A 112,724-nucleotide genomic window follows, 5' to 3' on the forward strand; every position below is an offset into this window, starting at 1 on the left:
GCCGGTCGCCCCCGGCGAGCAGCTCCGGGTCGTACCGCGGATCGTCCGGCGGGTCGCCGGGCCACGGCCCCACACCCACGTCGAGCTGGTCGTCGGTCACGGTTTCCAGAGGGTACGGCCCGGTGCCGCCCCCGCCGTCGCGACCCCGCCGGTCAGCGCAGCTCCAACGCCCCGCCGAGCCGGTCGAGGAAGCGCCGGTCGGCCGGGGCGGGCTCGCCGCCGGGGGCGGCGCGGCAGACCCGGACGGCGACCGACTCCACCCACTGCCGGTACGCCGCCGAGTCGGCCGGGTCGGCCCGGCGGCGCAGCACCCGTACCGCCGCCCGGGCGGCGGCCAGCAGGTCGACCAGGTCGGTGAGGTGCTCGTCGCGCGGGGCGGTCCCGTCGTGCCGGGCATAGATGGCGGCGACCACGGCGCGGACCAGATCGCTGTCGAAGCCCCGGCCGGCGGCGACCGCGTCCAGGCCGGCGAGCCCGGCGGCGACACCCCGGGGCGGTCGCCCGGGACCGGGCGAGGCGGCGGCGACGAGAACCCGGCCCGGCAGGTCGGTCAGCAGGTCCCACTCGACCGCGGAATAGACGGCGGTGGTCAGCGGTGCGGCACGGCGCCCGACAGGGGACGGCTCTGGAGCGACGGGGTGGCTCATGGGACCTACCTCCGGCGTCAGCATAAGCCCCGGGCAGCGCAGAGAGGCCCCTTCCCCACCGGATGCGGTGGGCAAGGGGCCCCTGGGTCGTACGGGAGGTCAGCGCGGCTCGGGGAAGCTCGGCCGCTCCGGGTCGACGCCGTCGGGCACGGCGGCGGCCGCGTACTCCTTCTTGGGGACCATGACCTTGCGGCGGAACACGCAGACCAGCGTGCCGTCCTGGTTGTAGCCGCGGGTCTCGACGGCGACCACGCCCCGGTCGGGCTTGGAGGCGGACTCGCGCTTGTCCAGCACGGTGGTCTCGCCGTAGATGGTGTCGCCGTGGAAGGTCGGGGCCACGTGTCGCAGCGACTCGATCTCCAGGTTGGCGATCGCCTTGCCGCTGACGTCCGGCACCGACATGCCGAGCAGCAGCGAGTAGATGTAGTTGCCGACCACCACGTTGCGCTTGAACTGGCTCGCCGTCTCGGCGTAGTGGGCGTCCATGTGCAGCGGATGGTGGTTCATGGTGAGCAGGCAGAAGAGGTGGTCGTCGTACTCGGTGACCGTCTTGCCGGGCCAGTGCCGGTAGACCGCGCCGACCTCGAACTCCTCGTAGTAGCGGCCGAACTGCATCCTTGTCCCCTCCGACGGGCGGCGATGGAGTTCGGCACAGCATGCCTTACCGCTTGTTAAGTCGATGTCGGGGGCGCTGGTGGTGAGGAAATGTCACACCGGCCACAACCGAGGGGAGACGCAATGAGCGGCGGGGCCCTCCCCGGCACCCGCCGCCCACGCTCTGATGGGACAGATTCTGCCGTACGCCGCCACCGGACGGACAGAGACCGACGTCACATTTATCTTTTTGTAACAATACGGAGCGTCACGGAGATCCACCATGGGAGCGATCTCTGCAGGCCCGATACGTGCTTGTCAATGGGCAAATTGCTAACTTCCCGCACGAACGCGGGGCGACGTCCGTGGAAACGCTCCCATCACGTCGGGTCACGCAAATGCGGCGTGCACTTGCGTTCCGCACGGCGGGGAAGAGAGATTCTTCTCGATGGCTCGGAGCGTCACCGCACCGTCGCGCGGCGTTTCGGTCCCCAGTCGGCGGGAATTCAAAGACACCCGCCCTGGTTCCAGTGGACGTAGGAAATCCGCGCTGATCGGAGAGTGCAATGGCAACGGTTGAGCTGACCACGGCCAACTTCGACGAGGTGACCGAGCGCGACGGCATCGTGCTGCTCGACTTCTGGGCCGACTGGTGCGGCCCGTGCAAGCGGTTCGCCCCGGTCTACGAGCGCTCCTCGGAGAAGCACCCGGAGATCGTCTTCGGCAAGGTCGACACCGAGGCGCAGCAGGAACTCGGCGCCAAGTTCAACATCCGCTCGATCCCGACCGTGATGGCGATCAAGGACGGCGTGATCGTCTACGCCCAGCCGGGCGCCCTGCCGGAGTCCGCGCTGGAGAACCTGATCGAGCAGGTCGAGAAGCTCGACATGGAAGAGGTCCGGGAGAAGTTGGCCGACCACGAGCACAAGCACTGACGCAGCAGCGATCCGGCACCGGCCGGGCCCCTGACCGGGGCCCGGCCGGAGTCGTCTCCGACCGACCCTCCCCTGCCACCCGGCCCATGCCCGACAGCGACACGGTCAGCGAGCAGTGGACGACGGAAGGGCATCCGGGGCTGCCCCGATCCCGTATCGTCACCAGCCGATGGAGACCTTGACCACCCGGGGCCGCGCGGTCCGGCTGGGCGCCACCGCCCTCGGACTCGCGCTGCTGCTCACCGGCACCCTCCGGGGCACCGACGACGACTTCCCGTTCGGGCCGTTCCGGATGTACTCCACCTCCGAACCCGCCGACGCCCCCGCTCCGGACACCCGCGTCGAGGGCGTCGACCGCACCGGCACGCTCGTCGACCTGGGCCAGGACGCCACCGGCATCCGCCGCGCCGAGATCGAGGGCCAGCAGTCCCGCTACACCGCCGACCCCGCTCTGCTGCGCCAGGTCGCCGACGCGTACGCCCAGCGCCACCCGGCGGCGCCCGCCCTGGTCGAGGTCCGCATCGTGATCCGCTGGTACGACATCCGCGGCGGCCGCCCGACCGGCCGGTGGACCGACGAGACCGCCGTGCGCTGGCAGGCCACCCGATGACCGGCTGGCTGACCGAGGCCGTCCCCCGGGGGCGGATCGCCGCCTTCCGTACCCTGGTCTATCTCTTCGTCGCCGCGGACCTGCTCGTCTTCACCCCCTGGGTACGCAGCCGGGTCGCCGTGCCCGGCGAGCTGTACCAGCCGCTGCTGATCGGCCGGCTGCTCCCGCTGCCGACCCCCACCCCGGTGGTGGTCGGGGTGATCTTCTGGGCCCTGCTGCTGCTCGCCCTGCTCGCCGCCACCGGACGCGCGCCGCGCCTGCTCGGCTGGGCGGTCTTCGCGCTCTACCTCGAGTGGATGATCGTCGCGATGAGCTACGGGAAGGTCGACCACGACCGGTTCGGGCTGCTGGTTGCGCTCGCCGCGCTCCCCACCGCCGGGCGCGCCCGGCACGGCGACCCGACCCGCACCGAGGCCGGGGGCTGGGCGCTCCGCGTCACCCAGCTCGCGGTGATCTGCACGTACTTCCTCGCCGCCTGGGCGAAGTTCCGCTTCGGCGGCCTGGACTGGGCGACCGGCTCGGTGCTGGCCCGCGCGATCATCCGGCGCGGCACCGACCTGGCCGACGTCATCGCCCAGGTGCCGCACCTGCTGATCGTGGCCCAGTTCGGCATCCTGGCCTTCGAACTGCTCAGCCCGGTGGTCTTCCTGCTGCCCGAGCGGTGGCGGCTGGCCATGGTCGGCTTCTTCTACTCGTTCCACCTGGTGACCATCGCGACGATCACCATCTCGTTCGCCCCGCACCTGGTCGCGATGACGAGCTTCCTGCCGCTGGAACGGGTCCGTCCGGTCGTCCTCGCGCGACGCCTGCTCACCCGCGGTCGGCCACGCACCGGCGAGGACCCGGCGACGCCGACCCCGCTGGCCGGTCCCGAGCCGGCGGTGGGGCCGGCCACCACCTGACCCGGCGGCTGCCGGTCAGGAGCCGGCGGCGGGACCGCCGGTCGGACCGTAGAGGCGCTCCCGGGCCTCCTGCGGGAGCGAGCAGGCGGCGGTGCCACCGGGAAGGCGGTGCCGGTTGCGGGCCACCCAGCGGTACGCCGGCCAGGCGGCGGCACGGACCGGCGGGAAGCGCAGCCCGGAGCCGGCGACCCGCCAGAGCGGCCCGCTGTCACCGAGCAGCTTGGCGATCGCGTCCGGGCCGGCGGCGCGGGAGCCGTCCGCACCGACCCACTGCACCGCCTCCTCGCACTCCGCCTCGGTCAGGCCGAGCGCGGCCAGGTCGGCGAACTGCCACGGCAGCACCCGGGCGCCGGTGGGGATCCGCCGCTCGATGAACTCGGCGCAGCGGCTGCAGAAGGCGCAGTCGCCGTCGTAGACGAAGGTGGACGTCTCCATGCCTCCCATCCTCCACCCGTCACGGGCGCTCCGGTGACCGGTGTCCGGCGGGTCACTTGCGCTTCATTGGTACGCATGTTCGAATAGTGGCCATGCGCTGGGACAACCTCTCCGCTCCCCCGGACGAGGGCCGTCCCGACGGGGCAGCGCCAGCGACTCCACCCCTGCCGCTGGCGCTCCCCGGCGCCGTCGCCCGCACCTTCGACACCCCCGGCTTCGCCGGCATGACGTTCTACGAGGTGCAGGCGAAATCGATCATCAATCGGGTGCCCGGCGAGTCCCGCGTCCCGTTCGAGTGGACGGTCAACCCGTACCGGGGCTGCAGTCATGCCTGCGTCTACTGCCTGGCGGGTGACACCCCGATCCTGATGGCGAACGGCCGCACCATGCCGATCAGTGAACTGGAGCCCGGCGACCGGATCTACGGGACCGCACGGCAAGGTGCCTACCGTCGCTATGTCGTCACCACCGTGCTCGACAAGTGGTCGACGATGAAGCCGGCCTATCGGATCACGCTCGCCGACGGCACCACCTTGATCGCCAGCGGCGACCATCGCTTCCTCTCGGACCGGGGTTGGAAATTCGTCACCGGCGCGATGTACGGCGCGGAAGAGCGTCCCTACCTCACCACCAAGAACAGACTGATCGGCACGGGCCGCTTCGAAGCTGCGCCGAAGTGCTCTTCCGACTACCGGCGGGGCTACCTCTGCGGGATGATCCGGGGCGACGCCAACCTCGGCACCTACTCGTACCCCTACGGCACGGTGCACCGGTTCCGATTGGCCCTTGCCGACGACGAGGCGCTCGGACGCACCGAACGGTTCCTCGCCGACGCGGGCATCACCACGCGGCGCTTCTCCGTCACCCCCGCGAGCGCCACGAGACGTGCGATGACCGCCATCCGCACCTCCAGGCAGTGCGACATCCAGGCCATCACCGAGGTGATCCGATGGCCGGAGCAACCCACGGACGACTGGACGAGCGGCTTCCTCGCCGGCATCTTCGACGCCGAGGGAAGTTGCAGCCGCGGCATCTTCCGGATCAGTAACAGCGATGACGACGTGCTTGATCAGACCGCCTCAGCGCTGACCCGTTTCGGGTTCAACTGGGTGCTGGAGGATCCCGGCCGTGCCGACCGCGTACGGTCGATCCGCCTGACCGGCGGCCTTCCCGCCAGGTTGCGCTTCTTCCACATGACCGATCCGGCCATCACCCGTAAGCGAACCATTGAGGGTGCGGCGCTGAAGTGCCAGTCCGAGCTGCGGGTGGTCGACATCGAGTCGCTCGGGTTGGAGCTTCCCCTGTGGGACATCACCACCGGCACGGGCGACTTCATCGCCAACGGGGTCGTCAGTCACAACTGCTTCGCGAGGAACACCCACACCTTTCTCGACCTGGACGCCGGTGAGGACTTCGACCGGAAGGTGATTGTCAAGGTCAACGCCGGTGAGCTGGTCCGGCGCGAGCTGGCCGCCCCGCGCTGGCGCGGTGCGCACGTCGCGATGGGCACCAACGTGGACTGCTACCAGCGCGCCGAGGGGCGCTACCGTCTGATGCCGCCGATCATCGAGGCGCTGCGCGACTTCGCCAACCCGTTCTCGATCCTCACCAAGGGCACCTTGATCCTGCGCGACCTGCCGCTGCTGCGCCAGGCCGCCGAGGCGACCCGGGTCGGCATCTCCTACTCGGTCGGCTTCGTCGACGAGGCGCTGTGGCGGGCGGTCGAGCCGGGCACCCCCAGCCCGCGACGCCGACTCGACGCGGTGCGGCAGCTCGCCGACGCCGGCTTCGAGGTGGGCGTGCTGATGGCGCCGATCCTGCCCGGGCTCAGCGACGACGACGCGTCGATCGACGCCACCGTGTCGGCGATCGCCGCCGCCGGGGCGGCCGGCGTGACCGCGCTGCCGCTGCACCTGCGCCCCGGCGCCCGCGAGTGGTACGCGCACTGGCTGGCCCGGGAGTTCCCGCAGCTGGTCCCCCGCTACCGCCGGCTCTATCAGGCGGGCGCGTACGCGCCGCAGGCGTACCAGCGGGAGGTGACGGCGCGGGTGCGGATGGCGGCCCGCCGGCACGGGCTGCACCGGGGCGAGGTCGGGGACAACCGGCGGTTGCCGGAGGCGTCCACACCGCCCGCCGCCGAGCAGCTCTCCCTCCTCTGAGGACGAAACCCGTCGACGGGCCCGCGCACGTTCCGGGCGTGCCGGAAATCGTCGGTGCGGCGCGGCGGTGGCAACGCCTCTCCCGCGCCAGGGCACCTGCCGCCGGCTGCGGGGTTAGGCTCGGTTGATGCGTTCAGCCCAGCAGATCCTCGCCGACTCCGCCGTCATCGCCGTCGTGGGCGCGTCCCGCGACCCGGGCAAGGCCGCGCACCGGGTGCCCCTGGAGATGCAGCGCCACGGCTGGCGGATCATCCCGGTGAACCCGACGGTGGACGAACTCTTCGGTGAGCGGGCGTACGCCTCGCTGGCCGACATCCCGCACCCGGTGGACCTGGTCGACGTGTTCCGCCCGGCGCGCGACGCCGTGGAGGTGGTCCGCCAGGCGGTGACGATCGGCGCCCCCGCCGTCTGGCTGCAGCTCGGCATCGTCTCCGCGGAGGCACGAAGGATCGCCGAGGAGGCCGACATCGACTACGTCGAGGACCGCTGCCTCATCATCGAACGCGCCGCCGCCAACCTGACCGGCCCCCGCCCGTCGCGTTGATCAAGAAGTTTGCGTCAGCCGAGCACTCGGATCTGACGCAAACTTCTTGATCAACCAGGAGAACAGGGTCAGAGCTTGTACTGCTTGAGGAGGCCGCGGGAGATGATGGTCTTCTGGATCTCCGAGGTGCCCTCGCCGATGAGCAGGAACGGGGCCTCCCGCATCAGCCGCTCGATCTCGTACTCCTTGGAGTAGCCGTAGCCGCCGTGGATGCGGAACGCCTCCTGGACGACCTCGGCGCAGTACTCCGAGGCGAGCAGCTTGGCCATGCCGGCCTCGACGTCGTTGCGCTGGCCGGCGTCCTTGAGCCGGGCGGCGTTGACCATGAGCGCGTGCGCGGCCTCGATCTTGGTGCCCATCTCGGCGAGCTTGAAGGCGATGGCCTGGTGCTTCGTCAGCGGCTGGCCGAAGGTCTTCCGCTGCTGGGCGTACGCGACGGCCAGCTCGAAGGCGCGGATGGAGATGCCGCAGGCGCGGGCGGCCACGTTGACCCGGCCGACCTCGATCCCGTCCATCATCTGATAGAAGCCACGGCCGACCTTGTCGGCGCCGCCGAGGACCGCCGAGTCGGGCACGGTCACCCCGTCGAGGACCATCTCGGTGGTCTCGACGCCCTTGTAACCCATCTTGTCGATCTTGCCGGGGATGGTCAGGCCGGGCGCGGTCTCGCCGAAGCCCGGCTCCTTCTCCAGCAGGAAGGTGCTCATGTTGCCGTAGACCGAGTCGGCGCCGGTTTCGGTCTTGACCAGGGTCGCCACCACCGACGAGTACGCCCCGTTGGTCAGCCACATCTTCTGGCCGTTGAGCACGTAGTTGTCGCCGTCGCGGACCGCCTTCGACTTGATCGCCGAGACGTCCGAGCCGCACTCCGGTTCCGACATCGAGAAGGCACCGCGCACCTCGCCGGTGGCCATCCTCGGCAGCAGCCGGAACTTCTGCTCCGCCGAGCCGTGCTGTGAGATCAGGTACGCGACGATGAAGTGGGTGTTGACGATGCCGGAGATCGACATCCAGCCCCGGGAGAGCTCCTCGACCACCAGGGCGTACGTCAGCAGGGACTCGCCGAGGCCGCCGTACTCCTCGTCGATGGTCAGGCCGAAGAGTCCCATCTCGCGCATCCCGTCGAGGATGTCGGTCGGGTACTCGTCGGCGTGCTCCAGCCGCTGGGCGTGCGGGATGATCTCCTTGTCCGCGAACTCCCGGACGGTTTCCAGGATCGACCGCTGCACATCGGTCAGGCCGGGCGTCTGGGCGAGTCGGGCCATCTCAGCCTCCGGGGGATCGGCGCATTACTCGTGGGTAACTGAACGCTCGGTCAGTATCTGTCCCCCGGCCTGCCGCGCCAAGGTGACCAGTCCACACAACCGCTGTGAAAAGGTTCACCGCTGCGGGTAGCGTCCGCAAGAGAGCAGGCCGTTGAGCTGGGACGGAAGGGGTGCAGGGGTGAGCCAACCACCGGGCGGCGAGCCGGAACAGCCACCGTCGCCGTACGAGCCGCCGACCCACGGGCAGCAGCCGCAGTGGGGCGAACAGGCGCCCCAGGGGCAGCAGTCGCCCTGGGGCGAACAGGCACCCCAGGGGCAGCAGCGGCAGTGGGGCGAACAGGCGCCCTACGGGCAGCAGCCGTCGTACGCCCCGCAGCCGCCCTACGGGCAGTACGGCCCGCCGCCCGGCCCGGGACCCCGACCGGGTGGCGGCCCCAACGTGCTGGCCATCCTGTCGCTGGTGCTCGCGTTCGTCTTCGCCCCGGCCGGCATCGTCTGCGGCCACCTCGCCAAGCGGCAGATCCGGCAGACCGGCGAGGAGGGGAACCAGCTCGCCACCTGGGGGCTGATCCTCAGCTACGTCTTCACCGCGCTCGGGCTGCTCGCCTGCTGCGGCTGGATCGCCTTCGCGTACTGGGCGAACTCCGACGGGGGCGGCTCCTACCGCTGAGGCTCAGCGGAACTCCGCCTCCCGCACGCTGTTGCCGCCGTCGACCACGAGCATCTGCCCGGTGATGTAGGAGGCGGCCGGCGAGCAGAGGAAGGCGATCGCCGCGGCCACCTCGTCGGGAGTCCCCGGCCGGCCGACCGGCGTGCCGAGGCCCTGCTTGATCTCGGCCATCGTCGAGGCCGCCGTGTAGATGGTGCCGGGCGCGACCGCGTTGACGGTCACCCCGTCGGCGATCATCTCCATCGCCAGGGCCCGGGTCAGCCCGACCACCCCCGCCTTCGCCGCCGCGTACGCGGCCTCGGTGGGGAGCGCGTTGACCGGGCCGGCGGTGGCCGCCAGGTTGACAATCCGGCCCCAGCCCCGCTCGGCCATCCCGCTGATGAACGCCCGACTGCACAGGAACGCGGTGGTCAGGTTCCGGTCGATCTCGCCGCGCCACTCGTCGTAGCTGAGCTGGGCCACCGGCCGCAGCACCTCCGGGCTGGCCCGGCTGGCCAGGCCGGCGTTGTTGACCAGCACCTCGACGTCACCGAGCTGGTCGGCCACCGCGTCGGCCAGCGCGCCCACCTCGGACTCGTCGGTCAGGTCGGCGACGAAACCGGTCACCCCCAGCTCCCCGGCCCGCTCGTGGATCCGGCGGGTGGTGGAGACGATGGCGACCCGGGCGCCCAGGTCGGCCAGGCGGCGGGCGGTCGCGTACCCGATGCCGTCCGCGCTGCCGGCCCCGGTGACCAGCGCGACCCGGCCGTCGAGCCGCATGGTGACCGGCTCGGCCAGCGGCGTCGGCTGGTCGGTCTCGGCGGAGCCCGTGGGGGCGGCGCCCCGGGTCCGACGGACCAGCCCCGGACGGCTCACGTCCCGTCTCGATCGGCCGCCGCGCGCGTCAAGTGCCATGCCGAGATCCTGCCCGCTGGGACCCCGCCGGGCAACGCGGCACCCGGAAAGGGGGTGCTCCGATTTGCCCCTGCCTGGCTACCCTGACGGCGCACCCGCACCCAACGGAGATGAACCTGATGAGCTATCCCCCGCCGTCCGGTGGTTGGCAGGACCCTTACGCACCTGACCCGCACTCGACGCCGCCGGCCGACCCGGCCTTCGCCGTGGGCGCCCCGATACCGAGCCAGCCGACGTCGGCCGACCCGTACGCCGGCTACGCGTTCGAGTCACCGCAGCCCACGGTCGACCCGTACGCCGTGGCCGGCTACCCGCCCGCGGCGTACCCGCCGGGCTACCGGCCGGCCCCGCCGCAGAACGGCCTCGCCATCGCCGCGATGATCGTCTCGATCGTCGGCGCGCTCGGGCTCTGCGGCTACGGCCTCGGCGGCTACGTCGGCCTGGTCGGCGCGGTCCTCGGCCACGTGTCGCGCAAGCAGATCCGGGAGCGCGGTGAGAGCGGCGAGGGCTTCGCCACGGCCGGCATCATCGTCGGCTGGTTCGCCACCGTGATCGCGGTGCTGGCGACCATCGCGCTGGTGATCTTCTTCGTCTGGATCGCCAACCAGGAGGCGAACCCCAACTGGGACAACCCCGGCTACTGACGCGCGAACGGGCCGTCCCGATCGACCGGGACGGCCCGACAGCGCACCGGCCGCCTACTGCGCCGGCGGGGTGAAGGTGGAGGTGCGGGTCATCCCCGCCGCCCGGCCCTTGGCCGCGATGACCAGCGCCATCTTCCGGGACGCCTCGTCGATCATCTCGTCGCCGAGCATCACCGCGCCGAGCTTGCCGCCCGCCTCCGAGGTGTAGAAGTCGTACGCGTCGAGGATCAGCTCGGCGTGGTCGTAGTCGGCCTGGGCCGGCGAGTAGACCTCGTTCGCCGCGTCGATCTGGCCCGGGTGCAGCACCCACTTGCCGTCGAAGCCCAGCGCCGCCGAGCGCTTCGCCACCTCACGGAACGCGTCGACGTCCCGGATCTGCAGGAACGGGCCGTCGATGGCCTGCTTGTCGTGCATCCGGGCGGCCATCAGGATCCGCATCAGGATGTAGTGGTAGGGGTCGCCCGGGTAGTCGGGGATCAGCGCGCCGACCACCAGCGACTTCATGTTGATCGAGGCCATGAAGTCGGCCGGGCCGAAGATGATCGTCTCCACCCGCGGCGAGGCGCCGGCGATCGCGTCGACGTTGACCAGGCCGGCGGCGTTCTCGATCTGCGCCTCGATGCCGATCCGGCCGACCTCCAGGCCGAGGGTCTTCTCGATCTGGGTGAGCAGCAGGTCCAGCCAGTGCACCTGCTCGGCGTTCTGCACCTTCGGCAGCATGATGCAGTCCAGGTTCGCGCCGGCACCCTCGACCACCTCGATGACGTCCCGGTACGTCCACGGCGTGGTCAGGTCGTTGACCCGGACCACCCGGGTCTTGCCGGCCCAGTCGCCCTCGTTCAGCGTGGCGACGATGTTCTTGCGGGCGTCCGGCTTCGCCAGCGGGGCGACCGCGTCCTCCAGGTCGAGGAAGACCTGGTCGGCGGGGAGGCCCTGGGCCTTGCCGAGCATCTTGACGCTGGAACCCGGCACGGCGAGGCAGGACCGGCGGGGGCGACCGACAGCGGCCATGGATGCGCTCCTTCCAGCGTCCGGCGGGCACGCCGACGCCGCCTGGAATGAAAGACGGGACTTAACGATCCCAAAGGTCGTAGTGACCACACGGTAACCTCGTGCCGTGACCGGGGTGAATGGACCTGTGGAAGATCTCACTGGGCGTCGGACCGTGGTGGTGACCGGGGCCAGCTCCGGCATCGGCCTGGCCGCCGCCGTCGACCTCGCCCGCCGGGGCGACCGGGTGGTGCTGGTCGGCCGGGACCCGGCCCGGCTCCAGTCGGCCGGGGACCGGGTCCGCGAGTCCTGCGGCGAGCGGCCGGAGCTGTTCCGGTCCGACTTCGCGGTCCTCGACGACGTCCGCCGGCTCGCCGAGCAGCTGCGCGCGACGTACGACCGGATCGACGTGCTCGCCAACAACGCCGGCGCGATCGTGCTGCAACCGGTCACCACCGTCGACGGGTTCGAGCTGAGCATGCAGGCCAACCACCTGGCCCCGTTCCTGCTGAGCAACCTGCTCGCCGACCGGATCGGACGGATGGTGGTCACCGCCTCCGCCGCGCACCGCAGCGGCACCGTCGACCCCGACGACCTCAACTCGTCGCTGCGCCGCTACCGCCCGATGCGCGCGTACGGGACCAGCAAGCAGGCGAACATCCTCTTCACCGCCGAGGCGGCCCGGCGCTGGCCGGACGTGCCGGCGTACTCCTTCCACCCGGGCGTGGTGCGGACCCGGTTCGGCAGCGACAGCCGGCTGGTCGCCCTGGGCATGCGGATGCTGCCGTTCCGCAGCCCGGAGAAGGGCGCGGAGACGCTGGTCTGGCTCGCCCACCAGGACCCGGCCCGGCTCGTCGACGGCGGCTACTACGCCGACCGGCGGGTGGCCCGGCCACGGGCGAAGGCGAGCGACCCCCGGCTCGCCGCCCGACTCTGGACGGCCAGCGCGAAGGCCGTCGGCCTCGACGCCTGACGGAAACGCGCTGTCCCGGCCTTCCGGGGCGCTGCCATACTCCGCCGCATGACGACGGGTGACCACGAGACGGTCCTGCGGGTCGGCGGCGAGGACGCGGAACTCTCCGCGCGGCTCGAACGCGAGCTGACCGCGTTCAACAACGCGGCGACCGGGGCGCACGACGAGGCCAGCCTGTCGGTGCGGGTGGTCGACGCCGACGGGGAGCTGGTCGGCGGGCTGACCGGCTGGACCTGGGGTGGCCGGGCCGGGATCAACATGCTCTGGGTGCGCGCCGACCGCCGGCACGAGGGCTGGGGCGGCCGACTGCTGCGGGCCACCGAGGAGGAGGCCCGACGGCGCGGCTGCACCGAGGTCTCCGTCTCGTCCCTCTCGTTCCAGGCGCCGGGCTTCTACCGTCGGCACGGCTACACCGACACCGGGATCCGGGACGGCATCCCCGGCGGCCACGTCGACCACCACTTCTGGAAGTCGCTGGTCGACGACCCGGCCGGCGTGGTGCGACTGGTCGCGCTGGTCGAGTTCGGCGCGGTCGAGCCGGGCCGACGGTACGAGGACAGCGTGCTCACCCTGCTCGGGCGGCACGGCGGACGGCTGGAGCGGCGGCTGCGTACCGGCGACGGGAGCGGCGAGGTGCACGTGATCCGGTTCGCGGGCCGGGCCGGCTACGAGTCGTTCCTGGCCGACCCGGAGCGGGCCGCGCTGCGCGCCACGCTCGGCGACGACGCGCCGCGCACCCGGGTCCTGGAGGTCACCGACGTCTGACCCTCACTCGGCGATGTGCACCGGGACGCTGGTGACCACCACCCCGGGCAGCGCCCGCAGCGCCGAGCGCAGCCGCTGCTCGGCCCGGCTGTGCAACGGCCGGTGCCAGCGGCGGCGCAGCACCACCTCCGGCACGATCACGGTCAGCGTCAGCTCCGCCCGGGAGGCGTGCAGCGCCTCCAGGTAGTGCGCCAGCGGCCCGATCACCGCCCGGTACGGCGACACGATCGTCTCCAGCCGCACCTGATCACCCCAGGCCGCCCACTGCTGCCGGAACCGGTCCGCCTCGCCCTCCTCGGGTGCGATGTGCACGGCCAGCGTCGGCTGTCCCAGCGACGCCGCGTACGCCAGGGCGCGCAGCGACGCCCGGTTCAGCCGGGCGACCGGCACCACCACCAGGTGGCGTACCTGTTGGGGCAGTTCCTCGCCCTCGGCCGGCACGCCCGGGACCTCGGCCGGCGCCGTCGGAGCCGGACCGGCGCCCGGCGGGTGCAGCGCCAGCGCCCGGTGCAGCGTGGCGTAGTGCCGGTGCACCCGGGCGAAGAGCAGCACCAGCAGCGGCACCGCCAGCACCACCAGCCAGGCCCCCTGGGTGAACTTCGCCAGCGCCGCCGTCACCAGCACCAGCCCCGACAGGGTCGCGCCGACCGCGTTGACGGCCGCCCGGCGACGCCAGCCCGCCCCGCGCCGGCGCCGCCAGTGCACCACCATGCCGGCCTGCGACAGGGTGAACGCGAGGAAGACCCCGACCGCGTAGAGCGGGATCAACGCCTCGGTCCGCCCGTCGAACGCAACGAACACCACGGTCGCCGCGACGGCCAGCGCCACCATGCCGTTGCTGAACGCCAGCCGGTCCCCCATGTGCAGGAAGCGGCGGGGCGCGTGGTCCGACCGGGCCATGAAGAACAGCAGCCGGGGGAAGCCGTTGAACGCGGTGTTCGCCGCGAGCAGCAGGATCAGCGTGGTCGCCACCTGGAGCAGCGCGTACCAGGGGCCGGTGGGAAAGGTGACCCGGCCGAGCTGGGAGAGCATCGTCTCGCCGGGGCGGGGCACCAGACCGTCCAGGTGGATCAGCACGGTCAGCCCGGCGAAGAGCAGCACCAGCAGCGCCACCATCCAGCCCAGGGTGGTGCGGGCGTTGCGCCACTCCGGCGGCCGGAACGCCGGCACCGCGTTGGAGACCGCCTCGATGCCGGTCATCGACACCGCCCCGGACGCGAACGCCCGCAGCACCAGCAGCAGCCCCAGCCCTTCGGCGGCCGGCACCGCCGGCGGCGGCACCGGCGCGAAACCCCGGCCCGCCGCCCGCAGCCAGCCCACCACCAGCACCGCCACGACCGCCAGCACGAAGGCGTACGTGGGGACCACGAAGATGTTGCCGGCGGTGCGGACGCCGCGCAGGTTCCCGGCCAGCAGCACGGCGATCACCAGCACCCCGAGCGGCACGGTGGCCCACGCCAGCCCCGGCAGCGCCGAGGTGACCGCGTGCACCCCGGCGGCCACCGACACCGAGACGGTGAGCACGTAGTCGACGATCAGCCCGGCCGCCGCGGCGAGTCCCGCCCCGGTGCCCAGGTTGTCGCCGGCCACCACGTACGACCCCGCGCCGTGCGGGTACGCGCGGATCGTCTGCCGGTAGGAGACGCCCACCGCCACCATCAGCACCACCAGCACGGCGGCCAGCGGCAGCGACAGCCCGAGCGATCCGCTGCCGGCCAGCACCAGCACGCTGAGCATCGCCTCCGGCCCGTACGCCACCGAGCTGAGCAGGTCCGAGGAGAGCACCGGCAGGGCGACCAGCTTGCGCATCCGCTCGTAGAGGACGGCGGCGCTGGACAGCGGCGGACCGAACAGCGTCCGGCGCAGCCGGGTGACCGCCCGGCCCCACCGGGAGCCGGGCAGGTTGGCCGGCTCGGTGGCGACCAGCTCGTCGGGCTCCTCCACCTTGAACAGCTCGATCGGGGCGAGGCGGCCGAAGCGGCCCGGCGGCCGTCGCCGGTACCGCCCCAGGGTCGGATCGACCGGCAGCTCCCCCCGCCGACCCCCCGCCCGCCACCGCGCCCCGATCCCGCGCAGCGTGGCCAGCTCCTCCTCGGCCAGCGGCGGGAACTCCGCCGACGGCGTCACCACCGTCCCGCCCTGCCCCTCCTCCCCCGCCATGCCCCACCCCCTCCCCTCGCACTTTCACGGAAAGCGGCGGCTCCGGCGGCGAAATGGCCACTCTTTCCGGGAAAGAGGCGGGCGGGGGTGGGTCAGTCGGCGGGGACGGGGACGGGGCGGCGGGGGGTGCGGGCGCCGGAGAGGACGACGACGGCGACGCCGGCCAGCAGGAGCGCCAGGCCGGGCAGGGCCAGGAGGCGGGGCAGCTGGCCGAGCCAGGCCCAGGCGATCAGGGCCGCGCCGGGGGCCTCCAGCAGGATCAGCACGCTGACCGTGGTGGCGGAGATCCGGCGCAGCGCGTAGTTGAACATCGAGTGGCCGAGCAGCTGGGCGCCGACCACCAGGCCGAGGATGGCCAGCCAGGTGTTCCGGTCGTAGCCGTGCAGGCGTACGCCGCCGACCAGGCAGACCAGCAGCAGGATCGCGGCGCACACCCCGTAGCAGATGGTGGTGTAGGTGGTGGTGCTGATGGTGGCGCGGGCGCGTTCTCCGAAGGCGGTGTAGACGGCCGCGAACATCCCGCCGGTGACGGCGAGCAGGTCGCCGGCGAAGGCCCGGCCGGAGGCGCCGAAGTCGGCGCCGGTGGCCAGCACCGCGCCGAGCACCGCCACGGCGATGCCGGCCCAGACCGCCGTGGGCAGGCGCCGGCCCTGCCAGCGGGCGATCAGCCCCTGCCACACCGGCTGGGTGGCGCCCAGCGCGGTGGCCGCGGCGACCGAGGTGAGCTGCGCGCTCGGCATCCAGGTGGCGAAGTGCGCGGCCAGCGCGACCCCGGAGAGTACGCAGTAGAGGCCCTCCCGTCGGCCGGCGCCCACGGTCAGCGCGCGGAACTCGGCCCGTCGCCGGGCCAGCGAGAACGGCCCGAGCACGGCGACCGAGAGCAGGTTCCGCCAGCAGGCGATGGCGAGGGCGGGCGCGGCGGCGAAGGCGATCAGCGGGGCGGACGACGAGACGGCCGCGACGGCGAGCACCACGACGCCGGTGGTCAGTGGGTCCAGGGGCGGACGGTGCGGAGCGGAGGACACGGAGAGCAATCCTCACACGCCACGGAACGTCAGCGTTCCGTTACGATCATCGACGTCCGCGCCGGCGATCCTCCCCTCGACGCCCGGAGGCGCTCCCCCATGCCCAGGTTCCAGGCCGTGCTCTTCGACTTCTTCGGCACGTTGACGTGCTCCGTCCAGCGCGGCGCGGCCCACCGGTCCACCGCCGAACTGCTGGGCTGCCCGGCGGACACCCTGACCGAGGTGCTCGACCGCACCTACTACCAGCGGGCCACCGGTGCGCTCGGCGACGCCGAGGCGACGCTGCGCTGGGTCTGCGCCCAGGCCGGCGTGCACCCCACCGACGGGGCCGTACGCGACGCCGTCGCCTCCCGGCACCGGGCCGTACGGGCGGACACCCGGCTGCGGGCCGAGGCGGTGCCGGTGCTGGCCGCGCTGCGCCAGCGGGGCGTACGGACCGGGCTGATCAGCGACTGCACCCACGAGCTGCCGGCGTTCCTGCCGCAACTGGCGGTCGCTCCGCTGCTGGACGTGCGGGTCTTCTCCGTCCAGCAGGGCCGCTGCAAGCCGGACCGGGCGCTCTATCTGGCCGCGTGCCGGCTGTTGGGGCTGGACCCGGCGGACTGCCTCTACGTGGGTGACGGCGGCAGCCAGGAACTGACCGGCGCGGAACGGGCCGGCCTGACCGCCGTCCGGTTGGTCGCTCCGGACCTGGCCGAACACATGGTCTTCAACGCCGACCGGTCCTGGTCCGGCCCGGTGCTGCACTCCCTCACCGAACTCCTCACCCTCGTCGTCGACGCCTCCGACCGGGCAGCGGTCCCCTGCTGACGCACCGGGTCAGCGGCGGCGGACCCGGTGCAGCCGGAACGGCTTGCGGGTGGCGCGTACGACGGGAGCGTCCCGCGGCTCCTCGGCCTGCGCGTCGGCCGGCAGGTCGGCCCCGGCGACCGGGGTGCCCGCCGGGGCCAGCCGGTTCACCGCGCAGCCGTCGGCCGCCCACCGCTGCACCAGGGCCGAGCTGGGCCCGGGGGCGTTGAGCCGCTTCGCCGCGACCAGCGGCGCGGCGGTGTCCCACTCCTCGGTGCCGGGGAGCAGCCGGGTCACCCGGGCGGGCCAGGTGACGATCCGCCCACCGTGGTCGCCGCGGAGGGTCACCTGCGCCTCGGTGGCGTCGGCGAGACCGGGGGCGGACTGCTCGCCCGGGCCGGTCACCACCAGCAGCGTGCCGTCCAGCGGGAGGCACCACAGCGCGTACGCCGGCCCGCCGGCCACCGCCACCCACGCGACGGCGGCCTTCTTGACCGCCTCGTCCACCAGCGGCGTGGCGACCCGCTCGTCCACCTCGTCAGTCACCCCGGCATCCTCCCGCATTCCCGACCGCCCCGGGACCTCAGCCGACGAAGGGCGGGACGGTGATCTCGCCCCGGGCGATCGGCACCACCTGACCGGCCACGGTCGCACCGACGACCGCGCCGTCGGCGGCGGTCACCGTGCAGGCCAGCACCGACGGCCGGTGGATCTCGATGCCCTGGTGGACCGTGTACGCGGAGTGCCCGTCGCCGGGGAGCTGCCCGCTGGCGACCAGCCACACGCCGAGCCCGAGGGCGGCGGAGCCGGTGGCCGGGTCCTCCGGCACACCGAGTCCGGGCACGAAGACGCGGGCGTGCGCGGTTTGCGCGGTGGGCTCCCAGGAGAAGACGCTGACGTGCTCCACGCCGTACCGTTCCGCCACCGCCGGGTTCACCTTGGCGCGGGCCACGGCGTCCGGGTGCACCGAGAGATAGGGGAACTCCAGTCCGCAGCCGGCCACCCGGGGTGCCGGCCCGGCGTGGTCCGCGACGGTGAGACCGACCAGCTCCAACAGCGGCTCCGGGTCGAGTTCGGGGCCGAGGGTGGGCGGGCCGCCGGTGAGGGTGGCCCCGGTCGGGGTGACCTCGATCGGCAGCACCCCCGCACCGCACTCCTGGGTGATCTGCCCCACACCGAACATCCCGCGCCGGCTGGCGGTGACCGCCGCGCCCACACTCGGGTGCCCGGCGAACGGCAGTTCCTCCACCGGGGTGAAGATCCGCGCCCGATATGTCGCACCGACCTGTGTGGGCGGCAGCACGAACACCGTCTCGGAGAGGTTGAACTCCAGCGCGAGCGACTGCATCTGCTCGGTCGCGAGCCCTTCCGCGCCGAACACCACGGCCAGCGGGTTGCCGGCGAACGGGCGGTCGGTGAAGACGTCCACGATCTCGTAGGCCAAGGTCGACATGTTGATAAACAGTAGGCGCTTAGGCTGGTCGACGTGAGTACGCCGAACCGGGTCTACATAGCCAGACTCGCCGGAGTCGCCGTCTTCGATCCGAACGGTGACCAGGTGGGTCGGGTTCGTGACGCGGTGGCACGACTCCGGCCCACCCAACGCCCGCCGGAGGTGGTCGGGCTGGTCGCCGAGATGCCGATGCGGCGACGGATCTTCCTCTCCATCAACCGGATCACCTCCATCGAAGCCGACGCCGTCGTGCTCGGCAGCGGAACACTCAATCTGCGCCGGTTCGAGAAGCGCCCCAACGAGCTGCTGGTGCTCCAGGAGCTGCTGGACCGGCGGGTGCAGCTCGATCCGGGTGGGCAGCCCGGCGCGGTGGTCGACGTGGCCATGGAGTGCAACCGGGGCGGCGAGTGGTCGCTGAGCCGGGTCGCGGTCCGCGAGCAGACCGGCCGGCTGACCCGCCGCGGCCACCTGCACCAGGTCGAGTGGGACCGGGTGCGCGGGCTCAGCGGCATCGCCGACAACCGGGGTACGGCGAACCTGCTGGCCGTGCTGGAGGACATGCGCCCCGCCGACCTGGCCAACGCCCTCCAGGACCTGCCCGACGCCCGGCGCAACGAGGTCGCCGCGGCGCTGGACGACGAGCGCCTCGCCGACGTGCTGAGCGAGCTGCCCGAGCACGACCAGGTGGAGATCCTGGCCGCGCTGGACCGGGAACGCGCCGCCGACGTGCTGGAGGAGATGGACCCGGACGACGCGGCCGACCTGCTCAACGAGCTGCCCCCGCCCGAGCAGGACGTGCTGCTCGACCTGATGGAGCCGAACGAGGCCGACCCGGTCCGGCAGCTGCTGCGCTACGCCTCCGGCACGGCGGGCAGCGTGATGACCTCCGAGCCGGTGATCATGCCGCCGGACGCCACGGTGGCGGAGGCGCTGGCCCGGATCCGGGAGGAGCAGCTCTCCCCGGCGGTCGCCGCGCAGGTCTTCGTCACCCGCGCCCCGATGACCACCCCGACCGGCCGCTACCTGGGCATGGTGCACTTCCAGCGGCTGCTCCGCGAGCCGCCGGCCGACCTGCTCGGCGGGGTCGTGGTCAACGACATCGACCCGCTCCGGCCGGCCACCCCGCTGCCGGAGATCACCCGCCGGATGGCCACGTACGACCTGGTCGCCATGCCGGTGGTGGACCGGAGCAACCGGCTGGTCGGCGCGGTGACCGTGGACGACGTGCTGGACCACTCGCTGCCGCGCGACTGGCGGGACCGGGACGCGCTGACCGGCGGGGCGACCGCCGACGAGACGATGGACGGCGCGGATGACTGACCAGCGGCGGGCCGAGCGGTTGGACCAGCCGCGCGAGCCCCGGGGCGTCAAGCTGCCCCGGTTCGACCCGGAGGCGTTCGGGCGCTGGTCCGAGGGGATCGCCCGGGGCATGGGCACGGCGAACTTCATCGTCTACATGACGGTGGTGATCGGCGCCTGGTTCGCCTGGAACACCCTGGCCCCGCCGGACCTGCGCTTCGACCCGTACACCTTCACGTTCCTGACCCTGGTCCTCTCCCTCCAGGCCTCCTACGCGGCCCCGCTGATCCTGCTCGCGCAGAACCGGCAGGCGGACCGCGACCGGGTGTCGCTGGAGGAGGACCGGCGGCGGGCGACCATGCAGAAGGCCGACACGGAATACCTGGCCCGGGAGATCGCCGCGCTGCGCATCGCGATGGGCGAGGTCGCCACCCGAGACTTCCTCCGCTCCGAGCTGGCCCGGCTGGCGGAGGAGCTGGACGAGGCGGCGCAGCGCCGGCAGCGGCTGGAGCGGCGGCAGCAGGAGCGGGCCGCCCGGGGCGGCGGCGAGCCGCTCGACGAGCCCCGGGACGAGCTGGACGACGACTTCGCCCGGGACGGCCGGCCGGAGGGCTGACGGCCCATCGATTCGCTCACACCGGGCCCGGTCAGCGCGGTGGCCGATCACCGCCGACGTAGCATTGCCGGCATGTCCGCACCTGTCAGCACCGTCTCCGACGCGATCCAGGCCGCGCTGGCCACCGTCAACGACCCGGAGATCCGTCGGCCCATCACCGAGCTGGGCATGGTCCGCTCCGCCGAGTTCGGCGACGACGGCGTGGTCCGGGTGGAGCTGCTGCTCACCGTGGCCGGCTGCCCGCTGAAGGACAAGCTGCGCACCGACATCACCACCGCCGTGGCGGCGGTGCCCGGGGTGACCGGCGTCGAGATCGAGTTCGGCGTGATGAGCCCCGAGCAGCGCCAGGAGCTCCAGTCCAAGCTGCGCGGCGGCGGCGCCTCCCAGGAGCCCGTCATCCCGTTCGCCCAGCCCGGCTCCCGCACCCGGGTGTACGCGGTCGCCAGCGGCAAGGGCGGCGTCGGCAAGTCCAGCGTCACGGTCAACCTGGCCGCCGCGCTGGCCGCCCGGGGGCTCTCCGTCGGCGTGGTCGACGCGGACATCTACGGCCACTCGGTGCCCCGGATGCTCGGCGCGGACGGCGCCCCCACCCGGGTCGAGGACATGATCATGCCGCCGCAGGCGCACGGCGTGAAGGTGATCTCGATCGGCATGTTCACCCCGGGCAACGCCGCCGTGGTGTGGCGCGGCCCGATGCTGCACCGGGCGTTGCAGCAGTTCCTCGCCGACGTCTACTGGGGCGACCTGGACGTGCTCCTGCTCGACCTGCCGCCGGGCACCGGCGACATCGCCATCTCGGTGGCCCAGCTGCTGCCCAACGCGGAGATCCTGGTCGTCACCACCCCGCAGACCGCCGCCGCCGAGGTGGCCGAGCGGGCCGGCGCGATCGCCCTGCAGACCCACCAGCGGGTGGTCGGAGTCATCGAGAACATGTCCTGGCTGGAGCTGCCGGACGGCTCGCGGATGGAGGTCTTCGGCGCCGGTGGCGGCGAGGCCGTCTCCGAGTCGCTGAGCCGGACGATCGGCGCGCAGGTGCCGGTGCTGGGGCAGATCCCCCTCGACACCCGGGTTCGGGAGGGCGGCGACGCCGGCACCCCGGTCGTGCTCTCCGACCCGGACGCCCCCGCCGCCAAGGCGCTCTACCAGGTCGCCGACCGCCTCGCGGTGCGCCGCGAGTCCCTCCTCGGCAAGCCCCTCGGCCTCAAGCCCGCCGGCCGCTGACCCCCGGGGCCGCGTCCCGCACCCCGCGCCCCGCACCCCGCGCCCCGCGTCAAGATCCGCCCAGTTTCACGGAAAGAGTGGCCTCCCCGAGCCGGGAGGCCACTCTTTCCGTGTTTGTGTGCCTTCCACACGCCGCGCGGGCGGCGCCGGGGCCGGTGGGTCAGGTGGCGTCGTCGTAGCTGGTGCGGGGGGCCGGGGCGGTGCCGCCGCCGGTGGCCGTCGCGGGGCGGGACCCGTTGGTACGCAGGTCGGCCGCGTTGGCGACGTCCTTCAGCTCGTTGTGCACGCCGGTGACGTCCGCCCGGAGGTTGTCGTACATGCCCTGGAGCGGCTTCCGGATGGCCTGCTCGTCCTCCTCGCTGAGCAGGTGCTTCCGGATGAACGCCTTCGGGTGCAGGTCCTCCAACTGGATGTCGGTGCCCAGCTCACGGCTCAGGTCGCCGGTGGCGTTACGGGCCATGGCGCGCAGGTTGCGGACCATCCGGAGACCATCGTTGATCACGGTGGGCAGCCGGTCCCCGAAGATCAGCAGCGCCAGGAGCAGCAGCGCCCCGATCTCCCACCAGTTCAGGTTGTCCAGCACCTCGGCCTCCTCGTGGCTGTCAGGGCAAGACTACGCACGTGGGAGGGGTCACCGGGAGGGGGTGACGGGTGCTCACTTCGCGTCTGCGGCGAGGGTCACCGAGGCGTTCTGCCGGCTGGATCCCCGCCGGTACTCGACGGTCACCACCGAGCCGGGCGCGTACTTGCGGACCAGGGCGACCAGGTCGGTGGGCTCGCTCAGCGGGTGCCCGTCGAGCCGCAGCACCACGTCGCCGGTCTTCAGTCCGGCCGCCGCCGCCGGGCCGGACGGCTCCACGGCGTTGAGGCGTACGCCGGCGCCGGCGGCCGTGCCGAGACCGCCCACCTGGGCGCCGATCACCGTACGGCGGGCCTTGCCGGTGCCGATGATGTCCTGGGTGACCCGCTTGGCCTGGTTGATCGGGATGGCGAAGGCGAGCCCGATGTTGCCGGCCTCCTGCCCGTCGGCGACCAGCGACTTGATCGTCGAGTTGACCCCGACGACCCGGCCGGCGGCGTCGACGAGCGGGCCGCCGGAGTTGCCGTGGTTGACCGCCGCGTCGGTCTGGATGGCCGCGTAGTAGCGGGTCGGGCCGCCCGGCTCGCCGGCCTGCATGGTCCGGTCCAGGGCGCTGACGATGCCGGCGGTGACCGTGTTCGCGAGCGAGAGCGGCGAGCCCATGGCGAGCACCGGGTCGCCCACGGCGAGCGCGTCCGAGTCGCCGAACTCGACCGGCTTGAGTCCACCCCGGGACACCTTGATCACCGCGATGTCGGACTCCGGGTCCTGCCCGACCACGGTGGCCGGGGCGGTGCTGCCGTCGTTGAAGACCACGGTCGCCTTGCCGGTGCCGCCGGCGACGACGTGGTCGTTAGTGACCACGTGCCCGTCGGCGCTGACGATGAAGCCGGAGCCCTCACTGATCCCGCCGAGGCTGGCCACCCGCACGGTGACCACGCTGGGCAGGACCCGTTCGGCGACCCCGGCCAGCGACTCCGGCTTGCGCTGGGCCAGCGCGGGGGCGTCGGCGGGGCGGGCGCCGAGCACCGTGGTGGCGCCGCTGCCGCGCAGGAAGGCGTACGTCAGGGCGCTGCCGAGCGAACCGGCGAGCAGGGCGGTGATCAGCGAGACCAGCACCACCTGTCGCAGCCTCGGCCGGTTCGGGGCGTCCGGGTCGCTCACCGGCTCCGGTTCGACGCCGCCGCCGGGAGCCACCGGCACCACGACGGCGGCCGGTGCGTTCGGGTCCCGCCACGGGTCGGCCAGCGCGTCGGACCACCAGGGCGAGGCCGTCGTCCCCCCGGCGCCGTGCGGCGAGCCCACCGGTGGCGCTCCGGGCGACGGTCCGCCCGCCGGTCCCGGGGTCCCGCCGGGCTGGCGCCAGTCCCAGCCGTCGGTCACGTCCGTGCCTCCCACTCCGTCCCGCCTCCCGTGCCGCGATGGGCGACCGCGTCACCGGGATACCGTCCAGGATTGCACGGATACCCCGGAGGGGGTCAGCGGTTGCGTGCCGTGATCCACGACGGGCCGACTCGCGGCTGCGCGCGTGGGGGCTCGGCTCTACGCTCATAGCGCCAACCCGCCCCTCGCCTCGACCACTCCAGCCCGGCGCGTCCGACACCGCGCCGCGACCGGGAGCGGTCGGCACCGACACCGCCCGGAGGTGTCCCATCGCCACGGTCGCCAGTTCCGGCAACCCGATGGCCCAGGCCCAGCAGTTCGCCGAGTCGTACGTCACCGAGGACCTCGTGCTGCGGACCGCCCGCAGCCTGGCCCGGGAGGTGGGCGTCGACGCGGTGACCCCGGGGGCCGGCGCGGCCCTGCGGCTGCTCGCCGCCGCCGGGAACGCCCGTGCGGTGGTGGAGATCGGCACCGGCACCGGGGTCAGCGGTGTCTGGCTGCTGCGCGGGATGCGCGCCGACGGGGTGCTCACCACGATCGACGTGGAGGTGGAGCACCAGCGGATCGCCCGACGGATCTTCGTCGAGGCGGGCTTCGCGTCGGGGCGTACCCGGATCATCACGGGCCGGGCCCTCGACGTGCTGCCGCGGCTCGCAGACGGCGCCTACGACCTGGTCTTCGTCGACGCCGAGGCGACCGGCTTCACCGCCTGCGTGGACGCCGCGCTGCGGCTGCTGCGCCCCGGCGGCGTGCTGGCGCTCAACGGCGCGCTGGCCGGCGGGCGGATCGGCGACCCGGCCGCCCGCGACGTCGAGACGGTCACCGTCCGGGAGGCGATCAAGGCGATCCGGGAGTCCGAGCACTGGATCCCCGCGCTGCTGCCGGTCGGGCACGGCCTGCTCGCCGCGGTGAAGTGCTGACCGGTCCGACCCGCGCCGTCGGGCGCGCGGTCGGACCGGACGGTCAGAGCGTCGCCAGCCAGCGCAGCAGTCCGCGTACGCCCCAGCCGGTGGCGCCCCGGGTCAGCTCGGCGTCGTCCCCCTCGCACCAGGAGGGGGCGGACATGTCGACGTGCACCCAGCGGTCCCGCAGGTCGCCGGTGAACTCGCGCAGATAGAGCGCCGCGGTCACCGAGCCGGCACCCGCGGCGGGGCTGCTGTGCAGGTCGGCCAGCTCGCTGCCGAGGTATTCGACGTAGTCGGCCGGGAGCGGCATCCGCCAGGCGTGCTCCCCGGCCGCCTCGACGGCGTCGAGCAGGTCGGCGGCGAGCTGGTCGTTGTCGCTGTAGAGGGCACCGTGCCGCTTGCCCAGCGCGATCGCGTTCGCGCCGGTGAGGGTGGCCAGGTCGACCAGCACGTCCGGGTTCAGCCGTTCGACGGCGTACGCCATCGCGTCGGCGAGCACCAGCCGACCCTCGGCGTCGGAGTTGGTGGTCTCGCTGGTCACGCCACCGTAGTGGCGGACGATGTCGCCGGGGCGGAACGCCGACCCGCTGACCATGTTCTCGGCCAGGGGGGCCAGCGTGGTGATCCGCACCGGCAGCCGCAGCGCGGCGGCGCCCAGGGTCGCGGCGACCACGGCGGCGGCGCCGGCCATGTCCTTGCGCATCAGCTTCATCGCCTCGACCGGCTTGATCGAGATGCCGCCGGTGTCGAAGGTGATCCCCTTGCCGACGAGCACCACGTGGGTACGCGCGTCGGCCGGCCGCCAGTCCAGCTCGACCAGGCGGGGGCCGCTGGCCGAGCCACGGCCGACGGCGAGGATGCCGCCGAAGCCCTCGGCCTCGAGTTCGTCGGGCTCGCGTACCCGCAGGTGCAGGTCGGGTTCCCCGGTGACGGCCGTGGCCACCTGCTCGGCGAACCACTGCGGGTTCTTCACCGAGGAGGGGGTGTTGGTGAGGTCGCGGGCCAGTCGGGTCATCTCGGCGGTGGTCCGGGCCGCCGCCAGGGTGGAGGCGAGCGCCGCCGGGTCGTCCACCACGAGGTCCACCTCGGCCAGCGCCGGGGTGTCGCCCGCCTCGGTCAGCCGGAACCGGTAGGAGCCGAGCAGCAGCCCCTCGACCAGACCGCGGACCGCCGCCGCCGGCTCACCCGGGAGCAGCAGCGTGACATGTGTCTCATTCTTGGCGGCCCGGGCGAGCGCGGCCCCGGCGGTGCGCCAGCCCGCCTCGTCGGCCGCGCCGACGCCGAGCAGCAGCAGCCGCAGCGGGGTGCCACCGGGGCGCAGGTGCTCGCGTACGTCACCGGCACGACCGGTGAGCCGGGTCGCCGGCAGGAGCGCGGTCGCCTCGGCCCGTACGTCGTCGGCGGGGGCCGCAACGGTCGGTACCAGCTCGGCCGGGACGTCCGCGTCCTCGGCGCGCCCGGTGGGACGGATGGGCAGGACGAGGGTGTCGAGCCGTTCGGGCCCGCTCAGCAGACGGATGGCCAGCACGCTGGACCGTACCTCCAGAAAAGGTCTCGAAGCGGCGCAGCTCGCCGCTTCCGACGCCGATGAAGACCCTGAGCCACCGGCGGGGCCGGTGGCTCAGGGCAGGACGAACCGCCGCACGGCATGCCGCGCGGACCGCTCCTCGATCAGCCGGCGGCTGCCTTCAACGCGTCACCCAGAGCGTTGGCCTCGTCGGGAGTCATCTCGACGACGAGCCGGCCACCACCCTCCAGCGGGACCCGCATCACGATGCCCCGGCCCTCCTTGGTGACTTCCAGCGGACCGTCGCCCGTCCGCGGCTTCATCGCCGCCATGTTGTCTCCCCTCAGACCTACACCAGGGTCGGTGGGTTGCCCCACAGCCACTTCGCCATAACCACCCGCAGCCATCGCGGGGGTGTCGACCAACGATTTTCCCTGATGAACACCGCCGGACCCAAACCGAAGCAGCATTGATGTAACAGCATCTAGCTTATCTTGGATAGGCCTGTCACAATGTGCGGTCATGCAGGCACGGTCGGCACTCTTCGACCTGTACGGCGACCACCTCCGGGCGAGGGGTGGCCGCGCACCGGTCGCCGCCCTGGTCAAGCTACTGGCACCGCTCGGGATCGCACCACCGGCCGTGCGCACCGCGGTCTCCCGGATGGTCCGCCAGGGCTGGCTGGACCCGCTCCGGTTGGCCTCCGGACCGGGATATTCGATCACACCGAAAGCGGCGCGGCGACTCGACGAGGCGGCCGCCCGGATCTATCGCACGGGCCGGGTCAGCTGGGACGGTCGCTTCGACCTCCTGGTGCTGGAGGCCCCCGCGTCCCGCCGGGACCGCCAGCGGCTCGCCGCCAACCTCACCTTCCTCGGCTACGGCACGCTCGACGACTGCAACTGGGTGGCCACCCGCCCCGGCGAGGACGTCGACATGCTGCTCACCGAGGCGGGGGTGCGCTACGAGCGGTTCACCGCCGCCCACGTCGCCGGCACCCCCGGCGCGATGGGGGTGGTCCGCCGGGCCTGGGACCTGGCCGAGATCGGCCGGGCGTACGAGGGGTTCGTCGCCGAGCAGAAGCCGCTGCTGGCCGGGGTGACCGTCCGCAGCAGCGACGAGGAGGCGTACGCGGCCCGGTTCCGGCTCGTGCACGCGTGGCGTACCTTCCTGTTCCGGGACCCGCAGCTGCCACCGGCGCTGCTGCCCGAGCGCTGGCCGGGCACCAGCGCGGCCAGTTTCTTCGACCGGCACGCCGCCCGGCTCCGGCCGGCCGCCGACCGGTACGTCGAGCAGTGCCTCGACGCCAGCCACCGCCTCGCCCGACAGAAGGGTCGTTGAACACGTGACCGAGCCGCTGCTCGTCGACCGCACCGATGCCGTCGTCACCCTGACGCTGAACCGCCCGACGGCGATGAACTCGCTCGACGTGGCGCTCAAGGAGGCGCTCCGGGACGTCCTGGCCGAGCTGGAGACCGACAAGTCCTGCCGGGCCGTGGTGCTGGCCGGCGCGGGCGGCTCGTTCAGCGCCGGGCAGGACCTGCGCGAGCACGTGCAGACCCTGGAGAACGCCGGCGGGGACCCGCTGGCCACGGTCCGGGCCCACTACAACCCGATCGCCGCCCGGCTGGCCAACCTGCCCAAGCCGGTGGTCGCCGCCGTCCGGGGCATGGCCGCCGGGGCGGGCGCCTCGCTGGCCTACCTGGCCGACTTCCGGATCGGCGGGCCGAAGACCCGCTTCCTGATGGCCTTCGCCGGGGTCGGGCTCGCCGCCGACACCGGCGCCTCCTGGACGCTGCCCCGGCTGGTCGGCCACGCCAAGGCCGTCGAGCTGCTGATGCTCGCCGAGCCGGTGGGCGCCGAGGAGGCGTGCCGGCTGGGCCTGCTGACCAGGCTGGTCGACGACGACGAGCAGGTGCTGCCGACCGCGCAGGAACTGGCCGCCCGGCTGGCCGCCGGCCCCACCGTCGCGTACGGGGCGATCAAGCGGCAGCTCTCCATCGCCGACGCCGGCACCCTCGCCGACGCCCTGGCCGCCGAGGCGCAGGCCCAGTCGATCTGCGGCGCCACCGCCGACCACCGCGCCGCCACCACCGCCTTCCTCAACAAGCAGAAGCCCGTCTTCGAAGGCCGCTGACCCACCCACCCCCTGACGCCCACCACCCGCCGAGATCGCGCACCCACCACCCGCCGCCGGGCACCCGCCGCCCGCCGAGATCGCGCAGATTCCCGGAAAGTGTGGTCATTCCGCGCCGGATGGCCACACTTTCCGGGAAACAGTCGCCACGCTCGGCCGCGGAGCGGCGTGGAGTGGGGCGGCCCGGCGCGGAGTGGGGCGGAGTGGCGCGGCGCCGAGCGTGGCGGAGCGGGGCGGAGCGGCGTGGCGCGGGGTGGGGGTGTCAGCGGGCGACGTAGCCGCCGTCGATGGGGATGGTGTGGCCGGTGATCCAGGCGGCGTCGTCGGAGGCCAGGAAGGCGACCACGCCGGCCACGTCGTCCGGGGTGGGGATGCCGGGCTTCGGGTTGAACGACTCCATCTGGCGGCGCATCTGGGCGGGGTCGGGCGCGGTGTCGATGAAGTGCTCGACCAGCGGGGTCATCACCACCGTCGGCGCGACCGCGTTGACCCGGACGTTGCGGGCCGCGTACTCGATCGCCGCCGACCGGGTCAGGCCGACGATGCCGGCCTTGGTGAAGGTGTACGGCGAGATGTTCTCCTGAGCGGCCAGCGCGGTGGTGGAGGAGGTGTTGACGACCGAGCCGCCGCCGCCGTGCAGCAGCGCCTCGATGCCGTACTTGAGGACGAAGAAGACGCCGTCGCCGTTGATCCGGCGGACCCGCTCCCAGTTCTCCACGTCCATCTCGTGCAGCGGCTGCTGTCGGCCGTCGATGCCGGCGTTGTTGAAGATGACGTCGATCCGGCCGTACCGCTGCATGGCGTCGGCGATGCCCTGCTCGACGGAGACGGCTTCGCCGGTGTCCACGGTCACCGCGTACGCGTCGGGCAGCCCGGCGGCCACCTGCTCGGCGCCCTCGATGTTGATGTCCGCGATCACCACCTTCGCGCCCTCGGCGGCGAACCGCCGGGCGGTCGCCGCGCCGAGCCCGGACGCCCCGCCGGTGACGAACGCGACTCTGTCCTGGAAGCGCATCGGACCCCCTCGCGCGGCCGGCCCGCGCCGGCCCTCCCCGGCACCGTAACCCGGCCGACGGTGGGTCAGTCGTCCTCTTCGGGATCCTGGTTGGCCTCCGCTCCGAGCACGAACGCCTGCATGGCCAGCTCGTCGCCGGAGGGCGAGACGAACGCCGGCAGCTCGCGCGGCCCCAGCTCCTGCACGTACGACCAGAAGATCCCGACCGCCTCGGCGGGCGAGGTCGCCTCGATCGGCAGATCCAGGCTGACCAGCCAGGTGCGGCGGGACGGCGGCGGGCCGAGCCGGTCGGCCAGCTCGCGCCAGGCGGCCACGTCGAGCGGGCTCACCGGCCCGTGCGGGGCCGGCCGGTCGACCGCCACCGGACGGTCGAAGGCCCGCCGGGTGTACGTCACCACCAGCGTCCCCGGCCCGGCCTCGGACTGCGGGTCGTCGGGATCCTCCCGGGTCTCCCCGGTGGCCGCCGCGACCCGGCCCAGCGCCACCAGTCGGGGCGGCGCGTCGACCAGCACCGCGACCGGCTCGCCGGGGCGGGGCCGGGCGACGCCGTCCAGGCCGGTCAGCTCCAGGGTGTCGTGGTGCACCAGCCGCTCGGCGTCGTACCGCTCGGCGGGCAGGAGCACGGCCCACGCGCCGGTCCCGGTGCCGCCGTCGATGGTGCCGGTGGCGCGCTGCTCGGTGTCGGTCATGTCCCAATCCCATCACGCCGGCAGGGGGTCGGTCCGGTCACGTCACGCTCCGGCCGCCGCCCGGGCGACGTGGCAGCCGGCGAGGTGGTCGTCGACCATCCCGGTGGCCTGCATCAGGGCGTACGCGGTGGTGGGGCCGACGAAGCGGAAGCCGCGCTTCTTGAGCGCCTTGGCCATCGCGGTGGACTCCGGGGTCAGCGCCGGCACCTGCGCGAACGACTCCGGTCGGGCGGCCCGGGGCGCCGGCGCGTACGACCACAGCAGCGCGGAGAGGCCGTCGGGCAGCTCCAGCGCGGCCCGGGCGTTGGCGACCGCCGCCTCGATCTTGGCGCGGTTGCGGACGATCCCCGCGTCGGCCATCAGTCGGGCCACCTCGGCTTCGCCGTAGCCGGCGACCGTGCCGATGCGGAACTCGTCGAAGGCGAGCCGGAACGCGGGCCGCTTGCGCAGGATGGTCAGCCAGGAGAGCCCCGACTGGAACGCCTCCAGGGTGAGCCGCTCATAGAGCGCGTCGTCGCCGCGCAACGGCCGGCCCCACTCCCGGTCGTGATAGACGGCGTAGTCCGGGGTGCTCGATCCCCAGGCGCACCGGGGCAGCCCGTCCGGGCCGGTAACCAGGTCACTCACGGCGTACACGCTAGGCCAGCCCACCGACAGCGGGCCGTGGGTCAGGGCAGTCGGCCCTGCTCCACCAGCCGGGCGAACTTCTTCAGCGCCTGGGTGAGGCTGAACTTCGAGCCGGGCCAGAGCACCGGCCAGGCGACCCGACCGGCGGCACCGCCGGGCAGGTGGAACCACTCGTGCCAGACGACCTGGGTCCGGTCCCGTTCCATCGGGGTGCAGCGCAGCACGCCCGGGCCGCGCAGCAGCTTGCCGCAGTGCACCACGCCCACCTCGTACGGGGCGTCGACCCGGACCACCCGCATCTCGTCGCGCAGCGCCGCCGGACCGAGCGCGGTGACCGCCTCGACCAGGCTCCCCTCGCCGCCGTCGCCCTCGACCACCCGGACGGTGGTGAACGGGATCCAGTCGGACTGCCGCTCCCAGGCGGTCAGCGCGGCGAAGACCCGCGCGGCGGGCGCGTTCACGATCACGGTGGCGGTGATCTCACCGGCACCGGGCTGGGCGGCCTCGGCGAACCCGTCGGCGTCCCCGGGCCCGGTCACGCCGACTCCGATCGCACCACCGGGCCGCGGTCCCGCTCGCCCTCGACGTCGTCCGCGCCGGCAGCGGTGGCGTCCACCCGCTCCGGGCCGGTCGCGTCGGCGCCGGTCGCCTCCGGACCGGTCCCGTCCACGGGCGCGGTCGCGTCGGCCACGGAACCGGCCTCGACCGGGGCGGGTTCGGCGAGGGCCGGCTCGGCGGGGGCGGTGGGATCGGCCGGCGGGCGCAGCGTCACGGCGGGTGCGGCGACGACGTCGGCGCCCGCCCCGGCCGTCGGGTCGGTGGCCGGGGCGGCGGACTCGTCGGCGGCCGGACCGTCCACCACGGCGGCGTCGCCCTCGGCGGGCGGGGTGTCGCCGTCGGCCCGGGCGCCGGCCGACTCCTCCCGTGCCCGGCGCAGCGCGTCCGCCTCGGCCGTACGGCCCTCGCGGAGCGCGGCGACCTCCGCCTCCAGCACGCCGATCAGCTCCGACTTGTAGCCGATGTCGTAGGCCGCCCGGCGCATCGCCTGGTCCACCTGCGCCATCCGGTAGCCGCGCAGGGCGGTGTCGAAGCGGACCTCGGCGACGTCGGCCTCGCGCAGCGGTCGGCTGCCGGGCAGCGGTACGGCCCGGCCGTCCGGCTCGGCCGGCGCCAGGCCGGGATCCCGTCCGGAGACGAGCACGGTCACGCCGAACACCACCGCCGCGACGGTGAGCGCGACGACCAAGAGGAGAAGAACCTCACCCATGGGGAGATCGTGGCACGCGGGCGGGCCGCGGGCGAGCCCTCCGCGCGCTCCGATCATGAATCGCAACCCGGCGTACCGGCCCGGCCGGGTGTCGGCGGACCGGCTAGCGTCGGGGGCGGCCGGCGGCACGGGCGACGGCCGGCGGAGACCAGGAGGCGGACATGACCGGGGCGCTGCGGCTCGGCGGGCGGACCTTCTCCCCCGGTGAGCTGGTGGTGATGGCGATCGTCAACCGGACGCCGGACTCGTTCTTCGACCGGGGCGCCACCTACGCGGCGGACAGCGCGCTGCGGGCGGTGGAGCGCGCGGTCGCCGAGGGCGCGGAGATCATCGACATCGGTGGGGTGAAGGCCGGTCCCGGTGACGAGGTCGACGTGGCCGAGGAGATCCGCCGGACGGTGGACACCATCGCCGCGGTCCGGGCCGCCTTCCCGGACGTGGTCATCTCGATCGACACCTGGCGGGCCGAGGTGGCGGTGGAGGCGGTCGCGGCCGGCGCCGACCTGCTCAACGACACCTGGTCGGGTGCCGATCCCGCGCTGGCCCGGGTGGCCGCGGAGACCGGGGCGGGGCTGGTCTGCTCGCACGCCGGTGGGCTCTCTCCGCGTACCCGGCCGCACCGGGCGGCCTTCGACGACGTGGTGGCCGACGTGGTGTCGACGGTGACCGGGCTCGCCGAACGCGCGGTCTCCCTCGGCGTACGCCCCGACGGCATCCTGATCGACCCGGCGCACGACTTCGGCAAGAACACCCGCCACTCGTTGGAGATCACCCGCCGGCTGGCGGAGCTCTCCGGCACGGGGTGGCCGTTGCTGGTCGCCCTGTCGAACAAGGACTTCATCGGCGAGACGCTCGACCTGTCGGTGCCGGAACGGCTGGAGGGCACCCTCGCGGCGACGGCGGTGTCGGCGTGGCTGGGTGCCCGGGTGTTCCGGGCGCACCAGGTGCTGCCGACCCGCCGGGTGCTGGACATGGTGGCCTCGATCCGCGGGGACCGGCCGCCCGTCGCCACCCGTCGCGGCCTGGCCTGAGCGGGGCCGCTCAGGTCCAGCGGAGGATGTTCTTCCGCCAGGCGTAGAGGATGCCGAGCGCCACCACGGCGACGAAGACACCCATCTCCACCACGGTCGTCACCCCGAATCCGGGCCGGTCGAAGACCAGCGCCCAGGGGAAGAGGAAGACCGCCTCGACCGCGAAGAGCACGTAGAGATAGGCGTAGACGTAGTAGCGGATCTGCATCTGCGCCCAGTCGCCGCCGACCGGGTCGAGGCCGCACTCATAGCTGGTCCGCTTACCCCAGGGATCAGCCGGACGGGCAGGACGTAACATCCGGTTGGCCGAGAACGCTGTGACGAAGAAGAGAACGCTCGCCACCAGAAGGAGACCGAGCGTGGCGTAGGAGCCGAGATAACCCGTCACGGTGGGTCAGCCTACCGGGCCGGTCGTCACGCGGAACGGAACACGTTACGGATTTGTTTCCTCGCCGGACTAGTGCCTTACGGCAACTATTACCGAATAATGAAGCCTCACTGAGTGTCACGGAGGACAGATGGCTCGCCCCCGCGTACGCCCGGCTCGGCGGGTCTCCGCCCCGCGCACCTCCGTACTGCTCGCCGCGTCGCTGGCGGTCGGACTCGCGACGGCGGTCGCGGTGGCACCCGGCTGGGCGACCGCGTCGCCCGTGGTCACCGGCTCCGGCACCACGGTGAACGACCCGCCCGCCGATCCCGGCGCCGACCCGACCGACGCCACCCCGACCGTGGACCCGACCGCGACCGATCCGGCGCCGACCACGCCGCCGCCGACCGAGAGCGCGCCCCCGGAGACCACGGCACCCCCGCCGCCGCCCCCGCCGACCACCGCGCCGGCGCCGGCCCCGACCACCACCGCGCCCGCCAACCCGGCGCCGACCACCACCGCCCCGGCTCCCCCGCCGCCCGCCCCGGCCCCGCCGCCGCCCGCCCCGGCGCCGCCGACGGTCCCGCCGGCGCAGCCCGGCCAGCCCGTCGGCCACCTCGGCGTACGGGTGACCACCGACGACGTCGTGCTCACCCCGGCCTACTGGAACGCCGAGACCACCGTGGCCACCCTGCGGGTCACCATCACGAACGTCGGCACCGCACCGGAACTGGTCCGCCTCGGCTACACGCTGCCCACCGGCCTCACCGACGCCGGCACCCCCGGCTGCGCCGCGGCGGGCGGCGGCAGCTACCGGTGCGGCGAGTGGGCGACCGCGCCGGGCGCGCGGTTCAGCAGCTCGATCCGGGTACGGGTCAGCGCCACCGCCTGGCGGGCCATGCCGCTCAGCGGCTCGGTCCAGGTGACCGCCACCGCCCCCGGGGTGACCGGCTCGACGGCCGACAACGAGGGCTTCGCGGTGCTCTTCCCGCCCGGCCCGCCCGTGCCGGGCATCTCGCTCCGCGCCGACGAGGTGGCCTTCGACATCAGCGGCGGCGCGAGCAGCCTCTCCGTACGCCTGGGCAACACCGGCTCGGTGGACGCCGCCGGTCGGGTCGAGGTGATCCTGCCGGACGGGGTGACCGCCCCGAACCCGCCGGCCGGCTGCGTCGCGGTGGCCCCGACCCGGACCCGGTGCGACGTCGGCGCGGTGCCCGCCGGCCGGTACGCCACCCTGCGGCTGCCGGTCTCCGCGACCGCCGAGGCGCAGCGGAACGCTCCGCTCTCCGGCGCGGTGGTCGGCCGGCTGGACCCGCGCAGCGGTCACGACAAGCAGGTGCAGATGACCTTCCGGATCACCGCGGCGGCGGCGCTGGCGACCCCGGTGGCGACGCCGGTCCCGACCGGTTCGCAGGGCGTGCTCGTCGCCGCGGGGCAGGGCGGCGGCGACGAGGGGCTCACCTCGGTGCAGCGGACGGCGATCACCCTGATCACGGTCTCCGGGTTGCTGGTGGTGCTCGCCCTCGCGCTGGCGACCACCTCGCTCCGCCGCCGGATGAGCGGGTCGAGGCGCGAGCCGACCCCGGCGCCCAGCGGTACGGAGTGACCCGTCGACCTTCTGGTGTGCGGTGATCTGGGTTACGGCCAGCGGTACTAAACGCCCGAAAGCCGGGCATACACCCGCCCGATCGGGTCCCACACGTCGGACCTCAGCCAAGGCGGCCCTAACCGCGCGACGTAGGCTCTGACGTGAGGAACGGAGCAAGCCGGACCACCTGCGGATGGACCGGCACGGCGTCGCGTCAAGGAGGTCACGTGGCCGGGCAAGGCGGGGTCACCATCATGTTCAGCCGCCCCTGCGTCGTGAGCGCGAGGAGCGAGTCGGTTCTGCGAGCCCCGCAGTCGCGAACGAAGGTGGCACAGTGACCAAGCAGATCCGTCAACTGGACCGGGTGGTCATCCGGTTCGCCGGCGACTCCGGCGACGGCATGCAGCTGACCGGCGACCGGTTCACGTCGGAGACGGCGCAGCTGGGCAACGACATCTCCACGTTGCCGAACTTCCCGGCGGAGATCCGGGCACCCGCCGGCACCCTGCCCGGCGTGTCGAGCTTCCAGGTGCACTTCGCCGACTACGACATCCTGACCCCGGGTGACGCGCCGAACGTGCTGGTGGCGATGAACCCGGCGGCGCTCAAGGCCAACCTGGCCGACCTGCCGCGCGGGGCCGACATCATCGTCAACACCGACGAGTTCACCAAGCGCAACCTGGCCAAGGTGGGTTACACGACCAGCCCCCTGGACGACGACTCGCTCGCCGGTTACGTGGTGCACCCGGTGGCGCTCACCTCGATGACGGTCGGCGCGCTGGCCGAGCAGGACGTGTCCAAGAAGGACGCCGAGCGGGCCAAGAACATGTTCGCCCTCGGCCTGCTGTCGTGGATGTACTCCCGGCCGTACTCCTCGACGCTGCGGTTCCTGGAGCGCAAGTTCGCCGCCCGGCCGGAGCTGGTCGCGGCGAACGTGGCCGCCTTCCGGGCCGGCTGGAACTTCGGCGAGACCACCGAGAACTTCTCCGTCCGGTACGAGGTGAAGCCGGCGAAGATGCTGCCGGGCACCTACCGGAACATCACCGGCAACGCGGCGCTGTCGCTGGGCCTGGTGGCCGCCGGGGTCCGCTCCGGCCTGCCGGTGTTCCTCGGGGCGTACCCGATCACGCCGGCGTCGGACATCCTGCACGAGCTGAGCAAGCACAAGCGGTTCGGCGTGGTGACCATGCAGGCCGAGGACGAGATCGCCGCGGTCGGCGCGGCGCTGGGCGCCTCGTACGGCGGCGCGCTCGGCGTCACCACCACCAGCGGTCCCGGCGTGGCGCTCAAGAGCGAGACCATCTCGCTGGCGGTGGCCCTGGAGCTGCCGCTGGTGGTCGTGGACGTGCAGCGGGCCGGGCCGTCGACGGGCATGCCGACCAAGACCGAGCAGGCCGACCTCAACATGGCGCTGCACGGCCGGCACGGCGAGGCCCCGGTCGCGGTGATCGCGCCGAAGTCGCCGTCGGACTGCTTCCACGCGGCGCTGGAGGCGGCGCGGATCGCGCTGACCTACCGCACCCCGGTCATCCTGCTGTCGGACAACTACGTCGCCAACGGCTCCGAGCCGTGGCTGCTGCCCGACGTGGAGAGCCTGCCCGACCTGCGGGTGGAGTTCGCCACCGAGCCCAACGGCGAGGACGGCACCTTCCTGCCCTACCTGCGGGACCCGCAGACCCTGGCCCGGCCGTGGGCCGTCCCGGGCACCCCGGGGCTGGAGCACCGCATCGGTGGCCTGGAGAAGGCCGACAAGACCGGTGACATCTCGTACGACCCGGCGAACCACGACTTCATGGTGCGCACCCGGGCGGCCCGGATCGAGACGATCCCGGTGCCGGACGTCGAGGTGGAGGACCCGGACGGCACCGCCCGGGTGCTGGTGCTCGGCTGGGGCTCCACGTACGGGCCGATCGGTGCGGCCTGCCGGGGGCTGCGTCAGCGTGGGCTCCCCGTGGCCCAGGCGCACCTGCGGCACCTGTCGCCGATGCCGGCCAACCTCGGTGAGGTGCTGCGGTCGTACGACCGGGTCGTCATCCCCGAGATGAACCTCGGCCAGCTCGCCCACGTGGTCCGGGCGAAGTACCTGGTCGACGCGATCGGCTACAACCAGGTCCGCGGTCTGCCGTTCACGGCCGCCGAGCTGGAGACGATGCTGGAAGAGGTCCTGAAGAATGTCTGAGCCCGTCACCCTCAAGCTCACCGCCAAGGACTTCAAGTCCGACCAGGAGGTGCGCTGGTGCCCCGGCTGCGGCGACTACGCGATCCTCGCCGCCGTGCAGCAGTTCATGCCGGAGCTGAACATCCCGCGCGAGAACATCGTCTTCGTCTCCGGGATCGGCTGCTCGTCGCGCTTCCCGTACTACATGAACACCTACGGGATGCACTCGATCCACGGGCGTGCCCCGGCGATCGCCACCGGCCTGTCGGTGTCCCGGCCGGACCTGTCGGTCTGGGTGGTCACCGGTGACGGCGACGCGCTCTCCATCGGCGGCAACCACCTGATCCACGCGCTGCGCCGCAACGTCAACCTGAAGATCCTGCTCTTCAACAACCGGATCTACGGCCTGACCAAGGGGCAGTATTCCCCGACCTCCGAGGTCGGCAAGATCACCAAGTCGACCCCGGTCGGCTCGGCGGACGCGCCGTTCAACCCGCTGTCGCTGGCGCTCGGCGCGGAGGCCACCTTCGTCGGCCGCACCATCGACTCGGACCGCAAGCACCTCCAGTCGGTGCTGCGGGCCGCCGCCGAGCACCAGGGCTCCGCGTTCGTGGAGATCTACCAGAACTGCAACATCTTCAACGACGGGGCGTTCGAGCCGCTCAAGGAGCCGGGCACCCGGGACGACTTCCTGATCCGGCTGGAGCACGGGCAGCCGATCGTCTTCGGCGCAGCCGGCAAGCCGAACAGCCAGGTCGGCGGCAAGGACGGGCAGTTCTGCGTCGTCCACCCGCCGGGTGGCTTCGGCCTGGAGGTCCGGGAGACCGCCTCGGTCCGCCCCGAGGAGATCGTGGTGCACGACGCCACGGTCGCCGACCCGGCGTACGCGTTCGCGCTCTCCCGCCTGCCCGGGCTCGACCTGCGGAACACCCCGATCGGCGTGTTCCGCTCGGTCGACCGCCCGTCGTACGACAGCGTCGTCCAGGAGCAGGTGGCGACCGCCCGCGCCACCGTCACGGAGACTCCCGAGCAGCAGCTCGCCGCCCTCCTCTCCAGCGGCGACACCTGGACGATCATGTAAGTGACCCACCCGTTTCCACGGAAAGAGGGGCCATTCCCTGAGGAATGGCCCCTCTTTCCGTGCAAGTGCCGCGTGCGAGCCTGCGGGGGGCGGGTCAGGGGGCGGTCGTGGTGGACGGGGGGCGGTCGTCGCGGACGTGGACGAGCATGTCGCCGGTCTCGATCACCGCGCCGGCGCGGTCGTTGAGGGCGACCACCTTGCCCCGGCGGACCAAGGCGATGACCAGCGCCTGCAGCTCGCGCGGGGAGCGGCCCACCTCGTCGCGTTCGGCGGAGCGCATCGCCAGCGCCATGCCCTGCCCGGGGGTGAGCAGATCCTCCACCACGTCGATCAGCGGCGGGGCGGAGGTGGAGAGGCCGAGCAGCCGACCGGCGGTGGCGGAGGAGACGATCACGTGGTGCGCGCCGCTCTGCTTGAGCAGCGGGGCGTTCTCGGCCTCGCGGACCGCCGCGATGATCCGGACCTGGCCGGCGGTGAGCTGCCGGACGGTGAGCGCCACCAGCACGGAGGCGTCGTCGCTGTCGGTCGCGATGATCACCGACTTGGCGGTCCGGACGTGCGCCTGCTCCAGCACCGCGGAGCGGGTCGCCGATCCCTCGATGGCGACCAGCCCGGCCGAGGTGGCCTGCCGCAGGGCGGCACCGCTGCGCTCCACCACCACGATCCGTGACCTGTCCAGGCCGTTCTCCAGCAGGGCGGAGACCGCGCTGCGGCCCTTCGTGCCGTAGCCGCAGATGATGACGTGGTCCTTCACGGTTCTCCTCCACCGCGACAGGCGACGGCCGGTCCGGTACTGCTCGGTCAGGACTTCCAGGGTGGTGCCGACCAGGATGATCAGGAAGAGCACCCGGGCGGGGGTGATGAACAGGACGTTGACCAGGCGGGCCGACTGCGCGAACGGGGTGATGTCGCCGTACCCGGTGGTCGAGAGGGTGACCACCGCGTAGTAGGCGCAGTCGAGCAGGGTCAGCCCGTTCTCGTCGACGTCCCGGTAGCCGTCCCGGTCGAGGTAGACCACCAGGACGGTGAGCAGGACCAGTCCGAGGGCGGCGGCCAGACGCAGACTCAGCGCGCTGAGCGGGCCACGCCGCTGGGCCGGAAAGTGGATCACCGCGGGACCTGTCCCGACCTCGCCGTCGCCTGCACGAGCACAACATATCCGTTGGTGGAGATTCCGCACGCCCGGGTGGCGCAGCGGGTCGGTGGGCGGGACCGGCAGCGGGCATGATGGGGGTGTCCCGGGACGCCGACCGCGAGGAGGCCCGCATGTCGTTGCTGCGACGGGTGATCGGCGGGGTGCTGCGCCGGGTGCGGCTGCGGCAGGGCCGCACGCTGCGCGAGGTCGCGGCGGCGGCCGGGGTCTCCCTGCCCTACCTCTCCGAGGTCGAACGCGGCCGCAAGGAGGCCTCCTCCGAGGTGCTGGCGGCGATCTGCCGGGCACTCGGGATCCACCTCTCCGACCTGCTGGAGGAGGCCCGCGACGAGCTGCGCCGGGTCGAGCGGCGGGTCCCCGCCGGCACGGTGGCGACCGCCCGGCCGGACCGGCTGCCCGTCGCCCGCAGCGAGGTCACCGGCCCGCGCCTGCGGATCGGCTTCCACCCCGACGGCGCACTGCCGCCCGCCGACCTGACTCCGGCCCGGCACACCGGGCTGGAGATCGCCCATCCGAGCCGGCACCAGGCGGGCCTCGGCGACCCGGCGGCACACCGCATCGGCGTGGCGGGACACCGGATCGGTGCCGTCGGGCGTCCGTCGGGCGGGCACGTCGTGCTGGCTGGCGGGACCGGAGACTTCCTCGGGGCGACCGTCGGCGGGTCCGGCCTGCGGGTGCGCCTGATCGCCTCCGTGCCGACCGTCCGCCGCCGTCCGCGTACCTCGGGAGTGCTGGCACGCCGACGGGCCCGGGCGGGCCGGCGGCGTGCGACCGCGGCGTAGGCCGCCCGGTTCTGCCCACGGCCGATCTGCGGCCGGCAGAATCGCTGGGCCCGGTCCGTCGTGCCGGCGCAGGCTGGAGACCGCCGGTTCCCCGGGCGGTGGGTCGCCCGCCGGTGGCGTGGAAGGCGGATCATGATGATCGGGTACGACATCCGGATGCTGGACGCCGGGCAGCCGTCCTTCGGCGACCAGGTCTTCGAACGGCTGCTCAGGGAGCGGATCATCTTCCTCGGCACCGAGGTCACCGACGCCTCGGCGAACCAGATCTGCGCACAGATCCTGCTGCTGGCGGCCGAGGACCCGGACCGGGACATCTACCTCTACATCAACTCGCCGGGCGGCTCGGTCAGCGCCGGCATGGCCGTCTACGACACCATGCGCTACGTGAAGAACGACGTGGGCACCCTGGCGCTGGGCTTCGCCGGCTCGATGGGGCAGTTCCTGCTCTCCGGGGGCGCGGCCGGGAAGCGCTTCGCGCTCCCCCACTCGCGGATCATGATGCATCAGCCGTCCGGCGGGATGGGTGGCACGGCTGCCGACATCACCATCCAGGCCGAGAACATGCTGCACGTGAAGCGGACGATGCAGGAGCTGATCGCCGAGCACAGCGGGCGCACGCTGGACGAGATCCAGCGCGACTGGGACCGGGACCGCTGGTTCACCGCCGAGCAGGCCCGTGACTACGGCCTCATCGACCGGGTGCTCAGCCGGGCGGAGCAGCTGCCCGTCTGACGCCCGCGTTCCGCCGGCCGGCACGGGGGCGGCCGGCGGGGTTCGCCCGCCGGCCGCCGGTGCTGCCCCTCCTCGCCGACCGCCACGGCCTCGACCGGCTGCCACCCGCCCGGACGGACCGGGCAGCGGCGTCCGGACATCGACGACGGCCGACGCCGGACCCGCCCCCTCGTTCGTGTCCGGTGCCCGGCGGCCGTGCGGAACCGGTCATCGAGATAGGACGGAGCCTATGACCGGCCATGGGGCCCCGCACGGGCCGGCGGGCACAGCGCTTTCGGACGAGTTTTCGTTACACGACCCGGATCAGGGGTAGCTCACCACCGGGCTGGTGCCGTACGACCCGACGACCGGGGTGCCGACCTCGTTGACGGTGTGCTCGATGCCGCCGCTGCCGTCGAGGAAGACGGTGACCGCGTCGTGGATCCGCACCCCCGCCCGGCGGGGCACCTCGATCGCCCGCGCGCAGCGGATGTCGACGCCCTGGTTGAAGTACGAGTAGACGCCGAGTCCCCACGCCTCGTGCTCGCGCACGTGGTCGGCGACCTTGTAGGACGCCCAGCCGTGCCCGGTGGGGCTGTCCCACGCCGCCTGGCTCGGCGGGTCGTAGGGCAGTTCGCTCTGGTAGAAGACGGTGCGCCCGCGCTCGCCGGCCCAGACGGTCTGCCACCGCTGGTAGTGCTCCACGAAGAGCCCGTACGCGGTCACGTCGTCGCCGGTGACCAGCACGCCGGTGTCGCCGGTGTTCGCGGTCCAGCCGATGCCGTTGCCGTGGTCGCCGCGCCAGGCCCAGATGTTGTCGACGATGGTGTGCCGGGCGTTGACCACCAGGCTGGTGACGGACTTGCCGACGCCGGGGCCGCCGACGCGGAAGAAGACGTCCTGGAGCGTGATCGGGTTGGCCGCGTGGTTGCGGTGGCTGTTGCGCTTGCCGACCTCGACCAGCACCTCCGACTCGACCGGCCCGGCGTCAACCAGCACGCCGGCGATCCGGACGCCGTCGACGTCCTCGATCCGCAGGGCGGCGTCACCGCTGGTCGGGGCGAGGCTCGGCATGCCGAGGCCGAGCACGACCGTGTCCGGGTGCTTGACCCGCAGCGCCCGCTCCAGGTGGTAGACGCCCGGGGTGAGCAGCAGGTGCCGACCCTGGGACAGCTCCTGGTTGATCTTGCTCGCGGAGTCGGTCGGCTTGGCGATGAAGAAGTCGGCGAGCGACAGCGACGGCACCGGCCGGTCACCGGCGGCCCAGGTGGTGCCGGCCGTGTCGTGGCGCAGCGCCGGCACGGCCACCCGCCAGGCCCCGGCGGGGTCGACGAAGAGGTACGGCTTCTCCCGGATCACCGGGCTGGTCGCCAGGGTGGTGTACGGCGGGTTCGGGAAGCCCTGGGCGGGTGCGCCGAGCACGCCGGAGAAGACCTGGTTCCAGACGCCGTTGGTCCAGTCGCCGCCCAGTTCGCTGTCCCGGGTCAGCCACTGCTGCTGGGAGCCGTTGATGGTGATGCCGTCCACCTTGCAGTCGGCGATGTAGCCGCCGCTGGAGTAGCCGCCGTTGCCGGGCTCCAGCCAGAGGATGCCCTTGATGTGCACGCGACGCATCGGGGACGCCTGGGAGACGGCCCACTGGTTCGACCAGTCGGTCGGGGTGACGGCGAGGTTCTCGGCGGAGCGCCAGAAGTTGGTCAGGGCGGAGATGCCGGCCGGCGAGTTGGGGTCGGCCTGGCCGACGACGCGTACCGCGCCGTGGATGTCGACGTCGTCGGGGTGGCTGCCCAGACCGGCCACGGTGGTGTAGTAGCCGAGCTTCGCGTTGACCTCGTAGCGGCCGGGCTTGAAGAGCACGGCGTAGCGGTCGGCGCCCATCTCGTTGTGTTCCTGTGCGGTGAAGAGCCGGTCCAGGGTGGACTGGATCTCGTCGGCGGGGGTGGCCGGGTCGTAGACGAAGACGTTCGGCCCGAAGTCGGGTTCGACGGCGTCCTCGCCCCCGGCGGGCGCGGCCGAGGCCGGCAGCGCGGGGAGTCCGAGGGCGGTCAGCGAAGCCGCCGACGCGGCGGTGAGGGTGAGGAAGCGGCGGCGGGAGCGGTCGAGTGGTCTCATCGGCCTGCCTGTCGAGGGGTGGGGGTACGGATCGACCGCAGAGCTGAGAGCGCTCTCACGGCCGGGACCTCCTGTTTCTACCCCGTGGACGCCGGTCGCGCCAGAGCACCCCGGTTCCGGAACTTCAGCGGGCGTCGTACCGGGCCCGGGCGGCTTCCACCTCGGCGAGATGGCCGGTGGCCCACGCCTCCAGGCCGGCGACCAGGTCGAGCAGGCTCCGGCCGAGTTCGGTTAGCGCATAGTCCACCCGGGGCGGGACGCTGGCGTGCACGGTGCGGGTGACGATCCCGTCGCGCTCCAGCCCACGCAGCGTCTGGGTGAGCATCTTCTGGCTGATCCCGTCGATCCGCTCCGCGAGATCGCCGTAGCGCCGCTGCCCGTCGGCGAGGGTCAGCACCACCAGGACACTCCAGCGGTCGCCGATCCGGTCGAGGACCTTCCGGCTGCCGCAGTTGCGGTCGAACGGATCCGGCTTCACAAGACGACTCTCTTTCAGTGCGTATCGAACTTCAAGGTGCCCACTCTCCAACGGGAAGTGAGGGCTGCGTGTTCCCGTTGCTGATCGGTGACAGGCCCACCACGAGTACCCCGGGAGTTCCCATGTCCATCGTCGTCACCGGCGCCACCGGCCAGCTCGGCCGCCTGATCGTCACCTCGCTGCTGCGCCGGGGCGTACCGGCCGAACGGATCGTGGCGCTCGGCCGGGACACCGATCGCCTCGCCGACCTGGCCGCGCGCGGGGTGGTCACCCGCCGGGCCGACTACGACGACGTCGAGTCGCTCCGGTCCGCCTTCGCCGGCGCCGAGAAGCTGATGTTCGTCTCCGGCAGTGAGGTCGGTCGCCGGCTGGCCCAGCACCACAATGTGATCACCGCGGCGCGGGCAACCGGCGTCGGGCTGGTCGTCTACACCAGCATCGTCCGGGCCGACACCTCCAGCCTGGTCCTCGCCGCCGACCACCGGGCCACCGAGGAGGAGCTACGCGGCAGCGGGCTGCCGTACGTCCTGCTGCGCAACAGCTGGTACCTGGAGAACTACACCGGCCAGCTCCCGACGTACCTCCGGCACGGCGTCGCCGGCGCGGCGGGCGACGGGCGGGTCAGCGCCGCCACCCGCGCGGACTACGCCGAGGCCGCCGCCGCGGTGCTCACCACCGAGGGTCACCCCGGCCGGGTGTACGAGCTGGGCGGCGCCCCCTTCACCATGGGCGACCTGGCCGCCGAGGTGTCCCGGCAGAGCGGCGCCGAGGTCGGCTACACCGACCTGCCGGTCGAGAAGTACACCGAAGTGCTGGTCGCGGCCGGCCTGCCCGAGGGGTACGCGGCCCTGCTGGCCGACGGCGACCGAGGGCTCGCCCAGGGCGAGCTGGAGGCACCCGGCGACGATCTGGCCAGCCTGCTCGGTCGCCCGCCGACCGGCCTGGCCGAGGCGATCCGCGCGGCCCTCTGAGCCGACCCGCCGCCCCGGGGCCGACCGGTCCCGGGGCGGCCGGCGGTCAGATCCGGTTCACCCGCCGCTGCACCAGGTCGTCGACGAGCGCCTCGACGTAGTCGGCGGTCTCCTCCCAGCGGGTGACGGCCACGCTGTGGATGCCCATCGCCTTGACCGGGTAGTCGTTGCCGCCGACGTCGAGCCGGTCACCGACGAAGAGCACGTTGTCGGTGCCCAGGTCCAGGAACTCCAGCAGCTTCCGCATGCCGTACGCCTTGTCCACGCCCTTGCGGGTGACGTCGATCGAGGTGGAGCCGCCGCCCCGCACCTCCAGGTCCGGCAGCTTCTCCGCCACCGCGTCCCGCAGCCGCTTCTTCTTGCCGCCGTCCGGGTCCCAGCCGTACTTCTCGGCCGGCGGGGCGGACTGGCCCAGCGCCGAGAAGGTGATCTGGCTGCCCCGGTCCTCGATGATGTCGCCCCAGGTCTTCGACTCCCAGAGCCCCAGCGCCTGCGCCGACTCGGTGAGCGCCGCGACCACCCGCGCCTTGTCCGCCTCGCTCAGGTCCTCCGCGTAGACCAGCCGCCAGTCGCCGTCCCACCAGCGGTAGTAGCGGGTGCCGCAGGTGGGCATCAGGTGCAGCCGGACGCGCTGCTCCTCGGTGAGCTCCAGGTGGGCGAGGACCTGCGCCTCGAACTGCTCGAACCGGCCGCCGGAGATGATCAGGACGTCGACCTCGGTGAGCAGGTGACCCAGCAGGTCGGCCATCCGCCGATCGATCCGGGACTTGGAGACCGCCAGCGTGTCGTCCAGGTCGAACGCCACCACTCGAAGATCGTTCATCAGGTACCACCATGTCGTCGCGGGCAGGCCAGGAGTAGCAGGGTACCGACGGTGACCCTCTGACACCCGGGAGGCCCAGGGCCGGCGTACGACCGAGGGCCGGTCGTCACGCGCCGCAGCCCTCTCCGACGCAGGCTAACAGCCGCGCGTCGGCGGGCACGGCGCGTTCGGCGATCCGGCGACGGCCGATCTGATCATCGCCGCACCGGTCGGACCGCCTCCGACCCCCGGACGGACAAGATCCAGAAGACAACCGGACACAAACCTTACTTTCCCTGCGGCAAGGGACCGAGGCAGCCGCAACCCCTGGTTACGCTCGCGCCCGCACCTGCTGCCCCGTGCAGCGGGCCGGTGCTGGGTTCCACCGGCCGGTGCTTCCGACATCCAGGGGGACGATGTGAAGAGAAGACTGATCAGCCTCGGTGCCGCGCTCGCCTTCGCCGTGGGCGGCTCGCTTGCCGCCGCCGCGCCGGCGCAGGCCGCGCCGGTGGTCACGATCAGCAAGGTCTACTACAACTCGCCGGGCAGCGACACCGGCACCAACACGAGCCTCAACGCCGAGTACGTCCGGCTGACCAACACGCGCAGCGTCGTCGTCAACCTCAAGGGCTACTACCTGCGCGACAAGACCGGCTACGTCTACACGTTCACCACCGACTACAAGGTCGCCGCGGGGAACAGCATCATCGTCCACACCGGCAAGGGCACCAACTCCGGCACGCACCGCTACTGGGGCCGCTCCTGGTACGTGTGGAACAACAGCGGTGACACCGCGTACCTGCGCAACGCGTCGGGCAGCCTGGTCGACAGCTGCACGTGGGGCAGCAGCGGCAGCTACACCAACTGCTGACACCACCACACCCTCGCGGGAACGCCGGCCCGGCGGCGGACGGGCCGGCGTTCCGCGATCCCTGACTGGGCTTCCGTGGTGGCGGTGACGTCACCCGTAGGGTGGCCTCGTGATCACCTGCGTCGTGCACTACACCATCGACCCGGCCTGGATCGAGGCGTTCGAGGAGTTCGCGCGGGCGTGGATGCGGCTGGTGGCCCGGCACGGCGGCGTGCACCACGGCTACTTCCTGCCGGCCGAGGGCGCCAGCGACAAGGCCGAGGCGCTGTTCAGTTTCGACAGCCTCGCCGCCTACGAGCGGTACCGGTCGCGGTTCGGCACCGATCCGGAGTTCGTCGCGGCCGACCGCATCCGGGACGACTCGGGTTGCGTCCTGCGATACGAGCGGACGTTCCTGCGCCCACTCCTGCCGACCGACTGAGCGCCGCCCCTCCACCGCTGCTCGCTGGCCGGATGCGGGCTGCCGGGAGTCGAAGCTCATGGACAGCATCCCGAGGTGCCCGGAGACGAGTTCAAGCTCCGTATCCCGGGCCTCCTGGTCCTGGCGGCCGTCTGGGTCATGCTCGGAGGCGTCATCGGCGTCGGCAGCTTCGGTCAGATCTATCCGCTCACCGACAAGGACGGTTGGAAGAATCCGGCAGGGATTGCCGCCGCGGGATTCGGCGCATGTCTGGTGGGCCTGCTCGTCCTCGAGCCGTGGTCATGGTTCCCCAGAGCACGGCCGCGACGCTCTACCCTCACCACCGTGACGACCATCGAGGAGTACGAGCGGAACGTCTGGCCCGACCCCGGCCCGGACGCCACCTCCCTCGTTCGGCGCTGTGCTGAGCTGCGACGTAAGCCGGTGGCCGACTTCACGGTCGAGGATCTGCGCGTCCTGCTCGGGCAGGAGATCGGCGTTCCCGCCCTGCTCCCCCGCGCGGTGGCGGTTCTGCTCCGCGATCCGCTGGCCGAGGGCGCCTACCACCCGGGCGATCTGCTCTCCAACGTGCTGCGGCTGCGGGATGCGGCATGGTCGGACCTGCAAACGGAGCGGACGCAGTTGGCAGCGGTGTTGACCGAACTCATCGCCAGGCCGCCGTTCTCCGATCCCGACCTCAAGCCTGCCCACCCGGACCGACTGCTGCGCGACGCCGTCATGCGGTTTCTCGGCCGATGAGAGCGGTGGCGAGGTGATCGGCACGCAAGCCTTAGTGGCGGGGGGGCGGGTCGCGGTGTCCCATATTCAATCCCGGGATCACTCCGGGGACCTACCAGTGCCCGCCCCCCGTAGCCGCGCTGTCCCACGTGGGGTTGCTCTGACCGGCCAACTGCGGCGCACCGTAACAGGCAGCCAGGACGTTGGGGTTCCTGAGCGGGGGGATCAGGCCCGAGGTCTTCGGGAGCCTGCCGGCAATTGATCTCTGCCGAAGACCCCGCCGGAGGCATCGGATCGTGTCCTTGGCGCAGTCTGCAACCGGCCGATGCCGGCGCTGGAGCCGCCAGCAGGCCGAACGCGGTCGGCATTTCCCGCTTGCGGGCCGCCTTGACACGGGTAGGAGTTGGCGAGGCGATCGGGCATGCAGCGGGCGTGAAAGTCCAGGACGGCCGAACAGTGATCGATGATCAAGGCTGTGGCCTGGTGCCCCCGGCAGGATTCGAACCTGCGACACACGGTTTAGGAAGGCGACTGAGGGGGCGCGACGAACACGGTCCTGAACTGGGCGTCTGCACGACTACCAGTCCGGGTCCGGCAAGATCCTTGCTGGCATTCTGCACGGCGTCCGTCGCCCCGACTTTCGGCAACGCCTGACCGTCACCTCACGGCGCGGGCCGCCCAGCCTATTATCCGGGTGGTGCGGTACTTGACGCGATCCTTCGCAGTCGGAGCACTACGACGCGGCAAGGGGATCGAACAGTTCCTCGGGGTTGCTCGCGTCGCGGAGACTGCAGCGATCCGCTGGGTGGCGGTGAACCCGTGGGGTGACCGGTACAGGGTTTCGGTGCACACCGTCGAGGATCCTGCGGACGAGAACTTTCGCGACCTGGCGAACCTGCTCTCTCTAGATCCACTGAACGAGGACTACGTCGGCCAAGGCCGCGAGCTTGCCTTGGTCGCCAGCGAGTCGGAGGCAATCGAGCAGGCAGAGACGCTCACCGGCGCTCGGCCGGACCGGTGGGTCAACTTCGGCGTCGCAGGCGAGGACTATGCCGACCTTGTCCGGTCCGGGCGCGGGGCCAGCTAGACAAGACACCAGTTTGGAAGATCGTTCCGGGTGATCCACTCTGCCCGAAGTGTCTGGTCAGGGCGGTGCGTTCGTGACCGATTATGACCGCTTGGAGCTGCTTCCGTCGCTAGTTTCTGGCACGCATCCGGCAGGGCGTTGCGGTGGTCGTGGCTGCCCGGCGTCGTGCGGCTTACCGCCCCGGCCTTCGGGCCGGGGGCGGCTTGCCGTCGCGCCGGCTGGTCCACGGCCTGGTCCTCGTCATCCGATGGCAAGCCGCGCAGCGGCGCGGCAGTGATCGCCCCGAGTTCGTTGGCGAGCGACCAGCCACGCGATCGTCACGGCGTAGAAATCCGGGTCGCGCTCGCCGGCTCCGCCGCTATCGTGGCCGGATGCCGATCCTCGAACCGGTGGTAAGCCGAGTAGCCGCAGACATTGTGGCGTTCGACCTGTGGCCGGTCACGACGTCGGATACCGGCTGGCTGTCGCTGCACGGGGGAATGACGTCTGCTGAGATTGGCATGGCTGTTTGGTCGCTTCTGTTTCATAGCCCACCAACGCGCGACGACCTGATCGTGCCTGAGACGCCCGAGGCCGCGTTTCGACTGCTCGCCGGCTTCGACACCCTCTACGCTCCCGGCGGACTGCTTCTCTCCGACCCCATGACGGGCGTCGTCATCGAACCTGGCTGCTGCTGCGACCTCTTCGAGTGGCGAGACTGGCTCGGAGCCCTGCGTGGCGAACCAATCGATCTGGGCCACAGCCCAGGGCCTGAGGTCGAGTACCGCGGTCAGGTTCTACGCGTATGGACGGATGGCGGCGACGGCGCCCCGCCTTCACCGGACAGGAAGTACGTGGATGTCGACCGAGCAGCCCTGCCCGAACTGCTGCAGACGGCCCAACGCGACCTGATCGACCTTCTGAGAGTGGCGCAGGGGTGGGCCAACGAGATTGCCCCGGGCCAAGGTGCGGGCCTCGCCGCTGCGCTCGACGCAGGCTTGCAGATCAGCGAACCACTGGCGCTGTAGGTTCGACAGCTGTTCGGGCCTCTGTGGCATCCCGTGTCTGCCCGCCGCGCCGGCCGATGCCGGCCGGAGGCCGCCAGCAGGCCGAGTGCGGCGGGCGCGCCGCGCTTGCGCGGCGCCTTGATCCTAAAGAGAGCGTTTCGGCAGTGGCGCTGCTTGCCGGGCAAGCTGGCAGGGCGCAGCCGACAACTCGCTTACAAGCTCTGTGCACACTGTCCGCCTGAGTTCCTGCCTGACTGCTGCCTCGGCAGACCGTCCGTCGGGCGTCGGCGTTGGTTATCTTCGTCCTGGCTCGTTGCTGTCACGACTGCTGTCAGTCTTGCCGTTGTCTGCTCTGTCATCCGGCGGCTACCTGCTGGAATGGGTGCTGCAGACTGTGCCGATGCGTCGAATCATGATCACGGTCGCGTCTGTCCTTGTATTGGCCAGCACGGCTTGCAGCAGCACCGAGTCCGCCGAACCTGCCAAGTCCGCCGCTGCCACCGCGGCTGCTCCTACCCAGGCTGAGATGACCGCCAAGGAGAAGAAGTACTTGGCGGGACTCAAGAAGATTGACGAGGGCCTGGCGGCCAACGAGGAGCGGGCGATCCGCCGGGCGCAGAACATCTGCCTCGACGTCAAGGGCGGCGAGTTCAACGACAAGCAGCTAGCTGACCGTGCGGCGGAGCGGCTGTCGGGCGGTGATGCCACCATCGACAGCGCCCAGGGTGCCAAGGTGGTGGCGTTGGCGAAGGCCAACATCTGCTGACCTCCGAAGCCCAGGCGGCACGGTGGTTCATCTTCGAGAAGATGATGCCGTGCCGCCTCCAATCCTCGACACCGAGGCGGCACTCCTCTTCGCCGAGAGCGAGGGTGACCTCCGTCGGGGGGTTGCGGACTCAAGCTGCCGCTTGCTGCCGACTGGTGACAGCACCCGTCGACAAGCAGGTGCCGGCCGTCATCGCTTCGCGTTCGGGGCCGGCTCGCATCGGGGCTCGCGCTGCCTTCCTGCTGCCTCGTGTGGAACTCCCACCACAACAACGTTGGGATCTATGAGTTCTCGGCCCCAGCCTTTCGAAGGGCGACATTAGACGCGTTGCTCCAAGCCATCCGGCCGCAGGGCATCCGATTCGCGCATCACAAGTCCCGCCTTCCGGCATGGGTCGAAGCGGTACCGGTTCGAACTCGCCCGACCGGAAGACCCCGACGTACCGCCCCTGGAACACCGCCTCCTACGCGCGATATCCGCCCGCATCCGCTGGCGTGCTGACCTCGACACCGCACGGCTACGAACAGCCGCCGCTGTTTCGGCAACTGCCGCTCCCCTCTCCCCTGCTGCCTGAACCACTCGGAGGACAGAACCCCTGATGGAAAGTGAGCTGTTGACCGTTCCGGAAGTCCTCACCGTGCTCAACGGTGTGTCGCGGCGGACCTTCTACCGCTGGCGTGAGCTGGGCATCGCTCCGGAGTGCATCAAGCTGCCCAACGGTGAGCTGCGCATCGAGCGGCGAGACCTGCGGGCCTGGCTGGAGCAGCACCGGGAGGCGGCGTGAAGTCGCGGTCCGTGTGGGTCTGGGACATCCGCGTCAACCAGGGCGCCGGTAAGAAGAAGACGTACACCGTGCGCTGGATTGTCGGCGGGCGGGAGAAGTCGCGGAACTTCGCCACCCGCGCTCTGGCGGACAACCACCGATCGGACCTGATGCAGGCGATCAACCGGGGCGAAGCGTTCGACGTCGCCACCGGCCTGCCTGACTCAATGGTGCAGAGCAAGGGCGCGGTGTCGTGGCTGGAGTTCATGCAGTCGTACATCGACATGAAGTGGCCGGGTGCGGCGGCGAAGTCCCGGGGGAGCATGGTCGATGCGTTGGTGACGGTCACTCCAGTGCTGGTGCGTGACCAGGCGGGGCGGCCCTCGGCGGACCACCTGCGGCGGGTGCTACGGGATCACCTGCTGCCGCCCGGTCTCCGGGGATCGGAGGTCCCAGCGGAGTTAGGTCCAGCGTCGCGGTGGTTGCGGCGGGCTTCGCTGCCGGTGAGCGAGGTGGGCCAGCCTGCGGTCATACGCGCCGCGCTCGACGCCCTGGCGCTACGCCTCGACGGGCGGCCGGCGGCACCGACGACGGTGCGACGGAAGCGATCGGTCTTCTACAACGTGCTTCAGTACGCCGTCGAACTGGAGGCGCTGGAGTTCAACCCGGTCGACAAGATCCGGGTACGGGCACAGCGCGCGAAGATCGCAGAGGCGGTCGACCGGCGGGTGGTGGTGAACGGCCGTCAGGCCCGGGAACTGCTGACCGCCGTGTCCTACGTCGGCGAGCGGGGTCGGGTCGGCCGCGGTGAGCGCCTGGTCGCGTTCTTCGCATGTCTGTACTTCGCGGCGCTACGACCGAGTGAGGCGCTGGCGCTGCGCGAGCAGGACTGCCACCTTCCGCCGACCGGGTGGGGCCGGCTGACGCTGGTCGACAACCGGCCCCAGGCGGGCAAGCGATGGACCGACAGCGGCGAGGTACACGACCGGCGCGGATTGAAGCATCGGGCGGCGGCGGAGTCCCGGGTCGTGCCGATCCCGCCAGAACTGGTCGGCATTCTGCGGCGGCACATCGAGCGGTTCGGCGTCGCCGAAGACGGCCGGCTGTTCCGTAGCAGCAAGGGCAACGTGGTGGCCGCGTCGACGTACTCGCGGGTCTGGAAGGCGGCGCGGAAGCTGGCGCTGACTCCGGTGCAGGTGGCCTCCCCGCTGGCCGGGCGCCCGTACGACCTGCGGCACGCGGCGGTCTCGCTCTGGCTGAACTCCAGCGTTCCGGCGACCGACGTCGCGGCCCGCGCCGGGCACTCCGTCGATGTACTGCTGAAGGTGTACGCCAAGTGCATCGACGGACAGGAAGCGACGGTCAACCAGCGGATTGAGGCGGCTCTAGCCACAACCTAAGCTGGGCGACGAGCCTGGGGCATCAGGGCCGCTCACCTCAACGCCTATAGCCACAAGCGCAGTCTTCCACGCTATGCCAGCTCAGCATGTGGCGCTCGGCCCCTTCACTAGAGCTTGAGCGGCGAAGATCCTTACTTTGAGCCGACGAAGCGTGCCCGCTTTGGCAGTAATTTAAGATGACGAGTAGTAACCCTAGATCACGTTGCGTTTCTTGCGAATTGGACGCATGCTAGCCCCATGACAGCCGCAGCCCGCGTCATGGATGAGCAGACAATCCTGCCCGATGCCGCCAACAGCGCGGAAGTCGTAGACCTGCTCCAGGTCCTACGCGACCGTGGCCACAACGTGCCCGAGGCGCGAGCACGCCTGGTGAGCGCAGACGGCACTAGCACCAAGCCCCTACCCGACGGCCTGCACGACATCTTGGTCAAAGCGCTTGAAGCCTTGGCCAGCGGCTACGCCGTCACGATCGCGCCGCAACACACCACACTCACCACACAGCAAGCAGCAGACATGCTCGGGGTATCACGACCAACTCTCACCAAGCTGCTGAACGAGGGAAAAATTCCGTACGAACGGCCAAATAGTCACCGCCGGATCAAGCTAGCCGACGTGCTCAAGTACCAAGAGCAGCGGCGGCAGGAGCGGCGGCAGCTGCTTCAGAGCATGACGGCAGAGAGCCTTGACATGGGGCTCTACGACTTGCCGGCTGGCAACCTTGAGGAAGGCGGCGACAACAGAACGTGAAGCCGAAGCTTCCGCCAGGCATCCGCACCGCCTAGGCTCACTTGGTGCCGTTCTCTGCCCTACTCGATGCGAACGTCCTGGTTCCAAACGCGCTCCGCGACACTCTTTTACGAGTCGCAGAGGCGGACTTCTACCGTCCGCTTTGGAGCCAGGACATCCTCGCAGAGACGCGGCGAACGATCCTAAGACTCCGCCCAGACGTGGACCCCCACCGGCTCGACACGATGTTCACGTGCATGAACGCGGCGTTCAATGACGCCCTCGTCACGGGCTACGAGCCTCTCGTTGAGGGCATGACGAATGACATGGGTGACCGACATGTCCTAGCTGCGGCCGTCGCGGGCCGGGCGGACGTCATCGTGACCAACAACGTTAAACACTTCCCGCAGGCTGCGGTAGGACCCCTCAACATAGAAGTACTGAGGCCCGACCGCTTCCTCTGCCTGCAATACGACCTAGCCCCGGCTCCGGTCGTGGAGATCATCAAGAGGCAAAGCGACGAGACTGGCCGCGCGGCCGGGAAGCCCCGACTGAGCGTCGAGGAGCTGCTTGAGGTGCTCAGCAACGGGGGCGCACCTAGGTTTGTTGAACACATCCGAGGCCACCTAGCAGCAGCGAGGCTCCGACCGCGCTCCCCGAAGGAGCCCACCCCTCGTCTGGTCGAGTCGTAGCAGCCACCAGGCAGGGCCCACTCCCGTCTCGGACGGTTAGTGATAACCGCGACGCTGTTCCAGCGCGCCTCGCTGCTGCGGACGCGAGGCACTGGAGGGCGCCCCTCTACGAGTCAAGATCGATCCGTGAATAGTCCGCGAACGGCGACAATCAGCGACTCAGGGTGGCATGCGGCTGCTCATGCCTCCCGATCGATGCGGAAGCATGCCCGCAGTTCAAGGCAGGTATTAACCGATCTTCGAGGTGCCCCCGGCAGGATTCGAACCTGCGACACACGGTTTAGGAAACCGATGCTCTATCCCCTGAGCTACGAGGGCGCGAGGGCCTAGTCTAGCGACCTGGGGTTCACCTGGGGTGGCAGGGAGTGGCCCACGTTCACCCGCGTTCCCCGGAACCCCGTTCGCCCAGCCCAGGACCACAGCCCGAGCACACGAACCCCGGTTTGCGACCGGCGGTCGGCCATGGTGACCCACGTTGGCACCGGTTCGCCCGGGTTGGCATCCGCTGGAGAGCACACACCGCGCACATCATCGAAGATCATGATGCCCGCTCCCCCGCCCAGGATCCGCCGGCCGGCAGTAGCGCGGCTCGGCGGCAAACCCTCCGCAAGCTATGTTCGCCGGCTCAGCTCAAGACGCCGACGCTGGGTCAGCGCTCGGGATGAGTCCAGCACAACACTCAGCGCCCGGATCGACCGCGGGCTGTGCTGGACTCGCTCCCGCAGCCCGCCCTTCTGCGAGTCCCCTGAGTCGGATCTTTCCGCTCATGAGGTGCGCCACCACTGTCACAGGCGTCGGCGCGCGTCACGGGTTCGGCAGGGTGGTGCGCCAGGCGGCGGCGAGTGCTGCCACGTCGGGGTGTCGGTCGGCGGGTGCCGTGGTGGTGGCGCGGACGGCTACCTGTTGCTGGTGGCGGGAGCCGCGCCAGCCGTGTGAGGAGTCGAGGAGGTGGTGGATGGTGCGGCCGAGGGTGTAGACGGTGGTGCGCTGGTCGATGACGGCGCCACGGACGAGTTCTTCGGGGGCCATGTACCGGCGGGATCCGGGGAGGCGGTCGGTGTCGAGGGTGAACGGCCCGGGACGGTACTCGTCGAGGTCGATCAGGTGTAGTCGACGGGCGCCGAAGTCGTAGAGGAAGCAGCCGTCGTAGAGGTCGACCGCGACGTAGCCGGCGACGGCGACGGCCAAGTGCGCGTCGAGGATGGTGTCGATAGCCCTTTCGACGTCGCGCAGGGGTAGTTGCTGGAACCGGTACAGGGCGCTGCGGTCCGAACCGTGAACGGTGGCGTGGTTCAGCACGCTGCCGTCATGCCACGGGTAGACAAGTGTCGGCCCGTCGAGGACGTATTGGGGGCGCACGATGGCCGGGTGCCGGACCGCGGCGTGGAACCGGGCGGCCCGCCGCAGGGAACGGCGGCTTCGTACGGTGGTGGCTGTCTTGACGAACCAGCGGCGTCCGGATACCTCAACGCCGTAGGAGACGCACCCGGAGTCCTGGGCGTCGAAGACCACGAACGCGGAGTCCAGGGTTAGCTCCATCACGTAGAGAACAGTAGGGCGATATCCGTTCGCAGAGCGCAAACGCCGCCCGCAGCGGACGTGGAGAGTCCCATGGTTGTGGCATCGTGTCACCGCAGAGGGAGGTGACGCAGGTGGATGTGTCGTCCGCGCCGACAAGGTACGCCGAAGCGTTGCTGTTCGCCGCGGAAGTGGTCGATGCGGCCACCCGCCCTCCACACGGTGACCACGGCGAGGAAGTGCTGCGCGATCCCTACGCGCGGGAGATGTTGAGGCATCAGCGCGACTGGTCGTGGTGCGACAGCCGGCAGGATGTCGACCTTGCCGCCAGCGGGGCGCTGCGGGCCACCGTCGAGTACGTCGCTCGTCGTCACGCCACAGCGCTGCCCGACTACACCGGTCGCGCCGGTGAACACTGGCCCGACGTCGATGACCGCCTGGCCCGGCTGGCCTCGGCGCTACGCTTTGCCGCCGAGGCCGCCGAGCAGGCCTGGCCGCACCGGCTGCAGCAGGTCCTGGCCCCCTGGGTACGCCAGCGGCTCGCCGCGCTACTGACCACCACAGGACGGGCGGAAGGGCTGGGCAGCCTGGACGCCCGCGTGCGGCGCGCGGTCGCGCTGGCCTTGCAGTACCGGTCGGTGCGGCACGAGCTGTTCGCCGACCACCACTGGCAGGGGCGACCGGCGGCACCGTGGTGGTGCCTCGACGGCACGCTCGCCGCCCGCTCGCCGTTCGACGGCTACGCCACCGGCCAGGTGCCGTCCTACGCCCTGCGACTGACCCACCTCGACCTCACCACGGGGCGAGGCAAAGGTGAGCTGACCGTCGCCCACTCCGGCACCACCCCACTCACGGCATACCCGGTCACCATCACCGACAGCGCACCGACACTGACCACCGACACGGAGGCCGAACACCGGACAGCGGTGTGCGACGCGATGTCGGCCCTCGGCGTCACACACGCCGGAAGAGAATAAGGACCGTCTGATCACTGGCGTCCCTGCGTTTCCTCCGACCAAACGTTCGGCACCTCTACAAGCCGCGCGAATCTGCTCATCTGACAGAAGGCGGACCTTAATAAACAGCCGCAATAGCTGCATTAATGGCGCGGTCGTGGACAACCCCCGATCTCGTAATCCTCGCCTGCATTTCGGCGCAGTCGACGATAGTTAGGTGATTGGCGAGTGGACTGACGCCACCATCAATGCAGTACGCGACGCTGATCTCAGACTCCGCTACGAAGCTTTCAACCTCCACAGCTGTGATCGCTGGACCTAACGTGTTAGCTGGGTCCGAAAGGTTGGCCGTGGTGGCAGCGACAGGAACGCGGCTTTGCCGGGCAAGTTGACCGAGTAGGCCTGAGTCGAGGGTTACGAGAGCGTTGGGTACGCCGACAGGCTGGAGCTGCTGGGCGTGTTCGGAGTCTCGCCAACGGAGAATCATAGCCAGATCGCCGGGCCAGAAAGCTGAGGCGAGTCGGATCGCGGCCGGTGTCATGACGAACAATTCGTTGGCTGCGACGAGCGATGGCAGTATGTAGGCCAACGACTTCGACCGTGGCCGACCCTTGCCAGCGTAGATGCGCGCGCAGGCGTCGTGGTCGCGCGCGTTGGCGCAGATCATGTACCAGCGTCGGGTTGGGACAACGACAAGCTCGCCGGCTTCGAGCGCTTCAATCGCGAGCGGGAGTTCGTCGGGACGGATCAATTTCACGGCATCAGCCCTTCAACCCTCGGAGTGATATTCTGCTCTGCACGAATCTGGTGCTGCCCAACTGCGGCATCGGCCGGGATGTTGCGAACCGTGGCCGCGAACGCAGGACGGTGCTGACCGTGCCCGACGCCACCTGATTCGCCATTGTGTCGGCCTTGGACGCCGGAATCTCTATCGCACTCGAGCGGCAAGTGGCGGGAAGTCGAGCCACGGGTCGCGAAGCGCGTCGAGACGGCGGCTGGCATGGCGCACGTGGGATACCCGGAAGTAGGCCATGATCCGCGGGTGGGGGGTCAAGTTGCGGCCAACGGCGTGAGGGACCAAGTGGTGCATCAGCAGTACATCACCGGGCTTGCCGAGTAGCGGGGTACCCTGCTCGGCATCGATGTGCGGGGGCACTTGGGCGGTGACGCCTAGCGACCACTGAGTCCGGAACCACTCCGCCATCCGCAGGTGTCCGCCGATGACGTAACGCAGGGCGCCACCGGCTGGGTCGCTGATGTTGGAAAGCACGACACCCACGAGAAGCGAGAAGGTGCGTAGTTCGGCGGGGTCAAGGTGTGGGCAAGCGACGCCGTCCACGTGCATGGCCTTTTCGGGCTGCGCCTGGCCACAGTCGCGTTCCGGAACGCGGATCTGGATCTGCGTAGTGGCCACCGGTGCCACGTCGCCAAGGAGTTCGCCTGCGAGCCCGGCCACACCGGACTGAGCGAACAGCGCGAGCAGGTCCTGATGGTCGCTCAGGTGCGGGGCGAAGGTCCGCTGCGTGAACTCAGCGAGCCGGCGTTGATCTAAGTCGGTGCGGTACCAGTCGGTTACCAGCGCCGTCGCGCAGTCAATCAAGTGCGCCGGAACGAAGTTGCGTTTGACGACCAATCCCTTGGTGGTGAAGGTGGACAGATCGTCAGCGGTGAGGGACATGGTCGTTTCCCATCATTGGCGGACTACAGATGTTGTAGAACCTGATCGGATGCGTCCAGGGCGCTGGAGATGATGGCTTCCCCCAGTTCGGCGGAGGCCAGCCGCGGGTCACCGCCAATGATGCCGAGGCTGGCGATGCGGTCATCGCCCGAACTCCACGGCCACGTGGTTCCGCGGTCGAGGATGAGTCGCTGGGTTTCGTTGTGACGGGCCGGGTCGTCGGCGAACGTCTCGGGTAGTCGATTCAGGTGCACGTCGTTGGGGGCGAGGGTCAGCATGATGCTGGTCTCTTTCACGCCGGCGTGGATCTCCGGCGGGGCCGACGTCGCGTCTGCGGTAGAGAGTGAGCTGGGGTGGATGATGCAGACCCGCACCTGATGCGTGGCCTGCAGTTCGTAGCCAACTGCCTCGAGTACGCCGCGGTTGCCGCCGTGCCCGTTGACGATGAGCAGCCGACGGGCTGGGGTGGCTCGCGCGAACTCACCAACGATGGCATTGAGCAAGGTCGCAAGTGCGCCGATCCTGAGGGAGACGGTGCCGAGCGCCCACGAATGCTCCATAGAAAGGCCGTACGGCAGCGCGGGGAGCGCCCAGAGGTCGTGTTGGTTGCCGTAGCGGTCGATGAGACGGTTGGTGAATTGCGTGGCGATGACGGTGTCGGTGTGCAGGGGCAAGTGCGGGCCGTGCTGTTCATATGAGCCGATCGGCAGACACAGGACCGATTTCTCGGTTAGCTGCGTCGCGATCTCCGGCGCGGGGAGCGATCCGTACCAACGGTTCATGCCCGTTCTCGCCGGCCGATGCGGATGAGGAACTCGTTGTCCTCGGCGAAGGTGTCGGTGTCGCTGTATCGGGCAAGGGTGGCACGGACAGCGCTGTCGAACTCGCCGAGTCGGTCGCCAAACAGTTGTGGCGCGGCGAACGAGGTGGAGTGCAGGTACCCAAGGACGCTGTCGGCGGTCCAGGTCCGGTTGACGGGCACAGTGTGCTCCTCGACCTGGCTGAACGGCGACTCACGCATGATTTCGCTGTACGGGCGGTTGTGATGCTGGAACGTGCGTTCGCCAGCGCGACGCTGCTCGCCGAGGAAGTCCTGGATGACCGCGCGGATTGCGGCCTTCCAGTCGCTGGTAGCGGTCCAGAAACTGTTGTCGCCGAAGATCGCGACCGCGCCGTCCGGGCTGACCTGCGCGTCCAATCGGGTCAGGATCGCGGCCTGGTCGAGCCAGTGGAACGCTCGGCAGATCGTCACCAGTTCGGCCTGCCATCCCGCCGGTGGTGTGAACTCCTCCGCCGTGACCTCCTGCAGCCGCAGCTGAGCGTCTGCGGGTAGCTGCGGGCGGAGCGCGTCTTCGGCAGCGGCGAGCATGTCTGGGTCGTTGTCGATGGCGATGATGTCATCGAAACGGCCGAGCAGAGCCTCTACCACGAGGCCGGTGCCGGTGCCTACGTCGAGTAGGCGCCGCGGCTCACCGGTAGGGACCGCGGCATCCAACACGTCGGCCACGGTCGCCGGGATGCCGGGCCGGTACTGCCGGTAGAAACCGACGGTTCCGTGAAACAGACCCATGATCATCTCCATGTAGCGAGTTCGGTGAGGTGCTGGCTGGCGGCGGTGAGATCAGCTGCCACGAGCAGGTCAACGTCGTCGAGCCGTTCGGGCTGGGGCACTGGTCGTCCGTTCGACACCCAGATGACGGTCGTGCCGGCAGTTCGGGCACCGATGACGTCACAATCCCAGTCGTCGCCGATGTGCACCATATTCGCCGGGCTGCTTTGGCACGCGGTGGCCACGCAATGGAAAGCGGCTGGATCGGGTTTGGCGTAGCCGGTCCGACAGGAGGGGAAGTAGTCGGTCACCCACGGAGACAGCAGGGTCCGCAAACGGTCAGTATCGGCCTCCAGGCAGCTCGCATTCGACAACGTGACGATGGTGGCGTGCCGACTCATAGTCCGCAGTGCCGCTCCTGCCCCTGGCAGGAGCTGCGCCGGGGGCGACTTGGTGGGTGTCGGGAAGGCGCTCACGGGGATCTGCAGCGCATCGCAGACCTCCGCAATGACTGCGGGATCGATCGAGGCTCGGGTGTACAGCTGCTGGCGGATGATCGAGCGCGCGTCGGCGGGCTTGAGCGGCGAAGCCTTCGCCAAGATCGTGGCCACTGTGGGTCCTTCGAACTGGCAAAGGGTGCCCCCGACATCGATGCTTAGCAGTATCCGTTTCACGAGGCACTATCCACTGCTGGCAGGGCAGTGACAATCGCGTCGATCCTGGCCTGCCGGATCGCCGGAGTGTTTGCCTCGGCGAGGAAGGTGAGCGCGTAGCGGCGCTCGGCCTCGTCTAGGACGGTTAGGTCACGGCGCGCGGCATGGACTGCGGTCGCCAGGTCGTCGGGTATCGACCGGGTGCGCCAGTCGTGCGGTAGGTGCAGGATGCCGGCCCACGGTCCGGCGGGAGGTGCGTGCGTCGAGTCGTTCGGACAGCACGAGCAACGTGCCGTTCGAGTCTGCTGCGACGGTCCCGGTGATGGGCAGGCGCTGAATGGTTTCGGGCATCAGCAACTCCTCGGCGTGGCGCCCAAGCCCGGAGACTTGGGAACGGTGATCACTCCGTGTGAGGGCAGCCAAGGCTGTGCATACCTTCGCTGCCGTACCGGTTCCCAATGCAACCGGTACTCGACCGCGGTGATCGCATTCGGATAGGCAGCGGCGAGGTGAACGGCCGGAACAAATGAGCGGCCGTGCGGGTAGACCGGCACGCCGAGCGTTTGCGCCGCGGTCACCAGGTCGACCGCGCGTGTGAGTCCGCCGCACGCCACCACGTCAAGTGTGAACGCCTGTAGCTTGAGTCGGAGAATCGCCGCAGCGTCGGCATGCACGAGAAGCCGTTCACCGAGGGCCAACGGGATGTTCATCGCCAATGCCCCATACGTGTTGAGATCACATTGTGGTAGTGGGTCCTCCAGCCAGCGCAACGAAGCCGGGTCCAGCTCATCGAGGAACAGGGAGGCGAGTTCGGGATCCCAGGTGAAGACGGCGTCGAATGCGGCGTCCCGCCTGAGCGCTGCCTCCATCGCCCGTACCGCCACGGCGAGCCGGACGGCCTCCGCCTTGCGGTCGTCGGTTGCTGGATTCTTGCGCAGGCCCCATTTCGTAAATTGCCATCCGTCGCGGTTGACGCGCTCGACGGCCGCGACGGGTATGCCATTTGTTACGTCGAGGCTCAGCCATGAGGCGTAGAGCGACACCCGCCGCTGCGGTGTCGCTGCAAGCAGGTCAGCGACAGGGACTTGGGCAAGTTGGCTATGTAGGTCCCAAGCGGCGCAATCCACCGCACCGACGGCCCACGATGCCACCACGCTTGTGTCTGCCCGGATCGCCCTACATAGGGCCGCATGGAGTCTCTGGTGGTCGTACACCGGCTCGCCGAGGACTGGGAGCGCCAGGACAGCCTCCACGTACCGTCCAATCTCCGCCGCCACCGGCCCGTACCAGCCGATCGCCCCGGCCGTGTGAAGGGCAACGAACGTGGCGTCCTCGCCCAACCCGGCTTCGGTCGTGACGACGCGGACAGCCCCAATCCTGGCTACCATCAGCGCTTCCGTTTGGCTAGTAGGGCCTCGGACGCCGAGGTAACGCCGGCGACATCGAACCCGGCGTGCGCCGCCAGCCTCTCCTGTGGCATCGGGACCGACGGCTCGGCCCAGCCGATTACGTCAACGTCGCGGTTCAGCCGACCGCCGAGCAGCCCCCAGATCGCGGCCGCGTGCCCTAGCGTCACGATGAGGACGGCGGCGTGACTTCCGAGGTAGTGATGCAGGTCCGGGTCTGCAAGCGCCGCCAGGTCGTGGACGTTGACCACCCGGATCCGAAAACCAGAGCAGCTGCGGATCCCCGCAACGGCGTCGGTGACCACCGCCGCGGCCAGATCGCCGGCGCACACGAGCGTCAGGTCTGGCTCGCCCTGGTCGCTCAGGTGGTGCCAGACCGCCAGGCCGCAGTGACGCTCTTCATCGATCGTCTCCCGGGGGTGGGTCATGGTGGTGTGCTTGCCAGCGACGATGACATTGACGCGCCCCGTTGACCGTAACGCCTCATCGAGTGCGACAGCGACCCGGCCTGAGTCGGCGGGTGTGAAAACGCGTACGGCCGGGTCGCCCGTCGCTAACAGCGCCGTGATCAGGGAAGGGTCTCCGTGGCTGTACACGTTGTGCCAGCCATACGAGGTCAACAGCAGGTTGATGCTCGGCAAGGCATGCTTGATGAGCCGCCGTTGCTTGAGCTGCCCGACCAATCCGGTCAGCAACAGCGAAGCGAATGCCTCGTACGAGACAATCAGGCCGCGATGGCCTGCCGCCGTCCACCCGGCAGCCCAGCCGAGGAGCACTTCCTCAGCAAGCACCTCATGCGTCCAAGCTTCGCCCTCCAGGTCGCCCAGCCGGTTCGACCGCAGTTCGTCCGGGCTGAAGACCTTGAGGTGGCCGGTTGCGGCGTGCGCCCGCAGAACCGCGGTTACCTCCGTTGCGAAACCCCTGCCCGCTGCCGGTGCTGACGGAGGCAACGGCGGGGTGTCCGGTACCACGCTGCCAACGTCAATGAGGTCCAGCGCGGACGCGAGCGCACCAAGGGGATGAGCGTCGGCGTCGAACAGTTCGCTGGGCCGGTAGGACGACAGCCAGGCACGCAGCGCCGCCAGCTGACAGGGATCGCCAGTGAGGTTTGTGAGCGGTGTTTTGTGCTCCCCAATGGGGCCGGACCAGCCCTTCACGCAGCGTAGGAATACCACACGCTGTGCTCCATTTGCGGTTGCCTCGACGCCGGCCACGAGGACCCGGTGAAACTCGGCATGCTCGACCAAACCGGCGCCTGTCCCAACTTCTACGACGACCGGCTCCCAGCCCAGACCGCGTGCGTAAGCGCTCACCTCCTCGTCGCTCATGCCACCCAGCAGCGACGGGCCGCCCATTCGATGGCCGTTGAGATGTACGACCGGTAGCACCCTGCTGCCGGATAGCGCGCGGTGTGCCAGCCAGGACGCCGCTGCGGTCGGTGTCTCGCATTCACCGTCACCGATGATCGGCACGACGACACGGTTCGGGTGGTCCAGCGCCAGGCCCTGGGCGAAGGCGAACGCGCCTCCGAGCCACCCGCCCATATACGCACCGGCCGGCAACTCGGGATGAACCTCCGAGCCGAGCGCGTCTCCGTCCGGGAACGCCGCAGCCAGCGCCGCCAGCCCATCAGCGTCGCGCCCGTACCGTGGATCCATTTTGGCGATGTCGCCAGTCATCCAGGCCAATGCACGCTGGACGACACCAGCATGGCCGGCTCCCAGAATTGGAACTAACTGCACACCGATGCCGCAGCCTGCGGCGAGGCCGGCATGCGCTAGCACCCAAGCCGTGCCGGGCACTGTGCCCCAATGACCTGCCGGGCGCGGCTTAACGTCGGACTCGTCAAGGCAGTCGACAGCGAGCACGTTCGACCGAAGGTGAAGCTGTGCAACCGACAGGTACGTGAGCGCCCGCCAAAGGGCATCCGCAAGATGGGCGAAATCCACCGACACTTCAGACTCTCACCAGTCGTTCGCCAGCAAAGGTGAAGTACCACAACGGCCGGTAGCACTCCCACGCCTGCGGCCGCAACCCACGCCCACCCAGAATCTGTTCGATCGATGCCCTGGCTTGCAGATAGAACTCCAACTGTTCGGCGCCCGGCGTCCGCAAACCCGCCATGATCGAGTTGTGGGCCTGGTACACCTGGAAGTTGGGAAACTCGGTCACGTGTTCGCCGAGTGCGGCCACACCGGCTCGCATTTCGGTGAGTGGATCGAGGCCCACGATGTAGGTAAACGAGGTGTCGAGTCCCGCTTGGCGGGCCCGACGGAGCAGGTCGGGCATGTCGACCCGTCGGAGCCGTGCCTTGCTCGCCTTCAACAGCAGGTCACGCCGGGTGAAGCACTCGGCCGTCAACCGCAGCACGAACGGCGCGACGCGAGCAGCAAGATCGGCGAAGGCGGCGTCGGACTGGATGACCGACGTCAGGAAGCCGATCCGGGCGCCGATACCCTGCGAACCGAGCGCGGCCCGCAGGCCTACCAGATGAGCAACGGCGGCGTCTTCCCGCTCGAAGCACCCAGTCGAGACAGTCACCTCGCGGAGTTCGTTCAAGTTCCGGCGCGGGTGCTGCTCAACCAATGCCGCCAGCAGTTCGGTGAGCTCCCGCTCCTCCGAGAAACGCGGGTCAGCGGCAGCTTCCAGCGTGTTCGGGCAGAACGCGCAGCCCACACAGCGGCTCCGGGCGTTCGGGTTCAACGTCGCGGCCCTGCCACCATCGCGGAAGTAGCCTCCAACCGCCTCGTCGGCATCGATCCGCTGGACAGTGCCAATACACTGCCGCCCCAAATGCAGATCGTGATCCACAAGACGGAACGGCGACCCTGCCGCATTCAGCGGCACGATTACCTTCCATGAAACCCTCGGCACCGAGACAACTGTTACGCCCACTCGAGCTCGGTGCTGACAGCTATCCGACGAAATTCCGTATAGGTTCAGCGCGATCAGCACAGCATCCTCGACTGGCACCTCGTACCGAGCGGCCAGCCTGGCTACCTCATCCATCTCCAGCTTGATGTTGGACGTCGCTATAGGCATCCGAGCCTGCCTTCGAATCGTGGACCAAGTCCCGCATGCATCGTGGTCGGCGGAACTCCGCTGGCCTCCGACGAGGCCAGCCTGACAACCAGACCCCCTTGCTTGCGTCGATCTCTACGGATCGGCAGTTTCACCCCGGACATGGGCGCCGGAGGCGATCGGCGATCTTGCGCGGTCGCGGTAGCCGTTGCCTTACGCCGGTGGCCCCCTCGCGCAGTTAAGCTGGGCGACCCGCGGAATTGAGTCTGACATTTCTGGGAATTGCCTCGGCTCCAGTCTGATACAGCACGTCTCACCATGCCGCTTCTTGTCCATCGACGGAAGCCGCTCCAGTCTCTCGAAGACGGGGCCCGCTGTCGACCCCCATGGTGGGGGGCCACGATGGGGGTAGCGGTCGCCACTGCGGCGAGGATCATTTGAGGCACCGGCGCTTTCGGTAAGGCGCCGAACCGCTTGTCGCCAGCGACACGAAGTGATCACATATCGATCAAGGTCGTTCGTTTGACGGGAGGTTGTCGTGGGCGTCCAGGTCGATCCGTCTTGGTGGACGTCGGGCGTCTGGGAGGGTCGACCGATCCGCGACTTCCTGGAGCGCCGTGACGTCGCCGCCACGTTTCGATTCCTACATGCGCGTGGGGTCTCCTACGGCACCATCGCCGCGTTGGTCGGCGTGTCCGCGAATCGAGCCGCCGAGATCACCAAGGGCAAGCGTCAGGTAACGGCCTACGACGTCCTCGAACGCATCGCGGTCGGACTAGGTGTTCCCCGGGCCTGGATGGGCTTGGGCCAGGACGCGACGGGCGATGCGAGGCCCTCGTTCGACCGGGAGATGGAAGGTTCAGCGGACCTCCCAACCAGCGGGCGACCAGCAGGAGGCCGGCCCGATGAAATGATCACCGCGCTCGTCCGGCTTCGTACCGGGCTGGACGAGGCGCTCGCCTCATCAACCGTCGCTCCGCGACAACTCGACCTGATCGAGGAAGCGGCCGGCGAGCACATGCGGATCTATCCGGCAGCCCCGCCTAGGGTGATGCTGTCGCGGCTGGCCGCCGAGTGTGTCGAGGTGCAGACTCTGTCCCGGCGTAGACAGCCAGCGGCGGTTCAGTCGCGGCTCTCCGGCGCGGCGGCTCTGTTAGCGACCATGTGTGCCGACGCGCTCATGCGGCTCGGGAACGTGGGCGAGGCACGCCTGTGGTACCGGACAGCGATCCACGCGGCAGATGACAGCTCGGACAGCCGGCTACGGGTGCTGGTCCGCGCCCAAGCGGCGATGCTGCCCTACTACTTCGGTGACCTGCAGCAGACGGTCGTCCTGGCGGAGGCAGCGCTGGCGGTCACCGCGACGCCGTCGTCCTCCGCGGCGCTTGCCGCGGCGGGACGCGCCCGGGCGCTGGCCCGGCTCGGATCGGCCGAGCAGGCGCGGCAGGCGATCGTCCAGGCCCGGCAGATGTTCGACCAGGTCGGCGATGACGACAGTGACACGGCCTTCCGCTTTCCGATGAAGCGCATGCTGTTCTACCTGTCCGGAGCGAGTACCTGGCTGGGCGACACGAGCGAGGCCTACCGGGTGCAGGACGAGGCACTGCGCCTCTACGGGCCGTCGCCTTCGGTGCCGATCGATCCCGCTCTCCTCGCGCTCGACCGATCGATGTGCCTGGTGCGTGACCGGCGAGCGGCAGAGGCCGCAGCGTCGGCGCTCGACGCCGTCGCCACCCTGCCCGAGGCGCAGCGCACGGAGATCGTCCTGACGAGGGCGAGCGACGTGGTCTCGGCGATTCCGGTGAGACATCGCGGCAGCGAGACCACCGAGTTGACGGACTATGTGCGCGCCTGCCGGGAGCGCGCCCGTACGCTTGCTGCCGGAACTGCCGCGCTCGATTCCTAGGGGCCCCATGTTCGTCGAAGCGCGAACACGTCCGGCGCTCGCCGAGGTGTGTCGTCGCCTGGAGCTGTCCGACGCCGACGCTGTCCTGATCCGGCATCACACGAACGCGGTGTACGCGGTCGGCGACGTGGTGGTCAAGATCGCTCCGGCGGAATTCGGCGTGGAGCGTATGAGTGCCGTGGTGGCCGTCGTGCGGTGGCTGGTTGGTCAGGGGTTCCCAACTGTTGGCCTCAGCTCGCGCCTGCCTCAACCCATGCTGGTGGGCGAGCATGCCGTGACTGTCTGGCAGCGGCTCGATCCGGCGAACGACACTCCGGTGACAATGGCCGAGTTGGGTACTCTGCTCCGGCAGTTGCACGCCCTGCCGGCTCCTCCGGTGAGCCTGCCGACCTTGGAGCCGGTGGACAGCATCCGACGGTCAGTGCAAAGGTCGACCATCCTCACCGCGAGGGACCGTGACCTGCTGCTGAAGCGTCTCGAACCACTCGCGGCCCGCTGGCGTGAGATGAGCTTTCCTCGGGGCGCGAGCCTGATCCAGTCCGATCCCCAGACGCGCAACGCACTACGCCGCTTCGACGGCACGCCAGTACTTTCCGACTGGGACGGCGCCGCCGTCGGTCCGCGGGAATGGGACCTGGCCACCGTCGCTGTGCACTGTCGCCGATTTACCCCACCGGGCCCTGCCGCCTTCTCTGACTTCACCGCTACATACGGCTGGGATGTCACCTCGTGGCGCGGCTTCGAGGAGTTGTGCCAACTCCGCGAACTACAGATGATCGCCACCAACGCCCGCAAGTCCCGTCCCGGCACCGATGCCGAGGCCGAGGTGCTCCGCCGCATCATCGCCCTCAGACGGGGCGACCAGGAAGTCGTCCGGTGGCGCATCCTCTAACCTCCCGGCCCGGCTTGACGGTCGGGCAGTCAGAGCCCTCCGCCGGGACAGTCCGTTCCGCCTCCAGTCGTCGGCGATACAGACCATGGGCCGGGCCAACCAGTCTCACGTCGAATGTCACGGAGGGGGTTGCTCGTCGGCGTCGAGCCGACCCAGTGTTCGGCGGGCATGCGCCTTGAGAAGTGGCTCTGCTCGCTGGATCGCCCGATGAACGGGGCTCTGCGGAGGATACCGGTGAAGGATTTCCTCGATGCGCTCGGCGACCTCGAGACGTTGTCCCTGCGGTCCGACCGTGAGGTCTGCAGTGACGAGCGCGTCCATCAGGGGTCCCTCTTCGAGCGGAAAGACCGCGAGTTGGTCCGCCAGGCCGCGCTCAGCCGCTTCGATGCGGGCGCAGGTGTGATGGGCGACCAGCCCGACGAGCCGCAGCGGGTAGCCGTTACGTCTCAGGTATCGGGCGCCGTCGAGGGAGTGTAGGCCGGTGTCCACGAGGTCAGGCGCATAACCAACGTCGTGTAGCCAGGCGGCTGCCACCAGCAGGTCACGATCGGCTGGCACCACCGTGCTCGTGAGTTCCGTGGCCCGCTCGCCGACACCCTGGACGTGAGCCCAACGCCGGGCCATCTGTGGGAAGTCGAGAAGACCAGCAGCAAGGTCCTTGGCGTTGGCCGTTAGGTCAGACACCCTCCGAACGTAGCGGCACAGCGGGCCGCCGCCCTACCAGCTCGGCGAGACGCTTGGGACGTCCCCGGGCCGGGAAACGCCCCCTCCGACGTCAGCCGATATACGGCGCGGTCCGACCGTCGAGGGCGTGGTCGATACGCAGTCGCATTGAGGGATGGATGTCCAACTGGTCGAGTTCGGCGGGATCTACCCAGCGGACCTGACGCGACTCGCTGGAGGTCCTCAGATTCCCACCGACAGGTCTGGCGGTGAAGCACAGCGAGAATTGCTGGCGCACCTCACCGTCGTCGTAGGCCATCACATGATGGGGATTGGTGTACGTGCCGACCAGGCCCGTGACCTCCACCTCGATGCCCGTCTCCTCGCGCACCTCCCGCACTACCGTGTCAGAGATCGACTCACCGATGTCGTGTCCGCCGCCAGGAAGAGCCCACAGGTTGTTGTCGGTGCGGTGGATCATCAACAACTCGCCCTGCTCGTTACGAACCGCCGCGACCACCGACGGCACCACGCTGTTGGCTTTAGGGGCGTCAGGGTCGTTGAAGAAGTCGCGGCGTGGCATCCGTCATCTCCCGTCGAACGCGGCGATCACCGCGTTGATGTCCGAGGTGCGCTTAGCATGGGTCCAAACCCGGTCAAAGCTGGTGAGGTAGTGGTCAACGACTCGGCCGCCAGGCACGCGCCGTAGGTGTAACACCGGGTTGTGAGCAGCAGTAGATCCGTACACGTGGGTGTTGACCAGCATGGTTTCGTCCACCCTGAAGATGGACGCGTACAACGTCGTGTCGTGCAGCCGGACCTCCACGCCAGGGATGGCCAGGATGGGCTCGTAGTAACGCAGGCTCAGCAGCACCCGGTGGGCCAGCCCAACCCCGAAGCCCTCTTCGTCTCCCCGGCGACGCACTGCGGCACCATTCGGATCGGCCAGCAGGACCCGTATTCGGCAGCCTTGGCGGGCTCGCTCACCGAGTTGGGTGATGTCGTGAAGCTCGGGCAGAAACAACCCGGCGAAGACGAGGATGTCGACCGACTCCCGCGCCTGCTGGATCAGCGACCTCCACAGCTCCAGCGGCACCGCCGACCTGGACGGATAGAACTCAACCATCTCGGCACGCCCTGCGGACACCGTCCTGAGATCGTCCACCACCGACGGCCACAGATATGTCTCGTCTACACCCAGCAGGTCTGCAGCCGCAACGCGGTGAGCGCGGTGCGGAACGCGATCACGGGTGATCCAGCGCTCCACGGTCTTCGGATCGACCCCGAGCAGCTCTGCGCAGCGCTGAGTAGTCAGCTCTCTTGCTGACACGGCTCCCCGCAGACGCTCGTTCGGCATCAGAGGCCGAGAGCCGAAGAGGGACGCATAGGGGCGTTTATACCCCCGTCGAGACGTCCGCGAAAGTCCCTGACCGGCGGTGGCCGGATCCCCACGATCAGCGATCGGATGGCGGGGGGCGCGGTTGGACGCAAGTAAGCCGCACATCTGTCATCGCCGAGGCTGGCTCGCAGCAGCTCTCGGGTTGGCATCACAGCACGTTCCGGGGGAGGACGCCTTGACCACGATGGCCCTGAACACCGGCACCACCACGACCGCTGCGGTGAGGGAGCAGACCACGAGGTATCCGGAGTGGCAGGCCCACGGCCAGACCGATCCGAGCTGGTGGATCGACGGGCACCTCGGTGGCCGGTCACTTGCCGAACTGCTGCGTCAGCGTGACATCGGGTCCCTGTTCCGCTTCCTCAAATCGCGGGGATGGAGCCAGGCGGCGATCGCCGCAGCCACCGGAACCACGGAAAACCAGGTTCGAGCGGTCATTCAGGGGCGCCAACGAGTCACCTCCTATGACGTGCTCGAACGGATCGCCGAAAGACTCGACATCCCACGGGGTCTGATGGGGCTCGCGTACGAGAAGTGACGCACGTCAGCCGGCGGCACCGTAGGTCTGCGGCGCATCGCGGTCCTTCACCGCCGAGGGGACTCATGGTGGCCGGCCACCGTGGGGCTGGTTTCGACTCGGGAAGCACGCAATCGTCGATGGTCACCATGCATCGACGATTAGCTGTCGGTGCTTCTCCTCCTGGTGGACGTAATTCATCAAACTATTGTGCTTGAGAAAGGTTTCTAGGTGTACGAACAGAGCGAGCTTGAGCGTTACGGCTATCGCCAGGAGTTGGCGCGCCAGCTTCGATTTCGGGACCTGCTGGCCTACGGGCTGGTGTACATGGTGCCGATCGCGCCGATGGCGATCTTCGGCAGCGTGTACGCCGGCTCCGGCGGGATGGTGGCCCTGGCGTACGCGGTTGGTGTGGTGGCGTTGGTGTTCACCGCGTTCTCCTACGCCCAGATGGTGAAGGCGTTCCCCATGTCGGGCAGTGTCTACAACTACGCCGGCCGAGGCATCAGCGCGCCGGTCGGGTTCCTGGCTGGCTGGGTGATCCTGCTCGACTACGTGCTCGTGCCGGGTCTGCTGTATCTGGTGGCGTCGGTGGCGATGCACGCCACCGTGCCTGCGGTGCCGGTGTGGGTGTGGTTGCTCGGGTTCGTCGCGGTCAATACGGTCGTCAACTCGGTGGGGATCCGTATGACCGCCGTGGTGACCCGGGTGATGCTCGTCGGCGAGTTGATCGTCCTGGCGGTCTTCCTCGCGGTCGCCGGTTGGGCTCTCGCCTCGGGCAGGGGCCGGTTCAGCTGGGACGCGTTCTACAACTCCGACACGTTCACCTGGTCTCTCGTGGCGGGCGCCGTGTCGATCGCGGTGCTGTCCTTCCTCGGCTTCGACGGGATCAGCATGCTGGCGGAGGAGACCAAGGGCGGTTCCCGGCAGATCGGCCGGGCGATGGCCGCCGTCCTCGTCCTGGCCGGCGTGCTGTTCATCGCCCAGACTTGGCTGGCCGCGATGCTCGTCCCCGAGCCGGCCTCGCTGCTCAGTGCCGGTGATCCGAACGGCACCGCCTTCTACGATGCCGCGCAGGTGGCTGGCGGAGGCTGGCTGGCGACGTTGTGCGCGGTCGCGACCGCGATCGCGTGGGGCCTGCCGAACTCGATGGTCGCCCAGGTCGCCACGTCCCGGCTGCTGTACGCGATGGCCCGGGACCGGCAGCTTCCCGCCTTCTTGGCGAAGGTGTCGATCCGCCGCAACGTGCCCCTCAACGCCACCCTGCTCACCGGCGCCGTCTCCCTCGCCCTCGGCCTGTACATGGCCACCCGCGCCGACGGGATCACGCTGCTGTCGTCGCTGATCAATTTCGGGGCGATGGTCGCGTTCCTGGTCCTGCACGTCTCCGTCGTTGTGCACCACCTCATCCGCCGACGTAGCGGCAACTGGTGGGCGCACCTGGTCATGCCTGGTATCGGCTTCGTGATCCTCGCCTACGTGGTGGTCAACGCGAACATCGCCGCGCAGCGGCTCGGTCTGGCCTGGCTCGCCCTCGGCGTGGTCGTGCTCGCCGGCCTGTACCTGTCCGGCCGCAGACCCGCCCTGTCGGGTCTGGCGCCCGCGCAGCCGCAGGCCCGCCACGTCGAGCGGGTGTGACGACCATGGACACGATTACCTACCGGCCCGCCCGCGACGAGCTGGCCTATACCTTCGGCGGGCGGATGCCGGTGGCCCACGTCCGCTCCGGCGACGTGCTACGGGTGCACACGGAGGATTGCTTCGGCGGATTGGTGCGCGGTCCGGCGGACCTGCCGTCGCAGGTGTGCCGCATGCCCTACCTGAACCCGGTGTCCGGGCCGTTCTTCGTCGAGGATGCAGAGCCAGGCGACACCCTCGCCGTCCACCTCGCCTCGATCGTTCCGGCCCGCGACTGGGGAGTCTCCTCGACGTTCCCGCACTTCGGGGCACTGACCTCCACCTCACATACGGCGACCCTGCAGCCGCCTCTCGAGGAGCGGGTGTGGGTATACGACATCGACCAGCAGGCCGGCACGGTCCGCTTCCACGCCACCGACAGCGACCACACGGTCGACCTGCCGCTGGACCCGATGATCGGCACCGTCGGCGTGGCGCCGGGCGGTTTCGAGGCGCGTTCGACAATCGTGCCCGACAGCCATGGCGGGAACCTCGACACACCGGAGCTGCGCGCCGGTACCACCCTGTACCTGGGGGTGAATGTGCACGGGGCGATGCTGGCCCTCGGCGACGGCCACGCCTGCCAGGGCGAGGGTGAGGCCTGTGGCGTCGGGGTGGAGATCGCCACAACCACCAGCCTGATCATCGAGGTCATCAAAGGCGTCCCGACGGTGTGGCCCCGCCTGGAGACCGACACGTCGATCATGTCGGTCGGCTGCGCCCGTCCCCTTGAAGACGCGTACCGGATTGCGCACCGCGACCTGGTCGGCTGGGTGGTAGACCTCACCGGCCTGGAGCAGCTCGACGCCTACCAGCTGGTGTCACAGGCGGGACGGGCGCCGATCGGCAACGTCTGCGACCCGAACTACACACTCCTCGCCGCCGTCGACAAGGTACTGCTTCCGCAGCCGCAAGCCGCCTACGACGGGGTGCACGCCCGCTTCCGGCAGCACACCGACGGGCCGAGGTAGAGGGCGGGATCCACATGGCCTCCTCCATCCCCCAGCTGCCGTTGCGGGACGAGTTGTTCCTGCTCGGTCACGACGACGACACCGGCCAGCCACACATCCACCGCCAGGCCCTCGCACTCGGCCTGGCGGGTGCGGTGCTCATCGACCTCTTTCTCGCCGGGCGGATCGGTCTCGACACCACGGACGACACCCAATCGGGCGAGGAGCAGCGGCTGTGGCTGCACCTGGACCGCCCGGTCGGGGACTTGATCGCCGACACCGCCCTGGCCTCCATCCGCTACGCCCACCCGACCCCGCCGCTGCGGAGGTGGCTGCGCGGGTTCGCCGACGACCTGTACGACCGCACCCGCGCCGGCCTGCACGCTGGCGGGATCCTGCGCCACGACGTGCGTCGCCGCCTGGGAGGGCTCGCCCGCACCGACCGCTACCTGCCCACGGACCTCAAGTGGCCGGTCGTCGCCCGCGCCCGGTTGCACTACATCGCCGCCGGCCGTGACCAGCCCGACAACCACACCGCCGCCCTCGGCGGCCTCGTCGCGACCCTCGGCCTGACCAACCACCTGTACCTCGCCGACGACATCGCCGCCCTCACCGTGCAACTGCGCACCATTGCCGCGCAGCACCACCGGCAGGTACGCGACATCACCGCCGCGGTCGACGCCGCCGTCGGTGACCTCGCCACCGCCGCCTACCGGTGAGCCCGCACCATCCCACCCGATCCGCTGCCCCTTGGAGGCATCTTATGGACGTCATTCCGCGTATCCGTGCCGCCCGGTGGGCGGACAAGGAACCGGTCGCCGCGCTGATCGCCGACGCCCTGCATTCCGGCCCTCTCGCCCAGTGGCTGGTGCCCGATCCGACCTGCCGACGGCGGATCCTGGCCGACGTGGCGGTGATCTGGGTGGAACACGCCATGTTCTTCGGCGACATCCAGATCACCGACGACCTGAGCGCCGCCGCGATGGGGTTTCACCGCTACCGCAGCATCCCGCCACCGTCGAACTACCGCAGCCGACTGGCCGACGCCGCCGGCCCGCACGCGCGGCAGTTCGAACTCCTCGACCAACTACTCACCCAGGTCCGACCCACCGAACCTCACTACCACCTGGCAGTTCTCGCCGTCCTTCCCGCCGCCCGGCGGCGCGGTGTCGGCGCGGCGATGCTCACCCACCATGAGAGCCGCCTCGACCGCATCGACATGCCCTCGTGGACCGAAACCGCGCCCAACAGCCAGGACCTGTACCACCGGTACGGCTACCTCCCGAGGCCCGCGCTCGCCCTGCCCGACGGGCCGGTCATCGCTCCGATGCGCCGCAACCCTCACCCGAACCGCGGCTCTTGGCCGGTGAACACCGCCACGCCAGCGACCGTCACCGCCGCGGCGCGCGCCCAGTCCGACGCCCAACGCTAGGCCCCGGGTTCCGGCGGCCAGGTCACAGCTCGCACCGCATTCTCTCTGACACCGCCCCGTGTCGCCGCCCACATCTGCGCTGGGCCCACATCGGGGTGTTCGAGCCGGTCGCCCGCCCGTTGAGGGAGGGCAGCGGCGACCGACGTGGCCGGCGACGACAGCCCCCCACTGTCGTCGCCGGCCACACCCTCCGCCCACATGCGCCGTCTGCGGGGTCATTACGAACTTCACAAACCCGGCGCTGCTCCCACCGCCTGAACGCAACCATGAACCCCAAGGGAAGGAACGCCGATGCCGACGCGGACGACAGCCGTCCCCGCGTGGACACCCGCCTTCGTCGCCGAGGTCGTCGCCGCGACCATCGAACAAGCCGCCGTCCACGGCCTGCACCAAGCGCCCCGGGACGTTGCCCGCAGCCACCACCTGTCGCCCGCGACGGTTGAGGAATGGGTCTCGCGGGCCCGCGCCGTGCAGGCCGCGCCCGTGCCACCCGACCTCCTGGCCTGCCACACCTGCGCGCGATCCATGATCCTCATCCAGCTGCCCGGCAGCGGCAGGGTCTACCTGTGCGCGCCGTCCTGCGGGCGCACACCGGTACCGGCCGATGAGATCCGCGACGCCGTCGCCGCAGTGATCCTGCACCGCACCCCACACCTCGTCCCAACCGGCAAGACGACCCAGGCCGCCTCCTACGCGCTCGGCCCCATCCAACGCGTCACCGTCGGCGCCACCGGCACAGACCTGCACATCACCTGGAGAGCCATCTCCCTACAGGTCACCGGCCCGATGATGGCCATGGCCCAGCGTCTACACCTAGCCCAGCGCCACACCGCCAACAACAAGCCCGAGCGTGCCATCGACGTCCTGCACAGCGGGCTCCTGCACATCGACCCCACCAGCGCCACGCTCGCCCTGGACACCGCGACCGCCCGCGCCGCCACGCTCCTGGCCACCCTCACCCTCACCAACGGCGACCCAGCCGCCGCGCTCCCCTGGGCCCAATGGGGACACCGCAGCCTGCGCCACCTCCTCCGAGACCCCACCAACCCCGAAGTCCGCGCCGCCCTGCGCGTCCTGGCCGCCACCCACCGCGCCGCCGGGAACCTCACCACCGCCGCCGACTGCTACAGCGACCTCATCCGCCACCACACCCAAGCCGACGGACCCTACGCACTACCCACCCTCGCCACCCAAGCCACCCTCGCCGTCGTCCTGTACGAACACGGCCGCCAGGAACCGGCGCAGCAACTCCTCGCCCGCACCATCGCCGACCACCGCCGTGTCCATCCCCACCACCCCGCCATCGCGCGCATGACAGCCGCCCTGTACCGCATGCACACCACAGCTACCGGCCCGCCGGGTCATCCCCCGCACATCGCAACGCCCGCCACGCCCGGCGCCAGCTAGACCGCCGCGCACCTGACCACCCACAACCGGGACAACCGGCCTGGGCGCACCCGAAACAAATGCGCATCGAAAGGACACCAAACACCTTGCTCCGCACCACCCCCACCACGCGCCGATGGTCGGCAGGACTGATCGCTGGCCTCCTCCTCGCCGGCTGCCAACCCGGACCCGCCAGCCCGACACCGGCCACACCATCCCCCACGACGCCTCCGGCGCCCCCATCCCCGGCACTCGTAGCGACCGCGCCCGGCCTCACCCCACCGCAGCGCCTGCGTCTGCTCGCCGGCACCATCACGGTCGCCCCCGCCGATCGCACCATCGACCTGCCCTACACCTACCTCCACACCCAATCCTGGACTCGTGCCACCAATGTCATCACCCGCTCGGACCTACAGCGCTGGCGCCGCGACGCCGACGACTCCGGCCGCGAGGTGACGCGCCGGCTCCCCGACGTGCGTGGCCTCGCCCACCGTCCGACACCTGACGAGCGCCGCCAGTTCGCCGCTGCCGGGACGAAGACGACGCGATACGTCAGCGGCGAACTCGAGCCCTACCTTCCCGAACCGCTGACCACCGACATCGCCGAGCTTGCTGGTGCGCTGGCCCCACGCGAACTGGCTGGTGAGCCCGCGTACCCGCGCATGCTCGTCCAAGGCGTCGTCGGTGTCGCCACCAGCCAGTACCTCAATCAGGAACAGCGCGCAGCCGCACTGGGAGTCCTCGCAGACGTGCCGGCCATCTCCTACCAGGGCGAGCAGACTGACCTCGCCGGACGAACTGGCCTCGGCTTCACCGTGAGTGCCGACAACTCCCAGACGCAGCTCATCGTCCACCCCCGCACAGGCGAGATCCTCTCTGCCGAAGAACGAGTGCACGGCGCGAAGGCGGGCTTGTTCTCCTACGTGCTGATCCTCGAACACGGCCACACCGGCACCGACACCGCAACGCTTGGCGGGCGGCCCTGAGCTGCCCCGTCCGCTCGAGGGCGTGCACCGGCGCATCGGCTCCGCACGGTGGTGACGTCGCCCTCGATGACGGTCACGTCGTGGCCCGCCAGGTTCGCTCGCCGCCGGGCCGCCAGCCGACCACCGATCTCCACGGCCAGCGCCGACGCGCCAGCGGCCATGAGGGGACCGAGTCACCTGCCCCGCTCTGGGCCCTAATCTCCGAGACGCGCGCACCCGGTCGCAGCCCGCACCCGGCAAGCACCTCATACCCTACGCAGCTACCCCGGCCGAGCTGCCTGAAATTGTCGGGATCATCGTCGAAGCTGCCCGCTGCCTCATTCACTGGCCGTCACCTCTCACGGCGCGAGCGTCGTCCGGGGGAATGACCGAGGCCTCGTAGGAGGGCGGCCTGCTACAGCTCGGCGACGATAGTGGTATCACCCTGCGAGGCGGGGACTGCGGCGCTTCCGGTTGATCTTCTTGGCGACGGCATCGGCGGCGTCTTGGTGCATCCGCTTGGTGACGCTCTGGTAGGTGTCGCGGGTCAGGGTTGTGGTGGAGTGGCCGAGTTGCTCGGAGACGACCTTGATGTCGACGCCGGCGTCGAGGGCGATGGTGGCGGCGCTGTGGCGCAGGTCGTGCAGCCGGATGGGGGGCAGCCCTGCTTTGCGGACGAGTTTGCGGAACCGTTGGGTGACGGCGTTGGGGTGCCATGGTTGCCCGTCGGGGCGGACGAAGAACAGGCCGGTGTCGGGCCATGTGTCGCCGGCGGCGAGTTGCCAGGCGGCGCGGCGGGCCTTGTAGGCGGTGAGGACTTTGGTCGTGTCGATGTCGAGGGCGACGTCGCGGTTTCCGGCCCTGCTCTTCGGCGGTTTCTGCACGGCGGTGTAGCCGTGGGTGGCGATTTGGTTGTTGATCGTGGTCTCGCGGCGGTGCAGGCGTACCTCGCTGTCGCGCAGGCCGCACGCCTCGCCGCGGCGGGGCCCGCGGTAGGCCATGTAGTGCCACATCGGGTGCAGGTCGGGGGCGTGTACGGCGGCGTAGTCGAGGAACTGCCCGACCTGGGAGTCGGTCCACACCATCACCGGTCCGGGGACCTCGCCGGTGGCCTTCCACCGCCGTATGCGTTCGTCCTCCCACACGATCGGTAGGGGCCGGTCGGCGGGGACCTTGACCAGGGCGGCGGGGTTGGCGCCGACGATGAGTTCGTCGGCGAGGGCGTCGTTGATCGCCTTGCGCAGGCAGGCGCGGATGCGCTGGCGTGTGCTGGCACCAGTGGGTCGCACGCCGGTGACGGACGCGCGGACGGCTGGGTCGGTGCTCGCTTTCGCGGCGGCGATCTCGTCGTTGCGGCGCTCGATGGCGGCGAACATGGCGCGGATGTGGGTGGTGCGCAGCTTGTCCAGCGGGATGTCGCCCAGGTGTGGGATCAAGTGGACCCGAGCGATCGATTCGTAGCCGCGCTGCGTGTTCGCGTCGATCGTGAGGTGGGTCAGCCAGCCGGTGAGGTACTCGGCGACGGTGGGCATGTCGGCCAGCGCACCGTCGCCGCGCAGCCGCTGGCGGACGCGGTCGACCTCGGGCAGGGGACGCTTGGCGCGTACGGCGGTTTGCAGCAGGTCGGCGATCTCGGTACGGCGGCGCCGGTCACCGTCGGCGAGGGCGAGCAGGTCGCGGGCCTGGTCGAGTTCGTCGGCGGCGGCACGCCGGGTGGGAAAGCTGGAGCGGCGTAACTGCCGGCGCCCGCCATCGGTGGTGGGTGGTAGTTCAAGTTGGTAGGCCCAGTGGCCGTGGTCGGAGCTCCAGGCTCGGTTCGCGCGGCGTAGTTTCGGGCAGTCGTTTCCCAGTGGCTTGCCGGTGTCGGGGTGGCGGCAGCCGCAACGCTTGAAGATGCTTCCGTCTGGCATCGGAGGTGGTGCTCCCGTTCGTCTGGGTGGTGGGGCATCGGTTTGGTCGATCGACATCCACGCGTGACCGGCGGCCACGATCAAGTCGCCGCGGTTCCAGGCCCGGTGGGTGGGCCATGCGCTGGGGCCGGTGACCGGCGAAAGTCAGATGCGCCCTGCTGGGGAGTCTGGGATCCTGTCCGGTTCGCGTGAGATCGGGCATGGAGGACGGCCAATGGTGGCGGCAGATGACGTGGCAAGGGGTCGGGTGCGACGCCCGGAGCTGCGGGCGGCAGTAGCCCAGCTGATGGCGACGGTGCTCAGCGACCTCGCGGCTCGCGACGGCGTGCCGGTGTTCGCGACCGTTCCCGACTTTCGCGAGTGGCACCGCTGCGACCAAGAGTCATTCGTCGCGATTCGGCGCGACGCCTGGCAGATGCCGGGCCGGGTCACCGACTACCGGTTCTTGGACACCTTCGCCGAGATGGGGCCGGTGCGGGCCGTCGTGGTCGCCGATCAGGTGCTGCGCGAGCGGGTGGATTGCCTCGTCGGCGTGGAGTTCGCCCTCACGCTCCGGCAACTGGGGTGGACGCTGGTTAAGCACGTCCTCGAACCCATGGTTGCCGCCGTCGGGGGTTACCGGTTCGACCAGGAGGCATTCGACGCCGCGTACAGCAGGTTGGAGGAAGGTCTGCTGGCCACGCGGGCGCGGCTGGTCGAGGTGGTCCCGCTCAACGCCTTCACCCCCACCGCGGGCGTCGAGGCGGTCACGTTGCCGGACGGCCTGGTGCTGCAAGCGATGAGCGACCGGCAGGTGAGCGCCGCGATCGGCTACCTCGCGGTGCCGATCGCCTTCGCGGGCGGCCCGAATTCGGTGACCGTGTCGCGGTTCCACCAGTGAACCCTGACCCGCTGCACCTCGTACCCGGTTTGCTCGGCCATGGACGTGCCCGCCCAACCGACGGCGCCGGATTCAGGCGCGCTGGTCGAGCCAGCCAGCCGTCTCGTGGCTGCGCTTCGGCTGGTGTGCGGCGGGTCCGTCACCGCGACTCGGGCGATCCGCTGCCCACCGGACGACGACTTTCCCCAGGGCCTGGGGCCGACGGCGTCACTGTCGGCGCTACCCACCTTCGACGAGGAGCGACCGACGATCCTTGGGCAAGAGCAGGTGGAGGCGGTGCGCGAGGTGTACGACCTCCTCGCGCATCCCGCGGTCCGGGCGAACCGGGGTCTGCAAACCGCGCTGCGCCGGCTGGTCCTGGCCGGGGCCGACCGGGTACCGACCGACCGGCTCATCGACCTGATCGTCTGCGCCGAAGTGCTGTTCATCAAACTGCCAGGCCTGCCAGCGGATCCCGGCAAGCAGGACAAGATCGTTGCCGGAGCGACCGCGCTCTTGGCGGACGACCCTGTCCTGCAGGCGCCGCCCGAGCGGCTCGAGGCACTCCTGCGTCTGGGATACCGGCTCCGCAACGACGAGATGCACGGCGACGACCCGAGCAGGCGGGAACTGCGCACGCTGACCGGTCAGCCGACAGACGACCTGTCAGCCGTCGTGGATGACATCGAGCGGGTGTTGCGCCGCGCCCTGGTCCGGCTCCTCTCCGGCATCGTCGAGCAGTAGTCGGCGCGACTGCACCGGCATGGCGTACGGAGCCGCGCATTGGGCCTCCTACCCGCGGGGTCACGGCCGAGGGCTGCAGCCCGTGGTGTCCCTGGCCCCGCCCGAATACCCACCGTCCTCGTCGGCACCCGCCCCGCAGGTGTCACCAGATGTCGGTACCGGCGGCGAATCGAGGTGCAGTTTCCGCCGGATCGGGGCGGTCGGCACGCGGTAGTACGCGCCGGCTCGGAACACTGGCACCGGGAAGGCGTCGCGAGCGGCCAGCTTGTAGGCCGCCGAGCGGGAGATGCCGAGGATGGCGGCGGCGGTGGCGAGATCCGTGGTCGCCCCTAGCGCCAGGATGCGCTCCGTGGTCCAGGTACAAGCTGCGTCGTCGCTGTCGGGGTTGGCGGCAGGGGTGAGGTTGCGGGTTCGTCGTGCTGATCGCATGGGCTTGACTCCTAATCTCGGACCGGCAGCCGCAGGGGCGGTGGGGTCCTGGGTTCAGATAAGGGCTGGCTATCCGCAGGCGGCACCGCCGTCACGTCGGACTGGCGGTGCCGCCTGCGGAGCGAGGCCGTGGAGGCACGGAGCACGCCGATGCTGGTTAGCGGGATCTCACTGGCACCCTGGCCTCGACCGGCGCCATCACTGGCCATGTCAATAGGCCAAGGAACCTTCTGCCGTTACCACCTGTGTGGGCACAGCAGCAGCTGCAGGGCGGCGGCGGCCTGTTGGGGGACGACGCCGTTGCCGAGGACCCGCAGCGCGCGCGTGCGCGGCAGCCCCAGGTCGGGGCCGGTGACATGGCCTGGGTTGAGGCCCATGAGCCACTCCACAAACGGCGGCGCGAGGACGGGCTTGCCGTGCCGGCCGATCTGCGTGGGTGCCGGTGCGGGCCGGCCGAGCAACAGCTCCCAGCGGGCGACTGCGTCGGCGTAGGCGCCCCACCGCTGCTCGTCGGGCTGCCCGAGCCCAGCAACGGTGGTGCGCAGGTCCGCGCCACCGTCGCCATGCCGCCCGGGACCGCACCCGTCGTACACGCGCGGGGTGGGCAGGAGCCGGGTCGGGACCCGCACCGCCGCGGAAGGGAGAGTCAGGTCGCCGTGTGAGCCGCGCTGCCCAGGGCAACCTTTCTCGCCGTCGGTGGCCCGTGGGGTGGGCAGGAGCACCTGGGATAGCGGGGGCCGAAACCCGGCCCCCGCACGTCGTCCGGGCGTCCCGGTGTCACTCGCCCTGGGGGTGGGCAGCAGACGCGCGCCGTCGGCCCGCGCATGCCGGTGCTCAACGTCGCGTGCGCTGCGCCCCGCAGTGGAGGTGGATAGGAGGCCGTAGGTCGAGCCTGACGGTTCGATGAGGTCGGGCAGCCCGTACGGAAGGCCGGGTCCTTTGCCGTCACGGGCGCACGGTGTCGGCAGCGTCCGCACCTCCTCCCACTCGTCCGGCGGGTGCGGCCAGCAGGAACAGCCGGTCGCGGCGGTGGGCGGCGCCGATGTCGGACGCGCGTAGGCACGTCCAGCTCGTGTCGTACCCGATCGCGGCCAGGTCGGCTTCGACGACGTCGAACCCTCGCCGTAGGAGCGCGGCGACGTTCTCCACGAACACGAGCGGCGGTCGAAGGACGCGAACGGCGTCGACGACGGCACTCCACAGGCTGGAGTGCGCTCCGGTGATGCCGGCGCGCTTGCCGGCGTTGGAGATGTCCTGGCAGGGGAACCCGGCGGTGAGGACGTCGACGGGTGCGACGCGGGTCCAGTCGACGGTGCGGATGTCACCGAGGTTGGGTGTGTTGGGCCAGTGGTGGGCGCAGACGGTGGCGGCGTGCCGGTCAGTTTCGGCGTACCAGGTGAGCTGGCCGCCGAGCACCAGCTCGACGGCCAGGTCAAGGCCGCCGTAGCCGGTGCACAGCGATCCGATGCGCGGTGGGGGTTGGTGGTCAATCACGCACCTCCGCCGCGTCGAGCGTCGGATCCTCACCGCGCGCCGCCAACCGCAGAATGCGGCAGGTCTGCGCTCGAGAAATGCGGCTCGGGTGGCGGTGGGCAGGCGCACTCACGCGACCACCCCTCCCCCGAGGGTGTCCTTTGGGCTTCCTACATCCGAATCGGTCTGGCTCTTGATGAACACGAGGACGTCCTCGTGGGCGATCAGGTGCATGGGGGTGCCGGCGGCCCGTGCCTTACGGACGGCCTGGAGTTGGAAGAACGACGGGCGGGCGACGAGCCCGCCGTCGCGGACGGCGGCGAGCAGCGCCACGCACCGGTCGACCGGGGTGAGGCCGGCCCGGATGCCGGCGCCGATGACCGCGCTGGGCAGGTCGACCAGTTCACCGTGCTTGCGCCACGGTCGGGCGGTCACCACGACGACCCCACCAGGCTTGAGGAGGGTGTGGCAACCGGCGAGGATCTGAGCGAACCCGTCGGCGAGTCCGGTGAGGTCGCGGTAGGCAAGGTTCCCGCGGTCGGTGCCGTCGTTGTAGGCGTTGTCGAACTTCGCCACCCCGTCCGCGCCGGGCCGGACCAGGCCGTGCACGGTCGGCCCGTACGGCGGCGAGGTCACCACGAGGGCGACCTGCCCGGCCAGGGCTCCGGGTACGAGCGACAGGATGCTGGTGGCGTCGCCGCGGATGACGCCGGCCCGGCCGGTCGCGCCCTGGGTGTGGGCGTGGGTGATGTTGGCGTCGGCGATGTCGGACCAGCGGGACTCGTACTCCACCCCGATCGCGTCGCGGCCGGCGTGGATCGCCTCAACCAGGGTGGTGCCGATCCCACACATCGGGTCGAGCACCAAGTCCCCCGGTTGGGTGTAGGCGGTCACGGCGTGCGCCGCGATCGCCGGGAGCATCCGCGCCGGGTGCTGCACCGACTCGCGGACGTACCGACCGCGGCGCTGGACCGGTCCAGTGGCCTGCGCGGTCGCCCACACCGACAGGCTCTCCGGGCCGGGAACAGCCCGATGACGTCCGATCGGGCTGACGCTCGTGGCGGCAGCCGGCGTGCTCTGCTCGTCGGGCTCGGCCGGTGCGGCGTCTACGCGGTGCTTAGCCACGGCGACCACCGCCCTCCCGCCCGCCCCGCCGAGGCGGGGCGTGGCGCTGGCTCTGGGCCTGGCTGAAGACCATCAGATCCGCGTGGACGCGCAGGTGCGCCACCTGCCACCGCTGATCGACGGCGGTGGTGAGGGTGAGCAATTCCTCGTCGGTGACGTGGTAGACGAACGCGTCCCCGTCGGTGTCGGCGGTGACGGCGACAAGGTGCTGCAGGTAGCCCAGTCCGATACCGGCGGCGGCCTGCACCACGCCGGAGAAGTCTTCCGGGCCGGCGGTGGCGCCGGCCGGGACGGTGACGACGAGGATCAGGCAGCCGCCCGGTTGCAGCAACGCGGCGCAGCCGGTCAGCAGCCACGCCAGCCGCACCCGGTTGGCGGCGGCGCTCTCGTGGAGGGGCCAGCAGGCGACCACGAGACTGGTCGCTGCCTGCAGGGAGCCGCCGGGTGGCAGGGCGGCCGCCGTGCCGGCCGGTGAGTGCAGCTGCGGGTCGGTGAGATCGTCACCGAACCAGGCGCCCATCTCAGGCAGGTCGTCCTCCCCGTCCAGATCCGCACCGCCGGTGGTGCCGGCGGGCGGGACCGCAGTGGCCGGGCCGATGATCAGGCTGGACGCGTCGGTGAACCACGCCGGGTGGTGACGGCGCGCCCCGGCCGCGCAGGCCTGGATGAGGGCATGGTCGGTGGTGAGGTCGACGACCGCCTCGCCGGGGCGGCTGTAGGCGCTGATGAGGCGGCCGGCCAGTCGGGTGCCGATGCTGCGTCCGGCGTCGTCCGGGGTGCGGGCGGTGCGCCAGACAGTGAGCGGTACCGGCGGGTCGCCGGCGACCAGGTCGGTCGGTGTCGGGTCGACTTCGGCCCGAGGGCCGGTGTCGACGGTGGGATCGGGATGCGGGTTGTGGTGCCGCGGCGTGTGCTCGCTCATGTGGTGTCGGCTCCGCGCCGCGCCGTGGTGCGCTGACACCCTCAAACCGGTGTTTGTCAGCTGTGGCGAACACCTGCCGATCTCACGGTGATCTCACCGATGTCTGACAGCGGGTCCGTGTCCACGTGGCTCGTCGTAGCCATCCGGGATGCCCTCGCAGACTGTCTTTTGCGATTGAACTGCATGTTCTCCGTTAGGGCTCGGGCCGCTGGGTTCGTCAATCAGGCGGCCCACTACGGATCAACTGCTCGACGCCCTCCGCGGTGGACAGACCCTTGCCTTAAAGAGGGGCTAGTGGTTCTATGGTCTTTGTTCCAAGCACGCATCGGCCGCTAGGAGGTCTAAGTTGTTGCGGATCAAGCTGAGTCAGCGCACATACGTAGGGGACGAGCAGGGCTCGCACCCCTTCCTGCCTCGTCAGCACGCTGGATGGGATCCGACCATGTCGGAGAAGGAGGTCTACGATGCCGCCCGCGGTTGGTGGCGCCTCAATCAGCGCGCCGAACAGGAGCGCTACGCCGTCGTCGTAGCGGGCGGGCAGAGCGTGATGGCCATCCGGATCGCAGAGTGGCGGCAGGAGGGTGACCGGCGCGCGTTCGCTGGCGACATCCTTCAGTCCGGCGACCCCGTGCATGACAAGTTCGTGGGCAAACCGGACCCGGCGGAGTCCACCAGCCGGTTCCCGGTGCTGTATCTGGCCGACCCGGTTGACATGGCCACCTGCCGCTGCGGATGCGGCTCGACCGTCGCCCGCGGCGAGTGGGTGCAGGGCCACGACCAGCGGGCGATCCATGACCGCATCCGCGCCGACTTCGGCGGGTCAGTTAGCAAGTTCATTGACTGGTATGACGCCAACGGTCCTTTCGCGGCCGACGAGTGACCATTCGGGGCCCGGCCGGCGGGCCGGGCCCGTCCTTCATCCCGGAAGTCGATGTAACTCCTCAGCGAAGGTGCCCCCACTACAGTGAGGCTGAGCTGAGCTCGAGCAAGTTGGATGAGACGGGCAGAGTCGCGGCCGTCGCATCCAAGTCAACGTTGTCGGGCAGCTCGGCAGCTGAGACCTTTCGCTTGATGTCAGCGCTCGGTTGTCACCTCGATGTCCGTAGCACTGCTCATCTCAACCAGGCTCGAGCGCGATGAGGGCGATAGCCTGCCGTTCTGGTGGCGACACAGGCGGAACGGTCCGCTCTGGTTATGTCTAACGTGGCGAGCGTGGAGTAGAACCGTTGGTCATGACCAATCCCGTTCCGATGGCAGTCCCTCCACCAAGCGCACCGGCACTCGGCCTTGAGGCCTTCGGGTTTGCCCGGGTCCTCAAACCCCGTTGCGACGTCGCTCCAGTCGGCACCCGCACCGGGTGGGCAGAGCCGTGATGAACAGAAAGGCCGCAAGCAGGAGGATTGAGCAACTGCTCCGCGATCATCGTGGTACCCCCAAGGAGGTCCTGACCGACCCCGACTACCCGCCCCACGACCCCCACAACATCCCTGGGGTCTATTTCATCGTTGAGTATCGCGACAGGCTCAACGGCGGGACACCCGACCGGGTCAAGATCGGTCAAGGCAACGACCCTCGTCTCAGACTCGCTAACCTCCAGACCGGCAACTCGGCCGAACTGCACTTGGCGCACGTCATCTACGAGCCCGACCGGGATCGGCGCCATGCGACTGAGACCGACCTGCAGCACCGCTTCCGTCACCTTCGCGTCGGGGCAGGCCGCGAGTGGTTCCTATGGACTTACGAGCTGAGGGACTTCGTCACCACTTCGTGCAGAGAGCAATGCTGGAAGTGAAGTTGTGGCAGGCCGGCTGCTGGCAGGCTCAGGTGCCCGAGATCAACTGAGGTCTGTCAGACACCTAGGGTCACGACCACCTCGACCCCGACAGCGGCATGCGCCGATGACAGGGGATGCTGAACGACATTGTCAGACCGGCTGTCTGGCTTTTCGGACGGCAGCGGTGTCACCGAGGACACGGGCTCCGGGTCTGTCATTCGGACAGCGGCTTGTCAGATCGTCTCGGCCCGCCGGGCGGACGCTGTCAGCCGACGCGGTGGCGCCCGGGACGCCGACAGTCGGCGGGGACCTCCAGCCGGTCGCGGTCTGACACCGTTGCGCCGTGAGGCGCTGTCAGGCGCTGTGAGACCGGCCGGGATGCGTTATCAGACCCCCGCGGCGGTGCCGCGTCCTCACCGGCCGGCCGCCGCTGCGGACCATGTCCGCCGTCTCCGGTCGTGTCAGCGCGCAGGTCAACGTGGCTTTGTCAGAACGATGACGCACGTCGACGTCGATCGTCAGTGAGGGGTGGCCGGTGGGCGGCTGACGGCGTCGACCCCGATGTCCACACCTGCGCAGCCTGCGCTGTCAGGGGTCCGTGAGACCGGGGTGGCGCAATGGCGGTCAGGCGCGCCGGCTGCACAGCTCCGGCCCGTCATCGACATTCGTCTTTGACATGGGAGTTCGTGACATGACCGCCTCCGCCAAGGACTGGCCCGACTCGCCGCTGGACGCCGTGGACACCGCGTTCGCCGACCTGACATGCGACCCCGACCCGTTGTCACTGGACCTCGGCCCGCTTGTCGGCCAGCTCGGCGATGACAGCAGTCTGCCCCGCGGTGTCATCGGGCTGTCGGCGTTGCGGCAGTGGCTGCTGGCACATCCCCGCGCCTACACGGCGCGGGACGTGGTGTGGCGGGAGCTGATCCGCCGCGCCCGCCTCGACGGACCCGCCTGGGTCATTGCCGCCGTCGCCCTGGCGATGCCCGCACTGCGCCGCTACGCCGGCCGGCTGCACACCGGCTGGGCCGGCGACGCCCACGACCTGGACGCGGAGATCCTCACCGGCTTCCTGACCGCCCTGCGCGACCGGGTCGACCTGGCCAAACCGGCGCCGTACGCGGCGCTGTGCATGGCGGCCTGGCGGGCTGGCCACGAGCTGCGGCAGCGTGACGGCGCCGAGGCCGTGCCGGTGGACGACCTCGAACACGTCACTGGCCCCCGCACCCCGACGCGGCCCTACGGGCATCCGGACCTCCTCGTACGTCGGGCCGTCGAGCTGGGCATCGTCGACGCGTGTGACGAGCAGCCCTACATTGACGTGCGGCTGGGCCACCGGGCCATCGAACCCATCGCCGCCCGCCTCGGCCTGGAGGTCGACACGCTGCGGCGACGTGTCGAGCGCATCGACGTCCGCATCGCCGACGCGCTCGTCGCCGGGATGCTCACCGAGGCGACCTCACCCCGGGCGCGGGAGGACCTCGCCGCCGCGGCCGAGCGACGCCAGCACATCCGGGCTGCCCGCGGCGGCAGCGCGCGGCATCCTGCGGCGCAGGTGACGCTGGCAGCCGCCTGACCGCCGACCATCCCGCAGGCTCTCCGCTCGCGGGCCCGACCATCTGGTCGGGCCCGCGAGCGCGTGCGACGAACCCGCCACCTCTCACCGCTGCTACCGGCCCCCACCCCCGTACGGGGAAGACCCGCCGTGGCCATTGCCAAGCGGGTCTGACGGATCTCTCACGGATCTGACAGCGGCCCCGGTGGGGCGTTGATCCGGCGGCTGTGAGATTCCGGCGCCGACGCCGACTGCGAGGTCCGCCACCAGCGGCACGATCGTCGGACAGGCCGCTGACCAGGGCTGTCAGAGGTCTGTGAGGTCGTGTCGGAGCGCTGTGGGATCGGCAGGTGTTCGCCACAGCTCACAAACGCCGGTTTGAGGGTGCGGAACTCCTCCGACGCCACCACGGCGTCAGGCAGGGGGTTGATTCCGCCCGCCGCCGGGCCGGGAGGCCGGGTCGGCACGGGACCGGGTGCCTCGGGTGCCGCGCCACGTTGATGCGCTGACACCTCATCGATCATCGCCAACCCGAACGGGAGGACGAGCTCCTCCCGAGGTTCACCACGGTTCCCGGCCGACGTGTGTCTCCCGAGCCCGGCGGTGGCTCTCCGCCCACCGTTTCGACGAATCGCCCCGGCGCGAGCCGGGGCGGGAGGTGCAGCCATCATGTTCCGCCCGCTGTTGGCACGTTCCCGTGCCCTGACCACCGCCCTCTCCCACGCACCGATGACGACCCGCGCGCTCCGCCTCGTCGCCCGGGTCGCCGCGCCTGCCGCGGCGGCAGCTGTGGTGACGCTGGCCGTGCCGGCCGTCGCTTACGCCGACCCCGGCGGCCCGGTCGTCCTGGCCGCCAACGACCTGCCCACCGTCATCGCCAACCTGCAGACCTGGGTGATGGGCATCCTGGCCGCCGTCGCCACCCTGTTCCTGGTCCTGGCCGGGGTGTACTGGGCCACCGCCGGCGGCGACCCGGCCCAGGTCGACAAGGCCAAGGGCGCACTGAAGAACGCCCTGATCGGCTACGGCCTGGCCGTGCTCGCGCCCATCCTGCTGGAGGTCGTCCAGGGAATCGTCGGAGGCTGACGATGGCCTGGGCGCTCAACCAGATCCTCGACTGGTTCGCCGGCCTGCTGCTGGACTGTCTGAACGGGCTCATCACCGCGGTCACCCACGCGCTGCTGATCACCCCGGACGTCACCAGCCTGCCGCAGGTGCAGGCCCTGACCGGACGGTCGATCTGGGTCGTCGACACCGTCTTCGTCCTGGTGTTCGTCGCCGCCGGTGTCCTGACCATGGTCGCCGGCGGCGACGAACGCGCCCGCTACACCGCCAAGGATCTCCTGCCGCGGTGCGTCGTCGGGTTCGTCACCGCCCACTTCTCCCAACTGATCGCCGGCACGCTCATCGAGTACGCCAACGCGTTCACCGCTGCCCTGACCGCGCAGGACTTCAACGGCGACGGGGCCCTCGACGCCGTCAAGACCCACCTGATGGCCGCGCGTGACCAGACCGCCGGTCTGCTGTTCGTCGTCTGTCTGGCGATCATCGTGTTCCTACTCGCCGCCACCGCCTGCAGTGTGATCGTCCGCTTCGCGGTCGCGCTGGTGCTCACCGCGGTCGCGCCGATCGCGCTGGCCTGCCACGCGCTGCCGCAGACCGACGGCGTGGCCCGCCTGTGGTGGCGGTCGTACGTCGCCATGCTGGCGATCCCGGTGGTGCAGGCGTTCGTGCTGTTCGCCGGCCAGTGGATGCTGCTGGACACCAGCACCATGCTGCCGCTGCTCGGCCTGCCGGTCGAACCGGGTGGAGTGCTCAACCTGTTCGTCGTGATGGTCCTGCTGTGGACCACGCTCAAGGTGCCGGGTCTGATGCGCCGCTACGCCACCAGCGGCGCAGGCGGGCGTGGCGGCAACGCACTCGGCGCGGTCGTGCGGGTCGTCGTGGTGCAGCAACTCACCCGCGGGCTGCGCATCCCCGGCCTTGGGGCGGTGCGACGATGAGCCGCGCCCGCCGCGACGAACAGGCCGTCACCGCCCGCATGCCCGCCGACGTGGACGCGCCGGACAAGGTGCTCTACGGGCTGACGTTCCGGCAACTGGCGATCTTGGCGGTGGCCGCCGTCGTCTTCTACGGCGGCTGGAAGGCCCTGCACACCGTGGTGCCCGCACCGGTGCTGCTCGGCGCGGCCGTCGTTCTCGGCGGCTTGGTGTTCGGCCTCGCTGTCGGCCGCCGCGACGGACTGCCCATGGACATGTGGCTGGCCGCCGCGGTGCGCCACTCCCGGGCGCCGCGCGCGTTGTCCACCACCGACACCACCGCGAAGACACCCGATTGGGTGCAGGCCCCGGCGTCGAAGGTGATGCTGCCGGCGCCGCTGAAACTGCCCGCCGACGCCATCGACGACCACGGGGAGATCAGCCTCGGCGGGGTGAAGGCGGCGATGGTCGCGGCAACCAGCGTCAACCTCGCTCTGCGCACCGCCGACGAGCAGGCCGCCCTGGTCGACACCTTCGGCCGGTGGCTCAACAGCCTGTCCACGCCGACGCAGATCGTGGTGTCGGCGCAGCCGGTCGACCTGCACTCCGCCGCCCGCACCCTCGCCCAAACGGCGGACGAGATGCCGCACCCGGCTCTCGCCGACGCGGCAGCCGACCACGCACGGTTCCTCGACGACCTCGCCGAACGGCGCGACCCGCTACGCCGGCAGGTCCTCATCGTCACCCGCACCACCAGCGGTGAACGGAGCGAGCACGCCGCCCGGCGCCGCGCCGACCAGACGGTCCGGTCGCTGGCCGGGCTGGGCGTCACCACCCGCGCCCTGGATGGCCATGCGACCACCGCCGCCCTAGCGGCCGCGGCGGACCCCTACCGGCCGCCCCGCCCCGGCGGCCTCGCCGCCCCCGACACCACCATCACCGCGCCTCCGGCGAGGAGGCCACGTACCAGGAGGACATCATGATCTCCGTCAAGCGCCGACGCGCCCCGATCGACGACAGCACCAGCCCGCCGTCCGCAGGACTCGCGGCGACGGTGGCCCCGGCCTCGGTGGAGGTGACGCCGCGGTTCCTGCGGGTCGGGGACGGCTACGCGGCCACCCTGGTGGTGACCGGGTATCCGGCCGAGGTCGGGCCGGCGTGGCTGGAGCCGCTGCTGTCCTGGCCGGGCCGGCTGGACCTGGCCCTGCACATCGACCCGATCCCCGCACCGGTGGCGGCGTCGCGGCTGCGCAACCAGCGGGCCCGGTTCGAGTCGTCCCGGCGGGCGGACGAGCAGAAGGGCAAGCTGACCGACCCGTACGTGGAGGCCGCCGCCGAGGACGCCGCGGACCTCGCCGAACGCCTGGCACGGGGTGCGGCGAAGCTGTTCCGCGTGGGCCTGTACCTGACCGTGCACGCCCGCACCGAGGCTGAACTCCTCGAGGCGTGCGCGCAGGTGAAGGCCGCCGCCGCGTCCACGCTGATCGAGGTGCAGCCCGCGACGTGGCGGCACCTGCCCGGCTGGACCACCACCCTCCCCTTGGCGACCGATTCGCTGCAGATGCGCCGCACCATGGACACCCAGGCCCTGGCCGCCGCGTTCCCCCTCGCCAGCGCGGACCTGCCGGCACCGCTGCCCGGCGACCCCGCCACCACCGGCGGCGTGCTCTACGGGGTCAACCCGGACTCCCAGGGCATCGTCTGGTGGGACCGCTGGAGCTGCGAGAACCACAACAGCGTGATCTTGGCCCGCTCCGGCGCCGGGAAGTCCTACTTCGTCAAACTCGACATCCTCCGCCAGCTCTACCAGGGGGTGCAGGTCGCCGTCGTCGACCCGGAGGACGAATACCTCCGGTTGGCCGACGCGGTCGGCGGCACCATCGTCCGACTCGGCGCACCCGGCGTGAAGATCAACCCCCTGGACCTGCCGGCCGCGGACACCCGCCCGGACGTGCTCACCCGCCGCGGCCTGTTCCTGCACACCCTCATCTCGGTGCTGCTGGGGCAGCTGCCGCCGCCGGCCGAGAGCGCCGCCCTGGACCGGGCGATCCTGCAGGTGTACCGGCAGGCGGGCATCACCGCCGACCCGGCCACCCACCACCGGCCCGCGCCGCTGCTGCGCGATCTGGCCGCGACCCTACGGGCCGACGACAACGCCGCCGCCCACGAACTGGCCGCCCGACTCGCCCCGTGGGTGGCCGGCTCGTTCTCCGACCTGTTCGACTCACCGACCACGACCCGCCCGCAGGGGCACCTCGTCGTCTGGAGCCTGCGAAACCTGCCAGACGAACTGCGCGCCGTCGGCACCCTCCTCGCCCTAGACGAGATCTGGCGGCAGGTCGACCTCCCACCCCAACACCGGCGGTCCCACGAAGGATCCCGCCCGCAAGGCCGGCGGCTGGTCGTGGTGGATGAGGCGTGGCTGCTGATGCGAGACGGTGAAGGCGCCCGGTTCCTGTTCAAGATGTCGAAGGCCAGCCGGAAGCGCAACGCCGGCCTGTCGGTCATCACCCAGGACGTCGCCGACGTGCTCGGCACCGACCTCGGCCACGCCGTCGTGTCGAACGCGGCCACGCAGGTGCTGCTCAAGCAGGCCCCGCAGGCCATCGACCAGGTCGCCGACGCGTTCGGCCTGACCGGCGGGGAGCGGCGGATGCTGCTGTCGGCCCGGGTCGGGCACGGCCTGCTGATCTCCGGTACGAACCGGACCGCGTTCGAGTCGATCTCGTCGCAGGCCGAACATCTTCTCGCGACCACGAAGCCGTCCGACTTGGCCGACCTCGACTCCGACGACGGGGAGGAGGACCTGTGACACCCCTGCGTGCCCTATCGCCGATGCCTGCGCCTAGCCCGTCCGGGCCGGGCGCCGGTCTGATCTCTCCGCCGGGCGCGCCCACGCGGTGGGTTCTGCACGCCGCGCAGTGGGCGGTAGACCGGCCGTGGCTGCTCGGCGTCGCCGCCGCCCTGCTCGTCGTCTACGTCGCCGGGCGCAACCTGCTCGACGGGTGGCGGCACCGCCGCCACGCCGACGGCGCCCGCCTCGTTACGGTCGCCCCGCCGCCGGAGGTCGACCCGCACAGCGCCGCAGCGCTGTGGGCGAACCTGCACGGCACGCTCACCCCGTCCCGCCGACGCCGGCTGCTGTACGGCAGCCCGCACGTGGTGTGGCAGTACACCTGGACCGGCCGGCAACTCCTCATTTCGATCTGGGTGCCCGGCAGCGTGCCGGCCGGGGCGGTCGAGGCCACCGTGCGGGCCGCGTGGCCAGGCGCCGCCTGCACCACCGACGGCCAGGCGCCACCGCCGATCCCGCTCGACGTGCCGGCCGCCGTCGGCGGGCACCTGCTGCCGACGGCCGCCGAGTGGCTGCCGTTCGAAACCGACCACGACAACGACCCGCTCCGAGCACTCATGTCGGCCGGGTCGCAGCTCAAGCCGGACGAGTACGCGTGCGTGCAGGTCCTCGCCCGCCCCGCCACCCCCCGCCGCGCCGCACGAGCCCGCCGCGCCGCCGGCCGGCTCCGAGACGGCAAGACCGCCGTACCGGCCATCAATCCCGCCGCCCCACTCCTGTGGCTCATCGAGGCGTTCCTACCTGGCCGCACCGCCACCACCCGCGGCGGCGGCCAGCCGGCCGGCCGCCGGGACCCCGGTGTGGAGCGCGACGTGCGGGCGATCCTCGACAAGACCACCCACCCGCTGTGGACGATCGGCATCCGCTACGCCATCGCGAAGAACAACCACCGCGGCGGCTCCCGGCCGGAGGCCAGGCTGCGCGGTGTCTCGGACGCGGTCGCCTCGTCGTTCGCCGTGTACGCCGGCCGCAACCGGCTCGCCCACCGGGCGCGGATGGCGCAACCGGTGGCCGTGCTGGCCACACGGCGGCTCGGAGCGGGGTTCCTGGCCTCCACGCCCGAGCTGGCCGTCCTCGCGGCGCTGCCCCGGGATCTGGCCGTACCGGGGCTGGACCGGGCGCGGGCGAAGTCCATGCCCGCCCCGGTGGCGGTGCCGACCGGCGGCCGCGGAATGAAGGTCCTCGGTGACGCCGAAGTCGGTGGGCACGCGGTGGCCCTGTCCGTCGCCGATGCGAGGTATCACATGCATGTGGTCGGATCGACGGGCTCCGGGAAGACGACCCTGCTGGTCAACATGGCCGTCGAGGACATCAAAGCCGGCCGGGGCACCGTGGTCATCGACCCGCACGGCGACATGGTCCTGGACATCCTCGACCGGCTCCCCGCCAGTGTCGCGGGTCGGGTGGTGCTGTTCGACCCCGACCAGCTCAACCCGCCCACCCTCAACCCGCTGTCCGGCAGCGACCCGGACCTGGTCGTGGACAACCTCGTGTCGATCTTCGGGAACATCTTCGCGAAGGCGTGGGGGCCGCGGATGGACGACGTCATGCGGGTGGCCTGCCTGACCCTGCTGCGGCACGCCAACGTCACCCTCCAGCACATCCCGCCCCTGCTCAACTCAGCGCAGTTCAGAAGCGCAATGACCGTCGGCCTGGACGACCCGGCCGGCCTGTCCGGGTTCTGGCAGTGGTACGACGACCTCAACCCGGCCCTGCGCTCCCAGGTCATCGGCCCGGTCCTGGCCCGCCTGCGGGCGTTCCTGCTGCGGGACTTCGTCAAGCGCACCATGCGCTACCCCCGGTCCAGCTTCGACATGGGCAAGGTCCTCGACGGCGGCGCGCTCCTCGTCAGAATTCCGAAAGGCCAGCTGGGTGAGGACACCAGCAAGCTGCTCGGCTCCCTCGTGCTGGCGCAGGTGTGGCAGGCCGCGACCGCCCGCGCGGCCGTGCCGGCGGACAGACGCCGCGACGCCACGTTGATCATCGACGAGTGCCAGAACTTCCTGACCCTCGCCAACAGCCTGGACTCGATGTTGGCGGAGGCGCGGAAGTACCGGCTGTCGATGGTCCTCGCCCACCAGGACCTCGCCCAGTTCCCGAAGGACCTCCTGGCAGCGGCGTCGGCGAACGCCCGCAACAAGCTGTACTTTTCCGTCGCCCCGGAGGACGCCCGCGTGCTGGCCCGGCACACCCTGCCCGAGCTCGATGAGCACGACCTGACGCACCTGGACGCCTACACCGCTGTCGGGCGGCTCGTCGTCGGTGGGCGGCAGACGCCGGCGTTCACCCTCAAGACCCGGCCGCCGAAGCCGGTCGTGGGCGAGGCGACGGCGATCCGTCAGGCCGCGGCGCAGGCGGTTCCGGCCCAGGACACCAGCGCGATCGACGACCTCGTCGACCGGTTCTCGGCCCGACCCGACGACAACCGCCGGTCCCGAGGCAAGAGCGCTCCGAAGGCGAACACCTGAACGCCGCAGGACGGTTGAAGCAAGATCGACAGATCGGTCGACCGAGGTCGACCGAGTCCCGGTCGCCCCTTCCGTGCGGGGTTCACCAGCCCTTCACCACCGATCACCACACCGCACTGACAGATCCGGCCGTCCGGGTCTGTCAGTGCCGCTCACCGGCCGTGTCCGGCCTCCGGTGACCACCTCACCGAACTCAGACACCCTCCCTCGGAGGGAACTCCTCTTCCGCTTGGAGCATCCACCGTGTCCACCAACAACTCCGTTTCCCGCTCGGCTTCTGCCTCTTCCTCCGGCTCTTCGCCTGGTTCCCGTTCGTCGTCTCGTCTTGCTCGTCTTGACCGGCTTCGTCGGTTGACCGCCCGTGATCATCAGCTGTTGCGGTGGCTCGCCGAGCACTACGTGCTGTCCACCGACCAGATCACCACGGCGCTGTTCCCATCGCGTCGCTCGGCCCGGCTCCGACTCGCCCAGTTGCACCAGATGGAGGCGGTCAGCCGGTTCGTCGACGTCACCACCGGCAGCGGCCAGTACCTCTACACTCTCGGACCGCTCGGCGCCGTGGTCCACCCCACCCAGTTCAACGACCCGAACCAGGCCGGCGCCCGCGCCCCGCGGACCAGCATCGACCGCACCGAACGCATCATCGGCAGCCGCCGCCTGGCCCACCTGCTCGGCACCAACCAGCTGTTCGTCGACCTGATCGGCTACGCCCGCGCCGACGAGCACGCTCGTCTGGCGCGGTGGTGGTCCGAACAGCACACCACCGCCGCCTTCGCCGCCGCCTCCTACGCCGCCGGCAGCGGCACCGGTGTCCAGCCCGACGGACACGGCATCTGGCACGCCGGTGGGCGCACCGTCGGGTTCTTCCTCGAACACGACAACGGCACCGAACCCCTCGGCACCGTGCTGCGCAAGCTGCGCGGCTACGAGCAGCTCGCCCGCTACGGGCCGCGGTACCCGGTGCTGCTGCGCGTCCCCGGCCGCCGCCGCGAACAGCACCTCCTCGACGCCCTCGCCGGAGTGCCCACCGCCATGCCCGTCGCCACCGGCCTGCACGGCGAGCACCCCGCCGGGCCCGCCTGGACCCTCACCACCGATCCGGGCCTGCGCCGCTGGCTGCATGAACTGCCCTCAGATCACGGCCCGGACAACCCGGCCACCAACCCGCACCGCTTCACCGACACCGACCCCACCGACCCGGAGCCCTGACGCCCACCTTCACCGCACGCGGAGGCGGGTCGACCACCGTCGTGGGCGGCTGTGAGGCCGACCGGATCTCACAGCCTCACCGGGCCTCACCCAATTAATCGAGCGGTCGTCTGACAGTGCAGGTCAACCGCACTTCTGACGATCGTGACGGCGGCCGGCGCTGACAGATCCGGCCGCTACCTTCATCGGCACCACCTTCACCCATATATCGCTCCACCCGGTCCGGTCCCACCTCGGGAACCACCGCCGCACCTCACGGTGCGCTCCGCCCACCCGCCTTCTCGGCCGGTCGGCGCCCGCGCCGCGCGGCGACCCCAGGTCGCACCGCACCACCCGCACCAACCCGCACCACCAGCACCAACCCGCTTCACCAGCAGCCCTCTGCTGCGCCCATCCGCTGTTCGTTCCGTGAGTCGACCCATGTACCCGGTGGGCCGGCCGCTTCCGCGCGCCCGACAACGCGCCCTACCGAAGGAGGAACCCCAGATGACCGCAACCAACGGTGCCGCGACCCCGCTGAGCCGCTACGGCACCCGCGTGCCGACGGTGACGCCCCGCCCGGGCCGCAAGCCCGCCCCCGCGGCCACCACCGTCGCCACCACGGCGTCCACCAGCCCGGTGGTCACGCCGACCGCGACGATCAACACCATGATCGTCTGCCTGCCCGACGGCCTGCCGTCGCAGGCACTGACCGCCACCCAGCTCGACCGGCACTTCGGCGTATCCGGCACTCTGCAACCGCGTTTCTGGGCGACCCCGGACATGTGGCTGTGGCAGCGGCGCGACCTGATCGCACCGCGGAAGGGACGTCCGGTGTACTGCGCCGGCGGACCGGTCAAGCTGCTCGACTTCGCCGCCATGCGTCACGCCGCCGGCGTCGGCGCCGGCATCCGCCACGAGGTGTGGCAGCGGGTCGTGCACGGCACCCGGCCGGCCACCCCGTGGCCGACCCTGCTGGCCCGCCACCTGGCGGACCCCGCCCGCTACCCGCGCGAGCGGGCCGAGGCGGACTTCCACAACCAGGCCCGCGTCAACGCGATGCGGATGCACAACGCGGCCAGCTACGGCGCCGCCCACCTCGCCGTGGGGGAGCTGGAGATGTTCCAGGCAGGCCCGATGGCCTACCAGCACTACAGCGCCACCACCGCCGTGTGCGGCGACGCCCTGCTCACGCCGGACGGGCACAAGCTCGCACCCGCGAGCGACGCCCTCACCCACCGGGTGACCTACCTCGAGCAGGCGACACGGTACCTCGACACCATCGAGGCCGACCAGCGGCTGCTCGCCGTCGCCCTGTAGCACCACCGGATCTGGAACCGGTCGGGCACTGCCACCCATCCCTCTTCCCTGGAATCGGCGGCGGCCCGACCGGCTCCACCCCATTGCACCCGCGCCGCGCTGCGCACCAGCAGCAGACGCGAGTTCTGCAGCCGCGTCCCTGAGCGTCCCGGCCCTGCGACGCACACCCTCCGCGACGAGTGCGGCCACACCCCCACACGACATTGACCACAACCTGAACCACGCCCGCCTGCACTACATCCGACCCGCTCCTGCGGGCCATCCGCCGTACCCACGGGGGGCCAAAGCGGCGTGGCGTGGACCCACTGCCGGCCCCGTATGGCACCCGCCCGGCGCCCCGGGCTGGGGCTCCCTGCAAGCCCGGCCGGCGAACGGCCGACCTTTCCCTCTTCCCCTATCAGGAGGTTCCTTCGCCATGTCCAACCGACTGTGGTTCCGCGTCGACGACGTCCTGCCCCTCGCCGAACACGCCGCCGCCACCCACGCCCACCTGAAGACCTGGCAGCAGTACCGGGCCGGTGTCCCGGACCAGGCCGCGCTCATCTGGTCCCACGACACCGACGGTGACTGGCTGTCCTCCAACGGGATCCCCCGCTGGTACGACGCCGACGGCGCCGACCACCGGGCCCTCGCCGAAACCTGGACCCACACTGCCACCGGCGCCACCGGCAACCCGGTCCCCGCCGACGACGGGCACGGATTCCTACCCCTGCACGCCAACCACGTCGACGGGCGGCGGAACCTGCTCGACCTGCTCCGCTTCGCTCGCCGCCACGGGGTGCACTGGTTCGGGCTGCACCCCGACCCGGCGAGCGAGGCCACCGGCGACCGCTACCGCATTTCCCGCCACCGCGGCGACATCACCCCGCCGCTGTCCACCTGGACCCCGGCGGCTGTCACCTGCGACGTGGTCGGCGGCGGCGCCTACCGCGCCATGGTCGCCACCGGCTACACCACCCTCACCCGCACCGGACTGCTGTGCCGCTTCCCCCGGTTCGCGGTGCAGCGCATGGCCGCCCACCTCGACGGCCTCTACCCCGGCGACATGCCGGGCGAGCACCCCCGGCTGCGGTTCGACGGCGACGAGGTCGCCGTCGAGTGGGAGCACGACGACGGCCTGGACGGCCGCTGGATCGAGGACGACCGAGTCGCCCCGGACGCCAACCGCTGCTACGCCATCGGCGCCTACCAGTGGCCCTGGACCCTCGTCGCGGCGACCGCCCCCACCACCAGCACTGAGGACGGTTCGCGGTGACCGTCGACGAGGTGTTCCACCAGGGCGGTCCTGGCTGCTACGAGCTGACCCGGGTGCACCACACCGACGGGTACGTCCTGCGGGTACGGGTCTACCGGGACAGCTACGCCAAGCAGAGCAGCGCGGTCGCCGAGGTCCTTACCCCACTGTTCACCTGGACCATCATCGCCAGCAGCCCCGGTCACAGCTGGCACCGCACCACCCCGACCACCGCGCCGAACGCAGGGACGCTGATCCCGGTCGCCGACGAGGTGCTGCAGCGGGCGCGGCGGATCCTTCCCGTGTCGCCGCCGTTCACCACGCCCGGCCGGTAACCCCACCAAGGCCGCACCCTGCCGCGCTGCCCGCCGCTCGGTCGCACCTCGCGCACCAGCCGGCGCAGCCCGGCCCCGCTCCTCGCAAATGTCCATCCACCCGCCGCACCACGGCGGCTGACCCGCGCGTCCACGGCCTACCGCCGTTGACCCGCTTTCTCACTGGCACGACCTGGCCGATGCCCGGCCACCCGCGCACTCGCGCAGACCCGGGCACGGCCGTGCCCGGGTTCCCACCCCTGCCGAAGGGAACCCTCATGACATCCACCAGCAGGCCCCGTATCGCGGTCGTCGGCGGCAGCGTCACCGGCCCCGTCACCGCGCTGCTGTTGCTGCACGCCGGATTCGACGACGTCACCGTCTACGAGGCGGCGCCGGCGTCCGCGCCCCTGGGCGGCGGCCTCATCGGCCTGGAACACCCCGCCCTCGACGTGCTCGACCGCCTCGACATCCCGCAACACGAGTTCGTCGCCCACGACTCCGAGGCCATCGTCCAGATGACCATCCGCGACCGCCACCCCGCCGAGACCATCCGACGCACCTACCCGGGCCGCAACACCACCTGGACGCTGCTGCACCAGGCGCTGACTTGCCGCCTCCCCGCCGGGGTCCTGCACACCGGAATGAAGGTCACCGCCCTGGCCGAACACGCCGGCCGGCCCGAGCTGTGGTTCCGCGACGGCCACACCGAGGCCGCCGACCTGGTCGTGTTCGCCGACGGCCGGTCCTCCACCGGCCGCCGGCTGCTCGATCCCGACCGGAACTTGCGGTACGCCGGCTACGTCGCCCACCGCGGCATCGCCAACATCACCCCCGAACCCGGGCTGCGGGACTTCCTGCGGCTGCAGCCCTGCCCCGGCGTGCAGTTCAACCTCGCCCCGGTACCCGGCGGCTGCGACTGGACCTTCTACCTCAACTGCACCAGCACCGAATACACGCAGCGGTTCGGCGCCGACCCCACCCGCCGGGTCTTCGCCCTACCCCGACACGTCAGCCCCGCCGCCCGCACCCACGTCGACACCCACGCCGACCTGCTGCTGCCGGCCGACCACGCCGCCGTCGTCCACGCCACCACCACCCGGATGGCGGTACCGGTCCTCGACATCACCCCACCGCAGCGCATGGTCTGGCCCGTCGGCGCAGGCCACGCCGTGCTGCTCGGCGACGCCCTCGCCCCCGTCCGCCCGCACACCGCCCGCGGCGCCAACAACGGCATCGAACAGGCCGCCGGCCTCGTCGCCGCCCTCACCCAGCACCGCAAGTACGCCGCCGACATCACCGCCGCCCTGCACGGCTGGCAACGCCGACACCTGCCCGCCGCCGTCGCCGCCGTGCACCGCGGGCCCGCCATCGGCCACCAGCTCGGCCTCGGCACCCAGACCGCCCAGTAACCCGCCCCTCGAAGGAAGGAGGTGGCCCTCGTGGCCACCCACACCACCGCGATCGTCGTCGACGACCTCGACGGCACCACCGACGACGTCGGCACCTACCAGTTCACCTTCAACGGCGTCACCTACGAGATCGACCTGTCCGCCAGCAACTTCGACCGTATGGCCGCCGCCTTCGCCCCCTTCATCACCGCCGGACGCCGCCTGCCGAAACAGGCCAAGGCGCCACGGCGGCAGCGCGGCACCACCACCAGCCGCACCCAGGAGATCCGCACCTGGTGGTGGACCACGAACTGGCGGGAGCTGAACCTGCCCCGACCACGAACCGGCGGCGTCATCCCCGCCGCGGTGCGCGACGCCTACCACGCCGCGCACTGACCCCCGGTCCCAACGTGCCGCCCGGCGTGAGAACGCCGGGCGGCACACGTCGCCGAAGTCCCGCAGTGCGGGCAGACGACTTGATCAATGCCCGATTCGAAGCGTGGATCAGTGCACGCACCTCACTTACCAACGCCTGCCCACGGCAGGAGAAAGGGGGCCACGCGCCCATGACCAGCACACCGACCGACACGACCACCGGTACGGCCGTCACACCACCGCCAGCGCCCAGCGTGGCGAAGGTTCTCACCGCGCTGCACCGGCTCGGTGAGGCCACCGCCGCCGCCATCGCCACCGAAGCCGGCCTCGGCTACTCGACCACCACCCCGAAACTGCGCACCCTGGAAACGGCCGGACTGGCCGAACCCACCCGCGACGAGCGCGGACGCAGCCTGTGGCGGCTGACCGACACCGGCCGCGCCCACGCCGAACAGGGCGACGAGCACGGCCAGCCCGAGCCGGAGCCCGCCCTCCGCGACGCCGCCGCAGAACCCGGGCCGCGCGGCGACGACCCGCAGGAAACCGGAGAGGCTACCGGGCAGGACCACGACCAGCAACCAGCAACCGAGGCCCTCGCCGACGAGCAGCCCGATGCCGCCCAGGCGCCGACATCGCCCGCTGCGAACGACGTCGAGGTGGCAGTCGACGAAGCCACCGAAACCGACGACGACGAGACCGGCGACGGCGGAGACAGCGACCGCTCCACCGCCGAACCCGAGGTGCCGGTCACGACCGACGACACCGACCCGGCCATCGGGACACCTCCGGCGAACGAGGCGGACCCCGGACAGGCCACACCCGCCTTGCCTCCCGCCAGCACGGCCGCCGACAGCACCACGGGCGACGCCGCCACGGAAGGATCACCCGCCGTGCCCTCGGGCACGGAGGCGGCGGGCGAGGCGGCGCAGGCCCCTACCCGGCGGGCGTCGGGCACGCTGCGCGGCGCGATCCTCGACATCCTCGAGGCCAACCCCGACCAGCAGTACAAGGTCAGCGAGCTGTGCAAGCTGGTCGACCGGGCCAACGAGGGAACAGGCGCGAAGAAGGCCAGCGCCGGCGCGGTCCACAACGCCGCCGTGAAACTCGTCGAGGCCGGGCGGGTGGTCCTGGCCGCCGAGAAACCCGTCACGTTCGCCCTCACCGACCCCGCCGCCTGAACGACCCCGCCCTGCCGGTAGCCCGGAGGCGGGCGTCGAACTTCCCGGAACCACGCCCGCCCCCGGTGCTCCTTCACAGACAAGGAGCTCCCGAAGTGTCTCCCATCCTGACCTCGATCGTCACCGCAGCCGGTGGAATCCTCGCCGGTCTCGCCCTCGCCGCAGCGCTGCTGTGGCGCCAGCAGCAGGCGCTAACCCGCGCCCGCTACGCCGCCGACCACGACGACACCACCGGCCTGCCCAACCGGCGGGCCCTGCTCGCCGCCCTCACCCGCGCCACCCGCACCGATGGCCCGTTCGGGCTCGTCCTCCTCGACCTCGACCATTTCAAGGCCATCAACGACACCTTCGGCCACGAGGCCGGCAACGACGTCCTCACCGAGGTCGGCCGACGGCTGGCCGCCCTGCGAGGGCCGGTGCGGCTCGCCGCGCGCCTGTCCGGCGACGAGTACGCCCTGCTGATCGACGGCGGCGCCGACGACGTCGCCGCAGCAGCCCGCGCCGCTTGGCGGACGGTCGGCCGTCACCCCGTCGACCTCGGCGCACACATCGTGGCCGTACGCGCCAGCGTCGGGCACACCACCGCCGCCCTCGGCGTCGACCCCCGCACCCTGCTGCGTCAGGCCGACATCGCCATGTACCAGGCCAAGGAGACCGGATCCGGGGTTCACGGCGCGAGCGCCACCACCGGTCATACCGGTCTGCCACCGGGCACCCGCCTGCGGGACCTGCGGCGCCGCTGACCGCTCACGGTCGCACCAGGAAGACCTCGCGCCCGTCGACGGGCGCGAGGTCCTCACCGTGCCCCATCTCCACCCCGCCCCCGACTGCTGTCCCCGTCCTCGGCGACGGTCGCCGAGAACCCGTATAAGGAGCGCACCCACCATGAGCAGCCCCCACACCTACACCGTCGGCGACCGGGTGATCATCGACCCGGCGGTGGCCCGCGCCAGCACCCGGGGCGTCACCTACCGCGTCACCCGGCTCCTGCCGGTCAACGTCGTCGTCGAACCCGTCGACGGCGGCCGACCCGTGAAGGTCAACCCCACCTACCTGCGGCCCGCCCCCGCAGCGGACATCACCACCAGCGGTAGCACCACCAGCGCTAGTACCGGCGGCGAGTGGACCATGATCCACGAGGCGCCGCTGCATCCGGGCACCCTCGTCACCGTCGCCGGAGCGGGCTGGAAGCAGCCTCCCGGCGAGCTGTACGTGGTGCTGCGCGATACCGGGACCGGCCGCGTTTCCCTCGTCCCGCTCGGCGGTAACAACGGCCGCTACTGGCGCGGCGTCTCCCGCCATCTGCTCACCACCATCGACGCCACCCGCGTGCGCCTCGACCCCGAGCAGACCACCTGAACCACGACTGCACGCCGCCGTGCAGGGCGAGCAAGGTCCCCGCCCGCCCGGCACGACTTGACCTTCGTCAAGAGATGAGCGTCGATCAGCGCTGGTCGTCGTCCGCCGTCCGGACATCAGCATCCCCAAAGGCCCCGACACGAGTCGGGCGGCGACCGCGCACACCACGCGATCCGCCGACCGAAGGGCCACCCGCCATGGCACACCCCGCACATCCCAAGGGCCGCAGCCGGCGCCCCAGCGAGCGCATCGCCGTCCCGGACGACGTCACCGACCGGCTCCTGTGGGCCCTCGCGGTCGACGTCGCCGCCGCCCACCAACCCGGACCCGACGGCGCCTGCACGAACCTGCAGTGCCGAGGGCAGGACGGCCCCTGCTGGGCGCTGCGCACCGCCCGCCGCGCCGAACAACAGGCCCGGCGCGCACCCACCACCCTCGCCCCGGCACCCCCGCCGCCGTCGCCGCGCCCGGCCGGGGTCGCACGGGGACGCGCCGCCGTGCCCGCCCCGCCGCGTCGCTTCCCCGGCTGGTTCACCCCCGCTCGCCCGCCGGCACCCCTGGTGCAGCCCGCGCCCGTGCCGGACACGGTGCCGCCGGAATCCCGCGTCTACCGACGTCCACCCGTGGCGGCCTTGGCCGCCTGAACACGCACTTGGAGGCAACTAGTGAATTTCCTACCGAACGACACCCTCGCCGGCTACGCCCGCACCGCCGTCGACCTGCGTGCCCGCATGGTCGACTACCACCGCAGCCCGCTCGCGGCGAAGTACCTGCAGGCGTTCTTCGGCAGCCGCCTGGCCAACCACCCCAGCCCCAGCCCAGCGGGCATGGCGAAGGTCCTCACCGCGGTGCGCGCCATCACCGGCAACCCGTGGCGATTCGGCGAGCCGTACGTCATCGCCCCGGCGATGACCGCGATCATCGCCGCCGCCGCGGCGGCCCTCGACCTGACCGGCGAGGTGCTCCCGGCCGACGTCGCCCCTGACGACGGCGGGGTGCTGTTCCTTCCCGAACCGATCTACCACCGCAGCCTCAGCGGCGAGGTGTCCTCGATCGGTGCGATCACCTGGGCCCGCACCACCAACACCGGAAGCGGCCGGTCGTTCTGGGCCATCGCTGGCTGGGCCGACCACCGCGACCCGCACGACCCGGCGGCCGTGCGCCGCCGGCAGCAGCTCACCGAGCGGCCCGATCTCGCCCGCCAGTTCGGCCCCTACGTGCTGACCGACTTCACCGAGATTCCCATCGGCCAACCCGTCGACCCCCGCCCCGACCTGCCCGTCCTCGACGCAGAAGACCGCGACTGGGAACCGGCACCCGACGGCCGGTTCTGCATCGACGAGACCACCACCCCGATGCGCGCCTGCGCCGCCGTCGCCTACGCCTTCTGGCGCATCCAGGCCCAACCCCTCGCCACCGTCGCCGCCGCCCCCCTGGACCGCGCCGCCCGCCGCCGCGCCGTACGCGCCAGCATCCGCCACGACACCCGCGTGGTCATGCTGCGCCGCACCCACCCCCTCGCCGAACCCACCGACGGCGAGCCCAAGTGGCACTACCGGGTGCGGTTCGTCGTGCGCGGCCACTGGCGACGCCTGATCGACCGCGACGGCCACCCGTACCGGATCTGGATCAACGCCCACGTCAAAGGCCCCGACGGGGCGCCCCTGCTGCACGGCGAAAAGGTGGCCGTCCTCGCCCGCTGATTCCCGCACCCGGCCGAAGGCCGCGCAACGCCCCTCCACCGGCTCGCGCGGCCTTCGCCGTCCCCGCGCCCCGCCGGCCCGTCCCGTCCTTGAAGGAGTCCAGTCATGACCACCCGCGTGCTGTCCGGGATCGCCATCGCGGTCGTCGGTGTCCTGCTGCTGTGCTCCGGACTGGCCACCACCCTGATCTTCGGCGGCGGCGCCAGCGCGTGCGGGCCGACCACCAGCGTCACGCCCACCGCCTCAGCGGCTTCGCCCACCCCCACCCCGGGCGGGATCGGCCCGATCGGTGACTGGAACACCGAGCAGGTCGGCAACGCCGCCACCATCACCGCCGTCGGCATGCGCCTCGGCGTCCCGCCCCGCGGCTGGGTCATCGCCGTGGCCACCGCGATGCAGGAATCCTCCCTGATCAACACCCCGGGCGGGGACCGCGACTCGGTCGGCCTGTTCCAACAGCGCCCCTCCCAGGGCTGGGGCACCCCCGAGCAGCTGCACGACCCGCAGTACGCGGCGACGAAGTTCTACCAGAAGTTGCAGGCCGTCGACGGCTGGCAGGCGATGGCGCTGACCGAGGCCGCCCAGGCGGTGCAGCGGTCGGCCTACCCGGACGCCTACGCGAGGTGGGAACCCGACGCTACCCGCATCGTCACCGCCCTCACCGGGGTCACCGCCGGCTTGGCCGCCTGCGGCGTGAGCGTCAGCGCGCAGGGCTGGACCCAACCGGTGCACGCAGACGTCGGCTCCGGTTTCCGCACCGAGGGCCGACCCGGGCACGACGGCGTCGACCTGATCGTGGGCAAGGGCACCCCGATCCACGCCGCGTCCGCCGGCACCGTCACCGTCGTGCGCTGCAACGCCGTCGACGTGCGAACCGGCCGGGACTGGGGCTGCGACCGCGACGGCGACCCCGCACTCACCCGCGGCTGCGGCTGGTACGTCGACATCACCCACACCGGTGGGGTGATCACCCGCTACTGCCACATGCTCACCCACCCCTCCGTCGCCGAGGGCCAACAGGTCGCGGCCGGTGACGTCATCGGCGTCTCCGGCAGCTCCGGCCACTCGTCCGGACCGCACCTGCACTTCGAGGTGCACCTCGGTGACCACACCTCCGGCACGGCCGTCGACCCGGTCGCCTTCATGGCCTCCGTCGGCGCGCCCCTCAACCAGTGATCGCCATCGCGAACGCCGGCGGCGGCTGCGTGATCCACCCCCAGCTCGGCGGTCGTCCCGCCCCGGGGACGAGCGCCGCAACCCCCATCCACACAACCCTGAGGAGGAAAAGCCCGTGAGCACACCCACGCTCATCGGTATCGCCGCGCTCCGCGGCAGGTACACCGCCCGCTTGATCCAGTTCGGCGAGGACCCGCAGGTTCTGGTGCCGCTGCTGCGCCGGATCTGGACCGACACGTTCGGCCGTGACACCGGCGCCATGGCTGCCGCGCTGCTGGCCCACGACTGGTGGTCCCTCGCCGTCAACCCCAAGCCCCGCCGCTGGGACCAGCAGCCGCCCGTACCGGGCCTGGGCCACCCCGCCGACAACGACACCATCCGGCGCGGCGCGCTGCGCGAGGACGTCGGCGGGGCCCTCGAGTGGCTGTACCTGCTGCACCTCGATCAGCGGCGGCTGGTGGTGTACGAGGCGACGGTCCACGGCCGCTGGCTGCGGCACAGCGCCCACCACCTCGACCCCGCCGACGAACTGTTCATCACCGAACCCGCCGACGACGACGGCGGCGGCCCGGAGATGACGGTGTGCACCGTCTGCGGCGCGGTCGACGAGATCGACCACGTCGAGGTGCCGTCCATGGCCGGCTACGGCTACGACACCGCCACCAGCTGCACCCGCTGCGGCTCCTCGGTCGCCACCGACCCGATGTTCGGCGACCACGTCACCCGCAAGCCCTGGCCGCCGCACAACCCCACGACGGGTGACGCGACGGGCAGCGCCCGATGAACACACCCGACCCCACGCCGTCGCCGCCCACCAGCGGCAGCGATGGCCCGTCCACTCGCCGATCGGAGACCACCATGAGCTACCAGCCTGGCCAGCGCGTCGCGCTGGTCCACACCAGCGACCCACATACCCGGCTGCGTGCCGGCGACACCGGCACCGTCCGCCGCCACGACCAGCGGCAGAACATCGTCGAGGTCGCCTGGGACAGCGGCTCGACGCTGTCGATGTGCCTCGACGACGGCGACCGCATCGCACCAGCCACCACCTCGCCGCCCCTCGGCGATCCGGTCGCCGAGGCCACCGAATGGGCCGCCGCGCTGCGGCGCATGCGGGCCGCCGGCACCGAGGCCGGCCAAACCGCCGCCGAGTGGTGGGCGCAGGACACCATCGGCGCCCGAGCCAGCGGCGACACCCGCCTGACCGCCCGCCGGATCCTGGCCGGCATCCACGACGGCGATCCCGCCGTCCTCGACACGTTGCCCCACTTCTCCTCGGCTGGAGACTCGGTCGATGCCGCCGGGTGGGAACTGTTCGCCGACGCCACCGGCGATGTCTCCGGCTGGTTCGGGCTGCGCATCCAGCAGCGCGACGAGGCGACGACCGTCTACCGCGACGCCTTCGCCACCGCCGCCGAAGAGCGTGTCGCCGACCTGTGTCACCTCGCGGCCAGCCCCACCGGCCGCGACGTGTCCCACCTGCACCCCGACCGGGTGCACCTCGGCGACGTCGGCGTGTTCTCGGGCGAGTGGGCAATGACCGCCGGCCCGGACGGCGATGACCGCTTCGAGATCGGGTTCGTCGGCACTCTGATCGACCACTGGAACGGGTGGGCGGTGTTCTCCTGCACTCGCCCGGTGGCGGAGGCGATCGTCGCCGACCAGTACCGGCTCCGCGACCAGCACCGCCGCAGCCTGCGCGAGCAGGGCGTACCGGAGGACGACCTGGATCGCCGGGTCGACGCGGATCTGGCCGACCTGTCCTTCGACGGAGACGTCCTCGTCGCCGACCAGCGCGCACTGTCCGATGATCCGGAAGCCATCGAACGCGTCGCCCCGGACGGTGACGGCCGGTACGTGGTGATGGGCCGTAGCTGGTGCTGGGAGGCCGTCGACCCGTACGCCTGCGACCGGATCGTCGGCGACCTGCCCGACCCGAACCAGGCATAGGCCGGGGCCCCCGACCAAGGTCGCGCCACGTCACCCGAAGCCGAGCCGTCTCCGGCAGCGGCACACCACCACGACAGGTAGGACCAACAGGAAGGAAGACCACGTGACCATCCGTACTCAAGAGGAGATCGTCACCCGGGTCTGGGCTCTGCGGGCCAACCGCGGGGACGTCTTCGGCTTCCGGGAGGAGGTGCTCGTGGAGGCACTCGACCTCGACCACGCCCGCCAGGTCATCACCCCCCGCCACCCGGTTGAGTGGGCCCAGCGGGTCGACCACGAGACCTACGCCCGGGGCTACCTCGATTTCGCCGTCGGGAAGATCCTCGACCACCGGGGCAACTCGGCGAGCCGGTCGGTGGACAAGCTCAGCGAACTCGCCTGGCTCCTTGGCCGCGACGACATTGTGGCGGCGATGGACCACGCCGGCTACCCGATGTACGGGGCGCCCAAGGTTCGGGCGTTCGCCGACGGGTTCGGCTGGCCGTTCCTCGACGGCGACGACGGGCTGGCCCTGGCCCGGATGGCCGACGGTCAGCAGTGCGACCCGCAGGGCTGTGAACGGGGCTGCGCCGACTGACCACGACCTGGCCACCGGCCCAGCTCCCGACCTTCGACGTGCCCGCGTAGACAGCCGGCACGTCAGCATCCCGCGCCCCGCACCAATTCGACTTGATCGATTGGGCGGGTGGGGCGTTCCATCGTCGGCGCAGACACCGCCCGCGCGGCGTCGACACCGACCAGCACGCACCGGCGGCGACCCACGTGTCGCCGTAACCCTTCAGCGCCACCGGGGTGTGGTCGCCCACCCGCCCGGCCCGACCAGGCCGGCACGGGGTTGGCCCCACCCGTCTCCGCTGTGCGGTACCCACCGCCCGCGCACCCGGAGACGGGTGCGCGGGCCCGACCCTGGAATCGAGGCATCACCATGACCACACCAACCCCACCGGCCCCCCAGGCCGGCGCGCCGCAGAACAACCCGACCTCGGACGGCACGCCCACCGCTGAGGCCGCCTCTGGCCGGTCCGGCTACCTGTACCGGAAGGTGGCCCTGCACCTGGCCGACCACCCCGACCAGATTCTCAAGGTCGGCGAGATCACCCGGGCGATCGGCGCCCCGTCGTCCGGGGCGGTGTTCGAGGCGTTGAAGAAGATGACCACCGCCGGACACGCCACCCACCACCGCGACCCGCACCACCGCTTCCAGATCACCCAGGCCGGCATCGACGCCGCCGGCACCCTCCCACCCGCCGCGCCCCGCACCCGCTCCATCAGCAGCGGTGGTGGTGGTGGTGGTGGTGGCCGGCAGGGACGGCCCGCGCCGGTACCGCGCCCGAACGGCACGCTGTACCACCCGCGTCGGCTCGGGAGGGGCTGGGACGTCGAGGAACTACAGCGACTGCGCGCCCAGCAGGTGCCCGTGCTGCTGTACGGGCCGCCCGGCACCGGCAAGACCGCCATGGTCGAGGCCGCGTTCCCCGACCTGCTCACCGTCGCCGGCACCGGCGACACCGTCGTCGACGACTTCCTCGGCTCGTACAACCCGATCCCCGGCGGCGGCTACGAGTTCGTCCACGGACCGCTGGTCACCGCGATGCGGGAGGGGCGGGTGCTGCTGGTCGACGACGCCACCCTCATCCCGCCCCGCGTCCTGGCCGTGCTGTATCCGGCCATGGACGGCCGCGGGGTGATCACCATCCCGGCCAACGGCAACGAGACCGTGGAAGCCGTTGACGGGTTCTACATCGTCGCCGGCCACAACCCGGGCGTGCACGGCGCGGTGCTCACCGAGGCCCTGGCCTCCCGGTTCACCGTCCACCTGCACGTCACCACCGACTGGGACCTCGCCCGCCAACTCGGCGTCCCCAAGCAGGTCGTGGCCGCGGCGATCGACCTCAACGCCGACCTCGCCGCCGGCAAGACCGTGTGGGCGCCGCAGCTGCGCGAACTGCTCGGCTTCGTGAAGGTCCGCGACCACCTGGGCATGCCCGCCGCCCTGGCCAACCTGGCCGGCATCGCCCCAGAGGACGCCCGCGACGACGTCACCGCCGCCCTGTCCCGACACACCGGCACGCCCATCACCGCGCTCGCACTCGGCAAGCGCTAACCGCCGCCCACCCCTTCTGGAAGGAGCCCATCCGTGTCACACCCCAGCACCCACCTACAGCAAGGCGCACCGCCGACGCCGGCCGGCGCCAGCGACTGGCATGACTGGTCCGCGGCGTGGACCCAGCACGTCCCGCTGCTGACCGGCCTTACCGACCTCACCGTCCTCGTCGCCCCCGGCGCCGCCGGGGACGCACCCGAGTGCTTCTACCCGGCCCTGAACCGGATCGAGGTCGACGCCACCTACATCGCCGACAGCCCCGACGTCACCGACCCGGCCAAGCCACGGCACAAGCGGATCGTGCCCACCGGCTACGGGCTACTCGTGCACGGCGCCGCGCACGCCGCGCACAGCCGCTGGACCACCCCGCCCGGCACCCCGCCGATCCTCGCCGCCGTCGCCGACATGCTGGAGGAATCCCGGGCCGAAGGACGCCAACGCGCCCGCCGCCGCGGCGACCGCCGGTGGCTGCGCCACGTCGTGACCACCCTCCTCGACCCCGACCAGGCGGCCGTTGACGACCCGTGGCACGCCGGGCAACTTGCCGCCCTGCTCCTGGCCCGCGTCGACGCCCGCATCGTCACCAGCAAAGACGTCCGCCCGGTCCGGGCCGCCGTCACCGGCGTCCTCGGACGCAAACGCCTGCGGCAACTGCGGGACATCTGGCGCGAGGCCCACACCTGCGACGACACCGACGCCGACACCATGATCTGCCTGGCCCGCCGGTGGTGTCAGGTCCTCGGCATCGACCCCGACCAGCAGTACGACACCCCCGTACCGGACGCCGGGCAGTTCGCCGGCCGCCTCGCTGCGGCCCTCGTCGACTACCTCGCCGTCGCCGTCGGCTTCACCCCGGCCGAGTACGCCGCGGCGCTGCTGGCCCACCGGCACAGCCCACCGTCGGAGTGGGACCGCCGGGACCCGACCGAGCAGGAACACCACGCGGCCCGCGACCTCGCCAACCGGCTGCGGCAGGCCCGCACCCAACACCCCGAACCCGGCCGGCGGCCCTCCGCGATCCCACCCGGCCGGCTGCGAACCCGGCAGGCCATCACCGCCGAAGCACAAATCGCCGCCGGGCAACTCCCGACCGCCGCTCCATGGCAGCAACGCGCCCAGCTGCCACCGGAGAAACCCCGTTTGCACCTGGCCGTCCTGGTCGACCTGTCCGGCTCGATGGACCGCTACACCGACGCGATGTCGTCGGCCGCGTGGATCTTCGCCAACGCGGCCCGCCGCGCCGACGCGACGACCACCACCATCGGTTTCGGGGACCGCACCACCGTCCTGGTACCCCCACGCACCCGCCCCACGCAGGTGCTGACCATGCGCACCGGCCTCGCCACCGCCACCTTCCCGGAAGCGGTCAAGGTCGCCGACCAACTCCTCGACCTACGCCACGGCCGCACCCTGCGGATGCTCGCCGTCGTCTCCGACGGCTACCTCGACGACATCCCCGCCGGGCAACAACTCGTCACCACCCTGCACCAGGCCGGCTGTGCCGTGCTGTGGCTGCACCCCGCCGACCCGCTCGCCGACAGCGAACTGACCGGCCCCGACCAGATGTGGAGGCACACCTTCACGCACACCACCACCCTCACTGTCGCCGATCCCGTCGAGGCCGTCGCGGCGATCGCCGACGCCGCCGTCGCCGCGCTCACCCAGGCCTAGCCCAGCCGCGCCGTTCGGCGACCGACCAGCTCACCCCCGCGCCGCGGCGCTGCAACGGCCGTGGCCGGGCAGCGCCGCGCGCGGCCACCTTCAACGACGTACCCAAGCCCCGCAGAGGCGGGCTGCCGCCGGCAACCCGCCACGTCTCGCGGGGCCGGCAGCGGACGGCCCTCGCCGCCGGTCGGCGACTTGACCATCCCGCGCCATCGAAGCGTCCATGCATCGCGTCCCCAATGACCCGGTGGGCCAGGTCCGGACGCGATACGACGCCGCCCATCACAAGGAGCTCATCTCATGCGTTTCGGCACCGACAACGACCACCCCTTCGACACCGACAACCGCGCCTGGCGACGTCTCGCCGACGTCACCAGCGAACACTTCGACGTGATCACCTGGACCCGCGACCCGGACGGACGGCCGGTCCTGCTCACCCTGGGCGACCTGCGAACCGGGGACATGATCACCCTCGCCGTCCTGGACTCCCTGGAGATCCGCGACCCGTATGCGCTGCTCGCCGTTCACACCGGCGGCGAACTCGCCGCCCACGGCCCCACCAGCGGCGCCGAAACAGCCCACTCCCTCGCCCCCATGCTCGCCCTCGACAGCACCACACTCGCCGTGACCAAACCCGTGCCGCTGCACGACCCCGCCACCACAGCCCTACCCGCCACCTGCTGGGTCGACCTGCCCACCACCTTCGCCGCGGCCCTACGGCCCGCCCTCGACGACGCCCGCACCGCCGTCCTCGTGCTGCTCGACCGCACCCAAGGCTGGCTCGCCGCCGTCGGCCCGTTCCCCACCCACGCCGCCGCCGACACGTGGCAACCCGACGACGGACCCGGCCGCGCAGCCGACCGGCTCATCGTGCCGCTGCACCCGGTCACCCTCCAGGAGGCCCAGCCGTGACCAGCACCCGACCCCTGGCACACCCAGAGCTTCCGCCGATCGTGGCCCTCGACGTCGACGGCGTCCTCAACCCCGCCAACCCGGCCCACGCCGCAGCGCTCGGCTACCAGCCGCACCGCTACGACGGGCCCGGACCCGACGGGCAGCACGCGGTCGGCACCGTCTGGCTCCACCCCGACCACGGGCCATGGCTGCGGGAACTGGCCGACCACGCCCAACCGGTGTGGTGCACCAGCTGGAACCACCTCGCCGCCCAATGGATCGCCCCACGACTCGACCTGCCGACCACCTGGCCGCACGTCCCCGTCCACGCGGGCGGTGTCCGCTTCGGCCACCAGAGCAAACTCTCCGCCCTCTACCCCTGGGCCACGCGGCGGGCACTCGCCGTCCTCGACGACGAGTTCGGCGGCAAGGACCCCACCACCGTCGACCAGCGCACCCGCGACGGCGCACCCACCCTGCTCCACCCCGTCGACCCGTCTCACGGGCTGCGCCGTGCCGACATCGACACGGTGCTGACCTGGCTGCGCCGGCTCTGACCAGGCCACACCGGCGCCGCCCGGGCGCCGGAGGCCTTCCGCTCACTCGGATTCGTGGGGCCCGCATCGACGGATGCGGGCCCCACGCCGTTACGCCAAGGAGTTGATGATGGACAGCATGTTCGACCCCGCCGACGAACCGGGTACCGACCGGTCACCCCGGCTCAGCGTCGGCGACCCGGAACTGCGCAAGACCCGCCTGCTCGCCCGCGAGTGCTCCACCTGCATCTTCAAGCCCGGCAACCCGATGCACCTCGACCCCGGCCGACTCAGGCAGATGGTCGCCGAGGCAC

116 protein-coding genes, 1 tRNA gene and 1 pseudogene (2 of these 118 running past the window's edge) are annotated in these 112,724 nt (G+C 71.1%); 73 read left to right on the top strand and 45 right to left on the bottom strand.

Annotation, left to right across the window (positions count from 1 at the left end; genetic code table 11):
• The 3 genes from ABUL08_RS20105 to ABUL08_RS20115 form a co-directional block, all read right to left on the bottom strand.
• A protein-coding gene (locus tag ABUL08_RS20105) for a TrmH family RNA methyltransferase (protein ID WP_350931475.1) crosses the window boundary here: on the bottom strand, positions 1–100 show its beginning. The gene continues 524 nt to the left of window position 1, outside the view; only the first 100 of its 624 coding nucleotides appear in the window; its start codon is at positions 98–100; its stop codon lies beyond the left edge, outside the window.
• Between the two features lie 52 nt (positions 101–152).
• Positions 153–647, bottom strand: a complete 495-nt coding sequence (locus ABUL08_RS20110; protein WP_350931476.1) for a hypothetical protein — start codon at positions 645–647, stop codon at positions 153–155.
• 99 nt (positions 648–746) lie between these two features.
• Positions 747–1,262, bottom strand: a complete 516-nt coding sequence (locus tag ABUL08_RS20115) for a MaoC family dehydratase (protein ID WP_242796585.1) — start codon at positions 1,260–1,262, stop codon at positions 747–749.
• A gap of 545 nt (positions 1,263–1,807) precedes the next feature.
• Between ABUL08_RS20115 and trxA the strand changes: the two genes are divergently transcribed.
• The 3 genes from trxA to ABUL08_RS20130 all read left to right on the top strand — a co-directional run bounded on the left by trxA (position 1,808) and on the right by ABUL08_RS20130 (position 3,688).
• On the top strand, positions 1,808–2,176 hold the full coding sequence (gene trxA / locus ABUL08_RS20120) for a thioredoxin (RefSeq protein ID WP_350931477.1): 369 nt from the start codon (positions 1,808–1,810) through the stop codon (positions 2,174–2,176).
• Between the two features lie 169 nt (positions 2,177–2,345).
• On the top strand, positions 2,346–2,786 hold the full coding sequence (locus ABUL08_RS20125) for a hypothetical protein (protein WP_350931478.1): 441 nt from the start codon (positions 2,346–2,348) through the stop codon (positions 2,784–2,786).
• Positions 2,783–3,688 carry an MFS transporter permease gene (locus ABUL08_RS20130; RefSeq protein ID WP_350931479.1) on the top strand — a complete coding sequence of 302 codons (906 nt, stop codon included), beginning with the start codon at positions 2,783–2,785 and terminating at the stop codon, positions 3,686–3,688. Before ABUL08_RS20125 ends, ABUL08_RS20130 begins: the two co-directional genes overlap by 4 nt.
• Before the next feature lie 15 nt (positions 3,689–3,703).
• On the opposite strand, the gene ABUL08_RS20135 is transcribed toward ABUL08_RS20130, so the two are convergent.
• Entirely contained in the window at positions 3,704–4,123 is a 420-nt protein-coding gene (locus tag ABUL08_RS20135; protein ID WP_350931480.1) for a thiol-disulfide oxidoreductase DCC family protein, read from the bottom strand.
• Positions 4,124–4,215: 92 nt separating this feature from the next.
• Between ABUL08_RS20135 and ABUL08_RS20140 the strand changes: the two genes are divergently transcribed.
• Together ABUL08_RS20140 and ABUL08_RS20145 are read left to right on the top strand one after the other, a co-directional pair.
• Positions 4,216–6,282 (top strand): intein-containing Rv2578c family radical SAM protein, encoded by a 2,067-nt coding sequence (locus ABUL08_RS20140; RefSeq protein ID WP_350931481.1) that lies wholly within the window; start codon positions 4,216–4,218, stop codon positions 6,280–6,282.
• Between the two features lie 127 nt (positions 6,283–6,409).
• Positions 6,410–6,826, top strand: coding sequence for a CoA-binding protein (locus tag ABUL08_RS20145; protein WP_350931483.1), 417 nt, complete (start codon positions 6,410–6,412; stop codon positions 6,824–6,826).
• A gap of 68 nt (positions 6,827–6,894) precedes the next feature.
• Here ABUL08_RS20145 and ABUL08_RS20150 read toward each other — a convergent pair whose 3' ends face one another.
• Positions 6,895–8,091: an acyl-CoA dehydrogenase family protein gene (locus ABUL08_RS20150; RefSeq protein WP_350931484.1), complete on the bottom strand. Its 1,197-nt coding sequence runs from the start codon at positions 8,089–8,091 to the stop codon at positions 6,895–6,897.
• Between the two features lie 178 nt (positions 8,092–8,269).
• Between ABUL08_RS20150 and ABUL08_RS20155 the strand changes: the two genes are divergently transcribed.
• Positions 8,270–8,761, top strand: a complete 492-nt coding sequence (locus ABUL08_RS20155) for a DUF4190 domain-containing protein (protein WP_350931485.1) — start codon at positions 8,270–8,272, stop codon at positions 8,759–8,761.
• A 3-nt stretch (positions 8,762–8,764) separates the two neighbouring features.
• Here ABUL08_RS20155 and ABUL08_RS20160 read toward each other — a convergent pair whose 3' ends face one another.
• Positions 8,765–9,655 carry an SDR family NAD(P)-dependent oxidoreductase gene (locus tag ABUL08_RS20160; RefSeq protein ID WP_350931486.1) on the bottom strand — a complete coding sequence of 297 codons (891 nt, stop codon included), beginning with the start codon at positions 9,653–9,655 and terminating at the stop codon, positions 8,765–8,767.
• 119 nt (positions 9,656–9,774) lie between these two features.
• Between ABUL08_RS20160 and ABUL08_RS20165 the strand changes: the two genes are divergently transcribed.
• Entirely contained in the window at positions 9,775–10,299 is a 525-nt protein-coding gene (locus ABUL08_RS20165) for a DUF4190 domain-containing protein (RefSeq protein WP_350931488.1), read from the top strand.
• A gap of 54 nt (positions 10,300–10,353) precedes the next feature.
• Here ABUL08_RS20165 and ABUL08_RS20170 read toward each other — a convergent pair whose 3' ends face one another.
• Entirely contained in the window at positions 10,354–11,310 is a 957-nt protein-coding gene (locus ABUL08_RS20170) for an HpcH/HpaI aldolase/citrate lyase family protein (RefSeq protein WP_350931489.1), read from the bottom strand.
• Positions 11,311–11,437: 127 nt separating this feature from the next.
• Between ABUL08_RS20170 and ABUL08_RS20175 the strand changes: the two genes are divergently transcribed.
• Both ABUL08_RS20175 and ABUL08_RS20180 read left to right on the top strand, forming a co-directional pair.
• A complete protein-coding gene (locus tag ABUL08_RS20175; RefSeq protein ID WP_350931490.1) occupies positions 11,438–12,262 on the top strand; it encodes an SDR family NAD(P)-dependent oxidoreductase in 825 nt (274 codons plus the stop codon).
• Between the two features lie 48 nt (positions 12,263–12,310).
• On the top strand, positions 12,311–13,027 hold the full coding sequence (locus tag ABUL08_RS20180; RefSeq protein ID WP_350931491.1) for a GNAT family N-acetyltransferase: 717 nt from the start codon (positions 12,311–12,313) through the stop codon (positions 13,025–13,027).
• Positions 13,028–13,030: 3 nt separating this feature from the next.
• On the opposite strand, the gene ABUL08_RS20185 is transcribed toward ABUL08_RS20180, so the two are convergent.
• Complete coding sequence (locus tag ABUL08_RS20185; RefSeq protein WP_350931492.1) at positions 13,031–15,187, bottom strand: APC family permease; 2,157 nt, start codon at positions 15,185–15,187, stop codon at positions 13,031–13,033.
• 92 nt (positions 15,188–15,279) lie between these two features.
• Entirely contained in the window at positions 15,280–16,212 is a 933-nt protein-coding gene (locus ABUL08_RS20190; protein WP_350931494.1) for a DMT family transporter, read from the bottom strand.
• A 99-nt stretch (positions 16,213–16,311) separates the two neighbouring features.
• On the opposite strand from ABUL08_RS20190, the gene ABUL08_RS20195 reads away from it, so the two are divergent.
• Positions 16,312–17,022, top strand: a complete 711-nt coding sequence (locus ABUL08_RS20195) for an HAD family hydrolase (RefSeq protein WP_350931495.1) — start codon at positions 16,312–16,314, stop codon at positions 17,020–17,022.
• A 9-nt stretch (positions 17,023–17,031) separates the two neighbouring features.
• On the opposite strand, the gene ABUL08_RS20200 is transcribed toward ABUL08_RS20195, so the two are convergent.
• Together ABUL08_RS20200 and ABUL08_RS20205 are read right to left on the bottom strand one after the other, a co-directional pair.
• Positions 17,032–17,565 carry a hypothetical protein gene (locus tag ABUL08_RS20200; RefSeq protein WP_350931496.1) on the bottom strand — a complete coding sequence of 178 codons (534 nt, stop codon included), beginning with the start codon at positions 17,563–17,565 and terminating at the stop codon, positions 17,032–17,034.
• Between the two features lie 19 nt (positions 17,566–17,584).
• A complete protein-coding gene (locus ABUL08_RS20205) occupies positions 17,585–18,454 on the bottom strand; it encodes a PhzF family phenazine biosynthesis protein (RefSeq protein WP_350931497.1) in 870 nt (289 codons plus the stop codon).
• Between the two features lie 33 nt (positions 18,455–18,487).
• Here ABUL08_RS20205 and ABUL08_RS20210 point away from each other — a divergent pair, with 33 nt between their 5' ends.
• The 3 genes from ABUL08_RS20210 to ABUL08_RS20220 all read left to right on the top strand — a co-directional run bounded on the left by ABUL08_RS20210 (position 18,488) and on the right by ABUL08_RS20220 (position 21,590).
• Positions 18,488–19,774, top strand: coding sequence for a magnesium transporter MgtE N-terminal domain-containing protein (locus ABUL08_RS20210; protein WP_350931499.1), 1,287 nt, complete (start codon positions 18,488–18,490; stop codon positions 19,772–19,774).
• On the top strand, positions 19,767–20,369 hold the full coding sequence (locus ABUL08_RS20215) for a DUF1003 domain-containing protein (RefSeq protein ID WP_350931500.1): 603 nt from the start codon (positions 19,767–19,769) through the stop codon (positions 20,367–20,369). The genes ABUL08_RS20210 and ABUL08_RS20215 overlap by 8 nt, the downstream gene beginning before the upstream one ends.
• A 72-nt stretch (positions 20,370–20,441) precedes the next feature.
• Positions 20,442–21,590 (top strand): Mrp/NBP35 family ATP-binding protein, encoded by a 1,149-nt coding sequence (locus ABUL08_RS20220; RefSeq protein WP_350931501.1) that lies wholly within the window; start codon positions 20,442–20,444, stop codon positions 21,588–21,590.
• A gap of 160 nt (positions 21,591–21,750) precedes the next feature.
• Here ABUL08_RS20220 and ABUL08_RS20225 read toward each other — a convergent pair whose 3' ends face one another.
• Both ABUL08_RS20225 and ABUL08_RS20230 read right to left on the bottom strand, forming a co-directional pair.
• Complete coding sequence (locus tag ABUL08_RS20225) at positions 21,751–22,173, bottom strand: Sec-independent protein translocase family protein (protein ID WP_350931502.1); 423 nt, start codon at positions 22,171–22,173, stop codon at positions 21,751–21,753.
• A gap of 72 nt (positions 22,174–22,245) precedes the next feature.
• Positions 22,246–23,568, bottom strand: a complete 1,323-nt coding sequence (locus tag ABUL08_RS20230; protein WP_350931503.1) for a S1C family serine protease — start codon at positions 23,566–23,568, stop codon at positions 22,246–22,248.
• Between the two features lie 284 nt (positions 23,569–23,852).
• On the opposite strand from ABUL08_RS20230, the gene ABUL08_RS20235 reads away from it, so the two are divergent.
• Positions 23,853–24,473: an O-methyltransferase gene (locus ABUL08_RS20235; protein WP_350931504.1), complete on the top strand. Its 621-nt coding sequence runs from the start codon at positions 23,853–23,855 to the stop codon at positions 24,471–24,473.
• Positions 24,474–24,516: 43 nt separating this feature from the next.
• Here ABUL08_RS20235 and ABUL08_RS20240 read toward each other — a convergent pair whose 3' ends face one another.
• Complete coding sequence (locus ABUL08_RS20240; protein WP_350931505.1) at positions 24,517–25,986, bottom strand: leucyl aminopeptidase family protein; 1,470 nt, start codon at positions 25,984–25,986, stop codon at positions 24,517–24,519.
• A gap of 143 nt (positions 25,987–26,129) precedes the next feature.
• On the bottom strand, positions 26,130–26,297 hold the full coding sequence (locus tag ABUL08_RS20245) for a DUF3117 domain-containing protein (protein ID WP_007455245.1): 168 nt from the start codon (positions 26,295–26,297) through the stop codon (positions 26,130–26,132).
• Positions 26,298–26,487: 190 nt separating this feature from the next.
• Here ABUL08_RS20245 and ABUL08_RS20250 point away from each other — a divergent pair, with 190 nt between their 5' ends.
• A complete protein-coding gene (locus ABUL08_RS20250; RefSeq protein ID WP_350931506.1) occupies positions 26,488–27,306 on the top strand; it encodes a PaaX family transcriptional regulator in 819 nt (272 codons plus the stop codon).
• A 4-nt stretch (positions 27,307–27,310) separates the two neighbouring features.
• Positions 27,311–28,102, top strand: a complete 792-nt coding sequence (locus tag ABUL08_RS20255; RefSeq protein ID WP_350931508.1) for an enoyl-CoA hydratase/isomerase family protein — start codon at positions 27,311–27,313, stop codon at positions 28,100–28,102.
• 262 nt (positions 28,103–28,364) lie between these two features.
• Here ABUL08_RS20255 and ABUL08_RS20260 read toward each other — a convergent pair whose 3' ends face one another.
• The 5 genes from ABUL08_RS20260 to ABUL08_RS20280 form a co-directional block, all read right to left on the bottom strand.
• On the bottom strand, positions 28,365–29,117 hold the full coding sequence (locus tag ABUL08_RS20260; protein ID WP_350931509.1) for an SDR family NAD(P)-dependent oxidoreductase: 753 nt from the start codon (positions 29,115–29,117) through the stop codon (positions 28,365–28,367).
• 65 nt (positions 29,118–29,182) lie between these two features.
• Positions 29,183–29,806 carry a hypothetical protein gene (locus tag ABUL08_RS20265; protein WP_350931510.1) on the bottom strand — a complete coding sequence of 208 codons (624 nt, stop codon included), beginning with the start codon at positions 29,804–29,806 and terminating at the stop codon, positions 29,183–29,185.
• Positions 29,807–29,848: 42 nt separating this feature from the next.
• Positions 29,849–30,433: a DNA-3-methyladenine glycosylase I gene (locus tag ABUL08_RS20270; RefSeq protein ID WP_350931511.1), complete on the bottom strand. Its 585-nt coding sequence runs from the start codon at positions 30,431–30,433 to the stop codon at positions 29,849–29,851.
• Between the two features lie 41 nt (positions 30,434–30,474).
• Positions 30,475–30,972 carry an SRPBCC family protein gene (locus tag ABUL08_RS20275; protein ID WP_350931512.1) on the bottom strand — a complete coding sequence of 166 codons (498 nt, stop codon included), beginning with the start codon at positions 30,970–30,972 and terminating at the stop codon, positions 30,475–30,477.
• Positions 30,969–31,700, bottom strand: coding sequence for a DivIVA domain-containing protein (locus ABUL08_RS20280; protein WP_350931513.1), 732 nt, complete (start codon positions 31,698–31,700; stop codon positions 30,969–30,971). The genes ABUL08_RS20275 and ABUL08_RS20280 overlap by 4 nt, the downstream gene beginning before the upstream one ends.
• Positions 31,701–31,861: 161 nt before the next feature.
• On the opposite strand from ABUL08_RS20280, the gene folP reads away from it, so the two are divergent.
• The gene (gene folP / locus ABUL08_RS20285) at positions 31,862–32,731 is read left to right on the top strand and encodes a dihydropteroate synthase (RefSeq protein WP_350931515.1); all 870 of its coding nucleotides are present in this window, start codon (positions 31,862–31,864) and stop codon (positions 32,729–32,731) included.
• 10 nt (positions 32,732–32,741) lie between these two features.
• Here the strand turns inward: folP and ndhC are convergent, their stop codons facing one another.
• On the bottom strand, positions 32,742–33,119 hold the full coding sequence (gene ndhC, locus ABUL08_RS20290; protein ID WP_350931516.1) for an NADH-quinone oxidoreductase subunit A: 378 nt from the start codon (positions 33,117–33,119) through the stop codon (positions 32,742–32,744).
• Positions 33,120–33,249: 130 nt separating this feature from the next.
• On the opposite strand from ndhC, the gene ABUL08_RS20295 reads away from it, so the two are divergent.
• The 3 genes from ABUL08_RS20295 to ABUL08_RS20305 all read left to right on the top strand — a co-directional run bounded on the left by ABUL08_RS20295 (position 33,250) and on the right by ABUL08_RS20305 (position 37,925).
• Entirely contained in the window at positions 33,250–34,704 is a 1,455-nt protein-coding gene (locus tag ABUL08_RS20295) for a hypothetical protein (RefSeq protein ID WP_350931517.1), read from the top strand.
• A 316-nt stretch (positions 34,705–35,020) separates the two neighbouring features.
• On the top strand, positions 35,021–36,865 hold the full coding sequence (locus ABUL08_RS20300; RefSeq protein WP_350931518.1) for a 2-oxoacid:acceptor oxidoreductase subunit alpha: 1,845 nt from the start codon (positions 35,021–35,023) through the stop codon (positions 36,863–36,865).
• Entirely contained in the window at positions 36,858–37,925 is a 1,068-nt protein-coding gene (locus ABUL08_RS20305; protein WP_350931519.1) for a 2-oxoacid:ferredoxin oxidoreductase subunit beta, read from the top strand. Before ABUL08_RS20300 ends, ABUL08_RS20305 begins: the two co-directional genes overlap by 8 nt.
• Positions 37,926–38,019: 94 nt before the next feature.
• Here ABUL08_RS20305 and ABUL08_RS20310 read toward each other — a convergent pair whose 3' ends face one another.
• The gene (locus tag ABUL08_RS20310) at positions 38,020–39,036 is read right to left on the bottom strand and encodes a potassium channel family protein (protein WP_350931520.1); all 1,017 of its coding nucleotides are present in this window, start codon (positions 39,034–39,036) and stop codon (positions 38,020–38,022) included.
• A 155-nt stretch (positions 39,037–39,191) separates the two neighbouring features.
• Between ABUL08_RS20310 and ABUL08_RS20315 the strand changes: the two genes are divergently transcribed.
• Both ABUL08_RS20315 and ABUL08_RS20320 read left to right on the top strand, forming a co-directional pair.
• Positions 39,192–39,860 (top strand): helix-turn-helix domain-containing protein, encoded by a 669-nt coding sequence (locus ABUL08_RS20315; RefSeq protein ID WP_350931521.1) that lies wholly within the window; start codon positions 39,192–39,194, stop codon positions 39,858–39,860.
• A gap of 135 nt (positions 39,861–39,995) precedes the next feature.
• Positions 39,996–40,592: an ATP-dependent Clp protease proteolytic subunit gene (locus tag ABUL08_RS20320; RefSeq protein WP_350931522.1), complete on the top strand. Its 597-nt coding sequence runs from the start codon at positions 39,996–39,998 to the stop codon at positions 40,590–40,592.
• A 303-nt stretch (positions 40,593–40,895) separates the two neighbouring features.
• Here the strand turns inward: ABUL08_RS20320 and ABUL08_RS20325 are convergent, their stop codons facing one another.
• Together ABUL08_RS20325 and ABUL08_RS20330 are read right to left on the bottom strand one after the other, a co-directional pair.
• Entirely contained in the window at positions 40,896–42,683 is a 1,788-nt protein-coding gene (locus ABUL08_RS20325; RefSeq protein ID WP_350931523.1) for an adenylyl cyclase, read from the bottom strand.
• Positions 42,684–42,807: 124 nt separating this feature from the next.
• On the bottom strand, positions 42,808–43,161 hold the full coding sequence (locus ABUL08_RS20330) for a winged helix-turn-helix transcriptional regulator (protein WP_350931524.1): 354 nt from the start codon (positions 43,159–43,161) through the stop codon (positions 42,808–42,810).
• A gap of 122 nt (positions 43,162–43,283) precedes the next feature.
• Here ABUL08_RS20330 and ABUL08_RS20335 point away from each other — a divergent pair, with 122 nt between their 5' ends.
• Positions 43,284–44,132 carry an SDR family oxidoreductase gene (locus tag ABUL08_RS20335; RefSeq protein WP_350931525.1) on the top strand — a complete coding sequence of 283 codons (849 nt, stop codon included), beginning with the start codon at positions 43,284–43,286 and terminating at the stop codon, positions 44,130–44,132.
• Between the two features lie 46 nt (positions 44,133–44,178).
• Here the strand turns inward: ABUL08_RS20335 and ABUL08_RS20340 are convergent, their stop codons facing one another.
• A complete protein-coding gene (locus ABUL08_RS20340) occupies positions 44,179–44,955 on the bottom strand; it encodes an HAD-IIB family hydrolase (RefSeq protein ID WP_350931526.1) in 777 nt (258 codons plus the stop codon).
• A gap of 397 nt (positions 44,956–45,352) precedes the next feature.
• Here ABUL08_RS20340 and ABUL08_RS20345 point away from each other — a divergent pair, with 397 nt between their 5' ends.
• The 10 genes from ABUL08_RS20345 (at position 45,353) to ABUL08_RS20390 (ending at position 53,363) form a co-directional block, all read left to right on the top strand.
• Positions 45,353–45,805, top strand: coding sequence for a lamin tail domain-containing protein (locus ABUL08_RS20345; RefSeq protein ID WP_350931527.1), 453 nt, complete (start codon positions 45,353–45,355; stop codon positions 45,803–45,805).
• Between the two features lie 109 nt (positions 45,806–45,914).
• Complete coding sequence (locus tag ABUL08_RS20350; RefSeq protein ID WP_350931528.1) at positions 45,915–46,226, top strand: NIPSNAP family protein; 312 nt, start codon at positions 45,915–45,917, stop codon at positions 46,224–46,226.
• A 75-nt stretch (positions 46,227–46,301) separates the two neighbouring features.
• On the top strand, positions 46,302–46,964 hold the full coding sequence (locus ABUL08_RS20355) for a contact-dependent growth inhibition system immunity protein (protein ID WP_350931529.1): 663 nt from the start codon (positions 46,302–46,304) through the stop codon (positions 46,962–46,964).
• Between the two features lie 676 nt (positions 46,965–47,640).
• Positions 47,641–48,030, top strand: coding sequence for a hypothetical protein (locus ABUL08_RS20360; protein ID WP_350931530.1), 390 nt, complete (start codon positions 47,641–47,643; stop codon positions 48,028–48,030).
• Between the two features lie 371 nt (positions 48,031–48,401).
• Positions 48,402–49,037, top strand: coding sequence for a hypothetical protein (locus ABUL08_RS20365; RefSeq protein ID WP_350931531.1), 636 nt, complete (start codon positions 48,402–48,404; stop codon positions 49,035–49,037).
• A gap of 292 nt (positions 49,038–49,329) precedes the next feature.
• Positions 49,330–49,782 carry a hypothetical protein gene (locus tag ABUL08_RS20370; protein ID WP_350931532.1) on the top strand — a complete coding sequence of 151 codons (453 nt, stop codon included), beginning with the start codon at positions 49,330–49,332 and terminating at the stop codon, positions 49,780–49,782.
• 613 nt (positions 49,783–50,395) lie between these two features.
• Positions 50,396–50,566 (top strand): helix-turn-helix transcriptional regulator, encoded by a 171-nt coding sequence (locus ABUL08_RS20375; RefSeq protein ID WP_377522382.1) that lies wholly within the window; start codon positions 50,396–50,398, stop codon positions 50,564–50,566.
• The gene (locus tag ABUL08_RS20380; protein WP_350931533.1) at positions 50,563–51,945 is read left to right on the top strand and encodes a tyrosine-type recombinase/integrase; all 1,383 of its coding nucleotides are present in this window, start codon (positions 50,563–50,565) and stop codon (positions 51,943–51,945) included. Before ABUL08_RS20375 ends, ABUL08_RS20380 begins: the two co-directional genes overlap by 4 nt.
• 237 nt (positions 51,946–52,182) lie before the next feature.
• Entirely contained in the window at positions 52,183–52,692 is a 510-nt protein-coding gene (locus tag ABUL08_RS20385; RefSeq protein WP_350931534.1) for a helix-turn-helix domain-containing protein, read from the top strand.
• A 44-nt stretch (positions 52,693–52,736) separates the two neighbouring features.
• Positions 52,737–53,363 (top strand): PIN domain-containing protein, encoded by a 627-nt coding sequence (locus ABUL08_RS20390; protein WP_350931535.1) that lies wholly within the window; start codon positions 52,737–52,739, stop codon positions 53,361–53,363.
• Positions 53,364–53,608: 245 nt separating this feature from the next.
• On the opposite strand, the gene ABUL08_RS20395 is transcribed toward ABUL08_RS20390, so the two are convergent.
• Together ABUL08_RS20395 and ABUL08_RS20400 are read right to left on the bottom strand one after the other, a co-directional pair.
• Positions 53,609–53,681, bottom strand: a tRNA-Arg gene (locus ABUL08_RS20395).
• A 486-nt stretch (positions 53,682–54,167) separates the two neighbouring features.
• Complete coding sequence (locus ABUL08_RS20400; RefSeq protein ID WP_350938740.1) at positions 54,168–54,902, bottom strand: protein kinase family protein; 735 nt, start codon at positions 54,900–54,902, stop codon at positions 54,168–54,170.
• A 104-nt stretch (positions 54,903–55,006) separates the two neighbouring features.
• Between ABUL08_RS20400 and ABUL08_RS20405 the strand changes: the two genes are divergently transcribed.
• On the top strand, positions 55,007–55,858 hold the full coding sequence (locus ABUL08_RS20405) for a hypothetical protein (protein ID WP_350931536.1): 852 nt from the start codon (positions 55,007–55,009) through the stop codon (positions 55,856–55,858).
• 97 nt (positions 55,859–55,955) lie between these two features.
• On the opposite strand, the gene ABUL08_RS20410 is transcribed toward ABUL08_RS20405, so the two are convergent.
• The 9 genes and pseudogenes from ABUL08_RS20410 to ABUL08_RS20450 all read right to left on the bottom strand — a co-directional run bounded on the left by ABUL08_RS20410 (position 55,956) and on the right by ABUL08_RS20450 (position 64,165).
• On the bottom strand, positions 55,956–56,594 hold the full coding sequence (locus tag ABUL08_RS20410) for an L-threonylcarbamoyladenylate synthase (protein ID WP_350931537.1): 639 nt from the start codon (positions 56,592–56,594) through the stop codon (positions 55,956–55,958).
• Positions 56,595–56,765: 171 nt separating this feature from the next.
• On the bottom strand, positions 56,766–57,515 hold the full coding sequence (locus ABUL08_RS20415; protein ID WP_350931538.1) for a phytanoyl-CoA dioxygenase family protein: 750 nt from the start codon (positions 57,513–57,515) through the stop codon (positions 56,766–56,768).
• Positions 57,516–57,538: 23 nt separating this feature from the next.
• Complete coding sequence (locus ABUL08_RS20420; protein WP_350931539.1) at positions 57,539–58,297, bottom strand: creatininase family protein; 759 nt, start codon at positions 58,295–58,297, stop codon at positions 57,539–57,541.
• A complete protein-coding gene (locus ABUL08_RS20425) occupies positions 58,294–59,091 on the bottom strand; it encodes a class I SAM-dependent methyltransferase (RefSeq protein ID WP_350938742.1) in 798 nt (265 codons plus the stop codon). Before ABUL08_RS20425 ends, ABUL08_RS20420 begins: the two co-directional genes overlap by 4 nt.
• Positions 59,088–59,675, bottom strand: a complete 588-nt coding sequence (locus ABUL08_RS20430) for an HAD family hydrolase (protein ID WP_350931540.1) — start codon at positions 59,673–59,675, stop codon at positions 59,088–59,090. The genes ABUL08_RS20425 and ABUL08_RS20430 overlap by 4 nt, the downstream gene beginning before the upstream one ends.
• A gap of 392 nt (positions 59,676–60,067) precedes the next feature.
• Positions 60,068–60,760, bottom strand: coding sequence for an enolase C-terminal domain-like protein (locus tag ABUL08_RS20435; protein ID WP_350938744.1), 693 nt, complete (start codon positions 60,758–60,760; stop codon positions 60,068–60,070).
• 33 nt (positions 60,761–60,793) lie between these two features.
• Positions 60,794–61,105 (bottom strand): annotated as a pseudogene (locus ABUL08_RS20440) (hypothetical protein); the annotation flags it as partial.
• On the bottom strand, positions 61,105–63,078 hold the full coding sequence (locus tag ABUL08_RS20445; RefSeq protein ID WP_350931541.1) for a phosphoketolase family protein: 1,974 nt from the start codon (positions 63,076–63,078) through the stop codon (positions 61,105–61,107). The pseudogene ABUL08_RS20440 and the gene ABUL08_RS20445, both read right to left, overlap by 1 nt.
• Position 63,079: 1 nt before the next feature.
• On the bottom strand, positions 63,080–64,165 hold the full coding sequence (locus ABUL08_RS20450; RefSeq protein ID WP_350931542.1) for a hypothetical protein: 1,086 nt from the start codon (positions 64,163–64,165) through the stop codon (positions 63,080–63,082).
• A gap of 517 nt (positions 64,166–64,682) precedes the next feature.
• Between ABUL08_RS20450 and ABUL08_RS20455 the strand changes: the two genes are divergently transcribed.
• Both ABUL08_RS20455 and ABUL08_RS20460 read left to right on the top strand, forming a co-directional pair.
• The gene (locus ABUL08_RS20455; RefSeq protein ID WP_350931543.1) at positions 64,683–66,050 is read left to right on the top strand and encodes a hypothetical protein; all 1,368 of its coding nucleotides are present in this window, start codon (positions 64,683–64,685) and stop codon (positions 66,048–66,050) included.
• A gap of 7 nt (positions 66,051–66,057) precedes the next feature.
• Positions 66,058–66,942, top strand: coding sequence for a phosphotransferase family protein (locus ABUL08_RS20460; protein ID WP_350931544.1), 885 nt, complete (start codon positions 66,058–66,060; stop codon positions 66,940–66,942).
• Between the two features lie 117 nt (positions 66,943–67,059).
• Here ABUL08_RS20460 and ABUL08_RS20465 read toward each other — a convergent pair whose 3' ends face one another.
• The 3 genes from ABUL08_RS20465 to ABUL08_RS20475 all read right to left on the bottom strand — a co-directional run bounded on the left by ABUL08_RS20465 (position 67,060) and on the right by ABUL08_RS20475 (position 68,935).
• Positions 67,060–67,626: an HD domain-containing protein gene (locus ABUL08_RS20465; protein WP_350931545.1), complete on the bottom strand. Its 567-nt coding sequence runs from the start codon at positions 67,624–67,626 to the stop codon at positions 67,060–67,062.
• Between the two features lie 91 nt (positions 67,627–67,717).
• Positions 67,718–68,188: an NUDIX hydrolase gene (locus ABUL08_RS20470; protein WP_350931546.1), complete on the bottom strand. Its 471-nt coding sequence runs from the start codon at positions 68,186–68,188 to the stop codon at positions 67,718–67,720.
• A 3-nt stretch (positions 68,189–68,191) separates the two neighbouring features.
• Positions 68,192–68,935: a DUF5919 domain-containing protein gene (locus ABUL08_RS20475; RefSeq protein WP_350931547.1), complete on the bottom strand. Its 744-nt coding sequence runs from the start codon at positions 68,933–68,935 to the stop codon at positions 68,192–68,194.
• A 253-nt stretch (positions 68,936–69,188) separates the two neighbouring features.
• Between ABUL08_RS20475 and ABUL08_RS20480 the strand changes: the two genes are divergently transcribed.
• The 7 genes from ABUL08_RS20480 (at position 69,189) to ABUL08_RS20510 (ending at position 75,952) form a co-directional block, all read left to right on the top strand.
• Positions 69,189–69,542: a helix-turn-helix domain-containing protein gene (locus ABUL08_RS20480; RefSeq protein WP_350938746.1), complete on the top strand. Its 354-nt coding sequence runs from the start codon at positions 69,189–69,191 to the stop codon at positions 69,540–69,542.
• A gap of 210 nt (positions 69,543–69,752) precedes the next feature.
• Complete coding sequence (locus tag ABUL08_RS20485) at positions 69,753–71,159, top strand: APC family permease (RefSeq protein WP_350931548.1); 1,407 nt, start codon at positions 69,753–69,755, stop codon at positions 71,157–71,159.
• Entirely contained in the window at positions 71,156–72,169 is a 1,014-nt protein-coding gene (locus ABUL08_RS20490) for an acetamidase/formamidase family protein (RefSeq protein ID WP_350931549.1), read from the top strand. The genes ABUL08_RS20485 and ABUL08_RS20490 overlap by 4 nt, the downstream gene beginning before the upstream one ends.
• Positions 72,170–72,183: 14 nt before the next feature.
• On the top strand, positions 72,184–72,867 hold the full coding sequence (locus ABUL08_RS20495; protein WP_350931550.1) for a GOLPH3/VPS74 family protein: 684 nt from the start codon (positions 72,184–72,186) through the stop codon (positions 72,865–72,867).
• Positions 72,868–72,911: 44 nt separating this feature from the next.
• On the top strand, positions 72,912–73,580 hold the full coding sequence (locus tag ABUL08_RS20500) for a GNAT family N-acetyltransferase (RefSeq protein ID WP_350931551.1): 669 nt from the start codon (positions 72,912–72,914) through the stop codon (positions 73,578–73,580).
• A gap of 291 nt (positions 73,581–73,871) precedes the next feature.
• Positions 73,872–74,987, top strand: coding sequence for a tetratricopeptide repeat protein (locus ABUL08_RS20505; protein WP_350931552.1), 1,116 nt, complete (start codon positions 73,872–73,874; stop codon positions 74,985–74,987).
• 86 nt (positions 74,988–75,073) lie between these two features.
• Positions 75,074–75,952: a hypothetical protein gene (locus ABUL08_RS20510; RefSeq protein ID WP_350931553.1), complete on the top strand. Its 879-nt coding sequence runs from the start codon at positions 75,074–75,076 to the stop codon at positions 75,950–75,952.
• Positions 75,953–76,371: 419 nt separating this feature from the next.
• Here ABUL08_RS20510 and ABUL08_RS20515 read toward each other — a convergent pair whose 3' ends face one another.
• Entirely contained in the window at positions 76,372–77,841 is a 1,470-nt protein-coding gene (locus ABUL08_RS20515; RefSeq protein ID WP_350938748.1) for a site-specific integrase, read from the bottom strand.
• 286 nt (positions 77,842–78,127) lie between these two features.
• Here ABUL08_RS20515 and ABUL08_RS20520 point away from each other — a divergent pair, with 286 nt between their 5' ends.
• A complete protein-coding gene (locus ABUL08_RS20520) occupies positions 78,128–78,721 on the top strand; it encodes a hypothetical protein (RefSeq protein ID WP_350931554.1) in 594 nt (197 codons plus the stop codon).
• Positions 78,722–78,760: 39 nt separating this feature from the next.
• Entirely contained in the window at positions 78,761–79,444 is a 684-nt protein-coding gene (locus ABUL08_RS20525; RefSeq protein ID WP_350931555.1) for a hypothetical protein, read from the top strand.
• Between the two features lie 60 nt (positions 79,445–79,504).
• Here ABUL08_RS20525 and ABUL08_RS20530 read toward each other — a convergent pair whose 3' ends face one another.
• The 5 genes from ABUL08_RS20530 to ABUL08_RS20550 all read right to left on the bottom strand — a co-directional run bounded on the left by ABUL08_RS20530 (position 79,505) and on the right by ABUL08_RS20550 (position 83,393).
• Positions 79,505–79,873, bottom strand: coding sequence for a DNA-binding protein (locus ABUL08_RS20530; RefSeq protein WP_350931556.1), 369 nt, complete (start codon positions 79,871–79,873; stop codon positions 79,505–79,507).
• Between the two features lie 236 nt (positions 79,874–80,109).
• Positions 80,110–80,502: a hypothetical protein gene (locus ABUL08_RS20535; protein ID WP_350931557.1), complete on the bottom strand. Its 393-nt coding sequence runs from the start codon at positions 80,500–80,502 to the stop codon at positions 80,110–80,112.
• A 316-nt stretch (positions 80,503–80,818) separates the two neighbouring features.
• Positions 80,819–81,367: a DNA cytosine methyltransferase gene (locus tag ABUL08_RS20540; RefSeq protein ID WP_350931558.1), complete on the bottom strand. Its 549-nt coding sequence runs from the start codon at positions 81,365–81,367 to the stop codon at positions 80,819–80,821.
• A 108-nt stretch (positions 81,368–81,475) separates the two neighbouring features.
• Positions 81,476–82,390, bottom strand: coding sequence for a TRM11 family SAM-dependent methyltransferase (locus ABUL08_RS20545; RefSeq protein WP_377522554.1), 915 nt, complete (start codon positions 82,388–82,390; stop codon positions 81,476–81,478).
• A 73-nt stretch (positions 82,391–82,463) separates the two neighbouring features.
• On the bottom strand, positions 82,464–83,393 hold the full coding sequence (locus tag ABUL08_RS20550) for a hypothetical protein (protein ID WP_350931560.1): 930 nt from the start codon (positions 83,391–83,393) through the stop codon (positions 82,464–82,466).
• Positions 83,394–83,835: 442 nt separating this feature from the next.
• Here ABUL08_RS20550 and ABUL08_RS20555 point away from each other — a divergent pair, with 442 nt between their 5' ends.
• The 28 genes from ABUL08_RS20555 to ABUL08_RS20690 all read left to right on the top strand — a co-directional run.
• Complete coding sequence (locus ABUL08_RS20555; RefSeq protein WP_350931561.1) at positions 83,836–84,273, top strand: hypothetical protein; 438 nt, start codon at positions 83,836–83,838, stop codon at positions 84,271–84,273.
• A gap of 492 nt (positions 84,274–84,765) precedes the next feature.
• Complete coding sequence (locus tag ABUL08_RS20560; RefSeq protein WP_350931562.1) at positions 84,766–85,185, top strand: GIY-YIG nuclease family protein; 420 nt, start codon at positions 84,766–84,768, stop codon at positions 85,183–85,185.
• 673 nt (positions 85,186–85,858) lie between these two features.
• Positions 85,859–86,743 (top strand): hypothetical protein, encoded by an 885-nt coding sequence (locus ABUL08_RS20565; protein ID WP_350931563.1) that lies wholly within the window; start codon positions 85,859–85,861, stop codon positions 86,741–86,743.
• A 708-nt stretch (positions 86,744–87,451) separates the two neighbouring features.
• Complete coding sequence (locus ABUL08_RS20570) at positions 87,452–87,808, top strand: pilin (RefSeq protein ID WP_377522555.1); 357 nt, start codon at positions 87,452–87,454, stop codon at positions 87,806–87,808.
• Positions 87,809–87,810: 2 nt separating this feature from the next.
• Positions 87,811–88,725, top strand: a complete 915-nt coding sequence (locus ABUL08_RS20575) for a conjugal transfer protein TrbL family protein (RefSeq protein WP_350931564.1) — start codon at positions 87,811–87,813, stop codon at positions 88,723–88,725.
• Positions 88,722–89,684 (top strand): PrgI family protein, encoded by a 963-nt coding sequence (locus tag ABUL08_RS20580; RefSeq protein ID WP_350931565.1) that lies wholly within the window; start codon positions 88,722–88,724, stop codon positions 89,682–89,684. Before ABUL08_RS20575 ends, ABUL08_RS20580 begins: the two co-directional genes overlap by 4 nt.
• Positions 89,681–91,513 carry a VirB4 family type IV secretion system protein gene (locus ABUL08_RS20585; RefSeq protein ID WP_350931566.1) on the top strand — a complete coding sequence of 611 codons (1,833 nt, stop codon included), beginning with the start codon at positions 89,681–89,683 and terminating at the stop codon, positions 91,511–91,513. The genes ABUL08_RS20580 and ABUL08_RS20585 overlap by 4 nt, the downstream gene beginning before the upstream one ends.
• Before the next feature lie 23 nt (positions 91,514–91,536).
• Complete coding sequence (locus ABUL08_RS20590; RefSeq protein ID WP_350931567.1) at positions 91,537–94,023, top strand: helicase HerA domain-containing protein; 2,487 nt, start codon at positions 91,537–91,539, stop codon at positions 94,021–94,023.
• A 375-nt stretch (positions 94,024–94,398) separates the two neighbouring features.
• Positions 94,399–95,232: a replication-relaxation family protein gene (locus ABUL08_RS20595; protein WP_350931568.1), complete on the top strand. Its 834-nt coding sequence runs from the start codon at positions 94,399–94,401 to the stop codon at positions 95,230–95,232.
• Positions 95,233–95,718: 486 nt separating this feature from the next.
• On the top strand, positions 95,719–96,531 hold the full coding sequence (locus ABUL08_RS20600) for a hypothetical protein (protein WP_350931569.1): 813 nt from the start codon (positions 95,719–95,721) through the stop codon (positions 96,529–96,531).
• A 415-nt stretch (positions 96,532–96,946) separates the two neighbouring features.
• On the top strand, positions 96,947–97,786 hold the full coding sequence (locus ABUL08_RS20605) for a hypothetical protein (RefSeq protein WP_350931570.1): 840 nt from the start codon (positions 96,947–96,949) through the stop codon (positions 97,784–97,786).
• On the top strand, positions 97,783–98,100 hold the full coding sequence (locus ABUL08_RS20610; RefSeq protein ID WP_350931571.1) for a hypothetical protein: 318 nt from the start codon (positions 97,783–97,785) through the stop codon (positions 98,098–98,100). Before ABUL08_RS20605 ends, ABUL08_RS20610 begins: the two co-directional genes overlap by 4 nt.
• Before the next feature lie 257 nt (positions 98,101–98,357).
• A complete protein-coding gene (locus ABUL08_RS20615; protein WP_350931572.1) occupies positions 98,358–99,491 on the top strand; it encodes a Rossmann-fold NAD(P)-binding domain-containing protein in 1,134 nt (377 codons plus the stop codon).
• Between the two features lie 30 nt (positions 99,492–99,521).
• Positions 99,522–99,866, top strand: coding sequence for a histone-like nucleoid-structuring protein Lsr2 (locus ABUL08_RS20620; protein WP_350931573.1), 345 nt, complete (start codon positions 99,522–99,524; stop codon positions 99,864–99,866).
• A gap of 233 nt (positions 99,867–100,099) precedes the next feature.
• Positions 100,100–101,023 carry a MarR family transcriptional regulator gene (locus ABUL08_RS20625; protein WP_350931574.1) on the top strand — a complete coding sequence of 308 codons (924 nt, stop codon included), beginning with the start codon at positions 100,100–100,102 and terminating at the stop codon, positions 101,021–101,023.
• A 95-nt stretch (positions 101,024–101,118) separates the two neighbouring features.
• On the top strand, positions 101,119–101,766 hold the full coding sequence (locus ABUL08_RS20630; RefSeq protein WP_350931575.1) for a GGDEF domain-containing protein: 648 nt from the start codon (positions 101,119–101,121) through the stop codon (positions 101,764–101,766).
• Positions 101,767–101,908: 142 nt separating this feature from the next.
• Positions 101,909–102,382 (top strand): hypothetical protein, encoded by a 474-nt coding sequence (locus ABUL08_RS20635; protein ID WP_350931576.1) that lies wholly within the window; start codon positions 101,909–101,911, stop codon positions 102,380–102,382.
• Positions 102,383–102,579: 197 nt separating this feature from the next.
• Positions 102,580–103,026 (top strand): hypothetical protein, encoded by a 447-nt coding sequence (locus tag ABUL08_RS20640; RefSeq protein ID WP_350931577.1) that lies wholly within the window; start codon positions 102,580–102,582, stop codon positions 103,024–103,026.
• A gap of 21 nt (positions 103,027–103,047) precedes the next feature.
• On the top strand, positions 103,048–104,085 hold the full coding sequence (locus ABUL08_RS20645; protein ID WP_350931578.1) for a hypothetical protein: 1,038 nt from the start codon (positions 103,048–103,050) through the stop codon (positions 104,083–104,085).
• 105 nt (positions 104,086–104,190) lie between these two features.
• The gene (locus ABUL08_RS20650) at positions 104,191–105,261 is read left to right on the top strand and encodes a peptidoglycan DD-metalloendopeptidase family protein (RefSeq protein ID WP_350931579.1); all 1,071 of its coding nucleotides are present in this window, start codon (positions 104,191–104,193) and stop codon (positions 105,259–105,261) included.
• A 115-nt stretch (positions 105,262–105,376) separates the two neighbouring features.
• A complete protein-coding gene (locus ABUL08_RS20655; protein ID WP_350931580.1) occupies positions 105,377–106,045 on the top strand; it encodes a hypothetical protein in 669 nt (222 codons plus the stop codon).
• A gap of 74 nt (positions 106,046–106,119) precedes the next feature.
• On the top strand, positions 106,120–107,211 hold the full coding sequence (locus ABUL08_RS20660) for a DUF4314 domain-containing protein (protein ID WP_350931581.1): 1,092 nt from the start codon (positions 106,120–106,122) through the stop codon (positions 107,209–107,211).
• Positions 107,212–107,314: 103 nt separating this feature from the next.
• Positions 107,315–107,788 (top strand): hypothetical protein, encoded by a 474-nt coding sequence (locus ABUL08_RS20665; protein WP_350931582.1) that lies wholly within the window; start codon positions 107,315–107,317, stop codon positions 107,786–107,788.
• 348 nt (positions 107,789–108,136) lie between these two features.
• Entirely contained in the window at positions 108,137–109,315 is a 1,179-nt protein-coding gene (locus tag ABUL08_RS20670; protein WP_350931583.1) for an ATP-binding protein, read from the top strand.
• Positions 109,316–109,348: 33 nt separating this feature from the next.
• A complete protein-coding gene (locus ABUL08_RS20675; RefSeq protein ID WP_350931585.1) occupies positions 109,349–110,986 on the top strand; it encodes a VWA domain-containing protein in 1,638 nt (545 codons plus the stop codon).
• Positions 110,987–111,280: 294 nt separating this feature from the next.
• Positions 111,281–111,892 carry a hypothetical protein gene (locus ABUL08_RS20680; RefSeq protein WP_350931587.1) on the top strand — a complete coding sequence of 204 codons (612 nt, stop codon included), beginning with the start codon at positions 111,281–111,283 and terminating at the stop codon, positions 111,890–111,892.
• Complete coding sequence (locus ABUL08_RS20685) at positions 111,889–112,431, top strand: hypothetical protein (RefSeq protein WP_350931589.1); 543 nt, start codon at positions 111,889–111,891, stop codon at positions 112,429–112,431. The genes ABUL08_RS20680 and ABUL08_RS20685 overlap by 4 nt, the downstream gene beginning before the upstream one ends.
• Before the next feature lie 109 nt (positions 112,432–112,540).
• A protein-coding gene (locus tag ABUL08_RS20690; RefSeq protein ID WP_350931590.1) for a hypothetical protein crosses the window boundary here: on the top strand, positions 112,541–112,724 show its 5' end (the start). Its footprint extends 185 nt past the window's final position; 184 of the gene's 369 nt are visible here — the first part of the coding sequence; the start codon lies at positions 112,541–112,543; the stop codon falls past the right edge of the window.

The organism is Micromonospora sp. CCTCC AA 2012012 (assembly GCF_040499845.1).
GTDB classification, from domain to species: Bacteria; Actinomycetota; Actinomycetes; order Mycobacteriales; family Micromonosporaceae; genus Micromonospora; species Micromonospora mangrovi.

Coding starts and splice junctions, on each gene's coding strand:
- ABUL08_RS20110 (WP_350931476.1), bottom strand. CDS start 647: ATGAGCCACCCCGTCGCTCCAGAGCCGTCCCCTGTCGGGCGCCGTGCC.
- ABUL08_RS20115 (WP_242796585.1), bottom strand. CDS start 1,262: ATGCAGTTCGGCCGCTACTACGAGGAGTTCGAGGTCGGCGCGGTCTAC.
- trxA (WP_350931477.1), top strand. CDS start 1,808: ATGGCAACGGTTGAGCTGACCACGGCCAACTTCGACGAGGTGACCGAG.
- ABUL08_RS20125 (WP_350931478.1), top strand. CDS start 2,346: ATGGAGACCTTGACCACCCGGGGCCGCGCGGTCCGGCTGGGCGCCACC.
- ABUL08_RS20130 (WP_350931479.1), top strand. CDS start 2,783: ATGACCGGCTGGCTGACCGAGGCCGTCCCCCGGGGGCGGATCGCCGCC.
- ABUL08_RS20135 (WP_350931480.1), bottom strand. CDS start 4,123: ATGGAGACGTCCACCTTCGTCTACGACGGCGACTGCGCCTTCTGCAGC.
- ABUL08_RS20140 (WP_350931481.1), top strand. CDS start 4,216: ATGCGCTGGGACAACCTCTCCGCTCCCCCGGACGAGGGCCGTCCCGAC.
- ABUL08_RS20145 (WP_350931483.1), top strand. CDS start 6,410: ATGCGTTCAGCCCAGCAGATCCTCGCCGACTCCGCCGTCATCGCCGTC.
- ABUL08_RS20150 (WP_350931484.1), bottom strand. CDS start 8,091: ATGGCCCGACTCGCCCAGACGCCCGGCCTGACCGATGTGCAGCGGTCG.
- ABUL08_RS20160 (WP_350931486.1), bottom strand. CDS start 9,655: ATGGCACTTGACGCGCGCGGCGGCCGATCGAGACGGGACGTGAGCCGT.
- ABUL08_RS20165 (WP_350931488.1), top strand. CDS start 9,775: ATGAGCTATCCCCCGCCGTCCGGTGGTTGGCAGGACCCTTACGCACCT.
- ABUL08_RS20170 (WP_350931489.1), bottom strand. CDS start 11,310: ATGGCCGCTGTCGGTCGCCCCCGCCGGTCCTGCCTCGCCGTGCCGGGT.
- ABUL08_RS20180 (WP_350931491.1), top strand. CDS start 12,311: ATGACGACGGGTGACCACGAGACGGTCCTGCGGGTCGGCGGCGAGGAC.
- ABUL08_RS20185 (WP_350931492.1), bottom strand. CDS start 15,187: ATGGCGGGGGAGGAGGGGCAGGGCGGGACGGTGGTGACGCCGTCGGCG.
- ABUL08_RS20195 (WP_350931495.1), top strand. CDS start 16,312: ATGCCCAGGTTCCAGGCCGTGCTCTTCGACTTCTTCGGCACGTTGACG.
- ABUL08_RS20200 (WP_350931496.1), bottom strand. CDS start 17,565: ATGCGGGAGGATGCCGGGGTGACTGACGAGGTGGACGAGCGGGTCGCC.
- ABUL08_RS20205 (WP_350931497.1), bottom strand. CDS start 18,454: ATGTCGACCTTGGCCTACGAGATCGTGGACGTCTTCACCGACCGCCCG.
- ABUL08_RS20215 (WP_350931500.1), top strand. CDS start 19,767: ATGACTGACCAGCGGCGGGCCGAGCGGTTGGACCAGCCGCGCGAGCCC.
- ABUL08_RS20220 (WP_350931501.1), top strand. CDS start 20,442: ATGTCCGCACCTGTCAGCACCGTCTCCGACGCGATCCAGGCCGCGCTG.
- ABUL08_RS20235 (WP_350931504.1), top strand. CDS start 23,853: ATGGCCCAGGCCCAGCAGTTCGCCGAGTCGTACGTCACCGAGGACCTC.
- ABUL08_RS20245 (WP_007455245.1), bottom strand. CDS start 26,297: ATGGCGGCGATGAAGCCGCGGACGGGCGACGGTCCGCTGGAAGTCACC.
- ABUL08_RS20250 (WP_350931506.1), top strand. CDS start 26,488: ATGCAGGCACGGTCGGCACTCTTCGACCTGTACGGCGACCACCTCCGG.
- ABUL08_RS20260 (WP_350931509.1), bottom strand. CDS start 29,117: ATGCGCTTCCAGGACAGAGTCGCGTTCGTCACCGGCGGGGCGTCCGGG.
- ABUL08_RS20265 (WP_350931510.1), bottom strand. CDS start 29,806: ATGACCGACACCGAGCAGCGCGCCACCGGCACCATCGACGGCGGCACC.
- ABUL08_RS20280 (WP_350931513.1), bottom strand. CDS start 31,700: ATGGGTGAGGTTCTTCTCCTCTTGGTCGTCGCGCTCACCGTCGCGGCG.
- folP (WP_350931515.1), top strand. CDS start 31,862: ATGACCGGGGCGCTGCGGCTCGGCGGGCGGACCTTCTCCCCCGGTGAG.
- ABUL08_RS20295 (WP_350931517.1), top strand. CDS start 33,250: ATGGCTCGCCCCCGCGTACGCCCGGCTCGGCGGGTCTCCGCCCCGCGC.
- ABUL08_RS20305 (WP_350931519.1), top strand. CDS start 36,858: ATGTCTGAGCCCGTCACCCTCAAGCTCACCGCCAAGGACTTCAAGTCC.
- ABUL08_RS20315 (WP_350931521.1), top strand. CDS start 39,192: ATGTCGTTGCTGCGACGGGTGATCGGCGGGGTGCTGCGCCGGGTGCGG.
- ABUL08_RS20320 (WP_350931522.1), top strand. CDS start 39,996: ATGATCGGGTACGACATCCGGATGCTGGACGCCGGGCAGCCGTCCTTC.
- ABUL08_RS20325 (WP_350931523.1), bottom strand. CDS start 42,683: ATGAGACCACTCGACCGCTCCCGCCGCCGCTTCCTCACCCTCACCGCC.
- ABUL08_RS20335 (WP_350931525.1), top strand. CDS start 43,284: ATGTCCATCGTCGTCACCGGCGCCACCGGCCAGCTCGGCCGCCTGATC.
- ABUL08_RS20340 (WP_350931526.1), bottom strand. CDS start 44,955: ATGAACGATCTTCGAGTGGTGGCGTTCGACCTGGACGACACGCTGGCG.
- ABUL08_RS20365 (WP_350931531.1), top strand. CDS start 48,402: ATGCCGATCCTCGAACCGGTGGTAAGCCGAGTAGCCGCAGACATTGTG.
- ABUL08_RS20385 (WP_350931534.1), top strand. CDS start 52,183: ATGACAGCCGCAGCCCGCGTCATGGATGAGCAGACAATCCTGCCCGAT.
- ABUL08_RS20400 (WP_350938740.1), bottom strand. CDS start 54,902: ATGGAGCTAACCCTGGACTCCGCGTTCGTGGTCTTCGACGCCCAGGAC.
- ABUL08_RS20415 (WP_350931538.1), bottom strand. CDS start 57,515: ATGTCCCTCACCGCTGACGATCTGTCCACCTTCACCACCAAGGGATTG.
- ABUL08_RS20420 (WP_350931539.1), bottom strand. CDS start 58,297: ATGAACCGTTGGTACGGATCGCTCCCCGCGCCGGAGATCGCGACGCAG.
- ABUL08_RS20425 (WP_350938742.1), bottom strand. CDS start 59,091: ATGATCATGGGTCTGTTTCACGGAACCGTCGGTTTCTACCGGCAGTAC.
- ABUL08_RS20450 (WP_350931542.1), bottom strand. CDS start 64,165: ATGCCTATAGCGACGTCCAACATCAAGCTGGAGATGGATGAGGTAGCC.
- ABUL08_RS20460 (WP_350931544.1), top strand. CDS start 66,058: ATGTTCGTCGAAGCGCGAACACGTCCGGCGCTCGCCGAGGTGTGTCGT.
- ABUL08_RS20470 (WP_350931546.1), bottom strand. CDS start 68,188: ATGCCACGCCGCGACTTCTTCAACGACCCTGACGCCCCTAAAGCCAAC.
- ABUL08_RS20480 (WP_350938746.1), top strand. CDS start 69,189: ATGGCCCTGAACACCGGCACCACCACGACCGCTGCGGTGAGGGAGCAG.
- ABUL08_RS20495 (WP_350931550.1), top strand. CDS start 72,184: ATGGCCTCCTCCATCCCCCAGCTGCCGTTGCGGGACGAGTTGTTCCTG.
- ABUL08_RS20500 (WP_350931551.1), top strand. CDS start 72,912: ATGGACGTCATTCCGCGTATCCGTGCCGCCCGGTGGGCGGACAAGGAA.
- ABUL08_RS20505 (WP_350931552.1), top strand. CDS start 73,872: ATGCCGACGCGGACGACAGCCGTCCCCGCGTGGACACCCGCCTTCGTC.
- ABUL08_RS20515 (WP_350938748.1), bottom strand. CDS start 77,841: ATGCCAGACGGAAGCATCTTCAAGCGTTGCGGCTGCCGCCACCCCGAC.
- ABUL08_RS20520 (WP_350931554.1), top strand. CDS start 78,128: ATGGCGACGGTGCTCAGCGACCTCGCGGCTCGCGACGGCGTGCCGGTG.
- ABUL08_RS20525 (WP_350931555.1), top strand. CDS start 78,761: ATGGACGTGCCCGCCCAACCGACGGCGCCGGATTCAGGCGCGCTGGTC.
- ABUL08_RS20530 (WP_350931556.1), bottom strand. CDS start 79,873: ATGCGATCAGCACGACGAACCCGCAACCTCACCCCTGCCGCCAACCCC.
- ABUL08_RS20550 (WP_350931560.1), bottom strand. CDS start 83,393: ATGAGCGAGCACACGCCGCGGCACCACAACCCGCATCCCGATCCCACC.
- ABUL08_RS20555 (WP_350931561.1), top strand. CDS start 83,836: ATGTCGGAGAAGGAGGTCTACGATGCCGCCCGCGGTTGGTGGCGCCTC.
- ABUL08_RS20560 (WP_350931562.1), top strand. CDS start 84,766: ATGAACAGAAAGGCCGCAAGCAGGAGGATTGAGCAACTGCTCCGCGAT.
- ABUL08_RS20565 (WP_350931563.1), top strand. CDS start 85,859: ATGACCGCCTCCGCCAAGGACTGGCCCGACTCGCCGCTGGACGCCGTG.
- ABUL08_RS20570 (WP_377522555.1), top strand. CDS start 87,452: ATGACGACCCGCGCGCTCCGCCTCGTCGCCCGGGTCGCCGCGCCTGCC.
- ABUL08_RS20575 (WP_350931564.1), top strand. CDS start 87,811: ATGGCCTGGGCGCTCAACCAGATCCTCGACTGGTTCGCCGGCCTGCTG.
- ABUL08_RS20580 (WP_350931565.1), top strand. CDS start 88,722: ATGAGCCGCGCCCGCCGCGACGAACAGGCCGTCACCGCCCGCATGCCC.
- ABUL08_RS20585 (WP_350931566.1), top strand. CDS start 89,681: ATGATCTCCGTCAAGCGCCGACGCGCCCCGATCGACGACAGCACCAGC.
- ABUL08_RS20590 (WP_350931567.1), top strand. CDS start 91,537: ATGCCTGCGCCTAGCCCGTCCGGGCCGGGCGCCGGTCTGATCTCTCCG.
- ABUL08_RS20600 (WP_350931569.1), top strand. CDS start 95,719: ATGACCGCAACCAACGGTGCCGCGACCCCGCTGAGCCGCTACGGCACC.
- ABUL08_RS20605 (WP_350931570.1), top strand. CDS start 96,947: ATGTCCAACCGACTGTGGTTCCGCGTCGACGACGTCCTGCCCCTCGCC.
- ABUL08_RS20615 (WP_350931572.1), top strand. CDS start 98,358: ATGACATCCACCAGCAGGCCCCGTATCGCGGTCGTCGGCGGCAGCGTC.
- ABUL08_RS20635 (WP_350931576.1), top strand. CDS start 101,909: ATGAGCAGCCCCCACACCTACACCGTCGGCGACCGGGTGATCATCGAC.
- ABUL08_RS20640 (WP_350931577.1), top strand. CDS start 102,580: ATGGCACACCCCGCACATCCCAAGGGCCGCAGCCGGCGCCCCAGCGAG.
- ABUL08_RS20650 (WP_350931579.1), top strand. CDS start 104,191: ATGACCACCCGCGTGCTGTCCGGGATCGCCATCGCGGTCGTCGGTGTC.
- ABUL08_RS20660 (WP_350931581.1), top strand. CDS start 106,120: ATGAGCTACCAGCCTGGCCAGCGCGTCGCGCTGGTCCACACCAGCGAC.
- ABUL08_RS20670 (WP_350931583.1), top strand. CDS start 108,137: ATGACCACACCAACCCCACCGGCCCCCCAGGCCGGCGCGCCGCAGAAC.
- ABUL08_RS20680 (WP_350931587.1), top strand. CDS start 111,281: ATGCGTTTCGGCACCGACAACGACCACCCCTTCGACACCGACAACCGC.